Below are 115,343 nucleotides of genomic sequence, written 5' to 3' on the forward strand. Positions count from 1 at the left end.
CGGGGCGCCACAGGTGGACATCGGGCAGTCGTGTGATTCCACGCGCTTGAAGTCGTCGCTCACGCCCCCGACTGTTTCATGTGTATGTTTCAGTCGTCCAGTCGTTTGCAACGACTCATGAAACATGAAAAGCCCTGGCTGGCCACCGGCCGTGACGGTGTTTCACAGGCGACCACCTATGAAACACCCGCCATCACGCCGCAGACCGGGAGGCCGGAGGGTGATCCTGAAAGGCCGGGAGCCTCCGTGTGGCGGCTTTCGCGCCGGGTACCCGTCGACGACGCGCCGGGGCAGGGGTGTTCACGTTGTCTCGGGTGGGTCGGTGGGGAGGGAGCGGTGGAGGGCGTGACGGAGAGCTGCGAGAAGGGTGGCGGTGGCGAGGAAGGCGAGGACGACGCCGGCGTTGCGCAGGAGGAAGTAGGAGATCACCTGCGCCCAGAGGCCGGGCGGGGCGAGCAGGTAGTACGAGGCCGGGGGGAGCATGGCCGTCCAGGGCAGCACTGCCAGTGCGATGCCCGTGGCGCGCGGGCGGTCGGGCCGCCGGGCGCCGAGGTGGAGGAGCATGGCGAGGCTCATGACGGCGGCGGGCCAGGCGACGGTTACGTCGAGCAGGTTCACTTCGGTGCGCGAGAAGGGAGCGATGGTGGGGCTGAGATCCGGCCGGAACCAAAAGATGGCGAGCACGCTCATCGGGACCGCGAGGGCGAGGGCGGTGAGCACGGTCTCGCCGCGACCGTGTGGGGAGATGTCGACTGCGTCGGCCGGGGCGATCAGCAGCACCGTGCCGGGCAGGATCCCGAACGGCAGCAGTAGGTCGTAGGGGAGGACGTCGGCGAGCGGGTCATTGGGGGTGGTGAACGCCAGCATGGCGCCGATCCGTCCGAGGATTCCCAGCAGGACCAGCAGCCGGGCCGGCGTCCACCGGCCCAGGGAGGCGAAGATCAGGGCGAGGATCCAGGGGCCGGTTTGTGCCACGACCAGGGCGGTCCAGATGGCGGGGTGCCCCCACTGTTCTATCCGCCGGAGGGGGTCGGGCAGGATGAGTCCGACCAGCAGCTGGACCATGCTCAGGCCTGCCCCGCCGGCGAGGATGAACGGGGCGGCGCCGGCCGTGATCCGGCCGGCGGGGTCGGCGGAGCTGAGCCGGGTGCGCAGCCGCCCTGCGTGGGCGGCGAGCGCGGCCCACTCACGCAGGGCCGTACCTGGCCCTAAGTCCTGGACGGTCTCGGCGAAGACGGTGGCGATCTCCTCGCCGTACGTGGCACGGTACTTGGCCGGGTAGAGGCCGAGTAGCGGGAGCCTTGCTGCAAGGGGGAGGCGCGCGGGCGGTAAGAGGCTCTCGGGTGTGGTCAGGGGCGGGGCGGTCATGCCGTTCCTCCGTTCGGCTGGAGTCGGCTGAGCGCGAGGCGGCGTTCGGCCTCGGCCACCCCGGCGCGCAGGCGCTGCGTCTCCGCGGTAAGGACGTCTCGTCCCTGGTCGGTCAGGGCGAAGTACCGGCGCAGCTTTCCGGCGACGACCTCCTCGTGGTCGACCTGGATGAGTTCCTGTTGGAGGAGGCGGTCCAGGGCGGTGTAGAGGGTGCCGGTGAGCAGCTTGGTGCGGCCGCCGGAGATGGCCAGAACTTCCTGGATGATCGCGTAGCCATGTCTGGGGGCGTCAGCCAAGGCGGTGAGCACGAGCCGGGTCGGCTCCTGTAGATGACGGGCTGCCATAAGCCAATCTTACATTGACGATTGAGATACGTCGACGAGTTAGCTACGCTCCTGGCATGCCGCTCACGCCGGGCTTTCAACGGTGTGTCACCAGACGGTCGGCATAGTTGATCACATCCCGCCGGGCCCCACCCCGCGGGGCTGTTCCATGGCTATTGGCATGCGCATGCCCATTGAGTGGCCACTGATGGACCGTCAGGGGCCGTGTCAGCACGCACTCCCTCCCAGGAACTAAGGAGAAGATCATGCACTCTGCCACCAAGACCGCGCTTCGCGCCCTGGCCGCCCTGGCCTTCACAGCCTCGGTCGTCTCTGTGGCGCCGGCCGCCATGGCGGCGCCCGCGGACTCCAACGGAACCAACCAGATCCGCACCTTCGCGGGCAAGTGCCTGGACGTCTGGGGCGCCGGCGTCAACGACGGGGCCGGCATCGACCAGTGGACCTGCACGGGCGCCGTCAACCAGCAGTTCACGATCGCGCCGGCCAACAACGGCCAGGTCCAGATCCACACCTTCGCGGGCAAGTGCCTGGACGTCTGGGGCGCCGGCGTCAACGACGGGGCCGGCATCGACCAGTGGACCTGCACGGGCGCCGTCAACCAGCAGTTCACGATCGTGCCGGCCAACAACGGCCAGGTCCAGATCCACACCTTCGCGGGCAAGTGCCTGGACGTCTGGGGCGCCGGCGTCAACAACGGGGCCGGCATCGACCAGTACACCTGCACAGGCGCCCCCAACCAGCAGTTCACGATCGCCTGACACAGATCCCACGCCCCTCACGCGGCTCGCTCACCCCACCAGCGCCCCGGTCGCCGCCCACCTGCTGGGCAGCGACCGGGGCCCCTCGCGCGCTGGTTCGGGCGCCGGCGGCACTCGTTGACGGTACCCCGAGGACTGGCCACCGCTGAGCGGGCGAGCCCACGGTACGCGTCCCGGGGCCGGTCACTGCTACAGCCCGGCTCCGGGTTCGTCGGTGGCCACCGTCCGCAGCGGGCGGTGGCCCTCCTCGTCGAGCTGGGCGAGTTCGCGTTCGTAGTCGACGGTGATCGAGCCGTAGTAGTTCACCGCCGAGCTGCGGGCCGGGGAGATGTGCGCCAGCACCTCGGCGTCCACCTCACGGCCAGCACCGCGCAGCTCGCCCACCGCCAGGCCCATGTACTCGGTGTGCCAGCAGATCACGGCGTTCGTCACGACGGTCAGGCACCACGCCTGCTCGTTCTGCTGATCGGGCAGGCGCCGGGTGACCTTCCCCTCGCGGGCGTAATGAAGCTGGCGGCGCAGGGAGTGGAGGGACTCACCCTTGTTCAGCTGCCGGGCGATCTTGCGCCGGTATGCCTCGTCCGACAGGTACTTCGCCGCGTAGACCGTGCGACGAATGGCCCCGTACTCCTTGAGGGCCGCGGCGAGCGCGTTCTGCCGGGCGGACGCGGACAGCTTGCCGACGACCAGCGAGGCGGTGGCGTGCCCGTACTTGAGCGAGCCCGCGAGCCGCAGGAGATCGTCCCAGTGCGCGGCGACCAGGTCGAGATTGGCCTTCTTCGTCAGCAGCGGCCCGGCCTTCGGGAACCTCTCCTCGTAGTCGGCCTTGCCGCCCATCCGGTACAGGGTGATCTTGCCCAGGTCGCGGATGCGCGGCGAGAGCTGCTTGCCGACGAGGTCGAAGAGGCCGAAGTTGACCAGGGTGACGCCGTGCGTGTCCGTGGCGTGCTCGGTGATCGGCAGGTCGGTCGCGTTGCCCAGGATCTCGTCCAGCACGTAGTGCGCCTCGCGGTGCGTGGCCACGATGACCTTGGTGCCGAAGGTGGAGTGCTGGTCGGACACGTGCGTGTAGGTGGAGATGCCCTCGGCGACGAAGTACTTGTTCAGGTGCCGGGCGGTGATCGACTTGCCCCTCGTCGGGAACCGCTGCCCGTCCGAGGACGACAGCGTGCCGGAGCCGAACATGCCCGTCATCGGCAGCCTGTGGTGGTAGTTGACCAGGCAGATGTTCGCCTCGCGCAGCGTCTCCTCGCGGATGTACCACTCCGTGGTCCAGGCCAGCACGTCGTACGGGATGCCGCAGGACGCGGCCATCCCGTGGAGCCCGAGGTTCGTGGAGAGCCCGATCAGGCAGGCGATCAGGTTCCGCTTCAGCTGCGGCGAGCGGGTCTGCTTGCCGCCGGGGTGGGTGAAGCAGTCCAGGAAGCCGGTGTGCCGGTCCATCTCCACCAGCAGGGAGGCGATTGGCACATTGGGTAGCATCCGCTCCAGCTCGGCGTACAGCTCCTCGGCCTCGCTGGGAATGTCCTCCGCCGTCAGAGGAGAGATGACCAGCTCGCCCGCCTCGTTCAGGCGCACCGGCCCGTCGCCGCGCTTGAGAACCCCTTCCAGGTCGCCAAGAGCTGCATCCAGCTCGTCCATCACCAGCGCCAGGGCCTCGGAGGCGTCCGGGCTCTTGCCCACCAGGCGGCAGAACTCGGCGCGGTGCAGCTGCCACTGGGCGGGTTTGAACAGGTAGGCAGCCGGGTTGTCGTAGCGCCGCGATCCCGGCACATACACATCCCCCGAGCGCAGGCCGTCGCGCAGCGCGAGCAGCACGCACAGCTCCCAGTAGTGCCGGTACGCCGTCGCGTCGCCCTTCGCCGCGGCCTCGTCCAGGTAGCCCTGCCAGCGGGCAGGCACGAACAGCGTCGGCGCCGTGTCGGGGACGTTGCGGGCGCCGGTCGCGTTCAGCTCCCGCAGGATCCCGACGGCCTCGATCAGCGGCTTCGCCTCGGTACCGCCGGCGAACCGCACCGCTTCGAGGACCTTGGGCGCGAACTGGCGGATGTAGGTGTAGGAGCCCTCCAGCAGCCGCAGGTGCCCGTGATCGCGCGGCAGCCGCGCGGTGGCCCAGGCGTACGCGGTCCGCAGCCGAGACATGCCGATCTTGCCGCGCAGCAACGTCCCGACCGCCTCGTCCGGGATCCCCGCATCCGCGAGCACCGGCAGGATCTCCTCCAGCAGCGCGAGCCGGTCCTCCGACAACTTGGCGCGCTCGGCAAGCTCGTCGCGCAGCTTGATCCTCGCCCGCGACTCCGAACCCGACAGCGTCTGGTCGAACAGCTGCACCACGGAATCCAGGACGTCGACCGCGGACTGCGCCAACAGCGTCAACAGGATCGGATGACGCCGGTTCGGCTCCCTGCGCACCAGGGCCTGCGCCGTCAGACGGCGGCCGATCTGGGCCAGGTAGCGGCGGCGCTCGGCGGGCAGCGCGGACAGATCCAGGACGTCGGCACCGAGCCCCCGCAGGAACAGCAGCTTCTCGACCTCGTCCTTCACGCTGTTCGGTGACGCCTGCACCGGCCCGGTCACCATCCAGTGCAACCTGGTCGAGCGCATCTTCGGCTCGACCACCAGCAGCGAATCCAGCCCCCGGCAGGTCTCGTCGCTCAGCAGGTCGGCCACCCGCGCGTAGGTCTCCGCCTCGGCCGCCTGCCGGGCGCCAGCGACCTTCTCCAGCAGCGTGACCACACCAGGCCGGATCACCTGCACCGAACGCAGGTACTCACAGCCCAACCGGAACAACAGCGACGGCGAGTCGTGCTCCATCGCCCGCGCGAGCAGGAACTCCTCCAGCTCCTTGTGCTCCAGCGCCTTCGCCGGCCGCCAGCCCAGATACCTCGCGACCTGCCGCAGATGGTCCGTACGCGTCTGCTCCCGCGACGCCCCGTAGCCGCGCAGCACCTCGGCCGGCAACCCGAGTTGCCGGGCCACACGGCCCACCGCCGCCGGCGGAGCCGCGGTCACTTCATCCGGGACGAACCCCAGCCACGGCAACGTGCACAGCTGTACGGCGGCACCCAGGACCGTCTGCGGACGCAGGAACTTCCGCAGGAACGCCTCATCGGCCGGCGTGAGGGTGAAGAAGCGGATCAGCTCGTCCTTGCCGATCGGCGGGAACGACCGCAGAGCCTCAAGTTCCTCATCGGAGAACACCTTCGTGGTCATCTGCCGCCCCTCCGTCGCCGGACCACTCGTTCAGCCCAACGAGGCAGCCGACTCCACGGCAACGGGCCAGGTCAGCGCCTACTTCGTTGTTCTTTCGGCGAGTACTACCGTGACCCCGACGGCGCCGAAGCCGTTGGCAGCACCGGCCGTTACTGCGGCGGGTGGAGGGCGAGGGCCCAGGTGTGGGTCGTGTACGTGCTCATGCGGGTGGGGTGGCGCTCGGAGATGGTGACACTCAGGCCGTCGGGGGTGCGGTGCAGAGTGCTGATGTGGCGGTGGAGCTCGTCGACGGGGATGGGGCGGAGCTCGGCGAGCACCGTGTCGTCGAGGTCGCGGCCGACGGCGCGCAGGACGCCGGCGTCCAGGACCACGATGGTGCCGTCGGGGAGGACGAGCGGGCGCGGGACCTGGGAGTCGGTGAGCAGCAGGGGGCTTCGTTCGATCACGCCGCCGGGGAGGAGACGGACGACGCGGCTCTCGGTGGGCCCGTTCCGGTCGCACTCGACCACGCGCAGGCCGGTGCCGACGACGTAGTGGCCGTAGCTGCGCCAGGTGTCGGTGAGCGTGCCGTCGCGGTCGTACTGCCAGGTGGCGAAGGTGCCGTAGCCCTCCAGCCCGAGGACGAACCGGCCGCCGCCGAGCGCAGCGCCGCGCGCGCCCCGGAGTTCGGCTGTCAGGGTGCCGTCGGCCAGGTCGAGCAGGTATGCGGGCCCGAGGTGGCCCCAGGCGTGGTAGTCGAGCGAGTCGGTGGTGACGAGGACGCGCCCGGAGGAGATGTGGGCGGCGTTGGGGCTGCCCGGGACGGGGTGCGTCCAGCGGGTCCGGCCGGCGGTGTCGGCGCAGGTGATCTCGCCGGCGCGGCCGCTGATGACCAGGTCGTCGCGCCGGGCGAACGGCTCCTTGGGGCGGTCCCGCAGCTGGGCACAGCGCTTGCTGCGGTGGTCGATTACGGTCGCGCGCCAATTCCCCATGCCGTGATGGTAGGGCCCGTCAGGCCGCCACCGGTCGGCGGGTCCACAGCCAGTGGCCGACCGCGCCGGTCGACAGCAGTCCGACCAGCAGCGCGATCAGCGAAAGTGTCGCCCCGGACGACCAGTTGATGTCCGAGGCGCGCCCCGCCAACAGGACGGCGGCGGCCACGGCGACCCCCGGGACGGCGATCAGGGCGGGCCGCAGCCGGGCGAGGTCGTCCTCGACGAGGGCGCCGAGCACGCCGACCCCGAGCGAGAGACCCCACACGCCGAGACCCTGCGCGTCGGCGCGGCCGACCGTCCACGGGACGAACCCGCCCCAGAACCCGGGGAAGAGCACCAGGCCCGCGCCCAGGCCGAGCCAGCCGGAGCCGAGCACCGCGAGCAGCGGCTTCGACCAGGCGGGCAGCGGCGCGACCCGCGTCAGGGGCGTGGTCAACGGCCGCCGGTACTGCACCGCGAGGCACAGGACCGAGCCGGCGGCCAGCGCGCCGAGGACGGCGACCCAGCCCATGCTGAACATCACCAGGACGATCGAACCGCCCGTCGCGACGTGTAGTTCGCGGCCGTCGGCCAGGCTCACCGCGAACAGGCCGACGAGCACGACGGCGGTCGGCAGCACGAGGGTGCGCACCTCCTCCCAGACCCGCGCCCGGCCGATCGTGAGCAGCCCCGGGGAGACGCCGAGCATCGCGGCGCCGATCAGCCCGGGGCTGAGCGCCTCCGGCGAGTGCCAGGCGCCAACGGCGTGTCCGGTCAGCCCGGCCACGGCCAGCAGCGCGCCCGTCAGGATGCTCACCAGCGCGACGATGGCGGCCAGCGTGGTGATCGCGGGTGCCAGTTCCCGGCCGCCGAGCCCGGTGTGCGGTGTGCTGCCGACGTGCGTTTCCTGCGTGGTCATGCGCGGTTTCCTCCTGGCCAGTTGAAAGGCAGAGCGGGACAGCCGACTTGATGGCTAGAGCGTCACGGCCGACGACGGCAGCCCGGACGCCACACGCCGCTGCCGCTTCTCCGACTCGCGCGCGTACAGCACCCGCAGGCTCACCACCGCGGTCGCGGCGAACGCGAGCATCCCGCAGCCGATCCCGACGCCCGCGATGAGCGCGGTCCGCCCGTCCAGCCGCATCCCGTGCTCGAAGGCCGGCGCCGCGACGGCCGAGAACGCGGGCGCCAGGCTCAGGAACGCCAGGTGCAGCCGCCACTCCTCGCGGGCCCAGCCCGTGGTCCGTCGCTGCCGCACCACGATGACGGCGTACGTCAGCAGGAACGGGATGAGGTACGCGAGCAGCATCCGCCAGCCCTCCGAGCCCCAGCCCGCGAACGACCGGGCGAGCCACACCAGCCCTGCCGCACCGACGAGTTGGGACGCGATCAGCACGGCCGGCGGGCACCACGTGCCGGCCACCCCGCGGACCGTCGTGCGCCGGTCGAGCGCCCGCGAGGCGAGCAGCGCGCCGAAGGTCACCACCGAGCCGAGGTGCATGAGGGCCACCCGGTTGATCTCGGTGACCGGCTCGTCGGGCAGCACCAGCGGCAGCACGCCCCATTCGAGGCGCAGCAGCGGCGCGGTCATCAGGTAGCCGTAGCAGAGCAGCAGCCAGCGCTGGTGCAGGTCGGGGAAGCCGGTGAGGGCGGCGAGGATGCCGAAGGTCGTGCTCAGCACTGTGCCGACCAGGATGGTCGCGAGGACGACCCAGAACGCGGGCCCGCTGAACGCGTCGGCCGGCGCGGTGCGGGCCAGGTAGACGGCGGCGCCCGCCATGGACGCGTACACCGTGACGGCGAAGACGATCCCGAGGGCGCGGTGCAGCCGGATCCGCCGCCGGACCGCCGACCACAGCTGGAGCGGCCCGAGCAGCATCAGCGCGCCGCCGAGCACGGTGTGCACGAGGAGCGGGCCGAGGCTGTGCCGGTACGGCCCGAGCCGGGTGGCGAGCGCGTCGGCCACGTAGGACGGCGACACCGTGTGGGAGAGCAGCCACTGTCCGGGGGCCGGGGCGCCCGGGCTGGCGTAGGACCAGAGTTCGGTCATCGCGATCGGCGCGTAGCCGACGCAGAGCACCGTCACCGCGATGGCGGCGGCCCGGCCCCAGTGCAGGCTGCGCAGGTTCCGTGGGTTGGGCAGGTTCCGTGGGTTGGGCAGGTTCCGTGGGTTCCGCTCGTTCCCCAGACGCCGCATCGCGACCCTCCCGCCGCCTCGCCGATAGTCCGGTCCCGATTGTCCGGTCTCGATAGTCCAGATCCGATGGTCCAGAAAGGACTATGGGGAACGTAGGGGTGTTCGGCACCGCGGTCAATGGGTCCGGCACGGAAACGGTGCGACTACTGTTCCCCCCGCTCCTGGACCCATTGCCAGAAATCCACCATCATCCGCTCATACCGGATGCCGAACTCCAGCGCTTCGCGCTCACCCCGGGTCATCAGCTCGCCGACTTCCTCCGCCAGCTGCTCGTACTCGCCGAGCGTGCGGCCGTGCTCGGTGACCTGCGCGGGGGCGAGGATCCGCGGGCTGCCGCCGAACCACAGCTTGAGGATGTTCCGCTCCCGGGCCTCGACCGGCTCGAAGCCCGGATCGGCCAGCCACTCGGCCAGCGCGGCCCGGCCCTCGTCGGTCAGCCGCATCAGGCGCCGGTTCCGCCCGCCCTCCTGCCGGGCCTCGGAGAGCAGGCCGCCCTTGAGCAGCCGGTCGCACTGGGCGTACACCTGCGCGTGCGGCACCGACCAGAACGGCGCGACCGTGCGGGCCGCCTCCACCTTGACGTCGTACGGGCTGGCCTCGCCCAGCTTCTCGATGATGCCGAGGACGAGGAACGAGGGGGTGGTCAACCGGGCTTCAGGCATGCCGCGACGGTATCGCGCGCTCCGGCCGGTGCGCCCCGGTGCGCCCCGGTGCGTGACGGACCCCGAGGGAGGCCGCCTACGCGGAGATCGCCGCGTCCCGGGCCCGCGCGGCGGGGACGAGGTAGGCGGATTCGGCGTGAGGAGCGGTCGGGGGCCGCCCAGGTGCTGACACCCTGCCAGAGCGCCTCGCGGCTGCCCGTAAGGTGATCATGTGAAGTCCGAAGACCTGACCGTGAAGGCCCTGATCGCCGACCCCTACGCGGGCTACGCCGCCCTGCGCGCCACCACCCCCGTCCACCGGATGACCGGACCCGACGGACTCCCCGTCTGGCTGGTCACCCGCTACGCGGACGTGCGCCAGGCCCTCGCTGACCCTCGCCTGTCCCTCGACAAGGCCCATGCCACGCCCGGCAACTACCTGGGCTTCAAGCTGCCGCCCGCGCTCGACGCCAACCTGCTCAACATGGACCCGCCGGACCACACCCGCATCCGCCGGCTGGTCTCCCAGGCCTTCACCCCGCGCCGGATCGCCGCCCTGCGCGGCCCGATCGAGCAGGTCGCCGAGAAGCTGCTCGACGCGATGGCCCCGCTCGGCCGCGCCGACCTGCTCGCCGCCTACGCCGGACCGCTGCCCATCACCGTCATCTGCGACCTGCTCGGCGTCCCCGAGGGCGACCGGCACGACTTCCGCGCCTGGACGGACACCCTCATCACGCCGGACCCGAACCATCCGGAGGAAGCCAAGGCCGCCGTCGGTGCGATGCTCAGGTTCTTCACCGGCCTCATCGCGCGCAAGCGCACCGAACCCGCCGACGACCTGCTCTCCGACCTGATCGCCGTCCGCGACGAAGGGGACCGGCTCAGCGAGGACGAACTCACCTCGCTCGCCTTCCTGATCCTCTTCGCCGGCTACGAGAACACCGTCCACCTCATCGCCAACGCCGTCCTCGCCCTGCTCACCCACCCCGAGCAGCTCGCCGCCGCGCGCGCCGAACCGGAGCTGATCGCGGGCGCCTTCGAGGAGTTCGCCCGCTTCGACGGCCCCGCCCCGCTGTCCATCCGCCGCTTCCCGCGCGAGGACGTCACCATCGGCGGCGTCACCGTCCCGGCCGGCGAGACCGTCCTGCTCGCGATCGCCTCCGCCAACCGCGACCCCGACCAGTTCACCGACCCGGACCGGCTCGACCTGCGCCGCCGCGAGAACGGCCACCTCTCCCTCGGCCACGGCATCCACTACTGCCTCGGCGCGCCGCTCGCCCGGATGGAGACCGAACTCGCCCTGACCGCCCTGCTGCGTCGCTTCCCCGACCTCGCCCTCGACGTGCCCGTCGAGCAGCTCCGGCACCGCCCGGCCCTGCGGGCTCGTGGCCTGCTGGAACTTCCGGTCCGGTACTGATCCGCCCCTGATCCGCGCCGCGGGAACCGGCGCCGGCTCCACAGCGTTGTCGTCGTCGAACAGCGGAAAACGCAGGGGTGTGGAGGAAGCGCCATGGGTGTGGGCCTGACGAAGGGCGGCAACGTCTCCCTGGGGAAGCAGGCCCCCGGGCTGCGGGTCGTGCAGGTGGGCCTCGGCTGGACGGCGGGTGCCGGGTACGACCTGGACGCCAGCGCGCTGCTGTGCGGCCGGTCCGGGAAAGTCATCTCGGACCGGCACTTCGTCTTCTTCAACAACCTGCAGAGTCCGGACGGTTCCGTCCGCCACCACGGCAACCACGGTGGCGACGGGGCCGGCGGGGGCGACGTCGAGCGGATCGACGTCCGGCTCGCGGACGTCCCCGCCGAGGTCGAGCGGATCGTGTTCGCGGTCGCCATCTACGACGCCGCGCAGCGGTCCCAGACCTTCGGTCAGGTCCGCGGCGCGTACATCCGCCTCACCGACCCGGACGGCGGCGAGGTGGCGCGGTACGACGTGGCGCCCGAGGCCGGGAGCGAGACGGCGATGGTGTTCGGCGAGCTCTACCGGCACGGCGCGGACTGGAAGTTCCGCGCCGTGGGGCAGGGCTACGCGGCCGGGCTGGCGGGCGTCGCCACCGACTTCGGCGTCGAAGGCCTCCAGTCCGCGCCTGCGCCCGCTCCGGCTCCGGCTCCGGCTTCGGTATCGGCGCCCGTGGTCGCCGATGCCCCCGCTGCTCCCACGACCCGGCAAGAACCAGGGAGTTCTCCAGTGACGTGCTTCTTCGACCCCTCGCACGGCGTCGGCTCGACCGCGGTGCTGTGGTCGCCGCAGTGGGGCGTGCCGCGCCAGATCCAGGCGTGCGTCGCCTGCGCCCAGCGGGTGCAGACCACCCCGCCGCCGTTCTACTCCCCGCAGCAGGGCTATCCGCAGCCGGTCCAGCAGCGTTACCCGCAGCAGGGTTACCCGCAGGTCCCCGGCCAGGGCCAGCCCGCGCAGGGCGGTCGCCGCTACGGCACCGGCGCCCTGCTCGGCGCGGGCGCGGCGGGCCTGGTCGGCGGCGCGCTCCTCAACGAGGCGCTGAGCGACGACGAGCCCGAGGTGGTCATCAACAACTACTACGAGGGCGACGACGACGACTTCTTCTAAGCCGGCCTTCTGAGCCCGCCGCTTCTGCTGGGCCCGCCGCCTCACCGGGGCCGGATGGCCGGGGACGTCAGCTGATGACGACCGCCATCCGGCCGTAGGTGGCGTATCCGTTGTCGAAGTCCTTCGCCGAGACCGTCGTACGGCCGCGCGCGGGATCGTTGACCGACACCGTGCCGTCGCCGAAGCCGGTGACGACGACCGCGTGCTCCGCGGGCCCCGCGTACAGGACTCTCTTCCCGTCGTAGGCGGTGTACGTGGTCGACGCCAGGTGGCGCCACAGGTAGTCCACCCAGACGATCGCCGGGTGGCCGGCCGCCAGGTGGTCCTTCAGGTTCTGGGTCGAGATGCCCGAGCCCGACCGGACCACGGTGAGTCCGAAGTCGCGGGCGGCCTTTGCCACCGGCGGGTAGTACACGCCGAAGCCGGTGCCGTCCACTTCCGAGCCGTCCGGGTCGCCGACGAAAGCCGCGTACGGGTCCCCGGACAGCGAGCCGGAATGTCCGAACTGGTAGTGCACCCGGTCGACGCCGATCCGGTCCAGGACGGCCTGGTCGTCCACCTTCACACCGCGCGCGGCGAGGACCATCCGTAGCGCGGCGGCCTCGCAGTCGTTGTTCAGCTGCTGGTGGTAGTAGGGAATCGTGCGAGCCTCGCTGCCCAGGGCCGGGCCTGTGCCCACGGCCAGAGCCGCGCTCGTCAGAGCGGCAAGCCAGGCCGCCCGGGTCTTCGATGCAATCGTCATGGCCATGACGCTACGAAGAGCGGATGCACTGCGCAGCCGGTGCGCGGCGAACAGGTGACGGAGCGTCCGGCCTGTCCGAGGTGTACCCAAGCGGCCGGGATCGTCCTATCGGAGGTGTACCCCGGCAGCCGGGACTGCCGTACCGTGACGGCGTGAACACGAACGCGTCCTCCCGGTACGACGCCGTGATCGTCGGCGGCGGGCACAACGGCCTGGTGGCGGCGGCGTACCTCGCGCGGGCCGGGCGGCGGGTGGTGGTGCTCGAACGGCTGCCGCAGGTGGGCGGAGCGGCGGTGTCGGCCCGGGCGTTCCCGGGGGTCGACGCCCGCCTGTCGCGGTACTCCTACCTGGTGAGCCTGTTGCCGCGGAAGGTGGTGCGGGAGCTGGGGCTGCGGCTGGAACTCCGGCGGCGCCGGATCGCCTCGTACTCGCCCGCCGAGCGGGACGGCAAGCCGGTCGGGCTGCTGGTGGACGCGGCGGATCCCGGCCGGACCCGGGAGTCGTTCCGGGCGCTGACCGGCACCGACCGGGAGTGGGAGGCCTGGCGCCGCTTCTACGGGACGACCGGCCAGGTGGCCCGGCGGGTGTTCCCGACGCTCACCGAGCCGCTGCCCTCGCGCGCCGAGCTGCGCCGGCGGGTCGGGGACGACGCCGCCTGGGAGACGCTCTTCGAACGGCCGCTGGGCGAGACGATCGAACGGACCTTCGCCGACGACCTCGTGCGCGGAGTGGTGCTGACGGACGGGCTGATCGGCACCTTGACCCACGCCCACGACCCCTCACTGCTGCAGAACCGCTGCTTCCTGTACCACGTGATCGGCAACGGCACGGGCGACTGGGATGTCCCGGTCGGCGGGATGGGCGCGGTGACGGACGCGCTGGCCGAGGCGGCGCTCGCGGCCGGCGCGGAGCTCCGGACCGGCTGCGAGGTCACCGCCATCGCCACCGACGGCCTCGGCGACGCCGAGGTGACGTACCGTCACGAGGGCGGGGAGTCGGTGGCGGTGGGCCGCAAGGCGCTGGTGAACGCCGCTCCGGCGACCCTGGCCCGGCTGCTCGGAGAGGAGCCCGGTCCCGCGCCGGAGGGCTCGCAGCTGAAGGTCAACATGGTGCTGCGCCGGCTGCCGAGGCTCCGGGACGCCGCCGTGGATCCGCGTGATGCCTTCGCGGGGACGTTCCACATCGCCGAGGGCTACCGGCAGTTGGAGACGGCCCACGCCGAGGCGGACGCGGGCCGGCTGCCCTCGGCGCCGCCGTCGGAGATCTACTGTCACACACTCACCGACACCTCGATCCTGGGACCGGGCGCGCTCCGCCGTGGCCTCCACACGCTGACCCTGTTCGGACTGCACATGCCCGCGCGGCTGTTCGCGGACCCGTCCGCCAAGGAGCGTGCGCTGGCCGCGAGTTTGGCGCAGCTCGACGAGGTGCTGGCCGAGCCGATCGCCGACTGTCTGGCCACGGACGCCGACGGGCGGCCCTGTGTGGAGGCCAAGTCGCCACTCGACCTGGAGCGGGAGGTCGGCCTGCCGGGCGGTCACATCTTCCATCAGGACCTCTCGTTCCCCTTCGCGGATGGGGACGTCGGCGGCGGCGCCGCCCGCTGGGGTGTGGCGACGGGGTACCCGAACGTCCTGCTGTGCGGTGCGGGCGCGATCCGTGGCGGCGGCGTCAGCGGCATCCCCGGGCACAACGCGGCGCATGCCGTCCTGGAGGACCTGACCCGGTAGCAACTGCTGTCGGTGCGATGCGCTTGGATAGGGCCGTTGCACCGCTCTGACCGGGGGAGATACACCCATGACCGCATCCGCATCCGTACCTGGAACCGACCTGTCGGCCGTTACCAGGAACCCCACCGCCGAGTGGCTGGAGTCGCACTTCGGCCAGGGCACCCTGTGGCGCCCGAGCCCGGAGTCGCTGCCCGAGGGGCTGGAGGACGCCGAGACCCGGGCGTTCCTGACCGAGATCGGCATCCCGGCCGTGCATAACGCCTTCACCGGGTTCGACGGGGAGAGCCTCCCCGAGCGCGGCCTGTGGGAGGCGGATCCGGACGAGATCTTCGGTCGCCGCTACCCCGACGACGACACCCCGCCGGACGGCTACGCCTACTGCGTCGGGCTCGTCAACGAGCTGCACCTGATGGTGGACGGCGTCTGCGGCTCGGTGGAGGCGTACGACCCGAACGGCTGGGACCACGCCGCCGGCCACGCGGGCTACGTGGCCGAGTCGGTGCCGCAGGCGCTGGCCGCGTTCGCCGTGCTGGCCCGTTACGAGGAGCGCTTCGACGACGGCGACGCGACGGCGCTGGCCGAATTCACGGGGCTGCTGGAGCAGTTGGGCCTGGACCTGGACGAGTACGACTTCTGGCAGAACGTGGTGGACGAGCTGCGCGAGGGCTACCTGGACCTCGACTGACGCTTTGTGGACCGTCGGCCGCACCGCCCTCTCGGGCCGTGCGGCCGTCCGCGTTTCCATCGCGTTACCGCCGGTACGCACCCGCCCGGGCCGCTGCCTCGGCCGCTGCCGCGGCGCGGTCGGCGGCAGCCTCGTCCAGCGGATCGGCCGTCGTGAACATCCGGTAGTACAGCGGCGCCGAGACGGCCCGGACCACCTCCGCCGGGTCGGTGTCCGCGGGCAGCTCCCCGCGTTCGACGGCCTCGGCGACGCAGGGCGCCCACTCGGCGATCCGGACCCGGTAGAACCGCTGGAGCGCCTCCGCCGCGCCCGCGTCGCAGTTCGCCGCCACGATCACCGCCCGGAACAGCGCCCCCTGCCGGGGGTCGGCCAGGGTGCGCCGGACGAGCCGCGCGTTGGCCCGCAGGTCCTCGGTGAGCGAGCCGCTGTGGGTGCGCGGCAGCGACTGCTCGGCCATGTCCGCGAGCAGGTCGGCGACCAGCGCGGTCGTACTGCCCCAGCGGCGGTAGACGGTGGTCCGGCCCACCTCGGCCCGCTGGGCGATGTCCCCCAGGTCGAGGCCGGCGAACCCGTGCTCGACCAGGGCGTCCTCGGCGGCCCGCAGGACGGCGGTGCGCACGCGCGCCGTGCGGCCGCCGGGGCGGACCGTGCCCGGGGTGGGGGACTCGGGATGATCGACGGCCATTAACGGGATTCCTGTTCCATTAGCTGGGCGGACTCTGCTAGGGTCGAGTCATCCTAACGGAATTGGAGTCCCGTTAAGGGGCTCCGAGGGGAGAATCATCATGGACACCGCCATGGACACCGTGACCGACACCGCCATGGAATACCGCCGGCTCGGCGCCTCCGGACTCAAGGTCCCCGCACTCAGCCTCGGCACCGGCACCTTCGGCGGGCGCGGCCCGCTCTTCGGCGCCTGGGGCACCACCGACGACCAGGAGGCCCGCCGCCTGCTCGACATCGCCATCGACGCGGGCGTCACCATGTTCGACACCGCCGACGTCTACTCCGACGGCGCCTCCGAGGAAGTCCTCGGCAAGGCCATCCACGGCCGCCGCGACCAGGTGCTCATCTCCACCAAGGCCGGCCTGCCGCTCGGCGACGGCCCGCACGACGCCGGCACCTCCCGGGCCCGCCTCGTCAAGGCCGTCGAGGACGCGCTGCGCCGCCTCGGCACCGACTACCTCGACCTCTTCCAACTGCACGCCTTCGACGCCGCCACCCCCGTCGAGGAGGTCCTCGCCACCCTGGACGACCTCGTCCGGGCCGGCAAGATCCGCTACACCGGCGTCTCCAACTTCTCCGGCTGGCAGCTGATGAAGTCCCTCGCCGTCGCCGACCGCTTCGGCCGCCCCCGCTACGCCGCCCACCAGGTCTACTACTCCCTCGTCGGCCGCGACTACGAGTGGGAGCTGATGCCGCTCGGCCACGACCAGGGCGTCGGCGCCCTCGTCTGGAGCCCGCTCGGCTGGGGCCGCCTCACCGGCAGGATCCGGCGCGGTCAGCCGCTCCCGGCCGGCAGCCGCCTCCACGACACCGCCGACTACGGCCCGCCGGTCGAGGACGAACTGCTGTACCGCGTCGTCGACGCGCTCGACGTGATCGCCGAGGAGACCGGCCGCAGCATCCCCCAGGTGGCCATCAACTGGCTGCTGCGCCGCCCGACCGTCTCCTCCGTCATCATCGGCGCCCGCAACGAGGAGCAGCTGCGCCAGAACCTGGGCGCCATCGGCTGGTCGCTGACGGACGATCAGGTGGCCCGCCTCGACGCGGCGAGCGCCCGCACGGCCCCGTACCCGTACTTCCCGTACCGGCGCCAGGAGGCCTTCGCCCGCCTCAACCCGCCGCTCGCCGGCTGAACCGGATAATCCGCTTGCTGTACCGGCAGGGCGTACGGCAAGGTCCGCACTATGCCTGAACCGCACGATCTCGAACTGCGCCGCCTGACCTCCGACGACTGGCCGCTCTGGCGCGAACTCCGCCTCGCCGCCCTCGCCGAGGCCCCCTACGCCTTCGGCTCCACCCTCGCCGACTGGCAGGGCGCCGGCGACCACGAGGACCGCTGGCGCTCCCGCCTGGAGATCCCCGGCGCCCTCGACCTGGTCGCCGTCCTGGACGGCACCCCCGCCGCAATGGCCAGCGGCGTCCCCGCCGACGAGGATCCGACCGCCGCCGAGCTGATCTCCATGTGGGTCGGCCCCGCCGCCCGCGGCCGGGGCGTCGGCGACCGCCTGATCACCGAGATCGCGCACTGGGCCACGACCGAGGGCTACCGGACGCTGAAGCTCGCCGTCATGCCCCGCAACGACGCGGCCATCGCCCTCTACCGCCGCCACGCCTTCACCGACACCGACGAACTCGGCGACCTCCTCGACGACGGCGTCCACCGCGAACTCGTCCTGGCCAAGCCCCTGACCGCCTAGGCCCGCGGCGCGTTCCCGGACGGCCGGCTCTCGGTGGCGACAGTCGTGCCCACAGCCTCGTGTCGTCCCTGGCCGGCCGCGAGGCGGTTCGGCCGTCCGGGTGATCCGACGGAGCCCGTGTGGCGGTGCGGGCGGGGCGGGGTGACGATGGGCATTCCGGTGTGTGCACGACCTTCCCTGTGGGCCGGTCCGACCGACCGCCCCGGAAGGGAGCGACCATGACGGCCTCTCCGCCCTGTACCGCGAACCCGAACTCTCCCGGCGCCTCCGCCGCCGGCGGGCGGGCCGACGCGCGACGCTGGCGGGCGCTCGCGGTGTGCCTGGTCGCCGGGTTCATGACCCTGCTGGACGTCAGCATCGTCAACGTCGCCCTGCCGACCGTCCGCACCGGGCTGCACATGTCGGAGAGCGGCCTGCAGTGGGTGCTGAGCGGCTACGCGCTCGCCTTCGGGCTGATCCTCGTTCCGGCCGGGCGGCTCGGCGACGCGCGGAGCCGGCGGGCCGTGTTCCTCACCGGGCTCGCCCTGTTCACGCTGGCCAGCGCGCTCGCGGGCGCGGCGCAGGACCAGGAGTGGCTGGTCCTGGCGAGGCTGGTCCAGGGCGCGGCGGGCGGGGTGCTGGTGCCGCAGGTGTCCGGGTTCATCCAGACGCTCTTCCAGGGCGCCGACCGCGGCCGGGCGTTCGGCGCGCTCGGCTCGACGATCGGGGTGTCCACCGCCGTCGGGCCGCTGCTGGGCGGGCTGCTGATCCACCTGTTCGGGCCGCAGGACGGGTGGCGGTGGGTGTTCCTCGTCAACCTGCCGATCGGCGCCGTCGCGCTGCCGATCGCCTACCGGCTGCTCCCGCCGCCCCCGCCGCCGGGCGAGCGGGCCGGGCAGCGGGACTTCGACCCGGTCGGGGTGCTCCTGCTCGGCGCCGGGACGGTCGCGCTGCTGCTGCCGTTCGTCCAGGAGCAGCAGTGGCACAGCGCCGCGCGCTGGCTGCTGCTGCCGACGGCGGCCGCGCTGCTGGGGGCCTTCGTCGGCTGGGAGCGGTACTACGCGCGGCGCCGGGAGCCGCTGGTGAGCATGGAGCTGTTCGCGGTGCGGTCGTACGCGGCGGGGGTGCTGCTCTCGCTGGTGTACTTCGCGGGGTTCACCGCGATCTTCTTCATCTTCACGCTCTACCTCCAGACGGGCCTGCACTACTCGGCGCTCGCTGCGGGCCTGGCGATCACGCCGTTCGCGGCCGGTTCGGCGGGTGCGGCGACGCTGGGCGGGCGGGTGGTCACCCGGCTGGGGCGGCGGCTGGTGGTGGGCGGGCTGGTGCTGGTGCTGCTCGGGCTGGTGGCCTCGGCCCTGGTGGTGCAGCTGGTGTCGGGCTCGGCGACGGGCTGGGCGACCGCGCTGCCGCTGCTGGTGGCCGGCGCCGGCAGCGGCCTGGTGATCTCCCCGAACCAGACGCTGACCCTCCAGCAGGTGCCGCTGGCCCGGGCCGGCAGCGCGGGCGGCGTACTGCAGACCGCGCAGCGCGTCGGCTCGGCGGTGGGGATCGCGATCGTCGGCTCGGTGTTCTTCACGCACGCCCAGGGTGGGCACCCGGACTGGGCGCTTGCCTTCCAGCTGGGGACGACGGTGGCGGTGGGCCTGGTGCTGGCGGCCCTGCTGGTCGCCCTGCTGGACCTGGCGGCCGGGCGGCGCGGCGGGTAGATCGCTTGAACCGTCCGGCAGCGGGGCCCACGGACGAGCCGGGCCCCGCCCCGCCGGGCGGTCAGTGATCCCGGCGCTGGATGGCGAGTGCCGCGATCGCGACCGAGGCGAGGGACCACACCGCGAAGGCGATCCAGGCGCTCGTGACGGTGGCCGGGTACGGCGACACGAACTGGTCCCGCAGGTCGACCACGGACAGGCGGCGCCAGGCGGTGAACGGCAGGGCGTGCGAGATGTCGGCCGACCAGCGGTAGGTGTCGGTGAAGAAGGCGGGCACGAAGAAGAGCACCAGGATCGTGCTCACGATGCTTGCCGCGGTGTGCCGGATCAGGACGCCGAGGCACAGACCGACGAGGGCGCACACCGGCGCGAACAGCGCGGCTCCGGCGACGAACCGGAAGGCGCCGGGGTCGGTGATCGACAGTCCGATGCCCCGGCCGGACAGGATCGCCTGCGCGATGCCGAAGGAGGTGCCCGCGACGGCGGCACCCCAGCCGAGCACGACCGCCGTGAGCACGAGGGCCTTGGCGAGCAGCAGCGCCCGTCGGTCGGGGACGGCCGCGAGGCTCGTCCGGATCAGCCCGCTGGCGTACTCGTTGACCACGACGAAGGCGCCGAGACCGCCCGCGACCAGCATCACCACGTCGGCCCCGATGGTGTTGAACGAGTCGGTCAGCGCGGTCTGGTAGTAGTGGGCGGCCGGACTGGGGTCGAAGTGGTCGTAGGTGTAACTCGCGCCCCTGGCGGCGACGATGACGATCACCGAGGCGCTGAGCAGCAGCACCCAGGGGATCGAGCGCAGCGACCAGAGCTTGATCCACTCGGCGGCGAGCAGGTCGCCGAAGCTGGCGCGCGGCTCGGCGCCGGTCGAGGCGGGGGAGGGGGCAGGGGCGAGGGTCGGGGTGCTCATCGGGGCTCTCCGGCGAGGTATTCGACGCTGTCGGCGGTCAGTTCCATGAACGCCTCCTCCAGGGAGGCGGTGCGGGTGGTCAGGGCGTGCAGCAACAGGCGGTGTTCCAGGGCGAGTTCGCCGATGCGGGTGGCGTCCAGGCCGGTCACGGTGAGTGCGCCGGCGCCGTCGGGCCGGACGGTGGCGCCCGCGGCCGTCAACACGCCCGTGAGCGCGGCCGGTTCGGCCGCGACGACGGTGACGCTCGACCGGCCGGCCCGGGCGGCGAACCCGGCGAGGCTCTCGTCGGCGATCAGCCGGCCCCGGCCGATCACGACGAGCCGGTCGGCGGTGTGCTCCATCTCCGTCATCATGTGGCTGGAGACGAACACCGTCCGCCCCTCGGCGGCGAGGCGCCGGAACAGTCCGCGCACCCACAGCACGCCTTCGGGGTCGAGCCCGTTGAGCGGCTCGTCGAAGAGCAGCACCGGCGGGTCGCCGAGCAGCGCGGCGGCGATGCCGAGCCGCTGCTTCATGCCGAGCGAGTACCCGCCGATCCGGCGGCCCGCGGCCTCGGCCAGCCCGACCTCGTGCAGCACCTCCTCGACCCGGCCGGACGGGATCGCGTTGCTGCGGGCCAGCGCCCGCAGGTGGGCCCGGCCGGTGCGTCCGCCGTGGACGTCGCCCGCGTCGAGCAGGGCGCCGACGTGGCGCAGGCCGCGCGGCAGGTTCCGGAAGGACCGGCCGCCGACGGTGGCGGTGCCGCCGGTGGGGTCGTTGAGGCCGAGGAGCATCCGCAGGGTGGTGGACTTGCCGGCGCCGTTCGGGCCCAGGAAGCCGGTGACGTGGCCGGGTCGGACGGTGAAGGTGAGGCGGTCGACGGCGGTCTTGCGGCCGTAGCGCTTCGTCAGCTCGGTGACTTCGATCATGGGCTCAACAGTGCCGGGGCGGGCGCCGGGGCCACATCGGACCGGCGCTGACATCACAAGGCGGCGGATGTCATCCGTGGTTGTACGGCCGGAGTCCGATGACGGGTCCACAGCCCGTCGATACGATCTTCGTATGTTCGCAACGCCTGCTCCGCCGCTGTTCCGGCGCGTCCCGCCCGAGGTCTGGGTCGGACTCGCCTGGTGCGTGGCCGCCGCCTACCCGTCCGTCCTGCTCGGCGGTACCACCCGGCACCACAACGGCCCCGCCCTGCACGGCGGTCTGGCGTTCACCCTGGCCGACACGGCGGTGGCCTTCGTGGGCGCCGCGCTGGTGCGCCGCCTGCCGGTGCTCTCGGTCACCCTGCTGGTCGTCGCCGCCTTCACGGAGACCGACGGCTGGCGGGCGGACACCCAGGTGTCCCCGGCCTCGCTGCTGGCCGTGTACGCCGCGCTCTTCCTGATCACCGCGACCCGGCCGCGCCGCAGTTCCCGTATCGCGTTCACGCTGGTCCTGACCGTGCTCGTGCTGCACATCGGCCTGGTGCACGGCAACACCGTCGGCATCTTCACCGGCACCCACATCGGCTCCGCCGACGGCGCCGCCCTGCTCGCGCTCATCGCCTGGCTGGCCGGCCGTTCGGTGCGTCAGAACCGCGAGCACGCCGAGGCGTTGAGCAGCCGGGCGGCCACCGAGGCGGTCACCGCCGAACGGCTGCGGATCGCCCGCGAGATGCACGACACCGTCGCGCACAGCATCGGCATCGTCGCCCTCCAGGCCGGCGCCGCCCGCCGGGTCATCGACACCCGGCCGGACCGGGCCCGGGAGGCGCTCGGCGAGATCGAGGCCGCCGGCCGGGAGACCCTGGCCGGACTGCGCCGGATGCTCGTCGCGCTGCGCCAGGCCGACGGGGAGGTGTCGGCCACCACCCCGCAGGGCCTGGCCGACCTCGACCGGCTGGCCGCCACGACCACCGCAGCGGGCGTCGAGGTCGAGGTCCGGCGGCTGGGCGACCAGGGGCCGCTGCCGCCCGAGATCGACCTTTCGGCGTTCCGCATCATCCAGGAGTCGGTCACCAACGTGGTGCGCCACGCGGGCGTCCGCTCCTGCCGGGTCTCCGTCGACCGCAGCAAGGAGGACGAGGTGTCCGTCGAGATCACCGACCGGGGCCGCGGCCACGGCACCACCCCCGGCAGCGGGTTCGGCCTCGCCGGGCTGCGCGAGCGGGTCACGCTGCTGCACGGCGAGTTCAGCGCCGGCCCGTGCCCCGACGGCGGCTTCCGCGTGACGGCCCGGCTGCCGCTCTCCGCGGAGGTCGGACGGTGATCCGCGTCGTACTGGCCGACGACCAGCCGCTGGTCCGGGCCGCGCTGGAGATGGTCATCGCGGAGACCGCCGACGTCGAGGTGGTCGGCGAGGCCGGCACCGGCACCGAGGCCGTCCGGCTGGCCGCCGAACTGCGGCCGGACGTCGTGGTGATGGACATCCGGATGCCCGGCATGGACGGCATCGAGGCCACCCGCCTGGTCACCGCGGACGGCGGGCCGACCCGGGTCGTCGTCCTCACCACCTTCGACGACGACGACCACGTGTACGGGGCGCTGCGCGCCGGGGCGTCCGGGTTCCTGGTCAAGGACATGGCCCTGGACGACATCCTCGCCGCCGTGCGGGTGGTCGCGGCGGGGGACGCCCTCATCGCGCCGAGCGTCACCCGCCGTCTGATCTCCACGTTCGCGGGGCAGGCGGCACCGGCCGGGACGCCGCCAGAGGCGGACCACCAGCGGCTGGCCGCGATCACCGACCGCGAGCGGGAGATCCTCACCCTGGTCGGCCGCGGCCTGTCGAACACCGAGATCGCCGCCGAGCTGGTGCTCAGCATCGCCACCGTCAAGACGTACATGACCCGGCTGCTCGCCAAGCTCGACGCCCGCGACCGGGTGCAGCTGGTCATCCTCGCCTACGAGGCGGGCCTGGTCTCCGCGCCCCGCTGAGGCCTGGCGGGGCGTCAGCGCTTGACCGCCACGCCCGCGTACATCGCGATGTCCTGGTCCCGGACCGGCGCGGCGTCCGCGTCCGGGCGCCAGTGGTGGACGAGCGTCACACCGGGGTCGAGGAGCTCGTAGCCGTCGAAGAAGGCCTCCGTCTCCGCCTTGTCGCGGATCTGCAGCGGGATGCCGCGCGCGTTGTACTCGCGGCCGACGCCGACGACGCCGACCGGGTCGGTGTCGGCGGTGAACCCTGTCAGGGCGAGGAAGCTGCCGGGCGCGAGGGCGTCCATGAAGCGGCGCACGATGCCCTGCGGGTCGTCCTCGTCGAGCACGAAGTGGACGATGGCGATGAGCGAGAGCGCCACCGGCTGCGAGAGTTCATGGACGCCCGGCGGCGCGGGGGAGCCGGCGGATCGGGCGGACGAGCAGGAGCGTGACGGCGCAGCCCAGCGCGGTCAGCGCGGCGACCAGCAGCAGCCGGTGGACGCCGAACAGCGAGCCGGCCGGCCCGGAGAGCGCCTGGCCGAGCGGCACCGCCAGGATGGAGCCCGCGATCTCGTACGCGGACACCCGGTTGAGCCGGTCCTCGGGGATCCGGGTCTGTACGGTGGTGGACCACTGGACGCCCCAGAACGCCCAGCCGACGCCGCTCAGCCCGTACCCGAGCATGACCAGCGGCAGCGCGGGCACCAGGCCCGCGGCGAGCGGCATCAGCGGGAACAGGAACATGGCGACCGCGCCGCCGAACAGCGGCCGGGCGGGGCGGATCCGGATGGCGACCAGGCCGCCGAGGACGCAGCCGGCCCCGAACGCGCCCTCGGCGAGGCCGAAGGCGGCCTTGCCGTGCGCGGCGATGATCGAGGCCGCGCCGAGCGGGGTGATCGGGCCCCAGACGAAGACGCCCAGCACCCACCAGATCAGGATGACCGCCCACAGCCAGGACCGGGACCGGAACTCGTCCCAGCCGGTGCGCAGGTTGGCGAGGGTGGACTCCGACCGGTCGACCTCGAACGGCGGCAGCCGCAGCGCCAGCAGACAGACCCCGCTGACCGCGAAGGTGGCCGCGTCCACCGCGAACACCCAGGCGGCGGACGTGGAGGCGACGAGCAGGCCGGCCAGCGCGGGCCCGGCCATGGTGGCGATGCCCTGACTGACCCGCAGCACGCCGTTGGCCCGCTGCGCGTCGTCCGCGACCTGCGGGACCAGACTGTTCGTGCCCGGCTGGAACATCGCGGTGGCGACGCCGCCGAGCAGCGCCCCGCCGACGATGAACGCCAGCGGCGGACGGCCGAGCCAGAGGTAGCCGGCCAGCGACCCCTGGGTCAGCAGGCGGACGGCGTCCGCGCCGATCATCAGCGGCACCGGGTGGAAGCGGTCCGCGAACACCCCGCCGAACACGACGAACAGGGCGAACGCGCCCATCCAGGCGCCCAGCGCGTACCCGACGCCGCTCACCCCGTAGCCGAGCGAGAGCATCGCGACGGCCGTGGCGACCGGGATCATCGTGTCGCCGAGCATCGAGACGATGCGGGCGGTGAAGTAAAGGCCGAAGTTCCGGTTCCAGAGGCTGGACGAGGGCGGGGCGGCGACGGTCAGGGCCATGCGGGCTTCCTCCGGGGTGGGGCTGGGTACTCCGATGGGCCTGGGTGCTCCGAGTGGGCCTCGGGTGCTCAGGGCCCAGGCTGCTCAGAGCGCCGTGCGCACGCGGTACGTCCGCAGCCAGCTGTCGAGCTGGAGCGCGGTCTCCAGGGCCGCCCGGCTGACGTCCCCCTCCAGTGCGGCCGCGCCCTGCCGGCCGACCGCCCGGGTGAGGTCGGCGGAGAGCAGCGGCGCGAGCGGGCTGTCACCGGTGCGGACGAGCTGCGCGAGCCGCTCCCGGAGGACCTGGTCGTAGGCGCCGACCCGGAGGTTGGGGTAGGGGGTCTTGACCCGCACGGCCACCGCGTCGGGGAGCAGGTCGCGCATGGCGGCCCGCAGCAGGCTCTTCTCCCGGCCGTCGTAACTCTTCATCGCCCAGGGGATGTTGAAGGTGTACTCGACGAGCCGGTGGTCGGCGAAGGGGACGCGGATCTCCAGCCCGCTCGCCATGCCCAGCCGGTCCAGCCGGTCGAACAGCACCCGGGAGTGCCGGGTGTGCGCGAGGTAGGTGACCTCCCGGTGGCGGGCCTCGGCCGGGTCGGCGACGTACTCGCCGGCCGCGATCTCGGCGACGGCGGCGGCGTGGGTGTCGTGCTCGTACGCGGGCAGGTCGAGCTCGGCGAGCAGGCCGGCGTCGAAGAGCGTGCCGTAGCCCTGGAAGCGGGGCCGCCCCTCGTGCACCCAGGGGTAGGTGCCGGAGCCCACCCACTCCGGGAAGCGCTGCCAGTTGTACCCGCCGAACACGTCGTCGCCGCACTCCCCGGACAGGGCGACGGCGGCGTGCTGCCGGGCCGTGCCGAACAGCCGGTACAGCGAGGCGTACTGGTCGCCCTTGTTCAGCGGGACGTCGTACGCGCCGAGCACGGCGGCGCGCAGCGCCGGGTCGAGCAGGTCGAGGCCGGCCAGCGAGATCTCGCCGTGCTCGGTGCCGGCGTGGCCGGCCATCAGGCGGGCGTAGACGTGGTCGTCGTTGCCCTGCGTGCCGTCCTGGTCGTTGACGGCGACGGTGCGGATCGGCCCGAGGCCCTGCTCACGGGCCAGCTGCGCGGCGAGCGCGGTGAGCGTGCTGGAGTCGAGGCCGCCGGACAGCAGGGCGCAGGGCGGTTCCTGGCCCGCCATCTGGTCGGCGACGACGGTTTCGAGCAGCGCGCGGACGGTGCCGATGGTGGCGTCGAGGCCGTCGGTGTGGTCCGCCACCTGCAGGCCCCAGTAGCGCTGTTCGACGGTGCCCGCGCGGGTGACCCGGACGACGCAGCCCGGGCGGACCTCGCGCATGCCCCGGAATATCGCCTGCCCGGGCACCCGGGCCACGGAGAGGATGTCGCGCAGGCCCTCCGCGTCCAGCACCGGCTCGAAGTCCGGGTGGGCGAGGATCGCCTTCGGTTCGGAACCGAACAGCACGCCCGCCGGGGTGGGGGCGTAGAACAGCGGCTTGACGCCCATCCGGTCGCGGACGAGCAGCAGTTCCTCGCGGCGGACGTCCCAGAGGGCGAAGCCGTACGCGCCCTCCAGCCGGGTGACGACGTCCGGCCCCCACTCCAGGTAGCCGCGCAGGACGGTCTCCGCGTCGCTCTCCGTGCTGAACTCATGGCCCCGGGCGGCCAGTTCGGCCCGCAGCCGGCGCCCGTTGGAGATCCGGCCGAGGTGGCCCAGCACGGCGCGCGGGCCGGACCCGTCCGCGTGGACGAGCGGCTGGGCCGGCCCGCCCGGGTCGGCGACGGCGAGCCGGCGGTGGCCCAGCGCGACGTGCTCGGCGGTCCAGAGGCCCTCGCCGTCCGGGCCGCGCCGGGCCAGCGCGGCCGTCATGGCGCGGGCGATCCCGTGCTCCTGCGCCGGGTTGCGGGAGAAGTCGACCCAGCCGGCGATACCGGACATGTGCTGCTCCTTGGGTTCCTTGGGGTCCATGGGGGGAGGGGCGAGGGTGGTCGCGGGGAGGCGCCCGCGTCCGGCCTGCGGGCGTACGGACGCGGGCGCCTCGGCCAGCTGGGTCAGGGCGCGACGTAGTCGCCGTGGATGTCGCAGGCGTACCACTGGGCCAGCGTGCGCATCCCCTCGAAGACCGAGGCGGAGGGCCGCCAGCCAAGCTCGTCCGTGATCAGCCCGGTGGCCATGGTCCACCGCTCGGTGGCCGGCTCCTCGGCCCGCTCCCAGGTCGTGCGGCGGGCGACCTGGGCCACCAGCTCGGCCAGTTCGTCCTCCGAGTAGGCCGCGGAGGCCACGTTGAGAACGGCCGGGGCTTCCGGCGCGGCCAGCACGGCGGCGATCGCGCCGGCCAGGTCCCGGTAGTCCAGCACCTGGTGGACGCCCTGGGGGCGCAGGGTGAGCGGGTGGCGGGTCCACACCAGGTCGACCCAGCGGACCGGGGTGCTGTCGGGGGCGTGCGGCCCGATCGGGTCGGCGAGACGCAGCACCTGGACGGCGATCCCGCTCTGCTCGCCCCACTGCCGGCAGCGCTCCTCCTCGCGCCACCACGCCAGCGCGACCGGGTCGGCGGGCGGCCCGGTCAGCGCGGACTCCGGCACCGCGCCCGCGCCGCTGCCGCGGTAGACGGCCGCGGAGCCGGCGTAGACCAGGCGGTCCGCCCCGGCCTTCTCCGCGGCCGCGAGCACGGCCTCCAGAGCGTCCGGTCCCGCGGCCGGGCTGCCGAGGTGCACGACGGACCGGACGCCGTCGAGGTCCGCGTCCGCGGGCGGGTCGGTCCGGTGGCCGTGATCGGCGAGCAGGCCCGCGAGCTGGGCGCGGAAGCGGGGGTCGCCGCCGGTGACGGCGACCCGGGGGCCGGACGGGGGCTCGGCCGGGTACCCCGCGACCGGTCCGGCGGCGCGGCCCGCGGCGAGGGCGACGAGCGCCAGGTCCCGGATGGGGTGGGCGAGTTGGATCAGCTCGTCGGCGTTGTGCTCCTCGCAGAGGCCGCCCGGGCCGAGCGTGTCCATCACCGCCGTCGCCACCGCGGGGTCCGGCTCCGGCCGGTCGGCGGTGACGGCGCCGATGGCGAAGCCGGTCAGCCAGACGGCCCGGCCGACGCGTTCGGGAAGCTGTGGGAGCGCAGGCAGCGTGCCGTGCTGGGCGGCGGCGTACGCGTCGAGGCAGCGTTCGAGGAGGCCGGTGCGGCGCAGGTACCGCTCGGTCTCCACGAACTCCCAGTCGCTGCCCCGCCGGACGACGCAGCGGGCGTCGCCGTACTGGTAGAACGGCACGACCGGGAAGCGCGGGCAGCCGTCGGTGTCCGGTGCGTCCGGTATGTCCGCCCGGCCGGTGTAGAGGGTGGCCTGGCGGTGCCCGTGCGAGGCGTTGCCGGCCAGGCTGGGCAGCTCGGCGTGCTGCACGGTGCTGGGCGTGCAGAACCGGACCGGGACGCCGCGCGCGTTCAGGTAGCGCTGCATCACCACGTCGTACGGCCAGCCCTCGTCGTCCCCGGCCTGGAACTCCGCGTAGCCGCGGGCGAGTTCGGCGGGCAGCATCAGGGCCTGGCAGGGGACGTGCTCCTGCAGGGTGTACGCCCACGGCGCGCCGGTCAGCGCGGCGAGCCGGGCGACGGCGCCGTTGCGGGCCTCCCAGCCGGCGTAGAACGCCACCGCCTCGCCGGGGACGGCGGCGGCGACCTGCTCGGCGTGCTCGTAGAAGCCCTCGGCGAGCTCCACGTCGTCCTGGAGCACGAGGTGGTGGGTGGCGTCCGGGGCGACACAGCCCCAGGACACCGGCGCGGTGCGCAGCGCGGTCGGGCGGCCGGCCGGATCGGGGTCGGTGGTGACCAGGATACGGCCCAGCGGGTCGGCGTCGGCGAGTTGCCGGGCCTCCGCCAGCCGCTTCGGGTGGGCCATCACCGCGCCGCTCAGCTTCACCTTGGTCGGACGGCTCTCGGGATTGGTGCCGGAATTCGGGCCGGGGTTCATGCCGGGGTTCATGACGGAAACCTCACAGGGGTGATCGGGGTGATCGGGGTGATCGGAGCGGTCGGACGGGCCGGTGCGGTCCGTGCGGCCGGTGTCACCGGGCGGATCCGGCGGCGTCGGAGTTGCGCACCGTGCGTTCGTTGACGCGGAGGCCGTGGTCGGCGCCCTGCTCCCGTTCGAGCCGGACCATCGCGGCCGGGCGGAAGTTGAGGATGTAGGCGCGCCGGGTGCGGTCGGAGGCGTTGCCGCGGGAGTAGTGCAGGGTGCCGCCGGAGTGGGCGACGGCCTCGCCGGGCGCGAGCGGTACGGCGGTGGCGCCGGGCTCGTCCTCGGAGCAGTCGGTCTCGATGTTCTTGCCGTCGCTGGTGGGGCGGTGCGCACGCAGCGGCTGCCGGTGCGAGCCGCTGACGTACCACATGCACCCGCTGTCGGGCACGGCCTCGTCGAGCGCGACCCAGATCGAGACGGCACGGCTGTCGGGCAGGTCGATCCAGTAGGCGGCGTCCTGGTGCCAGGGGGTGGGCACGCCGGTGTGCGGGTCCTTGTGGATCAGCATGTCGAAGTCGAGCACCGCGTCGTCGCCGATCAGCTCCCGGGCGACGGCCAGCGCCCGGTCGTGCAGGGGCAGTTCGAGGATCTCCGGATGGAGCGCGGACGGCCACATGATCTGGGTGATGTTCTCCCGGGCGCCGTCCCTGAGGGGGACGTGCGAGCCGAGGTCGGAGCGCTTGTCGCCGCTCTCGATGTCCCCGCTCAACAGCCGGTCGTAGATGTCGCGGTAGGCCTGGACCTCGGCGGGGCTGAGCAGCCGGCCCGTGGGGGCGAAGCCGTTCCGCTCGAAGGTCCGGGCCCGTGCGCTGGTTTCCATGCTGACACTCTCCCGAGGGATCGAGGACGTGAGTCCGTTCTGGGGGCCCGAGGGGTGTGAACTCGTCGTGACGGAAAGGGAGCTGAGGGGGAAGGGGGCTGAGAGGACGGACGGCGCGGCGGTCGGTTGCGGCTCAGCCGGCCATGGCCGCGCGCAGCGGCTCGTGCTGCAGGCCGCGGCCGCGGGCGGCGGCGTCGAGGACGCGGAGCATCCATTCGGTGAGGTCGCAGTTGGCGCGTTCGGCGGCGTCCTCCCAGACGCTCCGGCGCGCGTGCGAGACGGCCAGCCGCAGTTCGGTGGCGAGCGCCTGGGGCGGGGTGTCGGACGTGGCGGCGGACCGGATGCGGCGGCGGAGTTCGTTGCGGGACCAGCCGCCCTGCTCGGCGCGGTCGAGCCAGAGGTCCTGGAAGACGGGCGGCAGGGCGGCGACCTCGGCGTGGTGCTGCATGCTGAGGCCGGTGCGCCGCCGCTCGGGCGGGAACTTCCGGGCGATCCAGGCGTAGTTGCGCAGGGTCTGGTAGTCGAGGGCGGTCTCGTCGATCGCCCTGCGGTACCGCTCGGGGTACCGGTCCTGGCCGTAGACCAGCCAGTCGCCGAGCCACCAGGCGGCGGAGTCGGCGGTCGCGGTGAGGTTCCGGCCGATGCGCAGCCACGCGTCGATGGGGAGGCGGGCCGGCAGCGTGAGGGACGTCCGGTCCGTGCACATCTCGCGCTCCCGGCCGGGGCGCCCGGTCGATCGTGCGGATCCGTTCTGCTGCCGATGAGCGACTCGCACCGCATCCCCTTAGGTCAGTAGCTCTTCGTTTCATGGTCGCCACTGACCATGCCCGCTTCAAGGTCTAGACCTTCGATGGGGTGTGACGGACTTTCGGCCGCTCGTGCCGCGTGCGCAGGATGCTGGTGGGGCGGAGGGGGCGAATCGGGCGGTGCGCGGGCTGTCCCGCCGGCGGGACTCGGGCGGTCCGCCATGTCGGATACGTGTTGACGGCCGAGCGGCCCGGCGAAGTCAAGGCTTGGCAATGATTTTCATATCAAATCCGTCGCCGCCTGGTCATGAAAACCATGTTCACCTAGTCTGTGGATCGTCATCGAATCCGGCGCTGCCGGAGACCCTCCTCTCCCAAGGAGCACCACAGCCATGCGCATCTCCCTGCCCACGCGCTCGCTCAGACTCGCCCTCGCCGCCGCGGTCGCCGCGCTCGCCGCCACCAGTGCCTGCTCCACCACCTCCGCCAAGACCTCCGCCGACGCCAAGGCCGGCGACGGCAAGAGCGGTGGCGGCGTCGTCCAAGTCGCCGCCGCCGAGAACTTCTGGGGTTCGATAGCCGGTCAGCTGGGCGGCGACCACGTCAAGGTCACCAGCATCATCACCAACCCGGACACCGACCCGCACGCCTACGAGCCCACCGCCAACGACGGCCGCACCGTCGCCGGTGCCAAGTACGTCATCACCAACGGCGCCGGCTACGATGCCTGGTCGGACAAGCTGCTCGCCGCCAACCCCGCCGACGGTCGCACCGCGCTCAAGGTCGGCGACCTGGTCGGCGTCAAGGAGGGCGGCAACCCGCACCAGTGGTACTCCCCGGAGAACGTCCACAAGGTCATCGACAAGGTCACCGACGACCTCAAGAAGCTCGACCCCGCCGACGCGGCCTACTTCGACCAGCAGAAGTCCACGTACCTGACCAAGACCCTGGCCCCGTACGACAAGCAGATCGCCGACATCAAGGCCGCCTACGCCGGCACCCCGATCGGGGCCTCCGAGTCGATCGTCACCCCGCTCGCCGAGGCCCTCGGCCTCAAGCTGCTCACCCCCGAGAAGTACCTCGACGCGATCAGTGAGGGCACCGACCCCACCGCCCAGGACAAGGCCACCGTCGACGAGCAGATCAAGACCAAGCAGATCAAGGTCTACGTCTACAACAGCCAGAACTCCACCCCCGACATCCAGGCCCAGGTGGAGGCCGCCAAGGCGCAGGGCATCCCGGTCGCCACCGTCACCGAGACCCTGGCCCCCGCCGACACCCCCTTCCAGGACTGGCAGACCACCCAGCTCCAGGGCCTCGCCGCGGCGTTGAAGCAGGCGACCGGCAAGTGACCGCGACTCCGGCCGGCCTCGCCGTGAACCCCGCACCCGCCTCCGCATCCGACCCCGGGCCGAGACCGGTCCTCACGCTGCGCGGCGCGGCTGCCCGCGTGGCCGGCCGGACGCTCTGGTCCGACGTCGAACTCACCGTATGCGAAGGCGAGTTCACCGCCATCCTCGGCCCCAACGGGGTCGGCAAGTCCACCCTGCTCAAGCTCCTGCTCGGCGCCGTCCCGGCCGCCGCCGGCCGGGCCGAGACCCCGCCGCCCACCGCCATCGGCTACCTGCCGCAGCGCCGCAGCTTCGACCCCACCGTCCGGGTCCGCGGCCTGGACGTCGTCCGCCTCGGCCTCGACGGCCACCGCTGGGGCGTCCCGCTGCCCGGCCTCGCCCGCGCCCGCCGCCGCGCCGAACGCGAGCGCGTCGAGGAGGTGGTCGAGCTGGTCGGCGCCACCGCCTACGCCCACCGCCCGATCGGCCAGTGCTCCGGCGGCGAACAGCAGCGCCTGCTGCTCGCCCAGGCGCTGGTCACCCGGCCCCGGCTGCTGCTGCTCGACGAACCGCTCGACAGCCTGGACCTGCCCAACCAGGGCGCCGTCGCCGCCCTCCTCGGCCGGATCTGCCGCACCGAACGGGTCGCCGTCGTGATGGTCGCCCACGACGTCAACCCGATCCTCCACCACCTCGACCAGGTGGTGTACCTCGCCCAGGGCCGGGCCGTCTCCGGCACCCCGGCCGAGGTGATCACCTCCCGGACGCTCAGCGGCCTGTACGGCTCCCCGGTCGAGGTGCTGCGCACCGCCGGCGACCGGCTGATCGTGGTCGGCGTCCCCGAGGAGTGCGGGAGCTGCGGACCGTGCTGCTAGCCGACGCCCCCGTCCTCAGCTGGGACCTCACCGCCGATCTGCGCGAGATCTGGTCCTACGCCTTCATGGTCAACGCATTCCGCGCCGCCACCGTGGTCGCCGTCGTCGCCCCGGTCGTCGGCTGGTTCATGGTGCTGCGCCGTCAGACCTTCGCCGGCCACACCCTCTCCGTGGTCGCCTTCCCAGGGGCCGCGCTCGCCACCCTGCTCGGCATCTCCACCACCTTCGGCTACCTCGGCGCCTGCCTGGCCACCGCCCTCGTCATCGCCCTGCTGCGGGACGCCGGACGGCCCGGCGGCGCCCAGGAGTCCGCGGCCACCGGGATCCTCCAGGCCTTCGCCCTCGGCTGCGGCTTCCTCTTCGTCACCCTCTACCACGGGCTGCTCGGTGGCCCCCAGGCCCTGCTCTTCGGCACCTTCCTCGGCATCACCGACCAGCAGGTCCTGCTGCTCGCCGCGGTCGGCGCCGCGGTGCTCGCCGTCCTCGCCCTGATCGGCCGCCCGCTGCTGTTCGCCACCCTCGACCCCGAGGTCGCCGCCGCCCGCGGGGTGCCCGTGCGGTGGCTGAGCGCCGGCTTCCTGCTGCTGCTCGGCGCCGCGACCGCCGAGGCCGGGCAGATCACCGGCAGCCTGCTGGTCTTCGCCCTCCTCGTCATCCCGGCCGCCACCGCCCAGCAGCTCACCGCCCGGCCCGTCCGCGGCGTGCTGCTCGCCGTCCTGATCGGACTGGCGGCGAGCTGGCTCGGGCTGTTCGCGGCCTACTACTGGCCCTACCCCCTGGGATTCCTCGTGACCACCGTCGCCTTCACCGGCTACCTGCTCGCCCACGCCGTCCGGGCCGCCGGCAGGTTCTCGCGCACCGCGGCGGTGCCGGCATGACCGGCGTCCTCGGCCAGGCGTTCTTCCAGCACGCGCTGCTGGCCGGCACCGCGATCGCCCTCGCCTCCGGCCTGGTCGGCTACTTCCTCGTCCTGCGCGCCCAGACCTTCACCGGGGACGCGCTCAGCCACGTCGCCTTCACCGGCGCGATGGCCGCCCTGGCCGGCGGGTACGACCTGCGGCTCGGCCTGTTCGCGGCCACCATCGGCGTGGCCCTCCTGCTCGGTCTGCTCGGCCGCCGCGGCCGGCCGGACGACGTCGCCATCGGCGCCCTGTTCAGCTGGATCCTCGGCCTCGGCGTCTTCTTCCTGACCCTCTACACCACCACCCGCAGCGCCACCGGTCAGGGCAACGCCGGGATCTCGGTGCTGTTCGGCTCCATCTACGGCCTGGACGGCGCCCGCACGCTCACCGCCGTCCTGATCGCCGCCGGGATCAGCGCCGCCGTCCTCGTCCTGGCCCGGCCGCTGCTCTTCGCCACCCTGGACGAGGCCGTCGCCCGGGCCCGCGGCGTGCGGACCGGGGCCCTCGGCCTCGCCTTCCTCGCCCTGGTCGGCGCCTGTGCCGCCGAGGCCACCCAGGCCGTCGGCTCGCTGCTGCTGCTCGGCCTGCTCGCCGCCCCCGCGGGCGCCGCCCTGCGGCTGACCGACCGCCCGTACCGGGCCCTCGCCCTCTCGGCGGCCCTCGCCGTCCTGGACGTCTGGGGCGGCCTGTTGCTCAGCGCGGCCGCGCCCCAACTGCCGCCCAGCTTCGCCGTCATGGCCATCGCCACCCTCTGCTACACCGCCACCTACGCCGTTCGGCGCACCCCCACCGCAGCCGCCGCCGACCCGGCCTGACGCCCCCCACCGGAGGACACCATGCCGAGGACCCGCCGAATACCGGTGCCACCCTGGCGGGACACCCCGCAGCGCCTCCAGGTGCTGCGCGCCCTGGCCGCCCGCCCGGGCTTCAGCAGCGCCAAGCTGCTGCACGCCCGGATGGCGGCCGACGGCTGCGAGGTGGGGCTCAGCACGGTGTACCGGGCGCTGGCGGCGCTGGTCGAGGCGGGCCAGGCCGACGTCGTCCGGGACGACAACGGGGAGCGGCTGTTCCGGCACCGCGGCGAGGAGCAGCACCAGCACTACCTGGTGTGCCGGCACTGCGGCTTCGCGCTCGCCCTCGACACGGACGAGATCGAGACGTGGGCCGACCGGATCGCCCGGGAGTCCGGCTTCGCCGACGTCCGGCACACCGTCGAACTCGCCGGTGTCTGCACCGAGTGCAGCGCCGGCCCGCTCTGATCGGGAGCCACCGTGTCCTTGCCCGCCGCCCCGGCGCCGGTTCAGCGGACGACGTCGATGAAGCTCATCATGCCGTGGTCCTCGTGGGCCGCGATGTGGCAGTGGAACATCCACGCGCCGGGGTAGTCGGCGAACTGGACCCGGAACACGACCTTGCCGGGAACGCCGTCGACCGCGTGCGGGACGGGGACGGTGTCCTGCCGGTGGGTGTAGGGCTGAGCCACGCCGTTGACCGACATCACCTGGAAGGCGTTGGTGTGAAGGTGGAAGGGGTGGTCCTCGCCGGAGTGGTTGACGACGGTCCACTCCTCGACCGTGCCGATCCTCGCGGGGGTGGCGAAGACGGAACGGTCCATCGTGAACTGCTCGCCGTTGATGTAGAAGGTGTTGCCGTCGGCGCTTTCGGACAGGTCGACCGTGCGGCGCCGGGCGACCGGCTCCGCGGAGAGGTCGGCCGGCGCGGTCGGGACGGCGCCGGAGAGGTCCGGCAGGCGGTGTGCGGGGCGGCCTTCGACGTTGACGGTGGCCAACGGCGTGTCCGGGTACGCGTCGCCCTGCGGGCCGTTGCTGTACGCGACCGTGCGCAGCATCGTGCGGCCGGGGCTGCCGGTCGCGGTGACCAGGACGTCGTAGCGCTTGCCCGGCGGCAGCAGCAGGCGGTCGGCGGACGTCACCCGGGCGACCGGGGTGCCGTCCTCCCCGATGACCGTGAAGTGGTAGCCGTCCAGCTGGAGTTGGTAGAAGATGTCGGCCCCGGCGTTGGCCAGCCGCCACAGCTGGGTCTCGTTCGGTCGCATCGACAGCACTGGCCGCAGCTGCCCGTTGACCAGGCGTACGGCCGGGTCGTTGGAGTTGATCGCGGTGGTGGCGGTGTTCTGCGCGATGTGCCCGGTCGGGTCGAGTTGGACGTCCTTGAGGACGAACGTGTGCGCGGTGATGTTCCGCAGGTCCGCCGGGAGCAGGGTGCGGTCGTCCCCGACGATCAGCGCGCCGGACAGTCCCGCGAAGATCTGGTTCTCCACGTCGCCGGGCATGAAGCCCATGCCGGAACCGCCCGTCGAACCCGGCACCGGACAGGTCGTCCCCATCGCGTGGCTGTGGTACCAGAAGGTGCCCTGGGCGTGGTCGGCGGGGATCTCCAGTCGGTACGTGGTGTCGGCGCCAGGTGCCACGCAGAGGAACGGGTCGTCGGACCGGCCTTCCGGGGAGACGTGCAGACCGTGGAAGTGCAGGTTGGTGGCGACCGGCAGGCGGTTGACCAGCTGGATCGTGACGGTCGAGCCGGGTCGCACCCGAATGGTCGGGGCGGCGAACGATCCGGTGTAGGACTCGCCGTACACCTCGCGCCCGGAGACGTCGAACCGGGTCCGGGCGGCGTCCAGAGTGATGGTCAGATCCGGGCCGGCGTGGGCCGGGTCGTCGACGGCCTGCGCGACGGCGGGATCACGGAAGGGCATTCCCGGGCGCATGCCCTTCTCCTGGTCGGCGACCGACGGCGGCTGCGGCGTGCCCGCCGTGGGGACAACCGGCGGGATTGCCGGGGAGACCGCCAGCGCCTCGGTGCCGACCGCGGCCGAGAGCAGGAGCGCCACCGCGGTCAGGGCGTGGAACACCCCTCTGGTACGCCGTAATTGCCGCCGTTGGACTTCGGCCGCCGATCCTCTGCCGTCGGACATCAGTTCTCCGTATTCAGGTGGTGAGTGAGGGTGGGTGGTGCGGACGTGCGTCCCGGCCGCCGCTCAGCTGTCCGAGGGCGGCAGGTCGCGGTACGGCGCGCGCGGCTGGGGGACGGTGTGCTGCTCGGTGACGTCGAGGCGGGGCGCGGTGTTGGCGGGGGCGTCGGGGACGGGGTGCCAGACGCCGGTCAGGTCCACCCAGGTGTCGGCCGCCGGGGCCGGGCCCGGGGCGTGGACGAGGACGCGCAGGCGGCGGGCGTCGGCGGCGCAGCAGCTGACCACCAGGCGGTTCAGGTACCACTCGTCGGGCCCCGGGCCCGGGGCGACGAAGCCGGTGAGGCGGACCTTGCGGTTCTCCAGGCTCTTCTGCGGGTCGTGGCTGCGCCCGATGAACTCGGTGAGCGACATCGGGGTGGGCACCGACACGGCGGGGGCCTGCGGGGCGAGGTCGGCGTAGTTCGTCTTCTCCATCGTGGCGTCCGCGCCGTCCCGGGAGGCGGTGAAGGAGCCGAGCGCCGGCGGGGTGAAGCAGAGCAGCAGGACGGCGGGCACGGTCAGCAGCCATGCCACGCGGGGGCCGTGGTCGTGCTCGTGCTCGTGCTCGTGGGCGTGGTCCTCTGCGGCCGCGGGCCGCTGCCAGACGGCGTTGCCCTCGGCGTCCCGGCCGAACCGCATGACGGGTTCCCGCCGCCGCGCCGTCAGCCGGTTGACCAGGCCCGCGATGCCGACCCCGAGCAGCACCAGCCCGGAGGCGATCAGCGGGTAGCGCAGGCCCTCCTTGACGTACTGGAGGAAGACGTCGCTGCCGAGGCTGATCCGCAGCAGCGCGATCCCGACGAGGGCGATGAGTAGCGAGGGCGCGAGGCCGCGGACGACGGTCTTCACAGGAGGATCCCACCGATCACGATGCTGGCGACGAGCGCGACCACGAAGGTCGCGGAGGAGAACCGGGCGGCGAAGCCGCGGCCGAAGGCGCCGGACTGAAGGGCGATCAGTTTCAGGTCGACCATCGGGCCGACCACCATGAAGGCCAGCCGGGCGGTGGGGGAGAAGCCGGTGAGCGAGGCGGCGACGAAGGCGTCCGCCTCGGAGCAGACCGCGAGGACCACGGCGAGCCCGGCCAGGACCGGGATGCCCAGCCACGGCGAGTCGTTGAAGGTCTGCAGGATAGAGGGCGGCACCAGGACGTTGAAGGTCGCGGCGGCGGCCGCGCCGACCACCAGGAAGCCGCCCGCGTGCAGGAAGTCGTGCTGGAGGCTGCGGCGGAACTCGTCCAGCGGGTTGCGCCCGGCGGCGCCGTGGTGGTCCGGGGCCTTGGGCAGGCGCAGCCACTCGGGCCGGCCGAACGCGACCCAGAGCCAGCCCATGACGACGGCCGTGAGGAGCGAGGCCACCAGGCGGGCCAGCACCATCTCGGGCCTGCCGGGGAAGGCGATCGCGGTGGCGGCCAGTACCACCGGGTTGACGGCCGGGGCGGAGAGCAGGAACGCGAGCGCGGCCGCCGGGGCGACGCCGCGCTTCATCAGGCTCCCGGCCACCGGCACGGACGCACACTCGCACCCGGGGAGGACGGCCCCGGCGATGCCGGCGACGGGGACGGCGAGCGCCGGGTTCTTCGGCAGCACTCTGGTGAACACTCTGGCGGGGACGAAGGCCGCGATCGCCGCCGACACCACCGTGCCCAGCACGAGGAACGGGACGCCCTGGACGACGATCGCGACCAGCAGGGTCCGCCAGGCCCGCAGCCCGCCGGTGTCCCAGGCCGCGGCCACGGCGACGACCGCCGCCACCGCGGCCGGCGGCCCTCCGACCAGCAGCGCCGGCCGCCGGCGGGGCGGGGTGACCGCCGGTGCCGCCGTGAGGTGCCGGACGCTGCCGAGACTCGTCTCCACCATGGTGACCGCCCCTCAGCCTGCTCGCCGCGGGTGTGCGGCAAGTTCTGTCTGCTCACCGTCATAACGGGCGAGCGCTGGCCAGGGTAGCGGTGATAATCACTTTCATCTAGAGTCCGTACGGACGATCTCTCCGTGGACGACTCAGGCCGCGGACGGTTCAGACCGGGTCGGAAGCGGGCAACTGCCAGCGGCGCGCGGCCTGCTGGGCGGCCCACATCCGGGCGTAGCGGCCGTCCGCGTCGGCGAGCAGCTCGCCGTGAGTGCCGCGCTGGACCACCCGGCCGCCGTCCACGACCACGATCTGGTCGGCGCCGACCACGGTGGACAGCCGATGGGCGATCACCACCACCGTCCGTCCGGCGACCAGGCGTTCGACCGCCTGCTGCACCACCACCTCCGACTCGCTGTCGAGCGCGGCCGTCGGCTCGTCGAGCAGCACCACGGGCGCGTCCTTGAGGATGGCCCGGGCGATCGAGATCCGCTGCCGCTCGCCGCCGGACAGCGCGGAGCCGATCTCGCCGACCCGGGTCCCGTACCGCTGCGGCAGGCGCTCGACGAAGTCGTGCACGTTGGCCGCCCGGGCCGCCGCCTCGATCTCGGCGTCGGTGGCGTCGGGGCGGGCCATGGCGATGTTGGCGCGGATGGTGTCGTCGAAGAGGTACACGTCCTGGAAGACCACGGCGAGGTGGCGCAGCAGGTCGTCGGGGTCCATCGTGCGCAGGTCCACGCCGCCGAGGCGGACGGTGCCCTGCTGCGGGTCGGCGTAGCGGCTGATCAGCCGGGTGACGGTGGTCTTGCCGGAGCCGGACGGGCCGACGAGTGCGGTCAGGCTGCGCTCGGGCACGGTGAGGTCGAACTCGCGGAGTGTGGGCCGCTGTTGGCCGTCGTAGCCGAACGTGACCTGTTCGATGCGGAGTTCGAACCCCTTGGGGTCCGTGCCGCCGGGTTCGACGGGCAGGGCGGGCAGTTGCAGGACCTCGTCCACCCGGGCGAGCGCGGCCTCGGACATCTCGAAGAGCTTGGTCATCACGGCCGCCATGCTCAGCGGTTCGGCGAACCGGGCGGCGGTGACCACGACGGCGACCAGCAGGCCGGCGGAGAGCCGGGCGTCCAGGACGAGCGCCGCGCCGACCGCCACCAGCGCCACCAGGGCCAGCCGGACGAGGAGTTGGGCCGCGGCGAGCGGAACGGCGGCCGAGCGGTTCGCGGCCGACTGGGTGTGCTGCTGGTCGGTCAGGACGCCGGTCAGCCGGGGCGAGTCGGCGCCCGCCTGGCCGGTGGCGCGCAGCACCGGCTGCCCCTGGACGTACTCGACGATCCGGTTCGCGGCGGCGGCATCGGCCTCGTCCACCGCGTGGAAGCCCGCGTTGGAGGCGCGCTGCACCCGGCGCACCAGCGGGAGCGCTGCGCCGACCGCGGCGGCCAGCACCAGGCCGAGCCGCCAGTCCAGCAGGGTGATGACCAGGCCGAGCACCACCGGGACGGTGACCAGCTGGACGAAGAGCGTGGACAGGGTGGAGACGGCGGTGGCTGCGGCGGTGGCGTTGGCGCCGACCACCGAGGTCAGGTCGCCGGCCGCCCGGCGCGCCAGCTCCTGATGGGGGATCGCCCGGAGCCGCTCGCCGAGGCGCAGGCGGGTGGCCTCGGTGACCAGGTGCCAGTAGCCGTAGGTGAAGCCCAACTCGCGGACCCGCAGGGCTCCTTCGGCGGCGACCAGGGTGGCGAGCAGACCGGTCCAGAGCCAGGCCCGGCCGGTGTCGACCGGGTCGTGCGTCAGCTCCGCGAGCAGCGGGACGAAGCACGCGTAGGCGGCCGCCTGGGCCAGGCCGGCGGCGACGGAGATCCGCAGGGTGCGGCGGAACTGCGGCGCGTAGGGGCCGGCGGCCGCGAGCATCAGGCGCAGGATCCGCTTCATCGGGCGGCCTCCGTTTCGGTGGTGGCTGCTCGGCCCTCGGTGGTGCCTGCTCGGGCGAGCCCCCAGTCGGCGGCCCGGTCGTGGCGGGCCCAGAGGCGGGCGTAGCGGCCGTTCGCGGCGAGGAGTTCGGCATGGCGGCCCTGCTCGACGATCCGGCCGGCGTCGAGGACGGCGATGTGGTCGGCGTCCGTGATGGTGCCCAGCCGGTGGGCGATGACCAGCACCGTCCGGCCGCGAGTGAGCCCCGCCACGGCCTCCTGGATGGCGGCCTCGCTCTCCGGGTCGGCGAAGGCGGTGGCCTCGTCGAGGACGACGACGGGCGCGTCGGAGAGGATGGCGCGTGCGATGGTGATCCGCTGGCGCTGCCCGCCCGAGAGCCGGGAGCCGCGCTCGCCGACCTCCGTGCGGTAGCCGTCCGGCAGCTCGTCGACGATGAAGTCGTGGGCGGCGGCGGCCTTCGCGGCGGCCCGGACCTCCGCGTCGGTGGCGTCCGGGCGGGCGAGCCGGACGTTCTCCTCGACCGTCCCCGCGACCAGGAACGGCTCCTGGAACACCAGGGCGACGTGCCGCAGCAGCACGTCCCCGCGGATGTCGCGCACGTCCACCCCGCCGATGCGCACCGAGCCTGCGGTGACGTCGAAGAAGCGGGGGATCAGCCGGGCGACCGTCGACTTGCCGGAGCCGGACGGGCCGACCAGCGCGCACACCGCCCCCGCGGGGATGTGCAGGTCGATGCCGTCCAGCGCGGGCTCGGTGCGCTCGCCGGGGTAGCGGAACGTGACGTCCGTCAGGGTGACGGAGGAGTCCGCGGGCTCGCGCGGGTGCTCCGGTTCGGGCAGCGGCGGGGTGTGCAGCAGCTCGGTGATCCGGACGGCGCCCGCCTTGGCGTCGTTGAGGAGGTTGGCCAGGTGCATCAGCGGGGAGACGGCCTCGACCGGCATCGCGCCGATCATCAGGGCGAGCAGCAGGTCGGTGGTGGAGATCCACCCGGCGGCGCGCATCGGCACCGAGGCGGCGACGAGGACGAGGAGCGTCGGAAGCGGCACCACGAACAGCTGGTTGACCACGCCGGAGGCCCGCGAGGTGGCGATCCACGCGGCCACGGCCGCGGTGAACTCCCGGACGGAGGAGGTGAATCGGCCGACGGAGGCCCGGCCGTCGTCGAAGGTGCGAACCACCGGCATGCCCTGGACGAACTCCACCACCGCCGCATTGACCCGCTCGTTGGCGGCGTTGTAGCGGGCCCGCTGGGCGGCGTGGTCCCGGGTCAGCAGGGCGAGGCAGACCATCGCGACCGGCACGACGACCAGCACCGCGAGCAGCAGCCGCCACTGGACGACGCCGAGTGCGAGCAGCGCGGCGATCGGCTGGGTGATGCCGGAGCCGACGAAGGGCAGCGCGTCGGCGACGGCGGCGTGCAGGGCCTTGACGTCGTCCTGGACGATCTTCTTGATCCGCCCGGAGCTCAGCCGCTGCACCTCGCCGAGCGGCATCCGGGCCAGGGCGTCGGCGAGGTGGCGGCGCAGGGCCACCTCCAGGTCGTAGCTGGCCTCGTGCGCCACGTGTTCGGCCAGCCAGCGGGCGCCGAAGGAGATCAGGAGTGCGGCGAGGGCGCCGGTCGTCTGCATCACTGGAAATGACGGATCGTCAGTGAACAGCGATCCCGTCGCGTAGGCGGCACAGACGAAGCCCGCCACCGCCGCACAGCCGGCCAGCACGCCGAGCAGCGCCGCCAGGCGCAGTCGGGTGCGGACGGCGGGTTCGGTCGCCACCAGGGCGGAGAGTGCCTTCAGGCCGCCGGGTTCGGGCTTAGCCACGGTCGGACTCCCTGATGAGCATGGCGAGTTCGCGCCGGTTGACCTTGCCGAGTGCGGTCCGCGGGAAGGCGTCCAGCACCACCAGCCGGTCCGGCAGCTTGAAGGCGGCGAGGCCGCGGCCGGTGAGGTGGGCGTTGAGCTCGGCCCGGGTGGGTGCGGTGCCGTGCGCGATCACGCAGGCGCAGCTGCGCTCGCCGAGGGCGTCGTCGGGCACCCCGACCAGCGCCGCGTCGTGCACGGCCGGGTGGGCGAGCAGCAGGTTCTCCACCTCCTCGACCGGGACCTTGTCGCCGCCCCGGTTGATCACGTCCTTGACCCGGCCCTCGACCATCAGGTGGCCGCCGGGCAGTCGGCGGACCAGGTCGCCGCTGCGGTAGAAGCCGTCCGGGGTGAAGGCGGCGCGGTTCGCCTCGGGCGCCCGGTAGTAGCCGCGGATCGTGTACGGTCCGCGCACCAGCAGCTCGCCGGTCTCGCCGGGCGGCACCTCGCGGTCGTCCGGGCCGACGATCCGCAGCTCGTCGTGCGCGGCCAGCGGGCGGCCCTGGGTCTCCAGGACGGTCTGGTCGGGGTCTTCGGGCCGGGTGTAGTTGAGCAGGCCCTCGGCCATGCCGAACACCTGCTGGAGGGCGCAGCCGAGCACCGGGCGGACCCGCCGGGCGGTCTCGGCCTTCAGGCGTGCCCCGCCGACCTGGAGCAGCTCCAGGCTGCTCAGGTCGGCCAGACTCCACTCGGCGGCCTCCAGCCAGAGCAGTGCGAGCGGCGGGACGAGCGCCGTCGCGGTGATCCGCTCGCGCTCGATCAGCGGGAAGGCGTCGTCCGGGCTCGGCGTCGGCGCGAGCACGACGGTGCCGCCCACGGCCAGGGTGCCCAGCACACCGGGGCAGGCGAGCGGGAAGTTGTGGGCGACGGGCAGCGCCGCGAGGTAGCGGGTGTCCGGGCCGAAACTGCACAACTCGGCGCTGGCGGTGGCGTTGTAGGCGTAGTCGTCGTGGGTGCGCGGGATGAGCTTCGGAGTGCCGGTGGTGCCGCCGGACAGGAGCAGCAGCGCGACGTCCGAGGGCGCCGGGCCGTCCAGCGGCACCGGCTCGGCGTCCACCGCGTCGAGGGCGGTGAACTCCTGGGGGACGCCGACGACGAGCACCTCGCGCAGGGTGGGCTGTTCGGCGCGGAGAGTGCGGGCGAGCGCGCGGTGGTCGTACCCGAGGTGGACGTCCGGGACGACGTACGCGACGGCTCCGGACAGCCGTGCCAGGTGCGCGAGTTCGGTCTCCCGGTGCGCGGGCAGGGCGAGCACCGGGATCGCGCCGAGCCGGAACAGGGCGAAGCAGAGCGGCACGAACGCGGCGACGTTCGGCAGCTGGACCAGCACCCGGTCGCCGGCGGCGAGCCCGCGGTGGTGCAGCCCGGCCGCCAACCGGTCGGCGCGGTCGTCGAGTTCGGCGTACGTCCAGCGGTGGTCGCCGGCCACGACGGCGAGGCGGTCGGGTACGGCCAGCGCCCGCTCGCGCAGCAGCGAGCCGAGCGTGCGGCCCCGCCAGTAGCCGAGCGCGCGGTAGCGGTCCGCGAACTCCGGCGGCCAGGCGGTGAATCCGTCGAGCATGAGGGCCTTTCCTGAGGCGAGGCGAGGTGGGGTGAGTGGTTCAGCCGGTGGCGGGGACGACGTAGGGGGCGACGGCGGCGAGCTTCTCGCAGGTCTCCTCGTACTCCCGGGCCGGGCGCGAGCCGGCGACGACGCCCGCGCCGGCCCGCAGCCAGGCCCGGCCGTCGCGCTGGTAGACCGCGCGCAGCACGAGCGCGGCGTCGAGCGAGCCGTCCGCGCCCGCCATCAGCACCGTCCCGGAATACAGGCCGCGCGGCTGCTCCTCCAGTTCGGCGATCAGCCGGTAGGCGGCGGCCTTGGGGATGCCGGAGGCGGTGACCGGCGGGAACACCGCGCCGAGCGCGTCCCAGCCGGTGCGGCCCTCGGCGAGCGAGGTGGCGACCCGGGAGGCCAGGTGCTGGACGCTGCCGCGCCGCTGGACGGTCATGAACTCCCGGACGTGGGTGGTGCCTTCGCGTCCGACCGTGTCCAGCTCGGCGACCGCGAGGCGGACCGAGGCCGCGTGCTCGTAGACCTCCTTCGGGTCGGTCAGCAGCTCCGCGCGCAGCGCCTCGTCGGTCTCCGGGCGGCCGGTGAGCGCCCGCGTGCCGGCCAGCGGCTGGGTGGCCGCGTACCCGGTGGCGTCCGCCTCGACGACCGTCTCCGGGCTGAACCCGGCGGCCTGCCAGCCGCCGAGGTCCAGCAGGAAGGAACGGGCGGGGGTGTTGTGGCGGCGGCCCGCCAGGTAGGTGGCGGTGAGGTCGACCCGGAACGGGACGGGGACCGGGCGGGAGACGATCGCCTTCTCCAGCCGCCCGCGCCCGATCTCGTCCACCGTGTGGGCCACCGCGCCCTGGTAGGCGGAGGCGCCGCTGCGGATGTCCACCGGGACGGGGTCGCAGGTGTGCTGAACGGCAGGCTCGGCGAGCAGCTTGAGGGCGGCCTCCAGCTCGCCCGGGTCCACCGCGCGGACCGCGACTTGCTCGGCGGTGATCTCGAACTCCAGTCGCGGAACGACGAGATGGGCGAGCACCTGGCCGTCGGCGGGCGGCTCGGGGGCGGCCAGCTCGAAGCAGGCCCAGCCGTAGGCGCGCCAGTCGGCGACGGGCGTGCGCTCCAGGGCCTGGGCGACCTGCGGCCAGGGGGTGGCCGACCAGGGCCGGTCGAAGCCGTCCGTGGACCACACCCGGTGGGCGTCGACGCGGAGTTCGACGAGTGCGTCCCCGGCGACGTGCCAGCGCCCGTCGCGCTCGTAGACCAGGTACTCGCCGAGCAGCCCGGAGCCGGTGAGCCGGGCGACGACCGCGAGCGGGTCGAACGGGCCCTGGACGGTGGCGTGTTGGTACTGCATGGTGCTCCTCACGGGGTGGTGCTGCTGTTCTCGGTGCCGCTGTTCGTGGTGCCGCTGCTCTCGGTGCTGCCGCTCGCGGCGGTCCGCAGCGGGGCGGCGATCAGGTCGGCGACGGCGCGGGCGTTCTGCTCCTCGATGCAGCTGAAGTGGTTGCCCTCGATGTCCGTGACGGCCAGCTCGCCGAGGCAGACGTCCCGCCAGAAGTCGAGCGTGGTGCGGTCCATCCCGGGGGCGAAGCCGGAGGAGCCGCGCGGGCGCAGGAAGCGGATGTCGCCCGCGTACGGGGGCGGGGTGAAGCGCGCGGAGCGGAAGCTCTGGCGGAACACCCGGAACATGCCCTCGGCCAGCTCGGTGGGCAGCTCCTGGCCGGTGGCCGCGGCCGCGGCGCGGGCGTAGCGGGCGAAGCGTTCGGTGCGGGTGTGCCCGGTGAGGCTGCGGAAGTACGCGGCGGCGGCGTCGAGTTCGGGATCACCGCCGACGTCGAGCAGGGAGCCGTCCGGGACCTTGCCGCCGTGGCGCTCGATCACCTGCATGAACCCGCGCAGGACGGCGTCGGGGTCGACCGGGCCGAAGCCGGACTCCGCGAGCGAGATGTGCAGGTTGGGGAGGAACAGCAGCTCCAGCATCAGGTCGTCCTCGACGTCGAAGACCACCGGGTGGCTGCTGGCGAGGATCAAGTCCTCTACGACGACGCCGCGTTCGTCGAGGCGGCGGGCGACCTCGGTGGCGTACAGGCCGCCGAGGCAGTAGCCGACCAGCTGGACCCGGGTGTGGCCCTCGGCGAGCAGGCGTTCGGCGTAGTCGTCGGCGGCTCGCTCGATCACCTCGGCCGGGTCGAGGGAGCAGTAGTGGTCGGTGTCGTCGATGACGATGCCGAGCACCGGGCCGAGGTCCTGGGCGACCAGCTCCTTGGCGAGCGGGCGGTAGCACTCCATCGTGCCGAGGCCGGCGTGGAAGAGGACGCGCAGGCGGCCGTCGCCGCCGGTGCTGAAGGGCACCAGCACGGCGTTGCTCGACTCGGAGCGGCGGCCGGTGAGTTGAGCGCTTTCACTCGGTGCATTTCCACGCAGGAAGGCGGCGAGTTCGGCGATGGTGGGCTGGTTGAGCAGCTGGCGCAGCAGGGTGTCGAAGGGCAGGTCGGTGGCCTGCGGCAGCTCCTCCCGCAGACGCCCGGCCGTGCGGGCCATGATGAGGGAGTCGGCGCCGCGGTCGTAGAAGTTGTCGGTGCGGCCGATCGCGGGTACGGCCAGCGCGTCGGCCCACAACTCGGCCAGCCGGGATTCGAGTTCGTCCGCCGGAGCGGCTGTGCTGCCGGACTCCGCAGTGGTGGTGGCCGGGCGCCAGGTGCGCAGCGTGGCGCGGTCCACCTTGCCGTTGCCGGTAAGCGGGAGGGCGTCGGCCACCTGGAGATGCGAGGGCGCCATGTGGGCGGGCAGTCGCTCGGCGAGGTGGGCGCGCAGCTCGGGCTCGGTGACCGGCGTGCGCTCGGCCTTCAGTCGGGCGGCGAACAGGTGCACGGCCTGTGGGGCGAGGACGTGGCCGTCCTCGGGGAGGGTGAGCACCTGGTGGGCGCCGGCCTTGGCGAGCAGGTGGAGCCACTGGTCGCGGTCGAGGTAGGACGGGCCGTCGGCGCGCAGGTCGTCGTCGGGGGCGGTCATCAGGAACGCCTGGGACGCGAGGATCCACGGGTGCTCCCGGGTGGGCTCGGTGAGCACCAACCAGCCGCCGGGGGCGACGAGTTCGGCGAGCCGGGCGAGGGCGGCCGGGATGTCCCGGGCGTTCTCCAGGACACCGGCGGCCAGGACCACGTCGAAGGAGTTCGGGGCCAGGCCCTGGGCGCGGTGGTCGCGGTCCACGTCGAACACGCCGAAGCGCACGCCGGGCCGGTCGCCGAAGCGGGCCCGGGCCTCGGGGAGGAAGAACGGCGCGGCGTCGGTGAAGAGGTAGTCGGTCTCGGTGCCCGCCAGGGCGTTCAGCACGTCGGTGGTGGTGCCGCCGGTGCCGGCGCCGGCCTCCAGGACGCGGAGGCGGCCGGTGTGCTCGGCCGCTATCCGCCGGAAGAGGGTGGCCACCGCCCGGTTGAGGTAGCGGGCGGTCGCGTTGTCCCGGTAGAGCGCGGTCGTGGTGGCGAACGAGCCGTCGGGGTAGAGGAGTTCGAGCGGGTCCTGGCGTCCGGTCAGCAGCGCGGGCAGGTGGTCGGCGTTGCGGCGCAGGTAGGTAGGGAACTCGGGCGAGCCCAGCTCCGCCGTCCAGGCCTGCTCGGCGAGGGCCCAGCGATCGGCGGCCGTCGTGGCGTCGACGGTGCCGAGGTCGGTGCCGTCGAGGACCGCCCGCCAACGGTGGGCGAGCCAGCGATGGCGGTCGGCGACCCCGTCCGTCCGCTGGTCGGCCTGGGTGTCGGTCGGGGTGTCGGCCTGCGCGTCGACCTGCTGGAGGGCCAGGGCCATCGAGGTCAGCACGGCCCGGTCGAGCAGTTCGACGGCGTTCGCTACGGTGGCGTGGTCGAGGCCCGGGATCGCCGCGTCGGCCTCGGTGCCTACGGTTTCGAGCAGGGCGGTGGCGTCTGTGGCGTTCGTGGTGTGCGCGGCGTGCGCGGTCCGGGCGGGCTCGACGACGGCGAGTAGCCCCTCGCCGTCCACCACGACCCCGGCCGCCGCGACGGCCGGGTGGGCGAGCAGCGCGGCTTCGATCTCGCCGAGCTCGATCCGGTGGCCGCGCAGCTTGATCTGGGTGTCCTCGCGGCCCAGGAACTCGATCTCGCCGCCCGGCAGGTAGCGGCCGAAGTCGCCTGTGCGGTACAGCGGTTGGCCGTCCTTGGGGTGGGTGAGGAAGCGCTCGGCGGTGGTCGCCGGGTCACCGAGGTAGCCCTGGGCCAGGCCGGCGCCGGTGATGAACAGCTCGCCCGCCGTCCAGACCGGGCGGTCGCGCAGGGCCGAATCCAGCACCCGGAAGCCCTGGTTGGCGAGCGGCCGCCCGTATGGGATGCTCCGCCAGCCGGGTTCGAGGCCGCGGCAGGGGTGGGCGATGGACCAGATGGCGGCCTCGGTGGCGCCGCCCATGGCGACCACCTCCAGGCCGGGCAGGCGGGTGGTGATCTCGTCAGGCAGGGTGAGCGGCACCCAGTCGCCGGAGAGCAGCGCGAGGCGCAGCGAGGGCAGTGCGAGGGCGGGCTCGGACTCCAGGTAGGAGGCGAGCATCTGCATCATCGCGGGCACCGAGTCCCAGAGGGTGACGCGGTGTTCGGCGATCAGCGCGGCCCAGTGGGACGGGTCGGTGCGGCGGTCGTGGTCGGGCAGGACGAGCGCGCCGCCGGCCGAGAGCGGGCCGAGGATGTCGTAGACGGACAGGTCGAAGCCGAGGTTGGCGAGGCCCAGGACACGGTCCTCGGCGGTGACGCGGTGGCGGCGGTTGATGGCGGTGATCGTGTTGGCGGCGGCGTGGTGGCTGACCACGACGCCCTTGGGGGTGCCGGTCGAGCCCGAGGTGTAGATCACGTATGCGGGGGCGTCGGGGGCGCCCGGCACGATCAACGGGGGTTCTGCGGGCTTGAGTTCGTCCACCGAGATCGCGTCCGGACCGGCGTCCGTCCAGGACTGGGTGAGCACCTGCCGGACGCCGGCATCGGCGAGGATCGCGGCCCGGCGCAGCGGCGGCTGCACGGTGTCGACGGGCAGGTAGGCGGCGCCGGCGAGGAGCGTGCCGAGCACGGCGACGACCTGCTCAGGGCCCTTGTCCATGACGATCGCCACCCGCTCGCCGGGGGTGCAGCCGGCCACGCTCAGCGCCTCGGCGACGGCGGCGGCCCGGCCGGCGAGTTCGCCATAGGTGACGGTGCCGCGCGGGCCGATGACGGCCGGGCGGTCCGGGGTGCGGGCGGCGTGGGCGAAGAAGGCGTGGTGGAGCGGGGCGTCGGGCAGCGGCGAGGCGGTGTCGTTGGCGGCGCGGCGCTCCTCGGCCTGCCAGGCGGGCAGCGGGACGGCCTCGGGGGCGTCCCAGCGGCCGTCGTCGGCGGCCAGGTCGCGCAGCAGGGCCTCGAAGGCGTCGAACATGTCGTCCGCGAGGCCGTCGGGGAAGATGCCCTCGCGGATGTCCCAGTTGACCTGGAGGCCGTCGGCGTCGTCCATGGCCTGGCAGTCAATGAACACCTGCGGGGTCTGGGTGATGCCGAAGCCGTCCAGCCGGCCGGTGGCGCGGCGCTCGGCGGTGTCGCCGGTGAGGCCGATGGCGCTGGTGAACACGACCGGCATGAGGGCGGCCTCCCGCCCGCGCCGGCGGGCGAGTTCGCGCAGCACCTCGACGCCGGAGCAGAGCCGGTGGTCGAGGTCCGCGAAGAGGCGGGCGCCGAGCGACCGGGTCCGTTCGGCGAACGACGCGCCCTCCGTCCAGTCGACGGCGAGCAGGCTGACGGAGGTGAAGTCGCCCACCACCCGGTCGACGTCCGGGTGCAGCGGCAGCCGGTTGAGCACGGTGAGGTTGAGTGTGAACTGCGGGCTGCGGCTCCACCGTTCGAGCACGGCGGCGTAGGCGGCGAGGACGACGGAGGACGGGGTGAGGCCGCGGTGGCGGGCGTGCTCGCGCAGCGCGTCCCAGGCGGTGGTGTCGAGTCTGAGGAAGCGGCGGCGGAAGCGGCCGGGGGTGTCGCGGTCGAGCACGGGCAGGTCGGGTGCGGGCGGTAGGGCGTCGATCCGCTCCCACCAGTAGGTGCGGTCGCGCTGGTGGCGGGCGGACTCGCGCAGGGTTCGCTCGGCGAGCAGGTAGTCGCGGAACTCCAGCTCTGTCGACGGCAGTTCGGTGGCAGGGTCGGCGTGCAGGGCCTCGAACTCGGCGAGCAGGAGCCAGATGCTCGCCCAGTCGGCGATCAGGAAGTCCATGGAGAGGTGGAGGACGGCCCGTTCGTCGCTCCTGGTCACCCGGAGGCCGAACAGCGGCCACTGGTCGGTGCGGTAGACCCGGTGGCCGAAGTCCTCGCGGACGGAGGTGAGTTCGTCCTCGATGCGGTCCTGGCCGGCGCCGCGCAGGTCGGTGGCGGGCACGGCGAGTCGGGGCACCTCGGGCAGCACCCGCTGGGACCCGTCCGGCTCGACGACCGCGCGCAGCATTCCGTGCCGGCGGACCAGCCGGTTCCAGGCCTCCTCCGTCCGCTCCGGGTCGAGGTCCGGGTAGTTCACCTCCAGGTAGACGTGGCACGCGACCTTGCCGTGGCCGAACGCTTCGTTGCGGCCCAGCAGGTAGGCGGACTGGACGTCGGTGAGCGGGAACGGGTCGTGACAGGACTCCGGCGCGGGGACGACGGCGGGCCGGTCGCGCTCCTCGGCGAGGTGAGCGAGCACGGCTTCCTTGGCGGCCTTGAGGCGGTCGCGCAGCTCCTCGGTGAGCGCGCCCTTCGGCGCACGGAACCGGAGTTGGCCCGCGTCCTCCCACAACTGCACTCCGGCATCCTGGAGTTCGGCGATCAGCTCGGTGACGTTCATCGATGGGTGGCCTCTTCGGGTCGCGGGAGGACGGTTCTTGTGGTGAGCGGGCGGATGTTGGCGTTGAAGCGGAACACGTTGTCCGGGTCCCAGACGGTCTTGAGCCGGACCAGCCGCTCGTGGGCGGCGGGCCCGTAGACGGCGCGCACCCACTCGGGCTCGGGGTCGGGCAGGAGGTTGGCGTACGGGCCGAGGGCGACGGGCTGGAGCGCCCGCCAGCCGTCCCGGGCCGGGCGAAGGTGGGCGGGGCTGTCGGGCTCGCCGTACCACTGGGCGCAGATCTCGGCGAACCACCGGGCGTCCCGGTGGGTGTAGGCGGTCGGCCCGGCGGGCGCGCGGCCGATCGCCCCGCCGAGGGCGCCGAGCACGATGGAGAGGTTCGGCCCGCCGGACGCCCAGCGGGCGAGCAGGTCGTCGATGGTCGCATCGGACAGGTCGGCCAGCAACTCGCCGCGGTTATACACGTGTTGGCGGGTGTGGTCGGGAGGGGAGGGGAGCAGCCGCTGGTACGCGGTGTACGCCATCGGCCGGACGGCGTCGGCGAGCGGCATCGGCGTGCCGTACCGCAGTGGCCCGAGCACCTCGTCGGCGCGCGCCGGGTCGCCGAACCACGTGGGGATCAGCACCACCGAGCGTTCGAAGTGCAGGTGCTCGGGGACGAACGGCAGCGGCGGCGCCGTCCAGATGAGGATGACCAGCGAGGCCTGGTCAGGGGCGGTGGCCAGCCAGTCGCGGGCGGTGCGGAGCACGGACGGGGCGTGCTCGGCCGGGTGGACCAGGGGCCCGGCGACCACGCCGCTCACCGGGTGCAGCCGGAAGCCGAACCGGACGACGACGCCGAAGTTGCCACCTCCGCCGCGCAGGCCCCAGAACAGCTCCGGGTGCTCGTCGGCGCTCGCGCGCACCCGACGGCCGTCCGCGGTGACCAGGTCGAAGAAGAGCACGTTGTCGCTGGTCAGCCCGTACTGCCGGGACAGGTCGCCGACCCCGCCGCCCAGGGTGTGGCCGGCGATGCCGACCTCGGGATTGCGCGGCCCTGGCAGGGCGAGGCCGTGGCGCTGCGTGGCCGCGTCCAACTCGCCCCAGAGGAGGCCGGGTTCGGCTTCTGCTGCGCGCGCGTCGGGGTCGACGGTGACGCGCTTCATGGTGGAGAGGTCGAAGACCACGCCGCCGTCGCAGGTGCCCCAGCCGGCCACGTTCGCCCCGCCGCCGCGCACGGCGACGGGCAGGCGGTGGCGGCGGGCGTGGGCGAGGGCCTCCTGGACGTCCTCGGGGGAGGCGCAGCGGGCGATCGCAGCGGGGCGGCGGTCGGCGCGGGCGTTGCGTACGCGGCGGGCGCGGTCGTAGTCGGGGTGGTCGGGGGTGATCAGCTGCATGCCGGGCTCCGTTCGAAGACCGCGCCGTGGACGGTCGCCGGGTCGATCTCACCCGTGAGGCCCGCGAGTTCGACGGAACGGACGGCGGTGCGGGCGGCCGGCTCGGCGGCCAGCCAGGGGTCCGCGCCGGCCAGGGTGTCGAAGGCCTTGCGGTCCCGCTCGGCCACGTCGAAGCGGACGCGGGTGATGCTGTGGGCGCCGTTCGGGTGGGTCACGGTGGCGGGGCGCTGGGGAGGATCGTAGGCAGAGACGACGAACGGGAGGTGGGGGCGCGGGGCGAGGAACTGGTAGCGGACCCGGGTGCCGTCGGGGGTGATCCGGCGGCCCTTCATCACGCGGGACCCGGGGATGCCCGTCTCCTGCAACGCGAGGTGCGCGCCGACCAGGTCGGTCTCCTCGGTCTCCAGCGCGACATCCCGCCAGCCCTCGCCGGGCGCGGCCCAGCGCGCCAGCCGGGCGCCGGCCGGCGCTCCGTAGGCAAGGCCGAACGGCAGGCGGAGCAGGCCGAACCGGCGTGGCAGCTCGAAGAGTTCGATGAACGGTCCGGACTCGAACCAGATCAGCGCGTTGTGCGCCTTGGCAGGGGTGCTGCCCCAGGTCACGGTGAAGCCGGCCGCGGCGAAGTCCGCGACGGCGGTGCGGATGTCGTCGACCTTGCAGAGAATGTGACTGCACGTCAGATCGATGGTGTTGTGGTGGTGGCGGTGTTTGGTGCTCATTCGCTCATTCCTGTGCGGTCCGGGCCGCGAAGAGTCGCTGCCCGAGCGGGGCGAGCGGGTGGTTCTCGGGCGGGAGGGTGCGGATCTCCCGGAGTCCCGCGCCGGTGAGGACGTCCAGCCACTGGGTGCGGGAGAGGAAGGTGGTGCCGGAGGCGAGGCGGGCGTCGTGGGCGGTGGTCATCATGAACGCCTGGGAGGTGAGGATCTCCAGATGCTCCCGGGTGGGCTCGGTGACCAGCAACCATCCGCCGGGCGTGAGGAGTTCGGCCAGGCTGCGGACGGTCGCGTCGGCGTCTCGGGCGTTGTTCAGCACCCCGGCGGCGATCACGACGTCGAACGAGCCGGGGGAGTGGCCCTGTTCGGCGGGCGGCCGGTCGATGTCGTACAGGCCGTGGCGCAGCCAGGGGAGCGCCTTGAACCGGTCCCGGGCCGGGCCGAGGAAGAACCGGGACACGTCGGTGAAGAGGTAGTCCACCCGGCCCGATCGGACCTCCGCGACCACCGCCTCGGTGGTCGCCCCCGTCCCCGCGCCGACTTCCAGTACGCGCAGCGGCCGGTCCGTGGCGGACTCGGCGAGCAGGCGGACGGCGGTGGCCACGGCGGTGTTGAGGTATCGGGCAGTGACGGTCTCCCGGTAGACGGCGTCGGCGAGTTCGGTCCTGCCTTCCGGGAAGAGCAGCAGCGCTGCCTGCTGCTCGCCGGAGAGGAGGGCGGGCAGGCGCTCGGCGTTCCGGCGGAGGTAGTCGACGAACGCGGCGCCGCCCAGGCCGTCCTTCCACAGGGCGGCGGCTTCGTCCCAGGCCTGGGTGGTGGACAGCCGGTCGGTGGTGATGCGGCCGGTGTAGTGGTCGCCGTCCCGGGTGAGGCGGCCGCGGTCGGTGAGGACGGTCAGCCAGCGGCGGACCAGGGTGTGGTGGGCGGGCGCCACGGCGGTCAGCAGTTCGTCGGCCGTGGTCGGCAGGCTGCCCGGGCTGTCGGGCAGGAGCAGCCCGCGCTGCTGGAAGGTCAGCAGCATGGAGGCGAGCACCGCCTCGTCCAGCGCGTGGACGAAGGCCGCCGTCCGGTCGGCGGTGACGTGGTGGGCCTGCGGTTCGGCGGCGTCGGCGGCGCTTCGGACGAGATCGTCGAGGGTAGGGATCTTCAACTCCGTTGCGGGCAGCGGCTTGTGGCTCTGGCCAGGGCGCAGCAGCGGATAGCCGAGGCGGGTGGTGACGTCCTGCCACAGCCGCGCGAGCGTCAGGTGGTACTGCTCGGGCCGCTCGGCGTCCGGCGCGCCGAAGGTCGCGGCCCGCAGCGCGAGCAGGTCCGCGCCGATGGCGGCGGGCCAGTCCCGGCTCAGCGCATCCCGGTAGCACGGCGGCTCGGCGGGGCCGAGGACGGTCGTCGTGGGTTCGTCGAGGTGGGCGGTGCCCGGTCCGTCGAAGTCGAAGCCGTCCTTCACCGCGTCCGGGATGTGCAGCCGAGGGCTCCACAGCACCGGGCCGTGCGGGTCGCTGAGCGTGAGGCTGCCCGCGGCCGTGCCGAGGGTGATCCGGTGGAGGAGGTGGATGTGGTTGTCCGGGTCGTCCGGATCCACCTCGTTCTGCACCCGCAGGGTGGCCGGCACCCCGCCGACCGTCCCGCTGAGCAGCCCGAAGGGGCCCTGTGTGCCCTGCAGTTGATCCATGCTCCACGGCCGCAGGGCCCCGCCCAACGCTTCCCCGAGCAGATGGACGAGCGGGAACGCGACCTGCACCGAACAGGCGGCATCCAGGTACAGCGCGGGCCGCCGCGCCAGCAGCCGACGCGCCGCCCCGACGAACTGCCGGACGGCAGGCAGCCGCACATAGAGATCCCCGAGCCGGTACCGCACACCCTGACGCCGGGCCTCGCGCAGGCAGGCGGCGAGGTCGTCGTGGTGCACGGGCTGCTCCTGGAGCACGTGGATCCGCCGCTTCAGCAGCCGCAGCGCCAAATCCGTCCCGGCTCCGCCCATCACGCCGGAGCGGACGACGACGCAGGCGAGGTCGATGTCGCCCGGCAACGCGTCCGGATCGGTGAACAGCGGCACCCCGAAGCGCCGGGCGCACGCCACCGACCGCTCCCCGCCGCGCGCCAGTACCCCGGCGATCTCGAACTCGTCGGGCAGCGCGGCGAGCGCGGCCAGGTAGAACTGGCCGAACGTCGTCCCACACACCACCACCCGCAGCCGTCGTGCGGTCACTGGTCCTCCTCGTTGTTCTGGTCCACGGCGTATTCGCCAGGTGATGGGCACGCCGTACGGGTGTGCCGTCGGGGCCGGCGCTCGGCGGGTCACAGCGCGCCCTCCTCGACGACGGACAGCTCGGCGATGCCCGCCTCGGCCACCGACAGCGCGACGCCCGGCACCTCGCGCAGCCGCCGGACGGCCACCACCGGGTCCAGCACGGCGTCCGCCAGGTGCACACCCGGCGGGACCTCGCCACGCAACACCGCCAGTGCGGCCACCGCCGTGACGGCGCCCGTCAGTTCGGCGATCCCGGGCGCCCGCAGCACCGCCGTCCGGCTCACCGGCCGCCCGGCCGCGACGCCGTCCAACTGGGCCAGCAGCACGGCGTACGGGTTGCGCCCGGCGACGTCCAGTGCGGTCGCCCGGCACAGTGCCGCGACCGCCTCCGCCCGACTGAGCGCGCGGGCCGCGTCCAGGGCAGCTGGCAAGTGCTCGCCGTCCAACGCGGTGTACCACCGACCGTCGTGCAGCCCGAGGTCGCGGGCCAACTGCTCGCCCTCGGCGTCCAGGTAGGGCACGGCCGTGACCGGACGCGGCAGATACGGCAGCCGGAGCCCAGCCGCGCGGGCCATTGCACCCGGCCGGCGGGCGCCCTCGACCCAGGCTGCCGACGGCTCACTGTCGGAGCCGAGGACGCCGTGCAGGTAGTCCTCGGCGCCGGTCGCGGTGAAGGCGTCCAACACGGCCGCGTAGGAGGTCAGGCCGCGCACCGCGTCGAACCCCTGCCGGGCCAGCCAGCGCGGCAGCACCCCGGACAGCCCGGGCAACGCGCCAGCTGCGAACACAGCCACCCGCGTGTGGTGCCCCGGTCTGAGCGAGCCGACTCCATCGGCCGTTCCCGCATCCACGTACGGCACCCCGGCCGCCAGAGCGGCCCGCGCCACCCGGACGGCCGTCCGGTGCGACGGGCCGGCACAGTGCACGACGAGCGAGCACCCATCGACGAACGCCACCAGTGACGCCTCATCGGCAACGTCCACCCGCACCGCCCGGGCCCCCGCGCCCACCCCCGCCGCAACCCGTGCCGCCCGGTCGACGTCCCGCCCCCCGATCCGCAACGGCCCGACCCCCCACCCCGCCAGCACCCGCACAGCCTGAGCACCGACGGCGCCATAACCCCCGATGACGCCGATCACGCGGTACCTCCGTTCGCTCTCGTCTGCCGGGCGGGTTCGGTGCGAGCCCAGGCAAAATATGTCGGTCGGTCTACAGATTTCTGCTGGCGCGGCGGGACCGGCGGCGCAGGAAGTCGACCAGGCCGACTTCTTGCGTGCGGGATCGGCGCGTCGTGTGTGGGCGGGGTGGAATATGCCGGCCGGTCTACATATTTGCCCCGGGGCGATGGAGCGGGGTGCGCGACAAGTCGACGGGTCCGACTTCCTGCGCACCGGCCGCCGAGGGCGCCGGTCACAGCGTGCCCTCCTCGGCGTCGGCGAGGTGCGCGAGTTCGTCGGCGATCGCGGCGGCGACCTGGGCGAGGCTGGGGCCGGCGAAGATGCGGCGGAGGGGGAGCTCGATGCCGTAGCGGCGCTGGACTTGGGTGAGGAAGCGGGTGGCGAGGAGGCTGTCGCCGCCGAGTTCGAAGAAGCCGCGGCGGCGGCCGATCACCGGCTTCTCCAGCAGCTCCCTCCACATCTCGGCGAGTTCGCACTCCAGCTCGCCCTCGGGCGGCTCGTCCGTTCCGTCCTCGTCGCCGCTGCCGGCCAGGGCGGCGGCGACGGCGCGGCGGTCGACCTTGCCGTTGGCGCTGAGGGACAGCCAGGGCAGGACCTCGATCCGCTCCGGGACCATCGGGGACGGCAGCAGGTCCGTCAGGTGGGCGAGCAGTGCGTCCGGATGAGGGTCCTGGGTGGTCGACGGGCGTTCGGCCCACACCAGGTCGAGGAACGAGCCGGACACCGCCCGGTGCCCCGTCGCCTCCAGTCCGGCGCGGGCGAACAGCGCGGCCCAGCGTGCCGCGGGCAGGGTGGGCGAGCCGGCCAGCCGCCGTTCCCGGTCGAAGCCCTCGTAGCCGCGGTCGAGCAGCCCCGCGGTGAGCAGCGCGATCGGCGTCAGCTCGGCCCGTTCGACGGCGAGCAACCGCCCACCCGGCCGGGCGAGCAGGGCGGCGAGGGCCGGTCCGTGCTCCGGCTCGGGGTAGCGGTGGAGCACGTTGGCGGCGAGCACCACGTCGAAGCGGTGGCGCAGGTCGTCAGGGACGACGGGCGAGGCCAGCAGGCGGCACGAGGTGTCGTGCGGCTGCGCCTCCAGCCGCCGGGCGGCCGTGGCGAGCAGGCCGGGCGCGGTGTCGAGGAGCGTGTAGCGCACCTGCTCCGGGCCGAGCAGGCCGAGCAGGTGTTCGGCGGTGCGGCCGTCCCGTCCGTTCAGTTCCACGAGGTCGACCGGGCGTCCCAAGTCGCGAGCAAGGCCGGCCAGTTGTGCTGCGATCGCGGCCAGCGCAGGCCCGTTGCCCGGGTCGTGGGCAGCCAGGCTCGCCGGGGCGAGTACGTGGTCGTCGAGCAGCACCACCGGGTCGAGTCGGCCCGCCAGGACCTGCAGGTAGTCGTCGGTGCGCTCCAGCAGCCGCCGGTGTGCCCGTCCGATGAGCCGGCTGTTCGGGCCCGGCTCCCGGCCGAGGGCGGCGGGCAGTTCGGGCCCGGCCCGGTACGCGTCGCCGTCCTCCGCCAGGACCTTCTGCTCGACGAGCAGCCCCAGCCACAGCCGCAGCACACGTCGGTGCTCCGCCACCACACCCAGTCGGGCGACGAGATCCTCGAACCGCCATGCCGACCCGTCCGCCAGCAGGTCCAGCCGCAGCAGCCACGCCAGGACCGCGGTCGCCGCTTCCGCCTCCTCCCTCCGGGCGGAAGCCCGCGCCGCCGCGACGTCCACCGGCACCTCGGCACCCAAAAGCATCTCGGCACCACCAGGCACCTCGCCGGAAGGCGTGCCCACCGGCACGACGCCCGCCACGAGCCGCCGCCCGCCGCCCTCACCCACGACGGCGGCAACCGCCTGGCCGACCCCGGGCCCGGACCGGAGCGCGGCCTCGATCTCACCGAGCTCGATCCGGTGCCCGCGCAGCTTGACCTGCTGGTCGGCCCGGCCGAGGAACTCCAGCGTGCCGTCCGGCCGGTACCGCCCGAGGTCCCCGGTGCGGTACCAACGCCCGCCCGCGAACTCGACGAACCGCTGCGCCGTCAGCTCCGGCGCGCCCCGGTATCCGCGCGCCACGCCCGCGCCGCCGATCCACAGCTCGCCGGGCACGCGGTCCGGGCAGTCCCGTCCGAGCGGGTCGACGACCCGGAAGCGCTGGCCGCGCAGGGGCCGGCCGTAGGGGATGGACCGCCAGGCGGGGTCAACGGCCCGTACCTCGAACGAGTTGGACCAGATCGCCGCCTCCGTCGCCCCGCCGAGCGCGATCAACCGGCAGTCCGGCAGCAGCGCCGCGAGCCGGCCGGGGAGGTCGAGCCCGACCCAGTCGCCGGAGAGCAGTGCCAGCCGCAGCGGCTCGGGGGCGGCGTCGGCCTCGGCGACGGTGAGCAGCATGTCGAGCAGCGCGGGTACGGTGTTCCACACCGTCACCTGGTGCCGCCGCACCAGCTCCAGCCAGCGGCGGGCGTCGCGCCGGTCCTCCTCGTCGATCAGCACCACCGCCCCGCCGACCGACAGCGGGCCGAAGAGGTCGAACACGGACAGGTCGAAGTCCAGCGCGGACACCGCCAGCACCCGGTCGTCCGCGCCCACCTCGAACCGTTCGCAGACGTCGTCGACGGTGTTGGCCGCCGCCCGGTGGGTGATCTCGACGCCCTTGGGTTCGCCGGTCGAGCCCGACGTGAAGATGATGTACGCCAGGTCGTCCGGACGAGAGTCGGCCACCGATGCCGGAGCCGTGCGCTCCGCCTCCCGCAGGACGTCCGCGTCCACCGTCAGCCGCGCTCCCGCAGCGGCGAGGATCCGCTCGCGCCGCGCCACCGGCTGGTCCACCCCGACCGGCAGGTAGGCCGCGCCCGTCGCCAGCACGCCGAGGACGGCCGCCACTTGCTCCGGCCCCTTCGGCAGCGGCACCGCCACCACGTCGCCGGGCCCGGCGCCCCGCGCCCGCAGCACGGCCGCCACCCGCAGCGCCCGCTCGGCGAGCGAGCCGTACGTCAGCGACGCCCCCTCGCCCCACACCAGTGCGGTGCGCCCCGGCTGCTCGGCCGCGCGGCGGAAGAACGCGGCGTGCAGCACGCGGTCCCCGGCGGCCTCGCCGGTGGAGTTCACCCGTGCACGGACGGCGAGTTGGCCGGCGGGCAGCAGGTCGGGCACGGGCTTGAGCCAGTCGTCGTCGGCGAGCCGGTCGACGAGCTGCCGGTAGGCCGCGAACATCGCGTCCACCAGCCCGGCCGGGAAGAGCTCCTCGACGACGTCCCAGGTGAGCCGGACACCGCCGTCGGAGGTCTCGGTCACCTGGTGGTCCAGCCAGACCTGCGGGGTCTGCGAGACGCCCCAGACCGGTTCGCTGAACGGCCCGTCCGCCGGTTCCCCGCCCACGCCGAGGGCGCTGGTGAACACCACGGGCATGGTGGTCCCGGGTTCGCCGTTGTGCCGGGCGAGTTCGCGCAGCACCTCGACGGCGGACAGCGCGCGGTGGTCCAGCCCGCGCCACAGCTCGCGCTGCACGCGGCGGGCGGCGGCCAGCCAGGTCTCGCCGGGCTCGGGACGGGCGGGCACCAGCACCAGGGAGGTGAAGTCGCCCATCACCAGGCCGATGTCGGGGTGGACGTCCCGGCGGTCGAACAGGGTGAGGTTGACGGTGAGGTCCGGCCGGGCGCTCCAGCGGCCCAGCACCTCGGCGAACGCGGCCAGCAGCACCGCCGACGCCGTCAGGCCGTGCTCGCGTGCCCGCTCGGTGACCGGGCGCCAGCGCGCGGCCGGGATCCGGGCCTCCCGGCGGGTGAACCGGGGCCGGACGACCTCCACCGGGTCGACGGCCAGCGGCAGTTGCGGCCCGGGCGGCAGCGCCGGCACCTGCTCCGCCCAGTACGCGCGGGCGGCGCCCAGCTCCTGCGCCGAAGGGCCGGCGCCGAGCACGTAGTCGCGGAACGAGACGTCCACGGGCGGGAGTTCGACGTCCGGACGGTCGTAGAGCGCACCGAGTTCGGTGTAGAAGCGCAGGATGCTGAGCGCGTCGAGCACCAGGTTGTCCATGCCGATGCCGAGCCGCGTCACCCCGCCCGCGCGGACGGCGGTGATGGCGAACAGCGGCCAGCGGCCCGGGTCGAAGACCCGGTGCGAGGCGCGCTCGCGCAGCTCGGCGAACGCGGCTCCGGGGTCGCCGCCAGCCTCTGGATCGCCCGCGGCCTCGGCCACCGTGAGGGTGAAGCGGGGCACCTCGGCCAGGATGCGCTGCTCACCGCTCTCGTCGACGACGGCGCGCAGCATCTCGTGCCGGGCGATCAGCCGGTTGACGGCCTCCTCCAGGCGGGCCGGGTCGAGGTCCGGGACGTCGTACTCGCGGTAGTAGTGGCAGCCGGTGCCGCCGAGCGTGAACCCCTCGTCGCGGCCCAGCCAGTAGGCGCGCTGCACCTCGGTGAGCGGGAACGGCTCGTGGCGGCGGTCCGGATCGGCGCGCAGCGGGGCCTCCGAGGGCGGAAGATCCGCCGTGCGCAGGGTGGCCGCGAAGTCAGCGAGGACGGGATGGGCGAACAGGTCGGAGAGGCGCGTGCCCGCGAACCCGTCCGCGCGCAGCCGCCCGACGAGGCGGGTGGCGAGCAGGCTGTCGCCGCCGAGGGCGAAGAAGTCGTGCTCCCGGCCGACGTTCGCGATGCCGAGGACGTCGGCCCAGGCCGCTGCCGCGCGCCGCTCGGTGTCGCCGGCGGGCGGGGTGACCGGGGCGGCGCCGGGCAGTTCGGCGGTGGCCAGCACCCGGCGCAGCAGGGCCCGGTCCACCTTGCCGTTGGGCGTGAGCGGCAGGCCGGGCAGGACGGCGATCCGCTCGGGCAGCATGGCAGCGGGCAGCCGCTCGGCGAGGTGGGCGCGTAGGGCGGCAGTGTTCAGTTCGGCGCCCTCGCGGAGCGCACCGAGCGTCGCCAACGCCGGCCAGTCGGCGGACTGTTGCCTCCGCTGCTCGGTGACGGCGGCAGCGAGTCGCCCGTCCTCGCCTACCACGGCGATGCCTTGGCCGACGCCGGGGAAGGCGGTCAACGCGGCCTCGATCTCGCCGAGTTCGATCCGGTGGCCGCGCACCTTGACCTGATGGTCGGCCCGGCCGAGGAACTCCAGGGTGCCGTCCGGCCGGTAGCGGGCGCGGTCGCCGGTGCGGTACCAGCGCAGGCCGTCGTACTCGGTGAACCGGTCGGCGGTGCGCGCCGGATCGCCGCGGTAACCGCGGGCGACGCCGGCGCCGCCGATCCACAGCTCGCCGGGCACGTGGTCGGGGCAGTCGCGGCCGAGCGGGTCGACCACCCGGCAGGCGACGCCCGCGAGCGGGGTGCCGTACGGGATGGACGTCCACGACGCCGGCACGTCGTGGACCTCGCACAGCGTGGAGTGGATGGCGGTCTCGGTGGTGCCGCCGAGCGCCGCGAACCGGCAGTCGGGGGCGACGGCCGCGAGCCGGGCCGGGAGGTCGGGCGGCACCCAGTCGCCGCCGAGCAGCACGGCCTTGAGCGACGGGAGCGGCCGGTCGGCGGCGGTGACCAGCATGTCCAGCAGGGCGGGCACGCAGTTGATGATCGTGGCGGCGTGACTGATCGTCAGATCGGTCCAGACGGTGGCGTCCCGGCGGTCCTGCTCCTCGACGCAGACCACGGCGCCGCCGGCCGACAGCGGGCCGAAGATGTCGTACACCGAGAGGTCGAAGTCCAGCGCGGAGAGCGCCAGCGTACGGTCCGAAGTATCCAGAGCAAAGCGGCGGTTGAGGTCCTCGACGGTGTTCGCGGCGGCGGCGTGGGTGAGTTCGACGCCCTTGGGCTCGCCGGTGGAGCCGGAGGTGTAGATGATGTACGCGAGTTCGTCGCCGTCCCCGTCTCGGGACGCCGCCAGCGGAACGGTATCCGCGGGGACGGTGATGTCGTCCACGACCAGCCGGACCCCCGCCGACCGGTGGATCCGCTCCCGGCGTGCGGCGGGCTGGTCGATGCCGAGCGGCAGGTAGGCGGCGCCGGTGGCGAGCACCGAGAGCACAGCCACGACCTGGTCGGGGCCCTTCGGCAGGGTGACGGCCACCAAGTCGCCCGGGCCGGCGCCCTGCGCGCTCAGATGCCCGGCCAACTCCAGGGCTCGGTCGGCGAGTTCACCGTACGAGAGGACGCCATTGGCGCCCCAGAGCAGGGCGGGGGAGTGCGGGTAGGCCGCCGCGCGGGCGAAGAAGGCGTCGTGCAGCCGGGCATCGGAGCGGGGCGCCGCGGTGGCGTTCACCCGTGCGCGGACGGTGAGTTGGGAGGCGGGAAGCAGCGCGGGCACCGGCGTGGACCACGCGTCCTCGTCGCCGAGCAGCCGGTCCAGCAGCCGCCCGTACGCCGCGAACATCGCGTCCAGCACCCCGGGTGCGAAGGCGTCCTCCCGGGCGTCCCAGTTGACCAGCAGCCCGTCGCCGATCTCCGTGACCTGGGCGTCCAGCCACACCTGCGGGCCCTGCGAGATGATCCAGGAGGCTTCCCCGAAGGCCTCCCGGACGGCGGGCGAGAAGAGTTCGCCGAGGCCGAGTGCGCTGGTGTAGACGACCGGCGCCAGCACCTGCTCGCCGTGCAGGCGGGAGAGGTCGCGCAGGACCTCGACCCCGGAGTGCCCGGCGTGAGCGGCGTCCGCGTGGAAGCGCTGCTGGAGGCGGCCGGCCCGCTCGGCGAACGTCCCGGGCGTGCCGCCGTTCCAGGCGAGCAGCACGGAGGAGGTGAAGTCGCCCACCAGATCATCGACTTCGGGGTGGAGCGGGGCGCGGTCGAAGAGCGGGAGGTTGAGCAGGAACTCCGGCTCGGCGCTGAACGCGGTCAGCGTCTCGGCGAACACGGCCGCCAGTGCCATGGCCGGGGTCAGGCCGTGCCGCCGTGCCAGGCTCTCGAAGCGGCGCAGCTCGGCGAGGTCGAGCAGGCGGTGGCGGCGTATGACGGTGGTGGCTTCGCCCGGGTGCGCGTTGACGGGGAGCCGGGGCGCGGCGGGCAGTGCGGGCAGACGGGCCTGCCAGTGGGCGCGGTCGGCCTCCCGGGCGGCCGGGTCGGTGGCGGCGGCGCGGTCGGCGAGGTACTGCGGGTAGCTGTAGCCGGGGGCGGCCGACAGGAGGCCCGGGGCGGCGTAGGCGCCGGCGAGGTCGGCGAGCAGCACGCGCAGGCTGAGTGCGTCGGCGGCGACCATGTCCAGGTTGACGTGCATCCGGGTGCCGCCGGGGCGGATCGCGTCGGGGAGCAGCGTGAGCCGGACGTCCAGCACCTCGCCGTTGGCGATGTCCAGGGTGCGGTGCGAGAGGCGGCGGCGCAGTTCCGCGAGTTCCGCCTCGGCCTCGGCGGCACTCCGCTCGCGAAGGTCGTGGACGCGCAGGCCGGGCCAGGCGGACTCGGCGGCGATCCGCTGCCGGCCGTCGTCGAGGATGTGCACGCGGAGCATCCCGTGCCGGGCGAACACGGCCCGGACGGCGGCCTCCAGGCGGTCCGGGGCGACGCCCTCGCCGTCGAACTCGTGGTAGAAGTGCGCGGCCACGCCGCCGAGTTGCTGCCCGTCGGCCCGCCCGACCCAGTAGGCGTGCTGCATCAGGGCGAGGTCGAAGGGCGCGGACTCGTCGACGGCGGTGCCGGCGTGACGGACCGGGGCGGTGCCGGTCCGGTCGAGGAGGCCGCGCCAGGCGGCGAGGGTGGGTTGCGAGGCGAGGTCGGCGAAGCCCACGTCGGCGCCGGTGCGCGTGAGCCGCCCGGCCAGTCGCATCATCGTCAGCGAGTCGAGTCCGAGCTCGATCAGGTTGGCGTTCTCGGCGATCGACTCGGCGGCCACGCCGAGCAGTTCGCCGACCGCCGTGGCCAGGTCGTCGGCGTTCGCCGCGCGGTCCTGCGACACGTGGGGTTCCTCCCTTGGGCATGGCGAGGCCATGGGTGGGCGTGGCGGGGCACGGGTCTGATGTGGCTCCCCGCGGTGTGTTCATCATTAATAGCATTGAAAACCATTTCCATCTAGTGCTAGCGTCGCGGTTGTCTCCAGCGGACCGCCGGGAAGGGGTGGACATGACTGACGCAACGTCAGAAGCAGTTGTCGATAAGGAGAACGGTGGCGAGGCGGCACCTCCGGACGTCCGTTCCGCCCGGACCTGGACAACTGCCGTCACCTCGCTCGCCGCCGCGATGATGACCCTCGACATCACCGTCGTGAACGTCGCGATGCCCAGGATCGGCGCCGACCTGGACGCCTCCCTCGACTCCCTGCAGTGGATCGTCAACGCCTACACCCTGTCGTTCGCCGCCCTCCTCCTCACCGCCGGCTCGGTCTCGGACCGGATCGGCCGCAAGCGGATCTTCCTGGCCGGCACGGCCGTCTTCACGGTCGCCTCCGCCGCCTGCGCCCTGGCCCCCGGCGCCGGCGTGCTGATCGCCGCCCGTGCCGTCCAGGGCGCCGGCGGGGCCATGGTCCTCGGCACCTCGCTCGCCCTCATCGCCGGCGCGTACGAAGGCGCGCCGACCCGTGCCCGTACCGGCGCCATCGGCCTCTACACGGCCGGTGCCGCCGTCTCCGCCGCCCTCGGGCCGCTGGTCGGCGGAGCCATCACCGAGTGGCTGAGCTGGCCCTGGCTCTTCGCCGTCAACGTGCCCGTGGGCGTGCTGATCCTCGTCGGCGCCGTCCGCAAGGTCCCCGAGAGCGTCGACCCGGTCGCCTCCGGACGCGTCGACAAGGCGGGCGCGGTACTCGCCGTCCTCGCCCTGTTCGCGCTCAACTACGGGCTGCTGACCGGCGCCGAGCACGGCTGGTCCCGCCTCGACGTGACCGGCACGCTCGCCGCCGGCGCCGTCCTCACCACCGCCTTCGCCCTCCTCCAGTGGCGCCTCGGCGAGCGAGCCATGCTCGACCCGCGGCTGTTCGCCATCCCCACCTTCAGCGGCGCCGTGCTGCTCAGCTTCGCCGCCCGGATCTTCAGCTTCGGCCTGCTGCCGTTCCTCACCCTGTGGCTCGGCGGCATGCTCGGCCTGTCCCCGTTCCGGATCGGCCTCGTGCTGCTCGCCCAGTCCGTCGCCCTGCTGCTCGCGGCGCCGGTGGGCATGATGCTCGCCAAGAAGCTCCGCGTGTCGGTCGTACTGGCGCTCGGCATGGTGCTGGTGGCCGCCGGGATGTTCAGCGCCACCGGCATCGGCCCGGCGGACGACTGGACGGCCGTCCTGCCGATGCTGCTCCTGCTCGGCGCCGGTGCCGGCCTCACCCTCCCGCACCTGCTCGACCTCGCCGTCGGCGTCGTCCCCGCCGCACGGGCGGGCACCGCCTCCGGGGCGGCCAACAGCTTCTTCCCGCTCGGTACGGCCGTCGGCGTCGCGCTCTTCGGCGTTGTGCTGAGCAGCCACGTGGACAGCGCTCTCACTCCGGCCGTCCTAGGGATCCCGGCCGCCGACGTGGGCCACGTCCACGAGCTGGTGACGGCCGGCCAGTTCGACGCCATGGCCGCGCCCTACGAGGGCGCGACCCGTGACCACGTCCTCGCCCTGGCCCACACCGCCTACACCGACGCCCTGTCCTCGATCTTCCTCATCGCCGGCACCGCCGCGCTCGTGGCCGCGGCCGCCAGCCTGGTCCTCGTCCGACGACAGGACGGGCGCGCGTAGCTGCTACGGCCTGGGCTTCCGCGATCACCTGTCGGTGGGCGGGTACAGAATGGCGATCATGACCCGGACGCTGACCCTGCCCCTGATCATCCCCGCCTCGCTCGTGGACGCCCACCGCCTCGACCTCACCGCCGACGGGTGGGGGTTCGCGACGCACCACGCCGTGGCAACGGCCTCCGGCGACACGTACGCGATGTCCACGGTGCGGCGCTACAGCTGGGCCCCCGGCGCGACGGACCCCGCCGAGCGGAACTTCGACCACCGGGTCATCACTCGGTACGCCCCCGACGGGACGCCCACCGCCACCGCCCTGTTCGGGCACCCGCGGCCGGACGGCACGCCGTGGGCGATCGTGGACGGGGACAAGGACAACCTGGCGGTCCTTCCGGACGGGACGATCGCGATCAGCTCGACGCCGGGGAGCACCCACCTGATCTCCCCGGACCTGAGCCAGGTCCTCGCCTCCTGGCGGATGCCCTGGGGCTGGGAGGAGCAGAAGGCGAGGACGGGCGACCCCTTCGCCGCGTCGATCGCCGTCACGCCCTCCGGCCGGCTGCTGTGCATGACGTCCGAGTACGGGCTGAGCAACTGGTCCGGGGCGCGCCCCAACATCGTCGCCGTCTCCGAGCCCGGCAGCGGCCTCGCCCCCGGCGCCAAGGCCCCGCTGCGGGCGCTCGCGACCCTCGACGCGCGTACCGCCCGGCAGACCGAAGCCGACCGGTACCCCCATGTCCTGTTCCGGGGCGCGCCGGTGTGGCGGGACAACCGCCCCTCGCCCTCGCTGACGGAGCTCCTGTCGGAGCTGACCGGGACGTCCGGCAGCCTGTGCAGGTACGAGGACTCCACGATGACCCGGCCCGCGGCGCTGCGCGACGACCTGTTCGTCGTCCCGGTCTTCGGAAAGCTCTACCGCTCCACCAACCTGGGCCAGGAGTTCAGCTTCGCGCTCCTCGACGATCAGGGCGTGGTGCGGGGCCGCCTGGAGGGGCTGGACCGGAGGAAAGACAGCCCGTTCACCGGCTTCGACTTCACCGTGGTGGCAGACCCGCACCGGGGGAGGGCCTTCCACCTCAACCGCTACGGCCTGTACGCCTGGACCGCCGAAGGGCAGCTGCGCTCCCGGCTGTCCACCGAGGACAAGCCGTTCAAGCCCCTCAAGCACTTCGCCCTGCTGGAGTGCACGCCCGCCGGCGAGCTCCTGCTCTGCCACCGCAAGCAGCACCTGCTGCTCCGTGTCCCGGTGCCGGACGACCTCGGCACCCTGCCCGCCGCCGTGGAGGCCGCCCTGAAGGGGTACGGGCCCGGGCGCAACGCGCTGAAGAAGCAGTACGCTCCGGTGGACTGGCACTGGGTGGACAACTCCGCTGAGGTGCACCACCTCTGAGGCCCAGGACCCGGGGGGCGGCCGCGCCTATCCTCGGTAGCCGGTGCCCGGGCGGCGGGGTTCGAACTCCGGGCAGTGGAAGGTCTCCTGGGTGAATCCGGTCCGGTGGTCCCAGATGGCGAGGAGGCCGGGTTTGCCGCTGACCGTGCGGTAGGTGTCCTTGCTGTCGCGGAAGCAGGCCATGGAGCCCATGAAGCCCGAGCCGGCCGGGGAGTAGTCCGAGTGCGCGCAGGTGATGCAGGCCAGGATGCGGACGCCGGGCGGCAGTTGGCGCCGGAGGTCGAGGAGCGCGTCCTCCATGTCCTCCCAGGGGGCGGCGGTCTCGACCGTCCCGCCGTCGGGGAGGTCGAGCCGGAGGGTGACGTGCAGGGCGTCGAGGCCGCCGGAGGGGCCGGGGTCGCCGAGGACCACGCGACCGTGCAGGGTGGCCGGGAGGCGCCCGCCGTCCGGGCCGGCGACCTGGAGGGGCGTGCTCCACTCGATGGTGCAGGAGCACAGTTCGTCGAGGCGGGTCAGGTCGGGCGGCAGCCCGTCCTCGTCGAGCCGGCCGGCGAGTTCGAGCGCGTCGAGGCTGGATCCCTCGAAGCGGTTGCCCCGCAGGAGGAGGGAGAAGGTCTGCCCGTCATTGACGAGGACGGTGTCGACCCGCCCCCACCGGTCGGTGACCACGGCCGGCAGACGCAGCGGCGGATCGTATCTCAACTCGCTTGGCATGGAGCAAGTATGGGCCGCCTAGCGAGGAGATGACCCCGCGGTGGCCCGAAGCCGTCGCACGGCGGTGGCGAGTCGGTGCTCAGGCGCTACCGCTGTCGTCGGTTTGCGGAGGGCGGTCGTCGATCACAATTCGGACCCTGGTGGTATTGACCTGAGAAGGGGTGGCCTCGCCGATGCCGCTGGCGACACGATTGTAGTACGTCGACGCGAGCGCACGATCCTCACGCGAGGCCCTTCGCGAGCGAGCGGTGGTGTGCAAAGCGCTGAGGACAGCGATCAGGGTTCGACCAGACACGGTCACGTTGGTCTGGTCGTCGTCGCCTCCGCGGGCGGCGATCCCGGGCACCCGGAAATGAGAGTTCTGGGCAGCCTGTTCCACGATGAACGCCCACGTGTCCCGATGGCAGGCAACGTCGGCGGCACCGACCCCCGCGGCACGTTCCAGTAGGGCGCCGAGAGTTCGCTGCTCACCAGGTGACGGCTCCGGGCCCGCCGACTCATGGCCGTCGGGGGTGGGTTCCTCATGTCCGACGGTGGGTGGGTGCGCGTTTGTGGCGTTACGGTGGGGATCGGCTGTGAAAGCCGACGCGCCGAGTTGCGCTCCTGCCATGTCGACGGTCTGCGTCCTTGCTTCTGCGGGTCGACGCCGTGCCGCCTCGAGCTCAAGTCGAAGAGACTCCACCTCGCGGTGGGCTTCGGTGATGCTCTTGTGGGCGTCATTGAGTTCTCGACGGAGCTCGCGCAGCTCGCTGCGGAGATCCTGCAGTCCGCTGTCCAGCCCAGTGCCGAATTGTTGCCGTAGTTCGGCGTGAAGGGTGCGGAGCTCGGCTTGGGCTGAGCGCTGCTCCTGCCCGAATTCAGTTCGAATCAGGGCAAGTTCGTCGGCAAGCCAGCGGGGTCGCTCGTTGAGGGAACTGCGGAAGATGCCCATGCCTGACTCTCCTTCGATCCATAGTGCTCCGCTGTCAAAGAATCGTTGAACCGCCGATGCCGATGAGGCGGATCTCCTGGCACTGACCGGATTGCCACGCTGGTGGGCCGAAAGGTGTTTGGGTGCGCCTGCAATGGCGCCAGCTGGATCACACCGTTCCTACCGTCGCGGCTCGTACGGGGAACCCGTCATCAACTTGCCGAGAGTGACGGTCCATCGGGTCATTGATCCCGGATCGGAGGATGCAGCGTGAGTGACGACTACCGGACCGACCTGGGGGCGGGCGCTGAGGATGCGCTTAAGCTCGTGGGCAGCATCGGCTGTGGGCCGGTGGCTACTGAGGATCAGCCGCGGTCGCCAGAGCCTGTTCAAGGGCTCGAGTAGACGCGCATCGCGGGGATGTTCAACACCGAGCGACTGAAGCGCGGAGCGGGCTTCGGCCGCGTGGGCGGAGGCGGCCGCGAGCGCATCCTCAAGGGAAGCGTGCGGGGTTGAAGGGGCATCAGTGGAGAAGCCTGTGGTGTGCGCGATCGGCCGGTCACCAATGGGTCTCGTGGCGAGTTCGAAGGCCAGGCAGCCCAAGATGGATCGCGCGCGGTTGATGGGGCCGTCGAGCTGAATCATCCCGATCTGTTCGAGATCGGCGAATGTGATCGTTCCGTCGGGTGCCCAGCCGAGATGTACCAGAGCCGGATAAGGATCCGATGACGAGTGGGCTCCGGATTCTGGCGGCAGCGCCTGATCGGCGGGGCAGTGCCACACGCTGTTGGAGCTTTCCGAGTGGAATGGTGCAATGGCGGGAGATTCGGAGGAGAGGTTGAGCTTCACGGAGGCGTCCACGCCGATGAGAAGGGTGTTGAGGGCGGGAAGGGAGCGTCCGGATCGGCGCGCCTCGTCTGCGAGGCACCGTAGGACGCGATTCATCCTCTCCTTCTGGCGGGGGCTGATGACTGCGCCGCTCGCGAACAGGAACCAGGCGGGAATCGGCTTTCGCGAGCCGGGGTGAGCTTGTGGTGGCAGGAGAACAGCGAGGTATTTTCGATCGGAGGCCCCAGGGGCATTGGCGTCGCTTTGGGGGGAGGAACCGGCCGGCTGTTGTGCCTCGTCCGACGGATCGGGCTCCGGCACGGGGCCGATCGATTGAAGGCCAGTCAGCTGGCTTGTTCCAGAGGAGGCCCTGAGTTGCCCCAGGAGACGGTCGATTCGGCGATGTTGATCACCGGCTTCATCGCCATTACTGCTCGTGGTGGGGACCGCAGCGGACTTGAGCGCGGTCAGCCAGGTGATCGCCTGCGCGGACGGGAGCTCGGCGGTGACATCGACAGCCTTGCGGAGGAGTGTGACCGCCCCCCTGGCGACTGCGCGTGCGGTTCTGTCCGCAAGCTGGGGCTGGTGAGTGGAGGCCCGCGCGAGGGCGGTCAGAGCATGCTGTTGCTGAGCCTCGGAGAGAGCGGCATCGGGGAGAACATGTACGACAAGCTCGTTGTCACTCTCGCGGTCGGCCAGGACGATGAGTTCGGCGGCCAGGATATCGGGGCTCATCGCTCCCCAACGAGCGCCGTCCGTTGCAGGGTAGAGGTCCGCGAGCATCTGTTCGAGACGTCGAGTGAGCTCGGGGTCCGGAGGCGTGGGGGAGTCGAAGTCCCGTTCGTGGAAGCGAAGTGCCACCATCACGGCGTTCAATGCGTTTCGGCGCTTCTCGGCTCCCACGATGCGCTGAACTGCGACGAGTTGTCGTAGGAGCTCATGCGTGCGAAAGGCGCCGTCCAGACCGTGTGATCGAACGCTGTGTCGCCAGTAGCGACTCTCGTGGGTCAGCAGGACGTCGACCGGTCGGACCGCGTCCACAATCGAGATGTCACTGCCCTCCAGAACACGGGCAAGGGCCGTCATGTGGATGGACACGATGACTTCGTCGACAACTGCCGCGGAAGGGTCGTCGGGCGGCGGCTCTGTCGCCTGAACTGAGCTGCTGTCGCTGTGACTTGATGGCACATACTCAAGCGCCGCGAGGTGGGTGATACGGCTACGAAAGGCCTGGGCCGCAATCTCTGTGCTCTCCGGGCTGCCGATACGATCGTGCAGCGCGAACGGACCCAGCTGCACCTCTGTGCCTCGCTCCATGACCGTGGAGCCCTGCCATTGCATCTCGAGATCTGTCCACCATCTCTGCGTAGTCCTCGCCAGCAGCAGCACCCGGACTTTGTCGTACGCATGGCGTGCCTCGGTGAAGAGGTTGAGCACCTGCTCGACCTGGTCCAGACGAGTCTCGGCGTAGTCGACCACCAGCAGAAGCGGGCGGAGATTCGTCTTAAGCGATTCAAGCTCCGCGCCTGCCCGCTGCACATCGGACAGAAAACCCGCCGTCCACGGCGATCGTCGGCTGGTCATGCGCCGCGTCAGTTCGGTGGCGAGTCGAGTCTTTCCCACGCCGCCGGGACCGAAGACCACCGACACGTCGACGACCCGGCTGCTGGTGCACCAGGAGGTGAGGTGGGCGATCTCCTTTCCTCTGCCAGTGAACGGGACGACCTCGGCCTGTGGCGAGAGCAGGTATGAGGGCGATAGGCGCGGAATAGGCGGTTCGTGGAAGTGGACGCTCTGGTCTGCGGACTCCAGGCGTGGCGCGACACCAGTGTGCTCCGTCACCAAGGCCGTGAAGTCGGTGCGTGCGAGGAGACGCCGGATCGGCAGCGCCCAGAGGGTTTGCCCCCGATAGGCTTCCGGTACCGCCAGGATCAGACCGACAAGGATGTCGTGGCAGAACAGTCCTGCTCCCGACAGGCCGCTCCAGCCCATCGCGCCGCTGATGTCGCGGGGCAGTGCATTCGAGACGTCGAGGTCGTACTTCGACGCGTTGAGACCGGTTACGGGGCTGACCCGACCAATGACTTCGCGGTTGTCGTGGACGACTGCGCGGGTCCCGTCTGCCTGAACGGCCTGGTGCTGCATGGCCCGAGGAAAACCGACGGCCGAGCACTCCGGGTGGACTCTCGGACTCGAACAGGTCAGCTCACCCCACCTCGCCGGTGCGAGGTCGCGACCGAGTCGGCCGGGATCTGCTCGTAACAACACGGCATCGAGCTCCCGGTCGCCGGCCCAGGTGACCTCCATCGGGTGCTCCTGCTGATCACGCAGGACCTTCACCCGCACCTGTGCGCCGATGGGCCCGGTTGAGCTGTCGCCCGCTCTCGAAACGACGTGCCATGCGGTCAGAACCAACCCTGGGGCGATCAAGGTGCCGGACCCGTACCTACCTTCGGGGCCGAGCACCTGTACGGTCCTCGGCCAGCTCGGTGCCCCCACTCTCGTGGCCGGTTACTCGAACAGGCTCTCGCTGACCGTGCTCCCGAAGTCCGAGGCATGTCCGTTGATCAGCACCTCGTCCGCGCCGGAGACCTCCAGATTGACCGTCAACCGGTGGGCACGCAACTTGGACCACTCTCCCTTCGTATCGGTGGAGACGACAAACGCCTTCACCCCGCCCGAGGCCGCCCCGCTCGCGCGGATTTCGATCGCGAGATCCAGCGTGACCTCCTTGACGTTGAACCGGATCGCCGCCCCGTCGCCTTCCGCCTGGGCGGCGGCGAGGCCTGCCCGAACCGCCTTGAGCGCCTCAGCGAGCTCAGTTCCGTTCTGCACCACGAAGCCTCCCCTGGGGATATCCCTGCGACTCAGTGTGTGACAGTGGGAAGCCTCGCCGCAGGCTTTCTCGCGTTTTCCGCGAGTAGCGAAGATGGCGGCTGTTATTCGGAAACGCCCTTGAGGGCTTCAGCTCAACGATCGGCGGGTGTGCGGAGGCGGTCAAGGACGGCGGAGATGACGGCGGCCGGTTGGTCGGAGAGGTAGAAGTGCCCGCCGGGGAAGCTCTGGAGTTCGAAGCCGGCGTCCGTCCAGTCGGCCCAGCCGGCGGCCTCCTCGGGGGTGAGCTCGTGGTCGTCCGTGCCGATGAAGGCGGCGACCGGGCAAGGGAGTTGGGCCCGGGGGAGGTTGGTGTACGTCTCGATCAGGCGGTAGTCGCCGCGGACGGCGGGGAGCGCCAGCGCCCGGAGTTCGGGGATGGCCAGCAGGTCGGCGTTCGTGCCGCCGAGGCGGGTGAGTTCGGCGCAGAGGGCGTCGTCGTCGAGGAGGTGGACGGTCCCGCCATGGTGGAACTGCGGCGCCTCCCGGGCGGATGCGAACAGGTGGACGGGCGGGCGGTGGCCGCGGCGCATGAGGTGCAGGATCAGTTCGTGGCCGACGGTCGCACCCATGCTGTGCCCGAACACCGCCCACGGCCGGTCGAGCAGCGGTGCGACGGCGGCTGCGAGCCCGGCGACGAGGGTGGGCAGGTCGTCGGGGAGCGGCTCGTGGAGGCGGTCCGCCCGGCCGGGCGGGCAGGCAGCCAGCAGCTCGACGTCGGGCGGCAGCAGGGCGGCCCACGGGCGGTAGAGGCCGGCCGAGCCGCCGGCGTGCGGGAGGCAGAGCAGCCGGAGCGCGGCAGCCGGGCGCGGCTGGGGGCGGCGGAGCCAACGGGTGGTGGTCATGGGTGCGGTGTCCTGGTGGGAGCGGGTTCGGGCAGGGCGGGTACGGCGGTGAGGAGTTGGGCGGTGACCGGATCGGCCGGGTGGGCGAGGACGTCCGCGACCTCGCCGGTCTCGCGGACGGTGCCGTCGGCGAGGACCGCGATCCGGCCGCCGAGGCGGGCCGGGACGGTGAGGTCGTGGGTGACGACGACGAGGGCGACGTCCAGCTCCCGGCGCAGCTCGTCGAGGAGGGCGAGGACGGTGGCGGCGGTGGGCGGGTCGAGGGCGCTGGTGGCCTCGTCGCAGAGGAGGACGTCCGGCCCGGCCGCCAGGGCGCGGGCCAGCGCCACCCGCTGGCGCTGGCCGCCGGAGAGGCCCGCGGGCAGGCGCTCGGCGTGTTCACCGCTCAGCCCGACGCGGTCCAGCAGCCGGTGCACCTCGGCCCGGACGTCGGCCGGGCCGAGGTCGGGCCGGTGGAGCCGCAGCGGGCGGGCGACCGCCGCGCCCACCGGGTGGCGCGGGTTGAGCGAGTCCTGCGGGTCCTGGGGGACGAGCTGGAGGCGGCGCAGCTGCGCCCGGCTGCGATCCCGGACGGCCGGGGGGACGGCGGCGCCGGCAAGCCGGAGCTCCCCGGACCAGTCCCCGTGGAGGCCGGTGAGGCAGCGCAGCAGGGTGGTCTTGCCGCCGCCGGACGGGCCGACGACGCTCAGGCAGTCGCCGGGCGCGACGACGAGGTCGATGCCGTCCAGGACGATCGCCCGGCCGCGCCGGGCGGTGAGGCCGGCCAGTTCGAGGACGGGCTCGGCGACCCGGGGGAGCGCCTTGGGTGCGGCCGTGACGCGGACCGCCTCGACCAGCCGTCGCCCGGCCGCACTGGCCGGTCGGGCCAACACCTCGGCTACCGGCCCCCGTTCGACGATCCGTCCGTCCGCCAGGACGGCGACCTCGTCGGCGACCTCGGCCACCTGGGCGAGGTCGTGGGCGACGAGCAGGATCGCCGGGCCGCCGTCGGCGCGCAGCTGCCGCAGGTCGGCGAGGAGGCCTGCGGCGGTGGCGGGGTCGAGCGCGCTGGTGGGCTCGTCGAGGACGAGCAGGTCCGGCCGGTGGGCGAGCGCGGCGGCGAGGGCGACGCGCTGCCGCTGGCCGCCCGACAGCTGGTGCGGCAGGCGCCGCCGGAAGGCCGGATCGTCCGGCAGTCGGGCCAATCGGAGGGCGGCTGCTACGAGTTCGGGACGGTCGCTGCGCGGTACGGCACGCGCCCGCAGGAACTCGCCGACCAGGTCGGCGACCCGCAGCGTGGGCGCGAGCGAGGTGCGCGGATCCTGCGGGACGTACCCGGCGTGGCGTCCGCGCAGCGCGCGCAGGGCGCGTTCGCGCAGGCCGAGGACGGACTGCCCGGCGAGGCGGACCGTGCCCCCGGCGACCGCCAGCCCGGGGCGGACCTCCCCGAGGGCGGCCAGTGCGAGCGTGGTCTTGCCGCTGCCGGACGCCCCGACCAGGGCGAGGATCCGGCCGGGTGCGAGGTCCAGGTCGACGCGGTCGAGCACTGTGCTCCCGCTTTCCGCCCGGACGGTCAACTCCCGTACGGAGAGCGCGGAATCGCCGGATTCGGGCGCAGTGGGCTCGGGTTCAGCAGCGAGCTGAACCGCGCGCCGTCGAACCGCCACCCCCGGAAATGCGCTGTCCACGAGCAGGTTGACGGTCAGCAGCAGCACCAGCAGCGCGGCCGCCGGGACGGCGACCGCGAGGGGCTGGAGCGACAGTCCGTCCCGGTTTTCGAGGATCATCAACCCCCAGTCGGCGTCCGGAGGTTGTGCGCCGTACCCGAGGAAGGACGCGGTGGAGACGATGAACACCGCCCCGACGAACCGGACCCCGGCGTCCGCCGTGAGGACGGGCGCCGCGTTGGGCAGCACCTCGCGCACCAGGACGTACCAGGTGCGCTCCCCGCGTGCCAACGAGGCTTCCACGTAGTCGTGTTGCAGGGCCTGGAGCGTGCACGCCCGGACCACCCGGATGATCTCCGGGAACAGCACTACGGCCGCCGCCGCCCCGACCCCGAGGCTGCCGCGCCCGGTGGCCACGACCGTGACGCTGAGCAGCAGGAAGGCGGGCAGGCTGAGCAGCACGTCGGCGCCCCGGAGCACCCAGGCGTCGAGCCGCCCGCCGCGCAGGGCGGCGGTCATGCCGACGACGGCGCCGCCCAGGTAGGCGGCGCCCAGCGCGCCGAGCGAGAGCAGCACCAACGAGCGCCCGCCGTGCAGGAATCGGCTGAGCAGGTCGGCCCCGAGGTGGTCGGTGCCGAGCGGGGCGGCCCCGCCGGCGGGGCCGTACGGCAGGTCGAGGACCTCGCCGGGGCCGTGCGGGGCGAGGGCGGGCCCGGCCAGGGCGAGCAGGACGGTGGCGGCGAGCACGCCCCCGGCCGCCCAGGCCCGCAGCCGCCGCCGCTTCGGAACAGCGGCGCGAACGGTGGCTCGAACGGTGGTCAACGCGCCCTCCTGGCGGCGGGGTTGAGGACGATGGCGGCCAGCGCGGTCCGCAGGCGCAGCAAGGTGGTCAATGTGCCCTCCTGGCCGCGGGGTTGAGCAGCGCGGCGAGGGCGTCCGCCGCGAGGTTGAGGGTGACGGTCAGGCCCGCGACGAGCAGGGCGATCCCGAGCACGACGGGCGTGTCGCGGGAGGCGGTGGCGTTCACCAGCGCAGTGGCCAGCCCCGGGTAGCCGAACAGCGACTCGGCGACGAGCGTGCCCCCGAGCAGGTAGGCGAGGTAGCGGGCGAGAACGGGGACGGCCGGGACGACGGCGGCGGGCAGGATCCAGCGCAGCACCACCCGGTGCTCCGGCACCCCGCCGAGCCGGGCCGCGAGGACCGCGTCCGACCCGGCCGCCTCGATCACCCCGGAGCGCACCAACCGCACGTTCTGCGCCAGACTGACGGACAGCAGCGTGAGCACCGGTAGCACCAGCAACTCCGGCTGCGTGAACGGGCTTTGCCCGGCCGCCGGAACCGACACCGCAGGCAGCCAGCCGAGCCCGACCGCGAACAGCAGCACCAGGAGCGTCCCGACTACGAACTCCGGGAGGCTGACCAGCGTGAGCGTGCCCAGCGACACCACCCGGTCGGCGGCCCGCCCGGCCCGGAGCCCGGCCCACAGCCCGAGGCCGACCCCCAGCGGCACCAGCAGCAGCGCCGTCACCGCGCCGAGCAGCAGCGAGTTGCCGGCCCGCTCGGCGACGAGCTGGGAGACGGGCGTCCCGTTGGCGTACGAGGTGCCGAGGTCGCCGTGCAGGGCGTGCCAGAGCCAGTGCAGGTAGCGGGTCCACGGCGGATCGTCCAGGCCCAACTGATGCCTCAACACCGCGATTTGCTCCGGACCGGCGCGCCCCGCGAGACGGGCGGTGGCCGCGTCCCCGGGGGCGAGCGCGGTGGTGGCGAAGACCAGCGCCGAGGCCGCCAGCAGGGTCCCGACGGCCCCGGCGCTCGCTCGAAGCGCGCGCCTCAGGAGCCGAGGAACACCTCTCACGAGCCGAGGAACACCCCTCACGAGCCGAGGAACGCGTCGCGCAGGCACGGGTAGTCGAAGAACCCGCGGGCCTGGACGCCCTGCACCGACGGCTTCGTCGCCGCGACCGGCGGGATCCGGGCGAACACCGCGTCCCCGCCCAGGTCGTAGAGGTGGTGCTGGACGTCGTGCACGGCCTTGGCCCGCTTCGCGTCGTTGCCGACGGTGGTGTGCATGGCGGCGATCAGCCCGTCCAGGGTGGGGCTCGCGGGCCCGGTGAACGGGTAGGACGCCTTGGAACCGTAGAAGAAGGAGAGCTGCAGCGGCAGCGGCATCGCGTGGTACAGGTTGGTCTGCAGCGGCGTGCTGAGCAGGGTCTTGATGTCGGTGTAGTAGTCGGCGGCCGGGATCTTGTCGACGGTCACCGCGATTCCGGCGGCCTGCGCCTGCTGCACGAAGGCGGTGGCGCTCTCCAGCGATCCGTACTCGTAGTCGCTGGTGCGGACGGAGAGCCTGACGTCGCCGAGCCCGGCGTCCGCGAGCAGCTTCTTCGCCTTCTCCGGGTCGTGCGCGCGGCGCGGCAACGTCGTGTCGTACCAGGACTGGTGGCGTCCGAGCGCGTCGTCGGCGACCTCGCCGTACCCGAGGGTGACGGTGCGGACCATGGCCTCGCGGTCGATCGCGTAGCGCACGGCCTGGAGGGCCTCGGGCTTGGTGAACGGCTGGGCGCCGAGGTTCATGGTGAGGGCGAGATCGCTCCACAACTCCTGGGGGGCGGTGACGATCCGGAGGTCCGGGTTCTTCGCCTCGGCCCGGGCGGCGGTGAGCGAGACGCCGCCGGCGTAGTCGAACTGGCCCGCCTTGACACCGTTGAGCCGGGCGCCCGCGTCGGCGACCGAGGCGAGCTCGATCTCGTCCAGGTACGGGCCGCCGCCGAGGGAGGCGCCCCAGTAGTCGGTGCGCGCGGTGAGCAGGCTGCTCGCGCCGCGGGTCCAGCTCTTGAGGACGAACGGCCCGCTGCCCAGGGCGTGTTCGAAGTCGGTGGTGCCGGCCGGGAAGACGAAGACGGACTGAGCGAGGGCGAGGTCGAAGAAGCCGTCCGGAGCCTTCAGCGCCAGGTCGAGCGTCCGCGGATCGCGCACCGAACTCGCCACCGGATCCAGGCCGCTGAGCTGCCCGGCCTGCGTGGTCGGGTTCCCGGCCAGGGTGCGGAGGCTGAACAGCACGTCCTCGGCGGTGAGTTTGCGCCCGTCGCTGAAGGTCGCGCCGTCGCGGACGCGGACGGTCCAGCGGGTCGCGTCGGTGTTGGGCTCGACGGACTCGGCGAGCCGCCAGACCGTCGCGCTGCCGTCGATCTCGCCGAGGGTGTCCCAGATCAGCCGGGCGCGGACGTAGTCGACGGCGCTGCCGGTGGCCTGGAGCACGCTGGTGGTCTCGGCGGCCGAGCCGGCGAAGGCGGCCCGCAGCCGCCCGCCCTTGCGGGGCGCCACGGACGGCCCGGCGCTGGTGGACAGTTGGGGACTCGAAGAGCCGCCGCTGCTGCAGGCGGCGAGCAGCCCGCCGGCCATGAGCGCACCGGCGCCGCGCAACAGGGTGCGGCGGTCTATCTGATGAAACGTCACGTCGTCCTCACTCCAGGCATGTGCGAAGTGTGCGCCATCCTAGAATGAAATGATAATTCTTTTCAATAAGACGGAGAGTGTCCGACCGGCTACATCTCCGCTATGGCATCGCTACAGCGCCGCGTCCGCCTCCGTCCCCGGCTCCAGGTGGAACACCGCGTCGTCCGCGTCGTAGTCGTACAGCTCGCCGTACCGGCCCCAGTCGATCGCCGTCTCCAGCTGCCGCCGTGCGTCGTCCGCGTCGTAGCCGGCGCGCAGCAGGTCGAGGAAGAGGTCCTCGCGCAGCTTGTGGTCCTCGGTCGCGGCCAGCGCCTGGACGATCGCCCGGACCAGCGGCGCGCGCCGGGCGGCGATGCGGGCGAACAGCTGCTTGCTGGTGAGGATGTCGGCGGCGGCGAACTCGCGCCCGGTCGCGGTGATCGCGAGCCGCCCGTCGCTCGTCGTCGCGAGGCCCAGCAGCACGGCGGCGTCGACCAGCGGCAGCAGGTCGTCGACCTCGAAGTTCAGCTCGTCGGCGATCTCGGCCAGGCCCTCCTCGCCGCCCATCGCGAGCAGGATCTCCAGGAGGCCGGCCAGCCCGCCGACGCTGGCCGGCGGCAGCGGGGTGGTGATCGGGGTGGCCTGTCGGGCGGCGGGTTCGGCGGCGGGCTGCTCCTCGCGGCCGGTGAGGATGCCGTAGACGGTGTCGACCAGCGCCTCGAACTGCGGGCTGCGCCGGTCGCGCGGGCGCGGGAGGTCGACGGTCAGCTCGAAGCGGATCCGGCCGGGGTTGCTGGACAGTACCAGGATCCGGTCGGCCAGCAGCACCGCCTCCTCGATGTTGTGGGTGACGATCAGGATCGACTTGACCGGGGCCTCGTGCCCGTCCCAGAGCCCGACCAGCTCGGAGCGCAGGTTCTCGGCGGTCAGCACGTCGAGCGCGGAGAACGGCTCGTCCATGAACAGCGCGTCCGGCTCGACGACCAGCGCCCGGGCGAAGCCGACCCGCTGGCGCATCCCGCCGGACAGTTCCTTGGGGTAGGCGCCCTCGAAGCCGTCCAGACCGATCAGGTCGATCGCCCGCAGCGCCCGCTCCCGCCGCTCCTCCTCGCCCACGCCCCGCGCCTGGAGGCTGAGTTCGACGTTCTGCTGGACGGTGAGCCAGGGCAGTAGGGCGAAGGACTGGAACACCATCGCCACCCCGGGGTTGGCGGCCCGCAGCGGGGTGCCGCGGTAGGCGACCGTTCCGGAGGAGGGGGAAATCAGCCCGGCCAGGCAGCGCAACAGCGTGGACTTGCCCGAGCCGGACTTGCCGAGCAGGGCGACGATCTCGCCCTCGACCAGGTGCAGGCTGATGTCGTCGAGCACCGGCAGCGCACGCCCGTCCGGGGTGGTGAACGTCTTGGTGACGTTGGTGGCCTCGACGATCGTCGTGCGCGTGCTGGTGGTCATCGCGGTCGGCTCCTCGGAGGGCGTAGCAGGTCAAGGCGCAGAGCAGTGCACGACGGGTCACAGCGCATAGCGGGTCTCGGCGAGCCGGTACAGCCGGCGCCACAGCAGGCGGTTGAGCGCGACCACGTAGACGCTCATCACGCTCACCCCGACCAGGATCTTCGGGAAGTTCCCGGTGCCGGTGGCATCGGCGATGTACGCGCCGAGCCCGGTGGCGGTGAGATGGTGCGAGCCGTAGTCGACGACCTCGGCGACGATCGCGGCGTTCCAGGCGCCGCCGGCGGCGGTGATCCCGCCGGTGACGTAGTACGGGAAGACCGCCGGGATGATGAACGCGCGCCAGCGCAGCCGCCCGCGGACCTGGAAGCCGGTCATCGCCTCGCGCAGGTCGGTGGGGATCGCGGACGCGCCGGCGATCACGTTGAACAGGATGTACCACTGCGCGCCGAGCGCCATGAGCAGGATCGACCCGGCGTCGAGCGAGATCCCGAGGGCGACGAACGCGGCGGTGGCGAAGGGGAACAGGAAGTTCGCCGGGAAGCTGGCCAGCACCTGCACCACCGGCTGGGCGAACCGGGTGACCTTCGGGTTCATCCCGATCCACACCCCGACCGGCACCCACACCACCGTCGCCACCGCGAGCAGCACCACCACCCGCCCGAAGGTGGCCGCGCCCACGGCGAACGCGTGGCCGAACTCGCCGAGCCCGACGGTGGTGGCGAGGTAGTTGAAGGCCTGCCAGGCGCCGAAGACGACGATCGCGGCGACGGCGCCCGCGAAGAACACGTCCCCGGTGCGCTCCCGGACGACGGTGCGGGAGAGCGGGTGCTCGGCGAGGCCGAAGACCCGCGTGCCGCGGTCCAGCGCGAGCCCGACCGGGCGCAGCGGGCGGGCGGCGAGCTCGGGCAGACTGGAGCGGCGCAGCAGGTCGAGGACGACGCTGCGCGGCCGGTCGGCGGACTCCGCCTCCTCCACCCGGAACCGCTCCGCCCAGGCCGTCATCGGCCGCCAGAACAGCACGTTGACGCCGATCACCATGACGATCATCACGCCGATCGCGATGCCGACCTGCCCGAGGTCGCCGGCCGCGATGGCCGTGGCCGCGTAGGAGCCCATGCCGGGCAGCGCGTAGTGGTGGTTGAGGACGCTGATCGACTCGGAGGCGGCGAGGAAGAACCAGGCGCCGCCGAAGCTCATCATCCCGTTCCAGACCAGCGGGATCATGCCGCTCGGCACGTCGAGCCGCCAGAACCGCTGCCACTTGGTCAGCCGCATCACGCGGGCGGCCTCGTCCAGCTCGCGCGGCTGGCTCATCAGCGAGGAGTGGAACGCGAAGGTCATGTTCCAGGCCATCGAGGTGAAGATGGCGAAGATCGACGCGTACTCCAGGCCGAGCGTGGAGCCGGGGAAGAGGTTGATGAACGCGGTGACGGTGATCGAGAGGAAGCCCAGGATCGGCACCGACTGCAGGATGTCCAGGACCGGGAGCAGCACCTTGTCCGCCCGCCGCAGCCGGGCGGCGGCCGTGGCGTAGACGAAGGTGAACAGGACCGAGGCGACCAGCGCGGCGAACATCCGCAGCAGCGAACGCACCGCGTAGTAGGGCAGGTTGGACGGGTCGGTGGAGACCGTCGCCGGTGCCTGGTCGGGCAGGAACGGCGCGTTCAGCGAGGGTGCGAGCCGCAGCAGCCCGTACAGCAGGGCCAGCAGCGCGGCGGCGACCAGCAGGTCCACCCAGCGCAGCGCGGGCCGGCGCCACACCCCGCGCGACGGGAAACCGCCGTCGCCGACCACCCGCACCACCGCCCGTCCGCGTCCGGCTGCCGCTTGCGTCCCGCTCCGGGTCGGCCGACCTGAGGATCACCGTCGTCCGACCGAGCCGTCCGACCAAGCCGTCCGTCCGACCGAGCCGTCCGACCGCGGTCCAGCCTGACCGCAGACGTCCGGGCCCGCCACCGGAGCGCCGCCCGGTCGGCCGGGTGGCGGACCGGACGGCGCCCTCGCGTCAGGTGGCCGGCGTGCCGGCGCGCGCGGTGAGCGAGTTGAGGAGGGCCGCGCCGCGCTCGGCATCGTCGACGCTGACCGCGAACTCGGCGCCCCGGTGGGTGCGGACGACCAGGCAGATGCCCTTGCGGAGCATCACGGTGGTGCCCAGTCCGTTCATCCGGTAACCCCAGCCGCCCGCCTGCGCCGGAGTGCGCTCCTCGGCGCGCGCCGAGGCGATGTCGTCCAGGGACCAGTGCCGTCCGGGCCGGCCGAACGGGCCGAAGCCGACGTCCAGCCCGTTCGCGGTGACCCGGGCCTGCACCGAGGAGCAGGCGAGCACGATCAGCGAGGTGGGCGTGAGAAGGGTCAGCAGTGACCAGCTCAGCCCGGTCAGCCCGGTGGCACTGGCCAGCGCGGTGCCGACCGAGCCGAGGCCGAGGAGGGCTGCGAACACCTGCAGCCCCGGGCTGCTGGTGCGGGAGAGCCAGACCAGCTGCGCCCCGGCCGGGATCGTCATCACCGGGCTGCGGGGCGGGGCGCCGGCGGCGGCGCCGGGCTTCCGGGTGGCGAGCCAGGCGAGCAGGCCCGCCACGCCCGTCCCCGCGATGATCGCGACGACCCAGGCGTCCATCGGGGCGGCGTCCTGCCACCGCGACCGGTCCAGGTTGGCGTGGACGATCGAGGCCTGCGCCCCCGTCAGCAGCACCCCGCCGCCCGCCAGCAGCGCCCCGGGCAGGCCGGGCTTCTGACCGCCCCAGAAGCGGCGGGCCACGACGGCGCCCAGCACCAGGACCAGCCAGATGCCGGCCGGGAAGAGCATCGCCGCCGTCAGCGACATCGAGCCGTCGGGCTTGCTGCCGCTCCAGTGCGTGGCCACCGGGTCGGGCATCCGGTGGCGGGCCGCCCAGGGCAGGGCGACGAGCAGGGCCAGCACGCCGGCCGACCAGGCCGCCCCCGCCCAGATCCCTCCCCGGCGCGGCCGCTTTCCGTCCGTTACGGGCCCCTCGGCTACGGGCCCCTCTTGTACAGGCTCCGAGTCCGTCACGACATCCCCCTGATCAGATCCACGAGATCGTTCCTGCTGTAGCCGGCCCGGGCCGCGTCGGCGATCAACTGTCGTACGCGGTCCACCAGTTCGGCGCGGGTGTCGGCGTCCGCGGCGACCGTGATGCCACGGCCCCGGCGGAACTCCAGCACGCCTTCGTCCCGCAGGGCGCGCAGCCCGCGCAGGACGGTGTTGGTGTTGACGCCGAGGGCCCGGGAGAGGTCCCGGGCGGGCGGCAGCTTGTCCCCGGGGGCGCACTCGCCCTCGGCGACGGCCCGACGGATCGCGCCCGCCACCTGCTCGTGCAGGGGGCGGGCGTCGCCGGTGTCCAGCTTCAGCAACATGGTGCTAGTGACGATAGCACCATGCGATCAGGAGTCACGAGTGAAGACGATCAGCAGGGGGAGACGATCAGACGGCGGCCTCGCGCCGGTCCTCGTGCGCGGGCTCCTGAAGCGACTCGCGCGCGGGCCGCGCCGGCGCCTTGCCCCGCGCCCCACGGGAGAGCAGCAGGTAGAGGCCGGCTGCCAGGGCCCCCGACAGCAGGAAGCTGACGTCGACCCCGCTGGTCAGGGACAGCAGCGGCCCCTGGTAGGCCGGGGTGTCCACGGCGCACAGCCCCAGCGCACTGCCTGCCGCCCAGGCGACCGTGGCCGGCAGGTTCCAGCCGGCCCGGTACCAGTAGATGCCGCCGCGCGTGCGCTGGTTGAGCACCTGCAGCGACTCCTGGTCGTAGTCGCCCCGGAAGCGGCGGTGCCCGATCAGCGTGATGACCGCCCACGGCGTGCCGATCGCGGTCAGCACCAGCACGAACGAGGTGACGGCGTCCTGCGCGTTCCACACGAAGTGGCCGAGGAAGACGAGCACGGTCGCCAGGGCCGCCACGACGTACGTCGCCTGCAGCCGGGTGGCGCGCGGCAGGATCGCGTCCAGGTCCAGGCCCATGCTGTACAGCATCAGGCCGGTGTTGCCCGCGCTGCCCAGCAGGCCGTTGAGCAGCAGCGGCAGCAGGAACCAGGCCGGGGCGCCGGCGATCAGCCCGTGCACGTAGTCGTTGCCCGCGCCGGTGGCCACCGCGGTGAAGGTGCCGAAGAGCTGGGGGATCAGAAGGCCGAGGAAGAGGCCCACGCAGGTCGACCACAGCACCTTGCGCTCCGAGTGCCGGGCGGGGGAGACGTACCGGGTGTAGTCGCCCAGCAGCGTGATGAACGCGATCGGCCCGCTCAGCCCGGCCGCCACCACTGCCAACAGCCAGGTCGGCCAGAAGCCGCCCAGCAGGTAGGCGCCGTGAGCAGAGCCGTTGAAGTGCGGCGCGAACGCGAACAGCCCGGCCAGCAGCAGGGCGCCCATCGCCCACATCAGCACCCGCTCCAGCTTCAGCAGGAGCCGGTAGCCGAACACGGCGGCGGTCGCGCTCAGCACGGCCAGCACGCTGTACGTCGCCACGTACGCCACGCCGTCCGTGGGCAGCCCGAGCATCCGGTTGAGCGCGCCGACCACGACGTCGCCGCCCACCCACAGCGCCAGCGCCGTGTACCCGAGCGACAGCAGCAGCCCGACCACCGAGCCGATCAGTCGGCCCCGGACCCCGAAGAACGCGCCGGAGCTGGTCGACAGGTTGGTCGCGGTGCGCAGCGACACCAACGCGAGCGGCGCGGTCAGGACGATGCCGGCGACGGTGCCGATCACCAGTGCGCTGAGGCTGCTCCAGAACGAGAGCCCGAACGAGACCGGCAGCCAGCCGAACACGACGACACCGAACGCGAGGTTGGAGCCGATGAGGATGCTGGCGACGTCGCGCGGTGTGCTGGTGCGCTCGGCGTCCGGGATGGTGTCCACCCCGTACTGCTCGATGTGGGCGTTCTGCGGCATGAGGGAAGCCTTCTGGTGCAGGTACCCGTCCGGAATCGGTCCCTCCGGACGGCCCGGCAATCCTTCGCCGGACGGCCGGACCGGAACAAGGGCAATCCGGACGAACTGGCACCTCCACAGCGTGGAGGTTTTGTCGGTTGCCACAAAACCCCAGGTCAGAGCCGGTCCACCAGTCGCCGGTCGCGTCCCCGGGCACGCGTGGCGGAGGATGGACCCGGAGGAGGTGGCGGCTCGGCGGTGACCGGACGACTGCGGGTGTTCCTGGGGGCGGCGCCGGGGGTCGGGAAGACGTACGCCATGCTTGCCGAGGGCCGGCGGCTGCACGACGAGGGCACGGACGTCGTCGTCGGCCTGGTCGAGACCTACGGCCGCCGCGGCACCGAGAACCAGCTCGGCGACCTCCCGGTGCTGCCCCGCCGCCCGGTCGCCTACCGCGGCATGGACCTCACCGAACTCGACACCGGCGCCCTCCTCGACCGCCGCCCGGCACTGGCCCTCGTCGACGAACTCGCGCACACCAACGCCCCCGGCAGCCGCCACCCCAAACGCTGGCAGGACGTGCGCGACCTGCTCGACGCCGGCATCGACGTGGCCACCACCCTCAACATCCAGCACCTGGAGAGCCTCAACGACGTCGTCGAGCAGATCACCGGCGTCGCCCAGCGCGAGACGATCCCCGACGAGGTGGTCCGCGGCGCCGACCGGATCGAACTCGTCGACCTCAGCCCGCAGGCCCTGCGCTCCCGGATGGCCCAGGGCGAGATCTACCCGCCCGACCGGGTCGACATCGCCCTCGACCACTACTTCCGGGCCGGCAACCTCGGCGCCCTGCGCGAACTCGCCCTGCTCTGGCTCGCCGACCGGGTCGAGGAGGAACTCGCCGACTACCGCGCACGGCACGGCATCCGGGCCCCCTGGGAGACCAAGGAGCGCATCCTCGTCGCCCTCAACGGCGCTCCGCAGGGCGAACACCTCATCCGCCGCGGCGCCCGCACCGCCACCCGGGTGCACGGCGACCTGATCGGCGTCCACGTCCGGCCCGACGACGCCACCGCCACCCGCGAGCCGCCCGCCCTCGCCGGCCAGCGCGCCCTGCTGCGCGAACTGCACGGCAGCTACGTCGAGGTGAGCGGCGGCGACGTCGCCCGCGCCCTGGTCGGCTTCGCCCACGCCGAGAGCGCCACCCAGATCCTGCTCGGCCCCACCAGCCGCAGCCGCCTGCGCGAACTCGCCACCGGCTCGGTCATCAACCGGGTCATCCGGCTCGCCGGACCGATCGACGTCCGCGTGCTGCCCGCGCCCGAACCCGGCCTGCTCGCCGTGCCGCCCGCGCCCCGACGCCGCCGCCCGGCCGCCGTCCCGCTGCCCCGCCGCCGCCTCGCGTGGCTGCTCGGCCCGGCCGGCACGGCCGCCCTCGCCTGGGCCCTGTCCCCGCTGCGGACCTCGCTCGCGCTCTCCGGCGTCCTGCTCTGCCTGCTGCTCGCCGTCACCGCCACCGCCCGGCTCGGCGGGCTGCTGCCCGCCGCCGCCAGCACCGCCGCCGGGGCGCTCGCCGCCGACTACTTCTTCACCAGCCCCTGGCACAGCCTCGTCGTCGACCGGGGCGCCGACCTCGCCGCGCTGCTGCTCTTCCTCGCCGTCGCCGGGATCATCTCCCACCTCATCGACGGCCTGACCCGCCGCGGCCAGCAGGCCGACCGGGCCCGCGCCGAGGCCGCCGTCCTCGCCCGGCTGGCCGGCGAGACCGTCGAATCCGGCGCCCGGGCGCTGCCGGAACTCGTCGCCGACCTGCGCCAGGTCTTCGGCCTCGACGGCGCCGTGGTGCTGGTACGGACCGGACCGCTCTGGCAGCCCGCCGCCGCCTCCGGCGCCGTCGTCCCGCTGCGCCCCGACGAGGCCACGCTCACCGTCGAGCTCGACCGGGACGCCGTCCTCGCCCTGCGCGGCCCCGCGCTCACCGAGGAGGACACCCGGCTGCTCGGCCCGTACGTCACCCAGCTGCGCCTGGCCCGCGAACGGGAGCGGCTGGCCGCCCAGGCCTCCGCCGCCGAGTCCCTCGCCCACACCGACGCGCTGCACACCGCCCTGCTGGACGCGGTCGGCCAGGACCTGCGGGCGCCGCTCGCGGCCGTCCGTCGGGAGGCCGCCGCGCTGCCGACGCCGGAGGGCACCCGGATCGGGGGCGCGGCGGAGCGGATGGAGCGGATGGTGGCCAACCTGCTGGACCTCAGCCGGCTGCGGGCCGGGGTGATACCCGTGGTGCTGCGGCCGACGGCGGTAGGCGAGGTGGTGGCCGCGGCGGTGGCCTCGCTGCCCGGGGAGCCCGCCGCGGTCCGGGCCGTGCTCGCCGACGGGCTGCCGCCCGTCCTCGCCGACCCCGGTCTGCTGGAACGGGCCGTCGCCGACGTCCTCGCCGCGGCGGCCCGCCCGGCGGTCGTCGACGCCGGCGCCGTGGCCGGGCGGGTGCACGTCCGGGTCACCGCCCCCGGCCCGGCGCCCGGCGGTCCGGGCCTGACGGTGGCCCAGGGCTTCGTCGAGGCCATGAACGGCGAACTCACCGCCGAACCCGCCCCCGGGGGCGGTATGGCGTACGTCCTGGACCTCGCGCGCGCTCCGGGGTGATCGGTGGCCGTTCATCGCCTTACGGGGTGACGGCAGGGCCTGGTCGTGGTCACGGTTTCAGTAACGAGGGCCGAGGGCTTCCGGCTCGCCCTCTTGACGAACCCCTGGCACCCCGGAGCCCCGCCCTGACGCTCCCTTGGCAGGGCGCCCTGCCCGGCCGCCGACCGTCCCCGGCTCCCTGGCACACCGTCCGCCGTTCGGCTGGCGTATGGAGTCCGTTGGGAAGGCCGGTGGGGGCGTCAGGGAAGCGTCAAGACCGCGGGGTGTGGGGGTCGCCCGACGGTTGGCTGGAACCCGACACAGCGAACGACGACACGAGGACGCATCATGCACGGCAGCCGGCGGTACGAGGGCAGCGGGACACCCAGGGTGGTGGTCGGGGTCAGCGGGTCGCTGGGGAGTCTGGCGGCGCTGCACCGCGGCGTCGCCGAGGCGCACCGGACCGGTGCCGAGGTGGTACCGGTGCTGGCCTGGGAGCCGCCGGGCGGTGAGTTCGGCTACCGCCGCTCGCCCTGCCCGCCGCTGCTCTCCGCCGTTCGGGACGCTGCCGAGCAGCGGCTCCACGACGCGCTCGACGCGGCGTTCGGCGGGGTCGACCCGGGGGTGAGGCTGCGTCCGGTGGTGGTGCGCGGCGACACCGGCCCGGCGCTCGTACACGTGGCCGACCGGCCCGACGACGTGCTGGTACTCGGGCAGAGCGGCGGCCTGCTGCGCCGCCGGTTGCGTCCGGCCGTGTCGGCGCACTGCCTGCGCGAGGCCGGCTGCCCGGTGCTCACCGTCCCGACGCCCGCGCTCCAGCGCGACCTGGAGGCCCTGCACCGCCGGGCCCGGTGGCATCTGCCGTTCGGTCCGGCGCCCGAACTCATCGCCGCGAAGGGGTAGTTCACCGTGCGGATGTATTCGGCCCGGCCGGGCGGTCAGCGGTACCGCCCGGTGCTGGACCGGCTGCCGGTGGCGGTGTCGGGCACGGTGACGCTGGTCGCGGGCGGCGCGTTGGCGCTCGGGCTCGGCGCGCTGGGGGAGTTGCACTCGGGCTGGTTCGCCCTCGTCGCGTACGCGGCGCTGTGCGGGCTGCTCGGCGCGTTCTCCCGGCCCCCGGCGGCGCCGGTGATCGGTCTGGCCGCCTGGCTGTGCTGCAACGCCTTCGCCGAGCACCGGCACGCCGAGCTGGGCTGGGCGGGGCCGTGGCCGGAGGGTGGCCACGTCGCGCTGTTCAGCGCCACCGCGCTGCTGGTCTCGCTGCCTGCGGCGATGCCGCGGCGGACGGTCCGGGCGGCGAGCGTGGTTTTCGGCCATCACCGGTCGCGGTTCTGAAGAGCGGCACGGAGCTGCACGGCCGCACCGCCAAGGTTGCGTCAAGATCACCGCGCGGCGCGTCAGGGAGCCGTCAGGAACGGCCGTCCCACTCATCACCGCACCTAGCGTGAGCTGCGCAGAAACGGTTCGTCACCAGGCCTGTGGGCCCGGGGTGGACCACGCCGAACCCCAGGCCCCGGCCGGTTCCTCCGGGGCCTTCGGCAACCAGTGAAGAACAGGAGAGGGGGCGCGCGGCGATGCCACCGGGTACGTCGAGCGGTACGGTCGTTGTTCGGACAGCGGAATCGCCCGGGGAGGCGAAGCCCGCCACGGCCGTCCCGCCCGCCGGGCCGCGCGCCCCCCGCCTGAGGCCGGTGCGGAACCCGCTCACGTGGTCCACGCCCCGCCTGGTCCGCGCCCTCACCGGCGGCTGCCTCGCTGCCCTGGCCCTCGCCGGCGTCGTCACCGCCACCATCCTCGGCGGCGCCCGGGACGGCACCGACGTCATAGGCCATCAGGCCGCCCCGCAGGTGGTCCGCTCCGCCGACCTGTACTTCGCGCTCAACGACATGGACGCGCAGGCCGCCAACCTCCTCCTCTTCGGCGCCGACCCGGACTTCGCCACGGTCCGCCGGCAGAGCCTCGACACCTACGACCAGCGCCGCGCCCAGGTCGCCACCGACCTCCAGCGCGTCGCCGAGGCCACCGCCGACGACCCGGCCGGCCGCACCGCCGTCCAGACCGTCCTGAGTGAACTCGGCCGCTACGAAGCCCTGGTGGCCCGCGCCCAGCTCCTCGACGACCAGGCCCACGCCCCCGCCGGCCGCCCGCCCGCGGACGCCCTCACCGCCTACCGCGCCGCCACCGACCTGCTGCGGCAGCGTCTGCTGCCCGCCGCCGACAGCGTCACCGCCGCCAACTCGGCCACCGTGGAACGGCGTTTCACCGCCGAGCGGGGCGATCTCGGGTCCGGTTTCTGGTGGATCCTCGGCACGGGCGTGCTCGCCCTCGGCGCCCTCGCCGGGCTGCAACGGCTGCTCGCCGTCCGGTACCAGCGCCTGGTGAACGTCCCGCTCGCCGCTGCCACGCTGCTCACCGTCGGCGGACTGGTGACGGGCGTGGTCCTGCTCAACCGGGCCGACCACAACCTCGTCGTCGCCAAACACGACGCCTACGACTCGGTGATCGCCCTCAGCCGCGCCCGCGCGACCGCCTACGACCTCAACGCCGACGAGAGCCGCTTCCTCAGCGACCCGGCCCGCGCCGCCGCGTACGAGCAGAGCTACTTCGACAAGACCCAGACCTTCGCCCGCGTCAACGGCACCACCCTGCCCGGCTACCCCGCCGCCCTCGCCCCGCTCGCCGACCGCCACCGGGCCGACCACACGTCCGTCGGCTTCGGCGGCTTCCTCGGCGACGAACTGCGCAACATCACCTTCGCCGGCGAACAGGACGCGGCCGAACGCGTCCTGGCCACCTTCCAGGACTACCAGCGCGACGACCGGAAGATCCGCGACCTCAACGCCCAGGGCAGGCTCAAGGAAGCCATCGCCTACGACACCGGCACCGCGGCCGGCGAGTCGAATGCCGACTTCGCCCGCCTGGCGGCGGCCCTCGACGACGTCCAGGCGGTCAACCAGAACGCCATGGACAAGGCGGTCGCGACCACGGACGACGACCTCGACACCATCACGGCGACCATGGGAGCCGTGCTGCTCGCGGCGGCCCTCGCGCTGACCGCCGTCGGTGTGCGGTCTCGGCTGCGCGAGTACGCCTGAGCGAAAACGGCTGCCGTCGCTCAAGTCGGACGGGCCGGTGGAGCCGATGGGGCCGCTGCTGCCGCTGCTCGGCAGCAGCGGCCCGGGCACGACCTGCCGGTATCCGCCGACGCCCACCAAGGCGTCACCGGGGGCCGCCGCAAGTGCACGCAGCGCCACCGTAGTTGAGCCCATCAGTCCTCCGTGCGCAGCTCCGTCGGCACCGCGATGACGTCCACCAGCGCGTCGCCGCGCAGCACCGTGAGCGGGAGCGGGCGGCCGATGGCGTCGGCGCGCATGAGGCGCTGCAGGGCCTGGGCGCTGCTCATCGGCTCGCCGGCGGCCGTGAGCAGCAGGTCGCCCTCCCGCAGGCCCGCGCGGTCGGCCGGGTCGCGAGGGACGACTTCGACGATCCGCAGGCCGGTCTGCTGGCCGGTGCGCCGGCGCAGCGCGGGCGGCAGCGGGGCGGGTACGCCGGCGAGGCCCAGGTAGGCGCGGCGGATGCGGCCGTCGGCGAGAAGGGTGGCGATGATGCGGCGGGTGGTCGCGTTGATGGGGACGGCCAGGCCGAGGCCGTTGCCGGCCACGGCCGTCGTGATGCCGACGACCTCGCCGGTGGCCGTGGTGAGGGCGCCGCCGGAGTTGCCGGGGTTGAGCGCCGCGTCGGTCTGGATGACGTCGTCGACGATCCGCACGGCGCTCCCCGACCGGGTGGGCAGCGAGCGGCCGAGCGCGCTGACCACGCCCGCGGTCACCGTACCCGCCAGCCCGAGCGGGTTGCCGACGGCGACGACCAGTTGCCCGACGCGCAGGGCGGTGGCCTCGCCGAGGCGGACCGGCGGCGGGGTGGGCCCGTCGGCGCGCAGGACGGCGAGGTCGGAGAACGGGTCGGCGCCGATGGTGTGGAAGGGCGCGGTGGTGCCGTCGCCGAAGGCGAGGGTGCCGGCGTCGGCGTGGCCGACCACGTGGGCGTTGGTGAGCAGGAAGCCGTCGTCGGTGAAGACGACCGCCGAGCCGAGCGCGGTCGAGAACCAGCCGCCCCGGCCGCGCCGCGCGACCTGGAGGGCGGCGATGCGCGGGGTCACCGCGGCCGCGACCGTGGTCACGATCCGCGAGTACGCGTCCAGGGCCTCCGAACCGTCCTCGGTGGCACGGTCCGGCCCGGGGAGTGTGCCGGCCACGGCGTCGCCCCTTCCGCTCGCTCCTGTCCTCCCAGGTGCCAACAATGCAGGGTCGCCCCGACTTCCGGCCCCGGCGGTACGCTGGGACGACTGGACCCCCGTCCCCGCACCACCAGGGGGTGGCATCGGTGTCAACCACCCCGGCCCCGCCCCGGACCGGTTCCGGCGCGGGCGAGAAGGGCCTGAAGACCGGCGCTCTGGGACTGCTCTCCTCGGTGTGCATCGGCCTCGCCTCCACCGCCCCCGCCTACAGCCTGGCCGCGACCCTCGGCCTGATCGTGGTCGGCGTGGGCCTCCAGGCCCCGATCATCACCATCCTCGCCTTCGTCCCGATGCTGCTGATCGCGTACGCCTACAAGGAGCTGAACGCCGCCGACCCGGACTGCGGCACCACTTTCACGTGGGCGGCCCGCGCGTTCGGCCCGCGCACGGGCTGGATGGGCGGCTGGGGCATCGTCGTCGCCGACGTGATCGTGATGGCCAACCTGGCGCAGATCGCCGGGGTGTACGGATTCCGGCTGGTCGGCCTGGACTCGTTCGCGGCGAGCAAGGCGTGGACGACGACGGCGGGCGTGGTCTGGATCGTCGTCATGACGGCGATCTGCTACGTCGGCATCGAGATCTCGGCCGCTCTCCAGCGCCGGCTGCTGGCCGTCGAGGTGGTCATACTGGTGGTCTTCTCGGTCACCGCGCTCGTGAAGTCGTACGGCTCCGGCGCGCCCGCCACGGCTCTCCCGGTCGACGCCTCCTGGTTCAACCCGTTCAACGTGCCCTCCGCCTCGGCGTTCACGGCCGGCATGCTGTCCGCGGTCTTCATCTACTGGGGCTGGGACACCGCCGTGTCCGTCAACGAGGAGACGGCCGACTCCGCGCGTACCCCCGGCCGGGCGGCGGTGATCTCCACGGTGCTGCTGCTCCTGATCTACACCCTGGTGGCCACCTCGGCGCAGTCCTTCGCCGGGATCGGGAAGGACGGCATCGGGCTCGGCAACCCGACGCACTCGGGGGACGTGCTCTCCGGCCTGGGCGACGCGGTGTTCGGCACCACCGGCATCGGCGACGTCTTCAGCCGGCTGCTCATCCTCATGGTGCTGACCTCCGCTGCCGCCTCCACCCAGACCACCATCCTCCCCACCGCCCGCACCACCTTCTCGATGGCCACCCACCGGGCCCTCCCCGCCGGGTTCGCCCGGGTCCACCCGCGCCACCTGACGCCGACCTGGTCGACTGTCGCGATGGGCATGGCGTCGATCGCGTTCTACGTGCTGCTCACCGCGATCAGCAAGAACGTGCTGGCCGACTCGATCGCCTCGGTCGGCCTCGGCATCGCCTTCTACTACGGGCTGACGGGCTTCGCGTGCGTCTGGTACTACCGCCGGGTGCTGACCCGCAGCGTGCGGGACGCGGTGTTCAAGGGCGTGCTCCCGCTGGCCGGCGGCCTGATGCTGCTGTACTTCTTCGCCTACGGCGCCTTCGACGTCTACGCGGACCCGGGGTACGGCGCCACCTCGATCGACCTGCCGCTGGTCGGGCGGGTCGGCGGGGTGACGGTGATCGGACTGGGCGCGCTGCTCCTGGGCGTGGTGCTGATGCTGGTGCAGCGGGTGGCGCAGGGCTCGTGGTTCCGCCACCCCGACGTCCCGGCGGCCGCCGCGGACCCGGCCTCCGCGCCCGGATCCTGACGAATCCCCACAGACGGCAATGGGCCCGCCCCACCGCGTGGTGGGGCGGGCCCGACCTGCTCAAGTGGCGGAAAAGTCCCCCGCCTTGACCCCGGCAACGAACGCCGACCACGCCGCAGTCGGAAAGACCAGCGCGGGTCCCTCAGGATCCTTCGAGTCCCGCACGGGGATGACACTTCGGAAGCCGTCGGCGACCTCGATGCACTGTCCCCCGTCGCCGTTGCTGTAGCTGCTCTTGCGCCAGGTGGCGGCGCTCAGATCGGGGGTGCGCATCGTGCGTAATCCTCCATCGCGGTCTTGATCACCGCCGCTGACTCGTCCGGCGGCAGGGCCGAAGCCTTGATCAGATCGTAGGACAGCCGGAACCCTCTGACAGCCTCCACGTCTTCCTCAAGGTGTCCCGAGTGGCTGCCCTCCATGTAGGCGGATTCGGCGCCGTTGGGAAGTGTGAGTATGGTCAGCGATCCGCCCATGGCAGGATGCGCGCCGCTCGCGAACGGAAGCACCTGAACCACGACGTGCGGCCGTTGCGCCATCGCCAGCACGTGCTGAAGTTGCGCTCTCATGGTCGCCGGACCGCCCCCAGGGCGCCGGAGGGAAGCCTCGTCCAGGATCAACCAGAGATGCGGAGGAACGGGCTGCGTCAGGATCTCCTGACGCTCCAGCCGTGCAGCCAGCTTCTCCTCGATCCGTTCCGTCGAGTCCCGTGGACTGCCCGCGCGCAGCACCGCATGTGCGTAGTCCTCGGTCTGAACGAGCCCCAGAACGATCTGAGCGCAGTAGACCTGGATCAAACTGGCCTGTGCTTCCAGATCCATGTACCGGCGGTATCGGTCGGGGAACTGCTCCCGTCGAATGATCTCCCACAGGCCTTCGAAGAGACCGGCGGTGCCGAACGCCGCATCGACCTTGCTGGACAGGGGAGGCAGCGGGAGACGTTCCGCGATCTCAACGCCGTGCAGATGCGTCTTGCTGTAGTTGACGATCTCGGACAGCCGATCGAGAGACATCCCTGTAAGCGCTCGGTGGCGGCGCAATTCCTTTCCGTACAAATCGCGCGCCGACCTGAGCGGATCGAGTTCTCGTGTTCGAGCTGCCATACGTGCTCCCTTGTTCCCAAGCAATATCCGGAACATGACGCAGAGTCAAGGGTAGCTCCGATTGCGTAACCATGGAGGTGCGCCGGTGACTGCCGCGCACATCCGGTGAAACAGAGACCCCGGCGACCGCACGAACGGTCCCGGGGCGTGGCCAAACCTGAGGAAAGCAGGCTGACATGGATGACCTTACCGACTCCTCCCCCGCGGGAGGGAGTGCGCTCGGCAGGTGGCTGTGGCGGGCGTGGCTCTGGTTGAGGTACCGGCCCGGTGACTGGTGGTTCCTCTACTTCTCGCGCAGGCCGGTGCCGCGCCGGCTTCGGGCGAAGCTGCGGGCGCGGCGGCGGCAGCTCAAGGCGGAGCGCGCAGGCCGATAGAGCCGGTGCCTGGCCGGCCCTGGGGCCGACCAGGCACCTCGGGAAAGCGGGTTGCGCGCAGCGCGTTCTGGCTGGCACGGTGACGGCACATCAATCCGTCAGCTCAACTCCGGGGGCAGCCATGGCAGTGCCGCAACCCTCTGCCGACCCCGGCTCCGTCGCCGTCTCGGCCTACGACCGACCGCCGTATCGCACGCCTGCGCTGCCGCCACGGCCTGGGAATCAGTGGGTACTTGACGTGCTGCTGCCCTGGCGGCTGGCGAGCCGGATCTACGGCCCGTACCGGATGCTCCGGTTGACGGCGTCCGGGGTGGTCACGACGGTCGGGCCGGCGGTGCTGGGGCCAGCCGTCCAGCCGGTTGTCAGCTCCCTCGCCGAGCAGGCTCTCGACCCGCTCGTGGAGCGGCTGTTGCTGCCGCGTGCGCTGCTCGGGCTCGGGCTCGTGCTCCTGATCGTGCGGATTGCCACCGGCACGTCCGGCGACGACCTCATCACCGAGGTCTTCGGGGACAGCGTCGTCATGCTGCTCAGTGGACCCGTCGCGCTGCTCCTGGGCTGCCTCGCCCTGGTCCTGCTCGCCCGCAGCGGGACCCGGGGGCGGGTCACCCGCCTGGTGGCCCGGCCATTCCTCACCGGGCTGTTCACGGCCGTACTCTTCGTCACGATCATGAAGGTCCCGCACGATTCCATGGGCGCGGTCGGCAGCAGTCTGCCCGGGTTCTTCCTCGGGCTGTGGCTCAGCGTTTTCACCCTCGCGGTGCTCTACCTCGTGCACCGCAACTCGTTCGCCGTCCGGGCGCACCCGCTGGTCCGGCCGATCGTCGCGATACTCCTCGTGTGGCTCACGGTCGTCGGCCACATGGAGCTGATCGACACCAAGGGCACCGAGACCCACGGCGCCGCGCTGTTCGGCCTGCTGGCGGGCCCCGTCGGCGTGACCGTCACCGCCGTGATCGAGCTCGTCACGCTGCGCCGCCGCCACCGCGTCGGCTTCCGGGGGCCCCTCGCCCCGCGCCTCTGACGCGCGCCGCCCGGGCCCGCCGCAGCGTGCGGCGGGCCCGGGGGAGGGGGTCAGCGGGTGTGTAGCCGCCGTTGGCGAAGAGGGTCTGACCGGTGATCCACCAGCCGTCGGTGGCGAGGAAGGTGACGATCGGGGCGATGTCCTCGATCTTGGTCAGGTCGTGATCCGGCTATGAGCCTCAGAGCACGGCAACGCCGAGGGTGATCGCGATCAGCACCATCAGGATCCCGAGCGCCATGAAGGCGTATTCCACTGGCCGCCGCTCCCGCCCCTCCACGACCACTTGCCGGGGATCGGCCGGGTCGTAGCGGACGGGCACGTAGCCGCCGTCGGGGAGCGGGTGGCGCGGGGTGGACGGGACGGGGGAGAAGACCTCGACCACCTGCCCGTCCTCGGTCTCGAACTGGAGCAGCGGACGCGGCGGCAGCGCGCGGTCCTCGGGGCCGGGGACGCGCTCGCGCACGAGCGCTTGGACCGACACGCCGACCCGACGCAGCCGCCGCAGGTCGCGCAGCCCGACCACCCCGGCGAGGTAGGCGATCACCCCGCCCAGACCGCCGAACACCACCACGGCGAACCCGCCCACCACGCCTCCCTACCCGCGTCGTCCTCCTGAACTCCAAGTATCAGGGACAGCGCGTTAAAGGGAGGTGCCCCTACACCTCGCCAGCGGCACCCCCGGGTCGGCGAGGCGGGCTGGGGGAAGGGTCCGGGCCTCGCTGCGGGGCCGTCAGCGCACCGCTGCCGGCGTCTCGGCGGAGACTGTCAGACGGTCGTGGGCAGCACGTAGGCCCGCGCGAACCAGTGCCCGACCTGGGCGCGGTGCAGGTGCCCGGCCACACCCTTGTCGCCGGCCACTGCCATGGTCGCGTGGACGTGGACGACGCCGCCGACGATCTCACCCGTGCCGTGCAGCTCGGCGGGCTGGTCGTAGTCCGTCACGATGTCTGCTGACGGGTCGTCGGCGGGCATCGTGCTGATCGTGAACGAGTCCGCCGCGCCGATCAGGGAGATGATGGCCCCGTCGGTCACCCCGGCCGCCTTCGCCTGCTCGGTGATGCTCTCGATCAGCTCGGCGTTCTTTACTTCGAACACGTGCATTGGTCAGCTCTCCCAACTGAGAAGCGGCGTGAGGTCCCGCAGCATAGCGGCGGAGCACCAGCGGGCCCCCGCGTCCCGGGGGTTCAGGGACTCCGCTGCCAGTCTCGCTGCGAGGAACTGGGCCCGGGGCCCCGTGATGCGGAGATCGGCCGCCAGCGACCCCGCCATGTCCCATTCCAGGCCCCCGACGCGCGCGAGGACGGCTGTCGAGTAGAGGTGTCTCACCTCCTGGTCGTGGGCCAGCACGCGGGCCACGTCTGCCGCTGCTTCCTGGCCCGGCCGCTTCGCCAGGATGCCCGCAGCGTTCACCCGGAGGAGAGCGGAGTCCCCGTCGTGCATCCACCCGCGCAACCGGCTGGCCGTGCCCAGGTCGGCGAGGGAGGCGATGACAAGATCGGTCGCGTGCGTGGTCTGCACCGTCATCAGGGGGCCGCTGTCGCCACCGGCGATGCTCGCTGTCAGCTCTCCGGCGAGCTTCCCATGAGTGGCGACCAGTGCGGACAGGGATAGGAACGCACGTCTGTTCACCCTTGTGAGCCGACAGCTTCCCCGAGCTGGAGCCCGCAGAGTCCCTGACCCTGGAACGTCTGCGCGCTCGCACGCGCTTGCTCAACGACCTTGCCCGCACGCACCGGCGGCTCCGATGAGCCGTGCCGTGCGCTGGCATCCGTACCGGCGTCGCCTACCACGCCGGTACCCCGACCGACCCCCGAACCGGGGTCGGTGACCCCCGCAAGGAGACCTCCATGGTGAACCACAACCGGCCGCAGATCGGGTACATGGACGCGCATCCGCCCCGGGACGCGTACATGGTCGGGGACAGCCTCCCCGACCAGTCCGGCAAGGGCGCCCCGGCCACCCCGACGCACACCGTGTGCACCCCGGACCCGGCCCCGCCGAGGACGAGTAACACCACCGACTCCCGCTGTCCGGGGAAGGGTTCAACGGCGACAGCGGAGGCGTCCCCGGGGGCCGTCACAGGCCCCTCGGGGAGCTGCCGCCCGACATACCTTGTTGGGGGTGTGAGAGGCGGCTAGGCACCACCACCCGGCAGGCAACCGCCTGTCAGGCCAACCAGCATGGAGGTAGTGAGATGGGTAAGCGCGGCGGCGGCTCCGGAGACGGCAAGGGCGGCAAGCAGCAGGACGACAGCAACAAGGGCAGCGGCCACGGCGGCGGCGGTTCCGACGAGGGCGGCAACACCTCGGACGGTCAGAACCCGGCGGGCGGCAGCGGCAAGTGACCAGCGAGACGCACAGGGAGGCGAGCCCTCAGGGGCTCGCCTCCGCGCTGGTGGCCAGCGGCGCGCTTTCCTCGGACTGGCTCCCCTCGTTCCATGCCGTTCCCCGTGAGCTGTTCGTCCCGGATCGCATCTGGCCGGGCATCGCGGACGGCACCAAACAGAACGCCGTGGTGTATCGCTCCAAGGACCCCGGGGTGTGGCAGCAGGCGGTCTACTCGGACATCCCGCTGACCACGCAGTGGGACGACGGCGACCACGAGGGGGACGGCCTCGGTACTACCCCGAGTTCGTCCAACTCCATGCCGACCATGGTGGTTTCCATGCTCCAAGACCTGGACGTGCGCCCGGGTGACAGGGTGTTGGAGATCGGATCCGGGACGGGGTGGAACGCCGGGCTTCTCGCCCACCGCCTCGGTAACCCCAACGTGGTGACGGTCGAGTATGACCCGGGCGTGGCGAGAGGGGCCCGGGAGAACCTGCACCGGGCCGGACTTGAGCCGACAGTGGTCGAGGGTGACGGGCGGTCGGGGTGGGCGGAGGGTGCCCCATACGATCGGATCATCGCCACGTGCTCCCTGCTGGAGATCCCTCTGGCATGGCTGGAGCAGTCGGCCCCTGGCGGGATCATCGTCGCCCCGTTCGGCACCGAGTACGGCGGGGAGCAGATCGTTCGGCTGACCGTCAACGAAGACGGGACCAGTGCGAGCGGCAACTGCACCGGGGGTTCGGCGTTCATGAGGCTGCGTCAACAGCGCACCGGCCGGCCGCTGATCGACGCGTACCTGCACGGGACGCCTTGGCCGGCCGATGGGGAGAAGAGCACCACCACCCTCTCCCCGTGGGACACGGGCAAGTGGTTCCAGCAGTTCGTCATCGGGCTCGGTGTGCCCAGGGCGTTCTGGCGGGCGGAGCGCTACGAGGACGGCGCGTACACGCTGTGGCTCTACAGCCGGGACACCCTGTCGTGGGCCACGGCCGACTACGAGCGGGACCGCACGGACTACGAGGTGGTTCAGTCCGGCCCCCGTCGACTGTGGGACGAGGTCGAAGCCGCCTACCGGTGGTGGACCGACCAGGGTCGCCCCGGGCACGAGAGGTTCGGCCTGACGGTCACCCCGGAGGGCCAGACGGCCTGGCTCGACTCCCCGGACAACCCGGTGCCACAGCAGAGCTGACGGACCGAACCGCCCCGGCCGGGCGACAACGGCCGGGGCCCTCTGGGCGGCCCGTAGCTGCTACACCTCGCCCAGCGGCACGCCCGGGTCGGCGAGGCGGGACGGGTCCACCTTGCGGCCGGAGCGGACGAGTTCGCGGATCGGGGCGGTGACGTCCCAGATGTTGACGTTCATCCCGGCGAGGACCCGGCCGTCGGACAGCCAGAAGGCGATGAACTCGCGGGTGGCCGGGTCGCCGCGGAACACCACCTGGTCGTAGCCGCCGGGTTCGACGTAGCCGACGTACTCCATGCCCAGGTCGTACTGGTCGGTGAAGAAGTACGGCACCCGGTCGTACACCGCGTCCGGGTGGCCGAGCATCGCGCGGGCGGCGGTCTGGGGCTGGTTGACGGCGTTGGCCCAGTGTTCGACGCGGAGGTGGCGGCCGAACAGCGGGTGGTAGGCGTTGGCGACGTCGCCGGCGGCGTAGACGTCGGGGGCCGAGGTGCGCAGGTGCTCGTCGGTCTTGATGCCGTTGACGATCTCCAGCCCGGCGGCCTTGGCGAGTGCGATGTCGGGGGCGATGCCGATGCCGACGATCACCGCGTCGGCCGGCACCGTCGTGCCGTCGCCGAGCCGGACGCCGGTCACCGTGCCGTCCGCGCCGGTGAGTTCGTCCACCTGGACGTTGAAGCGCAGGTCCACGCCGTGGTCGCGGTGCAGGTCGGCGAAGACCTGGGCGACCTCGCGGCCGAGCACCCGCAGCAGCGGGAGTTCGGCCGCCTCCAGAATGGTGACCTCGGCGCCGGCCGTCCGGGCCGCCGCCGCGGTCTCCAGGCCGATCCAGCCCGCGCCGATCACCGCCACCCGGGCGCCCGGCCGCAGCGCGGCCTTGATCCGCTCGCTGTCCTCGACCCGGCGCAGGTAGAGCACGCCCTCCTGGTCGGCGCCGGGCACGGGCAGTCGGCGCGGCAGCGAGCCGGTGGTGAGCAGCAGCTTGGCGTACTCGATGCGGCCGTCGTCGGCGAGCGTGACGGTGTGCCCGGCCGGGTCGATCGCGGAGACGGCAATGCCGAGGCGCAGCGTGATGTCGTGCTCGGCGTACCACTGGGGCGGGTGGACGTAGATCTTCTCCCGGGGCGTTTTGCCGAGCAGGTAGCCCTTGGAGAGCGGCGGCCGCTCGTACGGGCGCTCGTGCTCGTCGCCGATGAGCATGATGCGGCCTTCGTACCCGGCCTCGCGCAGCGCCTCCGCCGCCTTCGCGCCGCCGAGCGATGCGCCGACGATGACGATCGGCCGCTCCCGTCCACTGTCGTCCGCTGTGCCCATGCTGAACTCCTCGCTCTCCGGCCGGAATCAGGGCCAGCCTGCCGCCGCTGGGGTGGGGTGTCGAGACCGCGGCGGGCGCGCCGCCCCAGGCTCCCCCGTTCGGGTGAAGACGGGTGCCACGGAGTCATCGCCTACGGAGTCATCGCCTACGGAGTCATTGCCTACGGAGTCCTTGCCTACCGCGTCATCGCCTCGCGGACCAGCGCGGTGTCGGTGAACTGCTCGAACCGGACGATCCGGCCGCCACGCACCACGAAGTGGTGGGCCACCCGCACCGCGAGCGGCTTGCCGGTGGTCTTGTGCACGGCGGTGTAGCGGGCGAGCACGACCACGTTCTCGCCGGCCACGACGTACGTGTCGTCGTGCGCCGTCCAGCTCTGCCACTCGGCGGCGAGGCGTTCCATGACGTTGCTGGTGACGCCCTTCGGGGTGCGGTAGGTGCCGGCCAGCGGGAAGCCGGCCATCTCGGTCCACTCGACGTCGTCGGCGAGGGTGGCGCGCAGGGCGGCGAGGTCGCCGTGCGCTGAGGCCAGGTACTGGCGGCGGACGACGTCGGCGGGGGCGGCGGACTCGTTGAACTCGGCGGTTCCGCGCGGGATCTCGATCATCGCGGCTCAGCCCCAGGTCATCTCGCCCATGGCGACCTTGGTGCCGAGGTCGACCGCCATCCGCAGCCCGAGGTCGGGATAGAGGCGCTCCAGCGCCTCCTTCGCGGCGGCGGCGTCGGCGGCGCGGTCGATCTCGGTCTCGAACGCGCGCAGGTAGTCGCGGGTGTGGAAGACCGAGGTGAGGTTCGTGGGCGCGCCGGCGGTGCGGTGGCCGGCCGCGACGAACTGCGGCTCCAGCGCCTCGATTCCGTCCAACAGGTCGATCCAGGCCGCCCGTTGGGCCGGTGTCGCGGTGTCCGCCGTCCACACGTGCAGGCCCTCGAAGAGCAGCACGCCGCCGAGGACCGCGTGGTGGTGGTGCTGCCACAGGTAGTGCCGGTCGGGCAGGTGGAAGTCGGCGCCGCGCAGCTCGAACCGGTGGCCCTCGAAGACGAGTTCGTCGCCGTGCAGCACCTCTGGGCGGACCAGCCGGGTCGGCAGTTCGGGGCCGAGGTGCGACCAGGCCCTGAGCTTGGCGTCGTACGTGTCCTGGATGTGCTGGACGGTGGAGGCGGTGGCCAGGAACCGGGCCTGCGGGAAGACGTCCTGGACCTCCTGGGCGCCGAAGTAGAAGTCCGGGTCGCCGTGGCTGACGAACACCGTGGTGAGCCGCTTGCCGGTGGCCCGGATCCGCTCGGCCAGACGGCGGCCGTCGGAGCGGGTGAACCCGGCGTCCACCAGCAGGGCGTCGTTCGGGCCGGTGACCAGGACGGAGGTCTTGTTGAGGGAGCTGTCCGGGCTGTCGATGACCTCGAAGTCAAGGGCGCTCATGCGCCCACCTCCCTTCGGTCGGCAGGCGCTTCGCGCAACGCGCACCTTTCGATGATTCGCTCGCTACGCTCGCTCATGCAAGATGTCCTTCCGCGAAGGGGCCTGGCATTCGTCGAGCCCCAGCATCGGCGCTCGACGGCCCGCCCGCATCCGGAGGCCGGACGGGCGTCAGCGGCGCCAGAGCGTGAGGTCGCTGCTGGTGGCCACCGCCAGGGTCCGGCCGGACGGGGAGAAGCCGGCGGCGCGGAAGGTGGACCAGGAGGCGTGGAAGACGTGCCACCAGGTCTCGCCGTGCCCGGCGTCCCACGGTCCGTGCGTGAGCAGGACCCGGTGGCTGGGCCACTCCGGCGAGATCACCTCGACGCTCCAGCCGCCGTGGGCGCTGCTGTGCAGGCCGCCGCCCCACAGCCCGGCGACCGGGATCCGGACGTCCGCGACCGGGCCGAGGCCGGGGCAGGAGAGGTCCGGGCCGTCCGGGTCGTCCTCGGGGTCGTACTCGCGCTCCAGCTTCTCGCCGGTGACCGCGTCGAACAGGCCGTGCCCGCTCGCGGAGACCACCAGGACCAGGTCGTTACCGGTGCCCGGGTCGGTGGCGAAGCCGATGCCCTGCAGCGCGCCGACGGGGATCAGTCCCCGGCCGACGGGCTGCCAGGGCGCCGGCGGGGCGGTCACCTCGTCGGCGGCGACGATCCGGTCGTGGAGCTGCTGCTGGAAGGGGGTCAATGCCATGGGGATGATCATCGCACCGCGTCGGGACACCGCATCAGACGGTCTCCCTCGGCCGGCCTCACTCGCCCGGCCCCACCCGCAGCACCGCCAGCGCCCCCAGCAGCGTCGCGGCGGCGAGCGCCGGCCACAGCACCCCGGGCCCGGCCGCCAGCAGCGCCGTCAGCACCGCCGGCGCCGCCGCCCGGCCCACCCCCATCGACAGCTCCCACCGGGCCAGCGCCCGCCCCAGCAGCGCGGGCGGCGCGGAGGCCGTCACGAGGGCCGTGCCCGAGCCGGTGTACAGGATCTCGCCGAGCGTGAACAGCACCGAGACCACCGCGATCCCGGCCGCACCCGGCGTACCGCCGAGCGACCCGGCCGCCCAGAACCCCAGGTACGAGAGCGCGAGCGCCACCCCGGCGGCGGCCATCACCACCCGCCGGGGGCGGGTGGCCAGCCGTAGCACCAGGGCCAGCTGGAGCGCGATCACCAGCACCGTATTGCCCACGAACACCCCCGAGGACCACGCCGGGGACGCCTGCAGGTGCAGCACCAGCAGCGCGGGCAGCGCCACCTCCAGGATGTCGAAGCAGAACGCGTACGGCAGGTTGGCGACGCTGAGCAGGGTGATCCGCCGCATCGGGTCGCGCGGCCCGGCCGCCTCCTCCGAAGGCTCCCAAGGGCCGACGGCCGCCCGGGGCGCGGTCACCCGCAGCGAGTGCACCAGGACGGCGGCACCGAGGCAGGCCGCCCCCGTCACCCCGGCCAGCACCCGGATCGCGCCCGCCCCGCCCGTCACCACCAACGTGGCCAGCAGCGCGCCCGCGCCGAGCCCCGCGTTGCGCAGCGACCGCCCGGCCGCCAGCGCCGCGTCCCGCAGCCGGCCCTCGGTCAGCGTGCTCACCACGGCCGCGTGGGTGGCCGGCCAGGACTGGCTGCCCACCCCGATCAGCACCGCCGCCGCCGTGAACCCGGTCAGGCCGCCCGCCACCAGCAGCGTCAGCGCGCCGACGGCCCGTACCGCGAGGGTCGCCGCGGCCGGCAACGTGCGCGCGCCCCGGTCGATCCACCGCCCGGTCAGCGGCACCACGAGCAGGCCCGCGACCATCCCGGCGGACATCGCGAGCCCTGCCGCGCCTGCGCTCAGGTGCAGCACCCCGATCCCGTACAGCAGCAGGAACGGCCGCAGCAGGCCGGTGCCCACCGCGTCCACCGCCAGCGCGGCGGCGTAGCGCGGCCCGCCGGCGGCGGTCAGCAGGCTCAGCAGGGCGGACGGGCCCCGGCGGCTCGTCCCGATCGGCAGGGCGGGCGGCTCACCGGCCCGGACGGCGGCGTGGTCGTGGACGGACTTCTCCTGAATCAGGCTCATGGCCGACACCGTCCGCCCCGGCCCGCCGCCGGAGCACGTCGATTGACGCTTCCCGTCAATCGACGGAGGGGACCATCCGTGCGGGTGGCAGGATCAGAGCCGTGAGTGAGCGAAGCGAACGAACAATCAATAGGTGCGTGTGGGCGAATGCCCCTGCCGAGCGCAGCGAGGTGGGCGCATGAGCTTGACCATCGACATCACCGGACTCCCGGACGAGCGCCTCGTCTTCACGCCGTCCCCGCTCGCCGAGCTGAACGCGATGCTGCACGTCCTCGCCGAACCCGGGCACCACCCCGCCCTGCACGGCTGGGCGTCCAGCACGGCCGCGACCATCCCGCCCGAGCTGTCCGAGCGGCTGCTGGAGGCCGACTTCCTCTGGCGCTCCTCCCGCGCCGACTTCCTCGTCCCCGGCCTGCCCGGCGCCACCCTCGCCGAGGAACTCGACGCCGTCGACCGGCTCGACGACGAGCTGTACGTCGCCGCCGCCCTCATCACCACGTGCGGCGCCACCCGGCTCACCCAGCGGATGGCCTCCCCGCTCACCGACCCGGCGGCCAACGAGCGGGCCCGCGAACTCGCCCTCGCCCGCGGCCCCCGCCAGGCCGCGTTCGCCGACCGGCTGCTCACCGATCCGCCGGCCGTCCGCGCCCTGGTGCGGCGGATGCTGGAGGACTGCCGGGCCGCGTTCTTCGCCGACGCCTGGCAGCGCGTCCTGCCCGATCTCGCCGCCGACGCCCGGCACAAGGCCGACCTGGTCGCCCGGCGCGGCCTCGGCGACGCCCTGGCCGCCGTCTCCCCGTCCGTCTCGCTGGAGCACGGCACCGACAGCCGGCGCCGGATCGTCATCGACAAGCTCCAGGACAGCACCACCAGCGGGGCCGGCAGCGGGGGAGTCACCTTCATCCCGACCGCGTTCGGCCGCCCTCACCTCCTGGTCGTGCACGCCCCCGGCTGGCGGCCCGTCGTCCAGTACCCCGTCGCCGAGGCCGGGCTCCCCGAACCCGTCTCGCTCGCCCTCGTCCAGCAGCGGCTGGAGGCCCTCGCCCACCCGATCCGGCTGCGCCTGGCCCGCACCATCGCCCGCGGCCCGCACACCACCGGCGAACTCGCCGCCGCCTGGCAGCTCAGCGCCCCCGAGGTCTCCCGCCACCTGACGGTCCTGCGCAAGGCCGGGCTGCTGGTCACCCGGCGGCGCGGGCGGTACATGCTGTACGAACTGGACCTGGCCGGCAGCGCCCGGCTCGGCTCCGACCTGCTGGAGGCGGTGCTGCGATGAGCAGGAACAGCCGCCCGGCAGAGGGAGTTGCTGCGGCGGGCGGGAACAAGATCAAGCCGAGCCGCGTTCGTCCCGGCATGACCAACGACGCCTCGCCCACCGCCCCCGAGATCCTCCGCTACGCCGCCTTCGCCACCCGCCCCGAGGGCGGCAACCCGGCCGGCGTGGTGCTGGACGCCACCGGGCTCTCCGCCGAGCGGATGCTCGCCATCGCCGCCGAGGTCGGCTACTCCGAGACCGCCTTCCTGACCCCGGGCGCGGCCCAAGGGGCCTACACCGTCCGGTACTTCAGCCCGCTCGCCGAGGTGCCGTTCTGCGGCCACGCGACCGTCGCCTCCGCCGTCGCCCTCGCCGAGCGCACCGGGCCCGGGCGGTACGTCTTCACGACCGCGGCCGGCGAGGTGCCGGTGGAGGTCGACAAGGACGAGGACGGCGCGCTGCGCGCCACCCTCACCAGCGTCGAGCCGAGGGTGGAGGAGGTGGCCGACGCGGACGTCGCCGAAGCCCTCGCCCTCCTCGGCTGGGCCGCCGCCGACCTGGACCCGGCCCTGCCGCCCCGGATCGCCTACGCCGGCGCCCGCCACCTCGTCCTCGCCGCCGCCACCCGCGACCGGCTCGCCCGCCTCGACTACGACTTCGACGGCCTGGCCGCCTACATGACGGCCCGCGACCTGACCACCCTCCAACTGGTGTGGCGCGACGGCCCGCAGGTCTTCCACGTCCGCGACCCGTTCCCCGTCGGCGGCGTCGTCGAGGACCCGGCCACCGGCGCGGCCGCCGCCGCCTTCGGCGCCTACCTGCGCGAGCAGGGCGCCGCCGAGCCCCCGACCGTCCTGACTCTCCACCAGGGCGACGACCTCGGCCGCCCGGGCCTCCTCCACGTCGGACTCCGCCCCGAGGACCCCCGCATCCGCGTCTCCGGCGCAGCGGTCGCGATCCCGTAGCCGACCCCGCCAGACCTCTCCGCCGGTCGGCGGGCCGATATCCGGAAACCGTCCGGAGGTCAACGCCCGCCGGCCGGCAATGATTTTCCGGTGCACCCGACGCATGCCGGTCTGTCCGTTTTTGGGAGGCGGCAAATAGTTTCCGGTTGACAGCCGTTCCGTGTTATTGAGTTCTTGAGAACTGCCGGGGGCGGGCAGTTCCCGGGAATATCGCGACAAACCTCTTCGCCGTGCTGGACAAGGTGGTCGGCCCCGAGGGCGTCCTCGCGTCGACCACCTCGGCGATCACCATCACCAGGCTGGCCCGTGCCACCACCAGGCCGGAGCGGGTGGGGGGCCGTCCTACTCGTACCGGAGCGCGCTGGGCTGCACCAGCCGCAGCAACTGCGGCAGCCGGCCCGAGGGCGCCGCCCACGCCCCGAGCGGCCGGGTACTACGATGCGCTGCGACGCCATCCGGCCGACAAAGCGGGGGACCTGATGATGACTGGACAGTGGCAGGAACTGGGCACGCCGGGCGGGATCGAGGCGTACGTGCACCGGCCCGAGGGCGAGGTGCGCGGGGCCGTGGTGGTCTGTCCGGAGATGTACGGGGTCAACGCCTACACACGAGGGATCTGCGCCGAGCTGGCGGGGCTCGGGTACGTGGCGCTGGCGCCGGACTTCTACTGGCGCAACGACCGCCGTACCGAGCTCGGCTACAGCGCGGAGGAGCGCGAGGCGGGTCTGGTGCTGATGCGCGCCCTGGACCGCGACGAGTTGGTCGCCGATGCCGTCGAGGCACTCGCCGCGGCCCGTGCCCTGGCCGACGGGCACGGGGTGGCGTTCCTGGGGATGAGCATGGGCGGGCACATCGCGGTGCGCGCGGCCACCGAGCTGCGCTTCGAGCTGGCCGCGGTGTTCTACCCGGGCTGGCTGCTGAACTCCGGCTTCCCGCTGGTGGGTCCGGTGCCGCCGCTGGAGACGGCCGAGCGCATCGCCGCCAACGGCGTGTTCCTGCTGGGCTTCTGCGGCGAGCTGGACCACATCCTGCCGCAGGAGGAGTGGCAGGAGGCCGAGCGGCGGCTGATCGAGGCCAAGGTCGCCCACGAGCTGGTCACTTACCCGGGTGCCCGCCACGGCTTCGCCGCGGACCGGCCCGCGGACCACGACGCCGACGCCACGGCGGACGCCTGGCGGCGCGTGCACGAGGCCCTGGCCCAGCGGCTGTAGGCCGTAGACTCACCGGGTGGATCGCACGACGCCTGGGCCCGTTGCCCTGGACACGCTCCGATCCGGTGGCGTCGTGGGTGTGGACACGAATGCCGACCACCTCGCCGCCTGGCTGCTGGACTCCCACGGCAACCCGGTCGGCGAACCCCGGCATTTCGACTACGACCTGTCCGGGTCGGCCGGCCACCGTGACGCGCAGCTCCGCCACGTCCTCACCCAACTCCTGCACTGGGCCGCCGGCACCGGCGTACGCGCGATCCAGGCGAGTCTGCGGTGCCGCCTCCGTCGAGACGGCACCGCAGAGGCTCGCTCAGTCGATGCGCACTCAGTCGGCGCGCACTCGGCCGGCGCTCACTCCGCCGGGGCGATCCGGTACCCGCCGCGCGCCGAGTACAGGGTCAGCGCCTCGACCGGGCAGAAGTCGACCGCCTCGGCCAGTCCCATCGTCAACTCCGCGCCGTCCGTGCCGTATTCGGCCACCGGCTCGGCGAGGCCGTCCGTCCCGAGCGCCAGCGAGCCGGGGGCGCTGAGCGCGCACATCCCGGAGCCGATACAGCGGTCCCGGTCGACCCGGACGACCACCGCGTCCGCTCCCGCGCCCGCCGTCACCAGGCGACCTGGAGCGAGTTCGGACTGCGGGTCAGCAGACCGCGTCGCCAGTCGATCTCCTCGGCCGGCTCGGTCAGCCGCAGCGAGGGCAGCCGCCGGGCCAGCCGGTGCAGGGCGAGTTCGAGCTCCATCCGGGCCAGCCAGGCGCCGAGGCAGTGGTGCGGCCCGGCGCCGAAGGTGTACATCGGCGCGGCGAGCGGGGAGAACAGCTCGGTCAGCAGGTCCCCGGTGAAGACCTCGGGGTCCACGTTGGCGGCGCCGGTATCGGCGGCGACCACGCTGCCGGCCGGGATGACGACCCCGCCGATCTCGACGTCCTCGACGGTGCGCCGCAGCAGGCCGGGCAGGTGGTCGGCGTCCCCGAGCGGGACGGCCCGCAGCAGCTGCTCGGTCGCGGCGGCGGCGCTGGCCTCGTCGGAGGCGAGCCGCTGCCAGGCCTCGCGGCCGTCGCCGAGGAGGTAGACCAGGGCGTTGCCGAGGGTGGTCATGGTGGTCTCGTGCCCGGCCACGACGAGGCCGATGACCAGCGTGACCAGCTGCCCCTCGGTGATCGAGCCGTCCTCGGCGGCGGCCGCGAGCAGGCTGGTGACCAGGTCCTCGCCGGGGTCGGCGCGGCGCTCGGCGATCACGGCGGCGCCGAACCCGGCGAACTCGGCCATCGCGGTGCCGATCGCCTCGGCGCTGTAGGCAGTGGTGGAGAGCGCGTGGTCGCTCCAGTGCGCGAGCCGCTTGCCGTCCAGGCCGTCCAGCCCCATCAGCCGGCTGATCACCGCGACCGGGAGCGGGCGGGTGTAGGCGGTGACGATGTCGGCGGGGGAGCCGTGGTCCATCAGCTCGTCGATGAGCGCCTCGATCACCGAGGCGACCCAGGGCCGCCAGCGGGCGATGGCGCGCGGGGTGAACGCCCGCTGCACGGTGCGGCGCAGCCGCTGGTGCTCGGTGCCGTCGATGTTCAGCAGGCTCTGCGGGTCGTCGAGGATGTTGGGCGTGAGCGAGGTCGGCGGCGCGTCCGGCGCGTAGAGCGGGGCGCGGCCGAGCCGGGGGTCGGTGAGCACCTGCCGCACGTCGGTGTGGCGGCTGACCAGCCAGACGGGGGTGCCGGTGGGCAGCGCGGCGAGCCGGGGCGGGCCGGGCTCCAGGTGGCGCAGGCAGTGCAGCGGGATGAGCGGGGCGGTGCCGGTGCCGGCACCGGTCGCACTGTTCTCGGCGGACATCCGTACTCCAGACTCCAGGTCGGTGGGCCGCGCGGGGCGGCCGAACGGGGGGTGGAACCGGGGAGGTGCGGGGACGGGTGGGGCGGGCCGGCGGACGGCTCGGCTCTGGCCGGCGGGTGGGACCAGGTCGAACGGGCGGGACCCGGTCGACGGGTGGGACCGGGTCGCACGGGTTGCACGGGTCGGGCGGGGCAGGCGCGCGGGGAGGGTGTGCTGAGCGTGGTCGCGTGGACCGCTTTCAGCTACGACCGTACGTGGGCGGCGGTCCGCCCGTCTGCGGTACTTCCGGCCAACGGCGATGCATTCCGGGCAGTTCGGTGCACGCTGACGGGCGCTCGGCGCCGCCCGCGCGCCCCCTTCGCCGGACCGTGCCCGGATATGCCACCGGCACGTGCGCTGAGCCGCATCACCCCGCCCGTTCCCCAGGCGGGCGGCGGCGCGGGCGATACGCTTCGTGGGCAAGTCGTTCGACGCAGGTCACGCCGGGTGCAGAGTCGCCCCGGCCGACGGAGGTGGAATCTGATGGCCCAGCAGGTGAAGGCAGTCATCGCGCGTGCCAAGGGCGCGCCCGTGGAGGTGACCACGATCGTCGTGCCGGACCCCGGCCCGGGCGAGGCGGTGGTCAGGATCCAGGCCTGCGGGGTGTGCCACACCGACCTCCACTACCGCGAGGGCGGCATCAACGACGAGTTCCCGTTCCTGCTCGGCCACGAGGCCGCGGGCGTCGTCGAGTCGGTCGGCGAGGGCGTCACCGAGGTCGCCCCGGGTGACTTCGTCATCCTCAACTGGCGTGCGGTGTGCGGCCAGTGCCGCGCGTGCAAGCGGGGCCGCCCGCAGTACTGCTTCAACACCCACAACGCGAAGCAGAAGATGACGCTCCTGGACGGCACCGAGCTGTCCCCGGCGCTGGGCATCGGCGCGTTCGCCGAGAAGACCCTGGTCGCGGCCGGCCAGTGCACCAAGGTGGACCCGGCCGCCGAGCCGGCCGTCGCGGGCCTGCTGGGCTGCGGCGTGATGGCGGGCATCGGCGCCGCGATCAACACCGGCGGGGTCGGCCGGGGCGACTCGGTCGCCGTGATCGGCTGCGGCGGCGTCGGGGGCGCGGCCGTGCTCGGCTCCCGGCTGGCGGGCGCGGCGCGGATCATCGCCGTCGACATCGACGACCGCAAGCTGGAGACGGCCCGCATGCTGGGCGCCACCCACACCGTCAACTCCCGTACCACGGACCCGGTCGAGGCGATCCGCGAGCTGACCGGCGGCAACGGCGCGGACGTCGTCGTGGAGGCGGTCGGCCGCCCGGAGACGTACAAGCAGGCGTTCTACGCCCGGGACCTGGCCGGCACCGTCGTCCTGGTCGGCGTGCCGACCCCGGAGATGACGCTGGAGCTCCCGATGCTCGACGTGTTCGGCCGCGGCGGCGCGCTGAAGTCCTCCTGGTACGGCGACTGCCTGCCCTCCCGGGACTTCCCGATGCTGATCGACCTCTACCTCCAGGGCCGCCTGGACCTCGGCGCGTTCGTCTCCGAGACTGTCGAACTCGACGCGGTGGAGCAGGCGTTCGAGCGCATGCACCAGGGCGACGTGCTCCGCTCGGTGGTGATCCTGTGACCCTGCGGGTGGACCGCCTCGTCACCGCCGGCACCTTCGAACTCGACGGCGGCAGCTGGGAGGTGGAGAACAACGTCTGGATCGTCGGCGACGACGCCGAGGCGGTGGTGATCGACGCCGCCCACGACGCCGACGCGATCGAGGCCGCGCTCGGCGGGCGCCGGCTGCTGGCGATCGTCTGCACCCACGCGCACAACGACCACGTCGACGCGGCCCCGGCGCTCGCCGCCCGCACCGGCGCGCCGATCCTGCTGCACCCGGACGACCTGCCGCTGTGGAAGCTCACCCACCCCGAGCGCCTCCCGGACGGCGAACTCGCCGACGGGCAGCGGATCGAGGTGGCCGGCACGGCGCTGACCGTCCTGCACACCCCCGGCCACGCGCCGGGCGCGGTCTGCCTCTACGCGCCCGCGCTCGGCACCGTCTTCACCGGCGACACCCTGTTCCAGGGCGGCCCGGGCGCGACCGGCCGGTCGTTCTCGCACTTCCCGACGATCATCGACTCGATCCGGGACCGGCTCCTGTCGCTCCCGCCGGAGACGGTGGTCCGGACCGGCCACGGCGACCCCACCACGATCGGCGCCGAGGCCCCGGCGCTGCCCGAGTGGATCGCCCGCGGTCACTGACCGTACGCTCATCCGCTGATCCGTCCGGCCCCCGGGGACCTCGCCGTGCCCCGGGGGCCGTACGATCGCGGCCATGGCCCATGATCCGCGCGACCTCGACGACGCCTTCCTCGCCTTCTGGCGCGAGCGCCACATCTCCACCCTGACCACCCGGCGCCCCGACGGCTCCCCGCACGTGGTCCCGGTCGGCGTGACGTACGAGCCGGCGACCGGCATCGCCCGGGTGATCACCAGCCGGACCAGCCGCAAGGCGCGCAACGTCGCCGTCGCCGGCCCCGAGGGCCTGCGCGTCGCCGTCTGCCAGGTCGACCGGGCCCGCTGGTCCACGCTGGAGGGCGTCGCCGTCGTCCGCGACGAGCCCGAGCAGGTCGCCGAGGCCGAGCGCCGCTACGCCGAGCGCTACCGCGAGCCGCGCGTGAACCCGGACCGCGTCGTCATCGAGATCACCGTCGACCGGGTCCTCGGCCGCGCCTGACGCTCATTGATCGGATCGTCCGACCGACCCGGGACAGGACTACTCCGCGAGCGCCGGGGCGATCCGCCGCAGCACGCCCGGCCAGCCCTGCGCCATGCCCTGGTGCGCCTGCCGGCCCATCGGGGTGTCCAGGTCGAAGCCCGCGTGCTCCAGCAGCAGCCGCGTGCCGTGCCCCTCCGGGACCAGCCGCCACGTCACGGTGGTGTCCAGCGTGCCCTCGGCGAAGCTGTAGCTCAGCAGCCGCTCCGGCTCGACCGCGATCACCTCGCACGGCTGCTGCCCCCACGGCCCCATGTCCAGTGTGAACCGGTGCCCCACCACCGCCTTGACGTCCCCCGCCGCCCACCACCGCGCGTGCAGCTCGGGCTCCGTCAGCGCCTCCCAGACCCGCGCCGGCGGGTGGGGCAGGAACTCGTCACAGCTGATGACGGCCTTGTCGGTCATGAATTCTCCTCGTCCAGGAGCTCGCGCAGCGAACGCATCCGCGCCCGCCAGTAGTGCTCGAAGGGGTGCAGCCATTCCCCGACCTCGGCGAGCGGGGTGGCCTCCAGGTGGTAGTAGCGGTGCCGTCCGCGCGGTTCCTCGCGCACCAGCCGGGCGCTGCGCAGCACCGCCAGGTGCTCCGACACCGCCGACCGGCTCAGCGCGAAGTCGCCGGCCAGTTCGCCGGCCGCTCGCGGCCCGTCCTTGAGGGCCTCCAGCAGCTTTCGCCGCACGGGGTTGGCCAGGGCGCTGAACACGTCGACATCCGCCATGGCTCCACCATGCGTCGGAGAACTCCGACATGTCAACTTTTCCCGACACATGCGAGCCGACCTCGACCACCCGTAACGGCTCTTCGCCGCCTCCTGGACTACCGAAGGCGTCCGGGGCGCTTCAACCACCGCTCGACCTACGGACCGACCGGGCCTGAGTGCTCACACGAACCTGAGTGCGCACACGGAAGTGCCCTGCGGGAGCGGGCGAGGCCGCTTCCGCAGGGCAGAGCCCTGGCCTAGTTGGTGGTGATCCAGGTGCCGCGGGTGCTGTTCCAGTGGATGGTGGCGGCCTGGAAGTGCTGGGCCTTCCCGCCGTTTTCGTCGACCTCGTCGGTGGTGGGATAGCCGAGGGCGGCTTCGCGGCCGTTGGCGGCGAAGGCGTCGTTGATGGCGCCGTGGATTTCGTGGGTTCCGGTCTGGGGGGACCAGAGGAAGAGGCCGTGTTCGAAGAACTGGTAGCGGCCTCGGGTGCCGTTGGGCGCTTTGGCGGCGTCGGCTTCGTCGCTGGTGGGGAAGCCCCAGCGGCGTTCGGCGTCGGTGGCCCAGAAGGCGGTCAGGATGTCGCCGTAGACGGGGTGGGCGTCGTCGGGGTGCCAGAGGATGATCCCGTTCTGGAACTGCTGGAACCGACCGCCCAGCGAGGAGTCCGCCTCGGCGCGCACCGGCACGCCGAGCACGCTGTTGGCTCCGCCCATCGCGGCGTACTTGGCGCCGATCGTCCCGTAGGGCTGGAACGCCTCGTCGCGCTGGGCCCGGGCGGTGCCCTCGGCCTGGTCGTAGCGGTCCGGGTACGCCGAGCGCTGCACGGCCTGGGCGAGTTGACCGGCGGTGCTGCCCTGCATGCCGGGCTCCATCTGCAGGGCGACCTCGAAGAACTTGCCTGCCGCGTAGTCGACGTTGAGCAACTGGTCGGGGGACCCCCAGCCCTGGGAGGAGCGCTGCTGGAACACCCCGAGCGAGTCCCGGTCGCCGCAGGACAGGTTGTTCATATGGGATTCGACCCAGCCGGTTTCGAAGCCGGCCAGCATCACCTTGTCGTCCACGTTCATCCGCTGGCCGACCTCGTACACCTTGCGGGTGACGGCGATGTCGCGGTCCGGCGGGACGTAGCAGCCGGCGTCGGCCGCGGAGAGATGGTTCAGCGGGCCCGGAATCGGCTCTGTGGTCCGTGGGCTCGGAACGGGCTGTGTGGTTCGCGCCCGGGCCGGCCCGGCGGAGGCGGCCACGGCCGTGGTGGCCAGCAGGGCCGCGGTTGCCAGGGTGGCGAGTCGTGCGGTGCTGTTGCGCATACGCCGTCTGCTCCGTGTCGGTTCGTGGCGGCCCGGACCGGTCGGATCGGTCGGGTCGGTCGGGTCGGTTCGAGGGAGTTCGTGCTCGGCCGCGGTCACGGGTTGATGCCGTCGTACTGGAGCACCCGATAGGGCGACTGGCCCTGCTGCCCGTTCCACTGGGAGACGATCAGGGTCAGGGAGTTGGCGTTCGCGCTGCCCGGGTGGATGTAGCCGCCGTAGAGGTAGGGGAGCTGAGGACGGCCCCAGTGGCTCGGAGGGAAGGCGCTGTTGCCGGCGATCTGGACCTTGGCCGCGGTCCACGCCGCGTCCGGGCGGGGGGCGGTGCGGGTGCAGATCGAGTAGTCGGTCACGTCGAAGTAGCTCATGCAGTAGGTGCTGCCGATCCGCTTGACGGAGAACTCCCCGATGTTGTTGCCGGAGAGGATGACCGACGGCGGCGCAGCAGTGGTCCACTGCCAGGAGCCGTTGAGATAGGCCCAGTTCTGCTGGGCACCGAAGTTGCCGGCCCGGAAGTCGTCCGGCCGGATCCGGAAGAGCTGGATCGCGCCGCCGTCGCCGGTGTTCCGGTGGGTGCCGTTCCAGCGCTTGGAGAAGATGTAGAGCCAGCCGTCCGGGTCGATCCCGGCGAAGGACCACATCCCGTACATGGACTGGTTGGCGCCCTGGGTGTCGCCGGCCCAGTGATAGGGGTAGTCCTGCCAGGTCACGCCGTGGTCGTCGGAGTAGGCCACCCCGGACATCAGCGAGCCGTCGTAGCCGGCCGGCGGGGTCCAGGTCGCCACCGAGGTGTACTGGATGTAGGTGCGTCCGCCGAACTCGATGCAGTCGTTGGGGATGCGGCTGAACTCCCAGCCGTAGCCGTTGTCCGCCTGGTGCGCGTAGTTGAAGATCTGGTTGGCCTGGCCGCCGGTGGGCATCGCCCAGGTGAAGGAGATCGGCGAGCCGCCGCTGCGGTCGAAGTTCGCCTGCGCGAGGATCACCGGCGAGCCGAGGTACGGGTCGCGCTGGGCGGGGTTGGCCCAGGAGTCGCCGAAGACGTAGCCCCAAGTACCGTCGTGCTCCCGGAAGTACGGGATGCCGAGGTCCCCGGAGCCCAGCCCTTGCGCGCTCGCCGAATCACCGGGGGTGTCGCAGAGCGGGGTGCCGTTCTGGGCCAGCGGGGTGGCGGCCGCGCGCGAAGCGGCGGTGCTTGGGCCGGCGGCCGTGCCGACCAGCCCCGCACCGAGAGTCAGGCCGGCACCCGCTCGAAGCACCGCGCGGCGGCTGAGCTCACCGCGGTCAGGGCGGGAAGCGTTGGACATCGGCGGATCCTCCTGAGGGTGGTGGCGTGTCCTACCGGGGAGCGGCTGTCGCGCGGGTCATCGGACGCCCGCTGACGACGTGTGAACTACCGCACACGACATATCCGGTGGAAAACGGAGTCAAGCACCCTCGGAACCGGTTTGATTCTTGGCATGACCGGTGCGAAGCGAGGGCGCCGCGCCCATCAAACCCGGCCCGAGTCGGGCTGTCACGCGCCGATGACCTGCTCGGACAAACGCCGGACAAAGCTCGGACAGGCCCGG

General features: G+C 73.0%; 92 protein-coding genes and 4 pseudogenes (1 of these 96 only partly in view). 33 read left to right on the top strand and 63 right to left on the bottom strand.

What is annotated here, in order from left to right; all coding sequences use genetic code 11:
- The 3 genes from KV557_RS11410 to KV557_RS11420 form a co-directional block, all read right to left on the bottom strand.
- A protein-coding gene (locus KV557_RS11410) for a recombinase family protein (RefSeq protein WP_308129853.1) crosses the window boundary here: on the bottom strand, positions 1-63 show its 5' end (the start). Its footprint begins 540 nt before the window's first position; 63 of the gene's 603 nt are visible here — the first part of the coding sequence; it begins with the start codon at positions 61-63; its stop codon lies off the left edge, out of view.
- Positions 64-300: 237 nt separating this feature from the next.
- Positions 301-1,368, bottom strand: a complete 1,068-nt coding sequence (locus tag KV557_RS11415) for a hypothetical protein (RefSeq protein ID WP_218199717.1) — start codon at positions 1,366-1,368, stop codon at positions 301-303.
- The gene (locus tag KV557_RS11420; RefSeq protein WP_218199718.1) at positions 1,365-1,712 is read right to left on the bottom strand and encodes a PadR family transcriptional regulator; all 348 of its coding nucleotides are present in this window, start codon (positions 1,710-1,712) and stop codon (positions 1,365-1,367) included. The genes KV557_RS11415 and KV557_RS11420 overlap by 4 nt, the downstream gene beginning before the upstream one ends.
- A gap of 245 nt (positions 1,713-1,957) precedes the next feature.
- On the opposite strand from KV557_RS11420, the gene KV557_RS11425 reads away from it, so the two are divergent.
- Positions 1,958-2,470 carry an RICIN domain-containing protein gene (locus KV557_RS11425; protein WP_218199719.1) on the top strand — a complete coding sequence of 171 codons (513 nt, stop codon included), beginning with the start codon at positions 1,958-1,960 and terminating at the stop codon, positions 2,468-2,470.
- A 189-nt stretch (positions 2,471-2,659) separates the two neighbouring features.
- Here KV557_RS11425 and KV557_RS11430 read toward each other — a convergent pair whose 3' ends face one another.
- From KV557_RS11430 to KV557_RS11450, 5 genes are all read right to left on the bottom strand, one after another.
- Positions 2,660-5,683: a Tn3 family transposase gene (locus KV557_RS11430; RefSeq protein ID WP_218199720.1), complete on the bottom strand. Its 3,024-nt coding sequence runs from the start codon at positions 5,681-5,683 to the stop codon at positions 2,660-2,662.
- Positions 5,684-5,832: 149 nt separating this feature from the next.
- The gene (locus tag KV557_RS11435; protein WP_218199721.1) at positions 5,833-6,654 is read right to left on the bottom strand and encodes a hypothetical protein; all 822 of its coding nucleotides are present in this window, start codon (positions 6,652-6,654) and stop codon (positions 5,833-5,835) included.
- Between the two features lie 19 nt (positions 6,655-6,673).
- The gene (locus KV557_RS11440; RefSeq protein WP_218199722.1) at positions 6,674-7,555 is read right to left on the bottom strand and encodes a hypothetical protein; all 882 of its coding nucleotides are present in this window, start codon (positions 7,553-7,555) and stop codon (positions 6,674-6,676) included.
- A gap of 54 nt (positions 7,556-7,609) precedes the next feature.
- The gene (locus KV557_RS11445) at positions 7,610-8,833 is read right to left on the bottom strand and encodes a DUF2306 domain-containing protein (protein ID WP_218199723.1); all 1,224 of its coding nucleotides are present in this window, start codon (positions 8,831-8,833) and stop codon (positions 7,610-7,612) included.
- Positions 8,834-8,976: 143 nt separating this feature from the next.
- Positions 8,977-9,495 (bottom strand): PadR family transcriptional regulator, encoded by a 519-nt coding sequence (locus KV557_RS11450; protein ID WP_218199724.1) that lies wholly within the window; start codon positions 9,493-9,495, stop codon positions 8,977-8,979.
- Between the two features lie 301 nt (positions 9,496-9,796).
- Here KV557_RS11450 and KV557_RS11455 point away from each other — a divergent pair, with 301 nt between their 5' ends.
- On the top strand, positions 9,797-10,891 hold the full coding sequence (locus KV557_RS11455) for a cytochrome P450 family protein (RefSeq protein WP_218199811.1): 1,095 nt from the start codon (positions 9,797-9,799) through the stop codon (positions 10,889-10,891).
- 93 nt (positions 10,892-10,984) lie between these two features.
- Positions 10,985-12,037 (top strand): TerD family protein, encoded by a 1,053-nt coding sequence (locus KV557_RS44040; RefSeq protein WP_218199725.1) that lies wholly within the window; start codon positions 10,985-10,987, stop codon positions 12,035-12,037.
- A 67-nt stretch (positions 12,038-12,104) separates the two neighbouring features.
- Here KV557_RS44040 and KV557_RS11465 read toward each other — a convergent pair whose 3' ends face one another.
- Entirely contained in the window at positions 12,105-12,779 is a 675-nt protein-coding gene (locus tag KV557_RS11465; protein WP_218199726.1) for a C39 family peptidase, read from the bottom strand.
- Between the two features lie 152 nt (positions 12,780-12,931).
- Between KV557_RS11465 and KV557_RS11470 the strand changes: the two genes are divergently transcribed.
- Complete coding sequence (locus tag KV557_RS11470) at positions 12,932-14,509, top strand: phytoene desaturase family protein (RefSeq protein ID WP_308129854.1); 1,578 nt, start codon at positions 12,932-12,934, stop codon at positions 14,507-14,509.
- A 67-nt stretch (positions 14,510-14,576) separates the two neighbouring features.
- A complete protein-coding gene (locus KV557_RS11475; protein ID WP_218199728.1) occupies positions 14,577-15,194 on the top strand; it encodes an SUKH-4 family immunity protein in 618 nt (205 codons plus the stop codon).
- A 64-nt stretch (positions 15,195-15,258) separates the two neighbouring features.
- On the opposite strand, the gene KV557_RS11480 is transcribed toward KV557_RS11475, so the two are convergent.
- Positions 15,259-15,879 carry a TetR/AcrR family transcriptional regulator gene (locus KV557_RS11480; RefSeq protein WP_218199729.1) on the bottom strand — a complete coding sequence of 207 codons (621 nt, stop codon included), beginning with the start codon at positions 15,877-15,879 and terminating at the stop codon, positions 15,259-15,261.
- Between the two features lie 136 nt (positions 15,880-16,015).
- Here KV557_RS11480 and KV557_RS11485 point away from each other — a divergent pair, with 136 nt between their 5' ends.
- From KV557_RS11485 to KV557_RS11495, 3 genes are all read left to right on the top strand, one after another.
- A complete protein-coding gene (locus KV557_RS11485) occupies positions 16,016-17,053 on the top strand; it encodes an aldo/keto reductase (protein ID WP_218199812.1) in 1,038 nt (345 codons plus the stop codon).
- Between the two features lie 51 nt (positions 17,054-17,104).
- Positions 17,105-17,617 (top strand): GNAT family N-acetyltransferase, encoded by a 513-nt coding sequence (locus KV557_RS11490; protein ID WP_218199730.1) that lies wholly within the window; start codon positions 17,105-17,107, stop codon positions 17,615-17,617.
- A gap of 218 nt (positions 17,618-17,835) precedes the next feature.
- On the top strand, positions 17,836-19,305 hold the full coding sequence (locus tag KV557_RS11495; RefSeq protein WP_218199731.1) for an MFS transporter: 1,470 nt from the start codon (positions 17,836-17,838) through the stop codon (positions 19,303-19,305).
- A 61-nt stretch (positions 19,306-19,366) separates the two neighbouring features.
- Here the strand turns inward: KV557_RS11495 and KV557_RS11500 are convergent, their stop codons facing one another.
- Both KV557_RS11500 and KV557_RS11505 read right to left on the bottom strand, forming a co-directional pair.
- A complete protein-coding gene (locus tag KV557_RS11500; RefSeq protein WP_218199732.1) occupies positions 19,367-20,215 on the bottom strand; it encodes an ABC transporter permease in 849 nt (282 codons plus the stop codon).
- Complete coding sequence (locus KV557_RS11505; RefSeq protein ID WP_218199733.1) at positions 20,212-21,123, bottom strand: ATP-binding cassette domain-containing protein; 912 nt, start codon at positions 21,121-21,123, stop codon at positions 20,212-20,214. The genes KV557_RS11500 and KV557_RS11505 overlap by 4 nt, the downstream gene beginning before the upstream one ends.
- 133 nt (positions 21,124-21,256) lie before the next feature.
- Here KV557_RS11505 and KV557_RS11510 point away from each other — a divergent pair, with 133 nt between their 5' ends.
- Positions 21,257-22,447 carry a sensor histidine kinase gene (locus KV557_RS11510; protein WP_218199734.1) on the top strand — a complete coding sequence of 397 codons (1,191 nt, stop codon included), beginning with the start codon at positions 21,257-21,259 and terminating at the stop codon, positions 22,445-22,447.
- On the top strand, positions 22,444-23,112 hold the full coding sequence (locus tag KV557_RS11515; protein ID WP_308129855.1) for a response regulator transcription factor: 669 nt from the start codon (positions 22,444-22,446) through the stop codon (positions 23,110-23,112). Before KV557_RS11510 ends, KV557_RS11515 begins: the two co-directional genes overlap by 4 nt.
- Positions 23,113-23,126: 14 nt before the next feature.
- Here KV557_RS11515 and KV557_RS11520 read toward each other — a convergent pair whose 3' ends face one another.
- The 6 genes from KV557_RS11520 to KV557_RS11545 all read right to left on the bottom strand — a co-directional run bounded on the left by KV557_RS11520 (position 23,127) and on the right by KV557_RS11545 (position 30,214).
- Positions 23,127-23,474: an SAM-dependent methyltransferase gene (locus KV557_RS11520; protein WP_218199735.1), complete on the bottom strand. Its 348-nt coding sequence runs from the start codon at positions 23,472-23,474 to the stop codon at positions 23,127-23,129.
- Between the two features lie 13 nt (positions 23,475-23,487).
- Positions 23,488-24,711, bottom strand: coding sequence for an MFS transporter (locus KV557_RS11525; RefSeq protein WP_218199736.1), 1,224 nt, complete (start codon positions 24,709-24,711; stop codon positions 23,488-23,490).
- Positions 24,712-24,795: 84 nt separating this feature from the next.
- Positions 24,796-26,622, bottom strand: coding sequence for an asparagine synthase (glutamine-hydrolyzing) (gene asnB, locus KV557_RS11530; RefSeq protein ID WP_218199737.1), 1,827 nt, complete (start codon positions 26,620-26,622; stop codon positions 24,796-24,798).
- 113 nt (positions 26,623-26,735) lie between these two features.
- Positions 26,736-28,652 carry an NAD-dependent epimerase/dehydratase family protein gene (locus tag KV557_RS11535; protein WP_256177248.1) on the bottom strand — a complete coding sequence of 639 codons (1,917 nt, stop codon included), beginning with the start codon at positions 28,650-28,652 and terminating at the stop codon, positions 26,736-26,738.
- 82 nt (positions 28,653-28,734) lie between these two features.
- Entirely contained in the window at positions 28,735-29,508 is a 774-nt protein-coding gene (locus KV557_RS11540) for a phytanoyl-CoA dioxygenase family protein (protein ID WP_218199738.1), read from the bottom strand.
- A gap of 133 nt (positions 29,509-29,641) precedes the next feature.
- Positions 29,642-30,214 (bottom strand): LmbU family transcriptional regulator, encoded by a 573-nt coding sequence (locus KV557_RS11545; RefSeq protein WP_218199739.1) that lies wholly within the window; start codon positions 30,212-30,214, stop codon positions 29,642-29,644.
- Between the two features lie 432 nt (positions 30,215-30,646).
- On the opposite strand from KV557_RS11545, the gene KV557_RS11550 reads away from it, so the two are divergent.
- Genes KV557_RS11550 through KV557_RS11570 form a run of 5 tightly spaced genes read left to right on the top strand, consistent with a single transcriptional unit; the run spans position 30,647 to position 34,621 of the window.
- A complete protein-coding gene (locus KV557_RS11550; RefSeq protein WP_218199740.1) occupies positions 30,647-31,606 on the top strand; it encodes a metal ABC transporter solute-binding protein, Zn/Mn family in 960 nt (319 codons plus the stop codon).
- Complete coding sequence (locus KV557_RS11555; protein WP_218199741.1) at positions 31,603-32,460, top strand: metal ABC transporter ATP-binding protein; 858 nt, start codon at positions 31,603-31,605, stop codon at positions 32,458-32,460. The genes KV557_RS11550 and KV557_RS11555 overlap by 4 nt, the downstream gene beginning before the upstream one ends.
- Positions 32,451-33,338, top strand: a complete 888-nt coding sequence (locus tag KV557_RS11560) for a metal ABC transporter permease (protein WP_308129856.1) — start codon at positions 32,451-32,453, stop codon at positions 33,336-33,338. The genes KV557_RS11555 and KV557_RS11560 overlap by 10 nt, the downstream gene beginning before the upstream one ends.
- Positions 33,335-34,177 (top strand): metal ABC transporter permease, encoded by an 843-nt coding sequence (locus KV557_RS11565; protein ID WP_218199742.1) that lies wholly within the window; start codon positions 33,335-33,337, stop codon positions 34,175-34,177. Before KV557_RS11560 ends, KV557_RS11565 begins: the two co-directional genes overlap by 4 nt.
- 21 nt (positions 34,178-34,198) lie before the next feature.
- Positions 34,199-34,621 carry a Fur family transcriptional regulator gene (locus tag KV557_RS11570; RefSeq protein WP_218199743.1) on the top strand — a complete coding sequence of 141 codons (423 nt, stop codon included), beginning with the start codon at positions 34,199-34,201 and terminating at the stop codon, positions 34,619-34,621.
- A gap of 41 nt (positions 34,622-34,662) precedes the next feature.
- Here the strand turns inward: KV557_RS11570 and KV557_RS11575 are convergent, their stop codons facing one another.
- The 14 genes and pseudogenes from KV557_RS11575 to KV557_RS11635 form a co-directional block, all read right to left on the bottom strand.
- The gene (locus KV557_RS11575) at positions 34,663-36,234 is read right to left on the bottom strand and encodes a multicopper oxidase family protein (RefSeq protein ID WP_308129857.1); all 1,572 of its coding nucleotides are present in this window, start codon (positions 36,232-36,234) and stop codon (positions 34,663-34,665) included.
- A 126-nt stretch (positions 36,235-36,360) separates the two neighbouring features.
- Positions 36,361-37,182, bottom strand: a complete 822-nt coding sequence (locus tag KV557_RS11580; protein WP_218199744.1) for a TIGR03943 family putative permease subunit — start codon at positions 37,180-37,182, stop codon at positions 36,361-36,363.
- The gene (locus tag KV557_RS11585; protein WP_218199745.1) at positions 37,179-38,192 is read right to left on the bottom strand and encodes a permease; all 1,014 of its coding nucleotides are present in this window, start codon (positions 38,190-38,192) and stop codon (positions 37,179-37,181) included. Before KV557_RS11585 ends, KV557_RS11580 begins: the two co-directional genes overlap by 4 nt.
- Before the next feature lie 157 nt (positions 38,193-38,349).
- Positions 38,350-40,107, bottom strand: coding sequence for an ABC transporter ATP-binding protein (locus tag KV557_RS11590; RefSeq protein WP_218199746.1), 1,758 nt, complete (start codon positions 40,105-40,107; stop codon positions 38,350-38,352).
- Positions 40,104-41,924, bottom strand: coding sequence for an ABC transporter ATP-binding protein (locus tag KV557_RS11595; protein WP_308129858.1), 1,821 nt, complete (start codon positions 41,922-41,924; stop codon positions 40,104-40,106). Before KV557_RS11595 ends, KV557_RS11590 begins: the two co-directional genes overlap by 4 nt.
- The gene (locus KV557_RS11600) at positions 41,917-43,524 is read right to left on the bottom strand and encodes a (2,3-dihydroxybenzoyl)adenylate synthase (protein ID WP_218199747.1); all 1,608 of its coding nucleotides are present in this window, start codon (positions 43,522-43,524) and stop codon (positions 41,917-41,919) included. Before KV557_RS11600 ends, KV557_RS11595 begins: the two co-directional genes overlap by 8 nt.
- Before the next feature lie 40 nt (positions 43,525-43,564).
- Positions 43,565-44,854 (bottom strand): salicylate synthase, encoded by a 1,290-nt coding sequence (locus tag KV557_RS11605; RefSeq protein WP_218199748.1) that lies wholly within the window; start codon positions 44,852-44,854, stop codon positions 43,565-43,567.
- A gap of 8 nt (positions 44,855-44,862) precedes the next feature.
- Entirely contained in the window at positions 44,863-50,325 is a 5,463-nt protein-coding gene (locus KV557_RS11610; RefSeq protein ID WP_218199749.1) for a non-ribosomal peptide synthetase, read from the bottom strand.
- A complete protein-coding gene (locus tag KV557_RS11615; protein WP_218199750.1) occupies positions 50,322-51,701 on the bottom strand; it encodes an FAD-binding oxidoreductase in 1,380 nt (459 codons plus the stop codon). Before KV557_RS11615 ends, KV557_RS11610 begins: the two co-directional genes overlap by 4 nt.
- A complete protein-coding gene (locus KV557_RS11620; RefSeq protein ID WP_218199751.1) occupies positions 51,692-52,420 on the bottom strand; it encodes a VOC family protein in 729 nt (242 codons plus the stop codon). Before KV557_RS11620 ends, KV557_RS11615 begins: the two co-directional genes overlap by 10 nt.
- Positions 52,421-52,424: 4 nt before the next feature.
- Positions 52,425-54,623 carry a bifunctional Gfo/Idh/MocA family oxidoreductase/class I SAM-dependent methyltransferase gene (locus KV557_RS11625; RefSeq protein ID WP_218199752.1) on the bottom strand — a complete coding sequence of 733 codons (2,199 nt, stop codon included), beginning with the start codon at positions 54,621-54,623 and terminating at the stop codon, positions 52,425-52,427.
- Between the two features lie 89 nt (positions 54,624-54,712).
- A complete protein-coding gene (locus tag KV557_RS11630) occupies positions 54,713-55,459 on the bottom strand; it encodes a hypothetical protein (protein WP_256177249.1) in 747 nt (248 codons plus the stop codon).
- Positions 55,460-55,513: 54 nt separating this feature from the next.
- Positions 55,514-56,056: pseudogene (locus tag KV557_RS44840) on the bottom strand (saccharopine dehydrogenase NADP-binding domain-containing protein); the annotation flags it as partial.
- A 19-nt stretch (positions 56,057-56,075) separates the two neighbouring features.
- Entirely contained in the window at positions 56,076-63,674 is a 7,599-nt protein-coding gene (locus KV557_RS11635; protein WP_308129859.1) for a non-ribosomal peptide synthetase, read from the bottom strand.
- A gap of 164 nt (positions 63,675-63,838) precedes the next feature.
- Here KV557_RS11635 and KV557_RS11640 point away from each other — a divergent pair, with 164 nt between their 5' ends.
- Positions 63,839-65,419: an MFS transporter gene (locus tag KV557_RS11640; protein WP_218199755.1), complete on the top strand. Its 1,581-nt coding sequence runs from the start codon at positions 63,839-63,841 to the stop codon at positions 65,417-65,419.
- 58 nt (positions 65,420-65,477) lie between these two features.
- The gene (locus KV557_RS11645) at positions 65,478-66,803 is read left to right on the top strand and encodes a hypothetical protein (protein ID WP_218199756.1); all 1,326 of its coding nucleotides are present in this window, start codon (positions 65,478-65,480) and stop codon (positions 66,801-66,803) included.
- 27 nt (positions 66,804-66,830) lie between these two features.
- Here the strand turns inward: KV557_RS11645 and KV557_RS11650 are convergent, their stop codons facing one another.
- The 13 genes from KV557_RS11650 to KV557_RS11710 all read right to left on the bottom strand — a co-directional run bounded on the left by KV557_RS11650 (position 66,831) and on the right by KV557_RS11710 (position 84,410).
- Entirely contained in the window at positions 66,831-67,517 is a 687-nt protein-coding gene (locus tag KV557_RS11650; RefSeq protein WP_218199757.1) for a DUF6304 family protein, read from the bottom strand.
- A 79-nt stretch (positions 67,518-67,596) separates the two neighbouring features.
- Positions 67,597-68,448 (bottom strand): hypothetical protein, encoded by an 852-nt coding sequence (locus KV557_RS11655; protein WP_218199758.1) that lies wholly within the window; start codon positions 68,446-68,448, stop codon positions 67,597-67,599.
- 159 nt (positions 68,449-68,607) lie between these two features.
- A complete protein-coding gene (locus KV557_RS11660; protein WP_308129860.1) occupies positions 68,608-71,754 on the bottom strand; it encodes a S1 family peptidase in 3,147 nt (1,048 codons plus the stop codon).
- A 12-nt stretch (positions 71,755-71,766) separates the two neighbouring features.
- Positions 71,767-72,093, bottom strand: coding sequence for a trypco2 family protein (locus KV557_RS11665; RefSeq protein ID WP_218199760.1), 327 nt, complete (start codon positions 72,091-72,093; stop codon positions 71,767-71,769).
- Positions 72,094-72,224: 131 nt separating this feature from the next.
- On the bottom strand, positions 72,225-72,974 hold the full coding sequence (locus tag KV557_RS11670) for a thioesterase II family protein (protein WP_218199761.1): 750 nt from the start codon (positions 72,972-72,974) through the stop codon (positions 72,225-72,227).
- A complete protein-coding gene (locus KV557_RS11675) occupies positions 72,971-75,442 on the bottom strand; it encodes an ABC transporter ATP-binding protein/permease (protein ID WP_256177250.1) in 2,472 nt (823 codons plus the stop codon). Before KV557_RS11675 ends, KV557_RS11670 begins: the two co-directional genes overlap by 4 nt.
- A gap of 67 nt (positions 75,443-75,509) precedes the next feature.
- Entirely contained in the window at positions 75,510-76,475 is a 966-nt protein-coding gene (locus KV557_RS11680; protein ID WP_218199762.1) for an ABC transporter permease, read from the bottom strand.
- A gap of 17 nt (positions 76,476-76,492) precedes the next feature.
- Entirely contained in the window at positions 76,493-78,076 is a 1,584-nt protein-coding gene (locus KV557_RS11685; RefSeq protein ID WP_218199763.1) for an ABC transporter substrate-binding protein, read from the bottom strand.
- Positions 78,077-78,187: 111 nt separating this feature from the next.
- Positions 78,188-79,507 carry an ABC transporter ATP-binding protein gene (locus KV557_RS11690; protein WP_218199764.1) on the bottom strand — a complete coding sequence of 440 codons (1,320 nt, stop codon included), beginning with the start codon at positions 79,505-79,507 and terminating at the stop codon, positions 78,188-78,190.
- 57 nt (positions 79,508-79,564) lie between these two features.
- A complete protein-coding gene (locus KV557_RS11695) occupies positions 79,565-81,310 on the bottom strand; it encodes an ABC transporter permease (RefSeq protein WP_218199765.1) in 1,746 nt (581 codons plus the stop codon).
- 202 nt (positions 81,311-81,512) lie between these two features.
- Entirely contained in the window at positions 81,513-82,427 is a 915-nt protein-coding gene (locus tag KV557_RS11700) for a DUF1648 domain-containing protein (RefSeq protein WP_308129861.1), read from the bottom strand.
- Positions 82,428-82,534: 107 nt separating this feature from the next.
- Positions 82,535-82,882, bottom strand: a complete 348-nt coding sequence (locus KV557_RS11705) for a GntR family transcriptional regulator (protein WP_218199766.1) — start codon at positions 82,880-82,882, stop codon at positions 82,535-82,537.
- 67 nt (positions 82,883-82,949) lie between these two features.
- Entirely contained in the window at positions 82,950-84,410 is a 1,461-nt protein-coding gene (locus tag KV557_RS11710) for a purine-cytosine permease family protein (protein WP_218199767.1), read from the bottom strand.
- Positions 84,411-84,647: 237 nt separating this feature from the next.
- Here KV557_RS11710 and KV557_RS11715 point away from each other — a divergent pair, with 237 nt between their 5' ends.
- The 4 genes from KV557_RS11715 to KV557_RS11730 all read left to right on the top strand — a co-directional run bounded on the left by KV557_RS11715 (position 84,648) and on the right by KV557_RS11730 (position 90,106).
- Complete coding sequence (locus KV557_RS11715) at positions 84,648-87,032, top strand: DUF4118 domain-containing protein (protein ID WP_218199768.1); 2,385 nt, start codon at positions 84,648-84,650, stop codon at positions 87,030-87,032.
- A gap of 327 nt (positions 87,033-87,359) precedes the next feature.
- The gene (locus KV557_RS11720; protein ID WP_218199769.1) at positions 87,360-87,914 is read left to right on the top strand and encodes a universal stress protein; all 555 of its coding nucleotides are present in this window, start codon (positions 87,360-87,362) and stop codon (positions 87,912-87,914) included.
- A gap of 6 nt (positions 87,915-87,920) precedes the next feature.
- Positions 87,921-88,346, top strand: coding sequence for a hypothetical protein (locus KV557_RS11725; RefSeq protein WP_218199770.1), 426 nt, complete (start codon positions 87,921-87,923; stop codon positions 88,344-88,346).
- Between the two features lie 356 nt (positions 88,347-88,702).
- Positions 88,703-90,106 carry a hypothetical protein gene (locus tag KV557_RS11730; RefSeq protein WP_218199771.1) on the top strand — a complete coding sequence of 468 codons (1,404 nt, stop codon included), beginning with the start codon at positions 88,703-88,705 and terminating at the stop codon, positions 90,104-90,106.
- A 173-nt stretch (positions 90,107-90,279) separates the two neighbouring features.
- Here KV557_RS11730 and KV557_RS11735 read toward each other — a convergent pair whose 3' ends face one another.
- Complete coding sequence (locus KV557_RS11735; RefSeq protein WP_218199772.1) at positions 90,280-91,266, bottom strand: S1C family serine protease; 987 nt, start codon at positions 91,264-91,266, stop codon at positions 90,280-90,282.
- Positions 91,267-91,394: 128 nt separating this feature from the next.
- On the opposite strand from KV557_RS11735, the gene KV557_RS11740 reads away from it, so the two are divergent.
- A complete protein-coding gene (locus tag KV557_RS11740; protein ID WP_308129862.1) occupies positions 91,395-92,948 on the top strand; it encodes an APC family permease in 1,554 nt (517 codons plus the stop codon).
- Between the two features lie 60 nt (positions 92,949-93,008).
- Here KV557_RS11740 and KV557_RS11745 read toward each other — a convergent pair whose 3' ends face one another.
- Together KV557_RS11745 and KV557_RS11750 are read right to left on the bottom strand one after the other, a co-directional pair.
- On the bottom strand, positions 93,009-93,221 hold the full coding sequence (locus KV557_RS11745) for a DUF397 domain-containing protein (RefSeq protein WP_218199774.1): 213 nt from the start codon (positions 93,219-93,221) through the stop codon (positions 93,009-93,011).
- Positions 93,203-94,048, bottom strand: a complete 846-nt coding sequence (locus KV557_RS11750; RefSeq protein ID WP_218199775.1) for a DUF5753 domain-containing protein — start codon at positions 94,046-94,048, stop codon at positions 93,203-93,205. The genes KV557_RS11745 and KV557_RS11750 overlap by 19 nt, the downstream gene beginning before the upstream one ends.
- A 612-nt stretch (positions 94,049-94,660) precedes the next feature.
- Here KV557_RS11750 and KV557_RS11755 point away from each other — a divergent pair.
- The gene (locus KV557_RS11755; protein ID WP_218199776.1) at positions 94,661-95,443 is read left to right on the top strand and encodes a hypothetical protein; all 783 of its coding nucleotides are present in this window, start codon (positions 94,661-94,663) and stop codon (positions 95,441-95,443) included.
- A gap of 58 nt (positions 95,444-95,501) precedes the next feature.
- Here KV557_RS11755 and KV557_RS42495 read toward each other — a convergent pair.
- The 4 genes and pseudogenes from KV557_RS42495 to KV557_RS11770 form a co-directional block, all read right to left on the bottom strand.
- Positions 95,502-95,603: pseudogene (locus tag KV557_RS42495) on the bottom strand (SDR family oxidoreductase); the annotation flags it as partial.
- Between the two features lie 18 nt (positions 95,604-95,621).
- Positions 95,622-96,029, bottom strand: a complete 408-nt coding sequence (locus tag KV557_RS11760) for a DUF3592 domain-containing protein (RefSeq protein WP_218199777.1) — start codon at positions 96,027-96,029, stop codon at positions 95,622-95,624.
- 179 nt (positions 96,030-96,208) lie between these two features.
- Positions 96,209-96,544 (bottom strand): PCC domain-containing protein, encoded by a 336-nt coding sequence (locus KV557_RS11765; RefSeq protein WP_218199778.1) that lies wholly within the window; start codon positions 96,542-96,544, stop codon positions 96,209-96,211.
- Between the two features lie 3 nt (positions 96,545-96,547).
- On the bottom strand, positions 96,548-97,072 hold the full coding sequence (locus KV557_RS11770) for a hypothetical protein (RefSeq protein WP_218199779.1): 525 nt from the start codon (positions 97,070-97,072) through the stop codon (positions 96,548-96,550).
- A gap of 565 nt (positions 97,073-97,637) precedes the next feature.
- On the opposite strand from KV557_RS11770, the gene KV557_RS11775 reads away from it, so the two are divergent.
- Together KV557_RS11775 and KV557_RS11780 are read left to right on the top strand one after the other, a co-directional pair.
- On the top strand, positions 97,638-97,787 hold the full coding sequence (locus KV557_RS11775; RefSeq protein ID WP_218199780.1) for a hypothetical protein: 150 nt from the start codon (positions 97,638-97,640) through the stop codon (positions 97,785-97,787).
- Positions 97,784-98,962, top strand: coding sequence for a methyltransferase domain-containing protein (locus KV557_RS11780; protein WP_218199781.1), 1,179 nt, complete (start codon positions 97,784-97,786; stop codon positions 98,960-98,962). Before KV557_RS11775 ends, KV557_RS11780 begins: the two co-directional genes overlap by 4 nt.
- A 60-nt stretch (positions 98,963-99,022) precedes the next feature.
- Here the strand turns inward: KV557_RS11780 and KV557_RS11785 are convergent, their stop codons facing one another.
- From KV557_RS11785 to KV557_RS44045, 5 genes are all read right to left on the bottom strand, one after another.
- Entirely contained in the window at positions 99,023-100,270 is a 1,248-nt protein-coding gene (locus KV557_RS11785) for an NAD(P)/FAD-dependent oxidoreductase (protein ID WP_218199782.1), read from the bottom strand.
- 176 nt (positions 100,271-100,446) lie between these two features.
- Entirely contained in the window at positions 100,447-100,878 is a 432-nt protein-coding gene (locus tag KV557_RS11790; protein WP_218199783.1) for a nuclear transport factor 2 family protein, read from the bottom strand.
- A gap of 6 nt (positions 100,879-100,884) precedes the next feature.
- Positions 100,885-101,688, bottom strand: coding sequence for an MBL fold metallo-hydrolase (locus tag KV557_RS11795; protein ID WP_218199784.1), 804 nt, complete (start codon positions 101,686-101,688; stop codon positions 100,885-100,887).
- Between the two features lie 168 nt (positions 101,689-101,856).
- Complete coding sequence (locus KV557_RS11800; protein WP_218199785.1) at positions 101,857-102,417, bottom strand: hypothetical protein; 561 nt, start codon at positions 102,415-102,417, stop codon at positions 101,857-101,859.
- Between the two features lie 58 nt (positions 102,418-102,475).
- Complete coding sequence (locus KV557_RS44045) at positions 102,476-103,765, bottom strand: MFS transporter (RefSeq protein WP_218199786.1); 1,290 nt, start codon at positions 103,763-103,765, stop codon at positions 102,476-102,478.
- A 178-nt stretch (positions 103,766-103,943) separates the two neighbouring features.
- Between KV557_RS44045 and KV557_RS11810 the strand changes: the two genes are divergently transcribed.
- The 5 genes and pseudogenes from KV557_RS11810 to KV557_RS42505 form a co-directional block, all read left to right on the top strand.
- Positions 103,944-105,041 carry a DUF5937 family protein gene (locus tag KV557_RS11810; RefSeq protein WP_218199787.1) on the top strand — a complete coding sequence of 366 codons (1,098 nt, stop codon included), beginning with the start codon at positions 103,944-103,946 and terminating at the stop codon, positions 105,039-105,041.
- Positions 105,042-105,118: 77 nt separating this feature from the next.
- The gene (locus KV557_RS11815) at positions 105,119-105,985 is read left to right on the top strand and encodes a PhzF family phenazine biosynthesis protein (RefSeq protein WP_218199820.1); all 867 of its coding nucleotides are present in this window, start codon (positions 105,119-105,121) and stop codon (positions 105,983-105,985) included.
- Between the two features lie 209 nt (positions 105,986-106,194).
- A pseudogene (locus KV557_RS11820) lies at positions 106,195-106,308 on the top strand (3-hydroxyacyl-CoA dehydrogenase NAD-binding domain-containing protein); the annotation flags it as partial.
- 156 nt (positions 106,309-106,464) lie between these two features.
- Entirely contained in the window at positions 106,465-107,196 is a 732-nt protein-coding gene (locus tag KV557_RS11825) for a dienelactone hydrolase family protein (RefSeq protein ID WP_218199788.1), read from the top strand.
- Positions 107,197-107,251: 55 nt separating this feature from the next.
- Positions 107,252-107,455: pseudogene (locus tag KV557_RS42505) on the top strand (IS200/IS605 family accessory protein TnpB-related protein); the annotation flags it as partial.
- Between the two features lie 92 nt (positions 107,456-107,547).
- Here the strand turns inward: KV557_RS42505 and KV557_RS11830 are convergent.
- Both KV557_RS11830 and KV557_RS11835 read right to left on the bottom strand, forming a co-directional pair.
- Positions 107,548-107,805, bottom strand: a complete 258-nt coding sequence (locus KV557_RS11830; RefSeq protein ID WP_218199789.1) for a ferredoxin — start codon at positions 107,803-107,805, stop codon at positions 107,548-107,550.
- A complete protein-coding gene (locus tag KV557_RS11835; RefSeq protein WP_218199790.1) occupies positions 107,802-109,019 on the bottom strand; it encodes a cytochrome P450 in 1,218 nt (405 codons plus the stop codon). Before KV557_RS11835 ends, KV557_RS11830 begins: the two co-directional genes overlap by 4 nt.
- Positions 109,020-109,541: 522 nt before the next feature.
- On the opposite strand from KV557_RS11835, the gene KV557_RS11840 reads away from it, so the two are divergent.
- The 3 genes from KV557_RS11840 (at position 109,542) to KV557_RS11850 (ending at position 111,728) form a co-directional block, all read left to right on the top strand.
- Positions 109,542-110,627, top strand: a complete 1,086-nt coding sequence (locus tag KV557_RS11840; RefSeq protein ID WP_218199791.1) for an S-(hydroxymethyl)mycothiol dehydrogenase — start codon at positions 109,542-109,544, stop codon at positions 110,625-110,627.
- A complete protein-coding gene (locus KV557_RS11845) occupies positions 110,624-111,253 on the top strand; it encodes an MBL fold metallo-hydrolase (RefSeq protein WP_218199792.1) in 630 nt (209 codons plus the stop codon). Before KV557_RS11840 ends, KV557_RS11845 begins: the two co-directional genes overlap by 4 nt.
- 73 nt (positions 111,254-111,326) lie before the next feature.
- Entirely contained in the window at positions 111,327-111,728 is a 402-nt protein-coding gene (locus tag KV557_RS11850; protein WP_218199793.1) for a pyridoxamine 5'-phosphate oxidase family protein, read from the top strand.
- 39 nt (positions 111,729-111,767) lie between these two features.
- On the opposite strand, the gene KV557_RS11855 is transcribed toward KV557_RS11850, so the two are convergent.
- From KV557_RS11855 to KV557_RS11870, 4 genes are all read right to left on the bottom strand, one after another.
- Complete coding sequence (locus KV557_RS11855) at positions 111,768-112,172, bottom strand: SRPBCC family protein (RefSeq protein WP_218199794.1); 405 nt, start codon at positions 112,170-112,172, stop codon at positions 111,768-111,770.
- The gene (locus KV557_RS11860; protein ID WP_218199795.1) at positions 112,169-112,483 is read right to left on the bottom strand and encodes a metalloregulator ArsR/SmtB family transcription factor; all 315 of its coding nucleotides are present in this window, start codon (positions 112,481-112,483) and stop codon (positions 112,169-112,171) included. Before KV557_RS11860 ends, KV557_RS11855 begins: the two co-directional genes overlap by 4 nt.
- A 239-nt stretch (positions 112,484-112,722) precedes the next feature.
- On the bottom strand, positions 112,723-113,775 hold the full coding sequence (locus tag KV557_RS11865) for an LGFP repeat-containing protein (RefSeq protein WP_218199796.1): 1,053 nt from the start codon (positions 113,773-113,775) through the stop codon (positions 112,723-112,725).
- A 95-nt stretch (positions 113,776-113,870) separates the two neighbouring features.
- Positions 113,871-115,079 (bottom strand): DUF4185 domain-containing protein, encoded by a 1,209-nt coding sequence (locus KV557_RS11870; protein ID WP_218199797.1) that lies wholly within the window; start codon positions 115,077-115,079, stop codon positions 113,871-113,873.
- Between the last annotated feature and the right edge of the window lie 264 nt (positions 115,080-115,343).

Source organism: Kitasatospora aureofaciens, from assembly GCF_019192735.1.
In the GTDB taxonomy this organism is placed as follows: domain Bacteria; phylum Actinomycetota; class Actinomycetes; order Streptomycetales; family Streptomycetaceae; genus Kitasatospora; species Kitasatospora aureofaciens_A.

Bases quoted from the DNA above. Each gene is read 5' to 3' on its own strand.
- KV557_RS11525 (WP_218199736.1), bottom strand. From the start codon at position 24,711: ATGGCCCTGACCGTCGCCGCCCCGCCCTCGTCCAGCCTCTGGAACCGG.
- KV557_RS11425 (WP_218199719.1), top strand. From the start codon at position 1,958: ATGCACTCTGCCACCAAGACCGCGCTTCGCGCCCTGGCCGCCCTGGCC.
- KV557_RS44045 (WP_218199786.1), bottom strand. From the start codon at position 103,765: ATGAGCCTGATTCAGGAGAAGTCCGTCCACGACCACGCCGCCGTCCGG.
- KV557_RS11785 (WP_218199782.1), bottom strand. From the start codon at position 100,270: ATGGGCACAGCGGACGACAGTGGACGGGAGCGGCCGATCGTCATCGTC.
- KV557_RS44040 (WP_218199725.1), top strand. From the start codon at position 10,985: ATGGGTGTGGGCCTGACGAAGGGCGGCAACGTCTCCCTGGGGAAGCAG.
- KV557_RS11840 (WP_218199791.1), top strand. From the start codon at position 109,542: ATGGCCCAGCAGGTGAAGGCAGTCATCGCGCGTGCCAAGGGCGCGCCC.
- KV557_RS11550 (WP_218199740.1), top strand. From the start codon at position 30,647: ATGCGCATCTCCCTGCCCACGCGCTCGCTCAGACTCGCCCTCGCCGCC.
- KV557_RS11855 (WP_218199794.1), bottom strand. From the start codon at position 112,172: ATGACCGACAAGGCCGTCATCAGCTGTGACGAGTTCCTGCCCCACCCG.
- KV557_RS11610 (WP_218199749.1), bottom strand. From the start codon at position 50,325: ATGAACGTCACCGAGCTGATCGCCGAACTCCAGGATGCCGGAGTGCAG.
- KV557_RS11570 (WP_218199743.1), top strand. From the start codon at position 34,199: ATGCCGAGGACCCGCCGAATACCGGTGCCACCCTGGCGGGACACCCCG.
- KV557_RS11865 (WP_218199796.1), bottom strand. From the start codon at position 113,775: ATGCGCAACAGCACCGCACGACTCGCCACCCTGGCAACCGCGGCCCTG.
- KV557_RS11615 (WP_218199750.1), bottom strand. From the start codon at position 51,701: ATGCAGCTGATCACCCCCGACCACCCCGACTACGACCGCGCCCGCCGC.
- KV557_RS11775 (WP_218199780.1), top strand. From the start codon at position 97,638: ATGGGTAAGCGCGGCGGCGGCTCCGGAGACGGCAAGGGCGGCAAGCAG.
- KV557_RS11870 (WP_218199797.1), bottom strand. From the start codon at position 115,079: ATGTCCAACGCTTCCCGCCCTGACCGCGGTGAGCTCAGCCGCCGCGCG.
- KV557_RS11690 (WP_218199764.1), bottom strand. From the start codon at position 79,507: ATGACCACCAGCACGCGCACGACGATCGTCGAGGCCACCAACGTCACC.
- KV557_RS11450 (WP_218199724.1), bottom strand. From the start codon at position 9,495: ATGCCTGAAGCCCGGTTGACCACCCCCTCGTTCCTCGTCCTCGGCATC.
- KV557_RS11655 (WP_218199758.1), bottom strand. From the start codon at position 68,448: ATGGGCATCTTCCGCAGTTCCCTCAACGAGCGACCCCGCTGGCTTGCC.
- KV557_RS11540 (WP_218199738.1), bottom strand. From the start codon at position 29,508: ATGGAAACCAGCGCACGGGCCCGGACCTTCGAGCGGAACGGCTTCGCC.
- KV557_RS11645 (WP_218199756.1), top strand. From the start codon at position 65,478: ATGACCCGGACGCTGACCCTGCCCCTGATCATCCCCGCCTCGCTCGTG.
- KV557_RS11565 (WP_218199742.1), top strand. From the start codon at position 33,335: ATGACCGGCGTCCTCGGCCAGGCGTTCTTCCAGCACGCGCTGCTGGCC.
- KV557_RS11810 (WP_218199787.1), top strand. From the start codon at position 103,944: ATGAGCTTGACCATCGACATCACCGGACTCCCGGACGAGCGCCTCGTC.
- KV557_RS11430 (WP_218199720.1), bottom strand. From the start codon at position 5,683: ATGACCACGAAGGTGTTCTCCGATGAGGAACTTGAGGCTCTGCGGTCG.
- KV557_RS11475 (WP_218199728.1), top strand. From the start codon at position 14,577: ATGACCGCATCCGCATCCGTACCTGGAACCGACCTGTCGGCCGTTACC.
- KV557_RS11860 (WP_218199795.1), bottom strand. From the start codon at position 112,483: ATGGCGGATGTCGACGTGTTCAGCGCCCTGGCCAACCCCGTGCGGCGA.
- KV557_RS11510 (WP_218199734.1), top strand. From the start codon at position 21,257: ATGTTCGCAACGCCTGCTCCGCCGCTGTTCCGGCGCGTCCCGCCCGAG.
- KV557_RS11670 (WP_218199761.1), bottom strand. From the start codon at position 72,974: ATGACCACCACCCGTTGGCTCCGCCGCCCCCAGCCGCGCCCGGCTGCC.
- KV557_RS11600 (WP_218199747.1), bottom strand. From the start codon at position 43,524: ATGCTCGACGGATTCACCGCCTGGCCGCCGGAGTTCGCGGACCGCTAC.
- KV557_RS11710 (WP_218199767.1), bottom strand. From the start codon at position 84,410: ATGCCGCAGAACGCCCACATCGAGCAGTACGGGGTGGACACCATCCCG.
- KV557_RS11545 (WP_218199739.1), bottom strand. From the start codon at position 30,214: ATGTGCACGGACCGGACGTCCCTCACGCTGCCGGCCCGCCTCCCCATC.
- asnB (WP_218199737.1), bottom strand. From the start codon at position 26,622: ATGTCCGGTATCGCCGGCTGGGTCGACTTCTCCCGCAACCCGGCGCAG.
- KV557_RS11640 (WP_218199755.1), top strand. From the start codon at position 63,839: ATGACTGACGCAACGTCAGAAGCAGTTGTCGATAAGGAGAACGGTGGC.
- KV557_RS11765 (WP_218199778.1), bottom strand. From the start codon at position 96,544: ATGCACGTGTTCGAAGTAAAGAACGCCGAGCTGATCGAGAGCATCACC.
- KV557_RS11495 (WP_218199731.1), top strand. From the start codon at position 17,836: ATGACGGCCTCTCCGCCCTGTACCGCGAACCCGAACTCTCCCGGCGCC.
- KV557_RS11415 (WP_218199717.1), bottom strand. From the start codon at position 1,368: ATGACCGCCCCGCCCCTGACCACACCCGAGAGCCTCTTACCGCCCGCG.
- KV557_RS11455 (WP_218199811.1), top strand. From the start codon at position 9,797: ATGACCGGACCCGACGGACTCCCCGTCTGGCTGGTCACCCGCTACGCG.
- KV557_RS11485 (WP_218199812.1), top strand. From the start codon at position 16,016: ATGGAATACCGCCGGCTCGGCGCCTCCGGACTCAAGGTCCCCGCACTC.
- KV557_RS11445 (WP_218199723.1), bottom strand. From the start codon at position 8,833: ATGCGGCGTCTGGGGAACGAGCGGAACCCACGGAACCTGCCCAACCCA.
- KV557_RS11435 (WP_218199721.1), bottom strand. From the start codon at position 6,654: ATGGGGAATTGGCGCGCGACCGTAATCGACCACCGCAGCAAGCGCTGT.
- KV557_RS11850 (WP_218199793.1), top strand. From the start codon at position 111,327: ATGGCCCATGATCCGCGCGACCTCGACGACGCCTTCCTCGCCTTCTGG.
- KV557_RS11745 (WP_218199774.1), bottom strand. From the start codon at position 93,221: ATGCGCACCCCCGATCTGAGCGCCGCCACCTGGCGCAAGAGCAGCTAC.
- KV557_RS11815 (WP_218199820.1), top strand. From the start codon at position 105,119: ATGACCAACGACGCCTCGCCCACCGCCCCCGAGATCCTCCGCTACGCC.
- KV557_RS11490 (WP_218199730.1), top strand. From the start codon at position 17,105: ATGCCTGAACCGCACGATCTCGAACTGCGCCGCCTGACCTCCGACGAC.
- KV557_RS11790 (WP_218199783.1), bottom strand. From the start codon at position 100,878: ATGATCGAGATCCCGCGCGGAACCGCCGAGTTCAACGAGTCCGCCGCC.
- KV557_RS11585 (WP_218199745.1), bottom strand. From the start codon at position 38,192: ATGGTGGAGACGAGTCTCGGCAGCGTCCGGCACCTCACGGCGGCACCG.
- KV557_RS11705 (WP_218199766.1), bottom strand. From the start codon at position 82,882: ATGTTGCTGAAGCTGGACACCGGCGACGCCCGCCCCCTGCACGAGCAG.
- KV557_RS11440 (WP_218199722.1), bottom strand. From the start codon at position 7,555: ATGACCACGCAGGAAACGCACGTCGGCAGCACACCGCACACCGGGCTC.
- KV557_RS11505 (WP_218199733.1), bottom strand. From the start codon at position 21,123: ATGATCGAAGTCACCGAGCTGACGAAGCGCTACGGCCGCAAGACCGCC.
- KV557_RS11535 (WP_256177248.1), bottom strand. From the start codon at position 28,652: ATGAACCCCGGCATGAACCCCGGCCCGAATTCCGGCACCAATCCCGAG.
- KV557_RS11800 (WP_218199785.1), bottom strand. From the start codon at position 102,417: ATGGCATTGACCCCCTTCCAGCAGCAGCTCCACGACCGGATCGTCGCC.
- KV557_RS11750 (WP_218199775.1), bottom strand. From the start codon at position 94,048: ATGGCAGCTCGAACACGAGAACTCGATCCGCTCAGGTCGGCGCGCGAT.
- KV557_RS11590 (WP_218199746.1), bottom strand. From the start codon at position 40,107: ATGAAGCGGATCCTGCGCCTGATGCTCGCGGCCGCCGGCCCCTACGCG.
- KV557_RS11795 (WP_218199784.1), bottom strand. From the start codon at position 101,688: ATGAGCGCCCTTGACTTCGAGGTCATCGACAGCCCGGACAGCTCCCTC.
- KV557_RS11650 (WP_218199757.1), bottom strand. From the start codon at position 67,517: ATGCCAAGCGAGTTGAGATACGATCCGCCGCTGCGTCTGCCGGCCGTG.
- KV557_RS11720 (WP_218199769.1), top strand. From the start codon at position 87,360: ATGCACGGCAGCCGGCGGTACGAGGGCAGCGGGACACCCAGGGTGGTG.
- KV557_RS11420 (WP_218199718.1), bottom strand. From the start codon at position 1,712: ATGGCAGCCCGTCATCTACAGGAGCCGACCCGGCTCGTGCTCACCGCC.
- KV557_RS11835 (WP_218199790.1), bottom strand. From the start codon at position 109,019: ATGTCCGCCGAGAACAGTGCGACCGGTGCCGGCACCGGCACCGCCCCG.
- KV557_RS11620 (WP_218199751.1), bottom strand. From the start codon at position 52,420: ATGAGCACCAAACACCGCCACCACCACAACACCATCGATCTGACGTGC.
- KV557_RS11480 (WP_218199729.1), bottom strand. From the start codon at position 15,879: ATGGCCGTCGATCATCCCGAGTCCCCCACCCCGGGCACGGTCCGCCCC.
- KV557_RS11825 (WP_218199788.1), top strand. From the start codon at position 106,465: ATGATGACTGGACAGTGGCAGGAACTGGGCACGCCGGGCGGGATCGAG.
- KV557_RS11605 (WP_218199748.1), bottom strand. From the start codon at position 44,854: ATGCAGTACCAACACGCCACCGTCCAGGGCCCGTTCGACCCGCTCGCG.
- KV557_RS11465 (WP_218199726.1), bottom strand. From the start codon at position 12,779: ATGACGATTGCATCGAAGACCCGGGCGGCCTGGCTTGCCGCTCTGACG.
- KV557_RS11500 (WP_218199732.1), bottom strand. From the start codon at position 20,215: ATGAGCACCCCGACCCTCGCCCCTGCCCCCTCCCCCGCCTCGACCGGC.